We start from the raw sequence: 114555 nt of genomic DNA, 5'->3' as shown, positions 1-114555 counted from the left end.
CGCGCCGATGGGGCGGATCGCCGCAGCGGCCGCGGACCTGGTGGTCATCACCGACGACAACCCGCGGGGCGAGGACCCCGCCGCCATCCGGCGCGCGATTTTGGCCGGTGCGGCCGACGGCAGCGCGGCGGTGGTCGAGATCGGTGATCGCCGGGCGGCGATCGAGCACGCGGTGCGCTGGGCGCGGCCCGGCGATGTGGTGCTCGTCGCCGGCAAGGGCCACGAAACCGGGCAGACCGCCGGGGGACGTACCCAGCCCTTCGACGACCGAATCGAGCTGGCCCAGGCGCTGGAAGCGCGCGAGCAGCACCGATGATCGCGCTGACCGTCGCGGAGATCGCTGAGATCGTGGGTGGCCGGCTCGCCGACATCTCACCGGAGCAGGCCGCGCGCACCGTGGTCAGTGGGACCGTGGAGTTCGACTCTCGCCGCATCACCGCGGGCTCGTTGTTCCTGGCTTTGCCCGGCGCGCGTGCCAACGGCCACGACCACGCGGCGTCGGCGGTGGCCGCCGGCGCGGTGGCGGTGCTGGCCGCTCGTCCGGTCGGGGTGCCGGCGATCGTGGTAGACCCCGGCCCGAAGGCCGCCAGCAGGTCCGGTGCGCTCGAGCACGACGACGCGGCCGGATCCGGGGCGACGGTGCTGGCCGCGCTGGCCAGACTCGCCGCCGCGGTGGCCGCCAGACTGGTCGCCGAGGGCCTGCGGATCATCGGTGTCACCGGCTCGTCGGGCAAAACCTCCACCAAGGACCTGATCGCCACGGTGCTGGCGCCGCTCGGGCAGGTGGTGGCGCCGCCCGGATCGTTCAACAACGAACTGGGCCACCCGTGGACGGTGCTGCGGGCCGACCAGCACACCGACTTTCTGGTGCTGGAGCTATCCGCGCGACATCGCGGCAACATCGCCGAACTGGCCGCCATCGCCCCGCCGCAGCTGGCGGTGGTGCTCAACGTCGGCAGCGCGCACCTGGGCGAGTTCGGTTCCCGCGAGGCGATCGCGGAGACCAAAGCCGAACTCGTGCAAGCCGTTCCGGAGTCCGGCGTGGTGATCCTCAACGTCGACGATTCCGCGGTGGCCACGATGGCCGACAAGACGGCGGCGCGGGTCGTCCGGGTCAGCAGGGCGGCCCCGGCCGACGTGTGGGCCGATGCCGTGGTCCTCGACGAGTTGGCCCGCCCGCGCTTCACGCTGCACACCGGGGACACCGCTGTCGACATCGCCCTCGCGGTCCACGGCGATCATCAGGTCTCCAACGCCCTGTGCGCCGCCGCGGTGGCGCTGGAATGTGGCGCCACCGGCCAACAGGTGGCGGCCGCGCTGGCGGCGGCCGGCCCCGTCTCCCGGCACCGGATGCAGGTAACTACCCGCAGCGACGGGGTGACGGTGATCGACGACGCCTACAACGCCAACCCGGACTCCATGCGGGCGGCACTGCAGGCGCTGGCGGTTATCGCCCGCCAATCCGCCGCCCCGGGATCGCTCCCACCCGCCACCCCGAGACGCAGCTGGGCGGTGCTCGGCGAGATGGCTGAGCTGGGCGAGGACGCGATATCTGAGCATGACCGCATCGGCCGGCTCGCGGTGCGCTTAGATGTGTCTCGTCTCATTGTCGTCGGCGTAGGGAGAGCAATGGGGGCGATGCACCACGGCGCGGTCATGGAGGGATCCTGGGGCGCCGAGGCCACTGCGGTTCCAGACGTCGATGCCGCCCTGGCCCTGCTGCGCGCCGAATTGCGGCCGGGTGACGTGGTGCTGGTCAAGGCGTCCAACGCCGCCGGACTGACGGCCCTGGCCGACGCGCTGGTCGGCGACGACCCGGGAGATCGCTGATGATCATGATCCTCGTCGCGGCCGGTGTCGCGCTGTTGGTCGCGATCCTGCTGACCCCGGTGCTGATCCGGGTGTTCACCAAGCAGGGCTTCGGTCAGGAGATCCGCGAGGACGGCCCGGCCAGCCATCAGCGCAAACGGGGCACGCCGTCGATGGGTGGCGTGGCCATCGTGGCCGGGATCTGGGCGGGCTACCTGACGGCTCAACTGGCCGGCCTGGTCTTCTACGGCACCGGACCGACGGCCTCCGGGCTACTGGTATTGGGACTGGCGACCGCGCTGGGCGGCGTCGGCTTCATCGACGACCTGATCAAGATCCGCCGGTCACGCAATCTCGGCCTGAACAAGACCGCCAAGACCGTCGGGCAGGTCACCGCGGCGACCCTGTTCGGCCTGCTGGTGCTCAACTTCCGCAACAGCTCCGGGTTGACCCCGGGCTCCCAGCAGCTGTCCTACGTGCGCGAGATCGCCACCGTCACACTGCCACCGGCGGTTTTCGTGTTGTTCGTCATCCTGATCGTCAGCGCCTGGTCCAACGCGGTCAACTTCACCGACGGCCTGGACGGTCTGGCCGCCGGATCCATGGCGATGGTCAGCGCAGCCTACGTGCTGATCACCGTGATGCAGCATCGCAACGCCTGCGCCACCGCGCCCGGACTGGGCTGTTACAACGTGCGCGACCCGCTGGACCTGGCGCTGATCGCCGCCGCCACCGCAGGCGCCTGCATCGGATTCCTGTGGTGGAACGCCGCGCCGGCGAAGATCTTCATGGGCGACACCGGGTCGCTGGCGCTGGGCGGGGTGATCGCCGGCATGTCAGTCACCACCCGCACCGAGATCCTCGCGGTGGTGCTCGGCGGGCTCTTCGTCGCCGAGATCACCTCGGTCGTCGTGCAGATCCTGGCGTTCCGCACCACCGGCCGCCGAGTGTTCCGGATGGCGCCGTTCCATCACCATTTCGAGCTGGCCGGCTGGGCCGAGACCACCGTGATCATCCGGTTCTGGCTGCTGACGGCGATCGCCTGCGGGTTGGGTGTCTCGATGTTCTACGGCGAGTGGTTCACCGCCGTCGGCGGCTGACATGCGCAGCGAGTTGTCCGCCGGGGCGCGGGTGCTGGTCGCCGGCGCCGGGGTGACCGGCCGGGCGGTGCTGAAGGCACTGGCGCCGCTGGGCCTGGACCTGACACTCTGCGACGACGACCCGGCAGCGTTGCGCGCCTACACCGGAGTCACCACATGCAGCCCGGCCCAGGCCGGGTCCCAGATCGCCGACTACACCCTGGTGGTCACCAGCCCCGGGTTTGCGCCGAACACGCCGGTGCTGGCCGCGGCGGCCGCTGCGGGGGTGCCGATCTGGGGGGACGTGGAATTGGCCTGGCGCCTCGATGCGGCCGGTCGTTACGGTCCGCCGCGGCGCTGGCTGGTGGTGACCGGCACCAACGGCAAGACCACCACGACCTCGATGCTGCACGCCATGCTGACCGCCGCGGGCCGGCGCGCCGCATTGTGCGGCAACATCGGCAGCCCGGTGCTCGATGTACTCGGCGAGCCTGCCGACGGTTCAGCGAGGCTCGACGGAGGAGAGCGGAAGCTGGGACCGCCGCATGAATCCGACCTGCTGGCCGTGGAGCTGTCCAGCTTCCAGCTGCACTGGGCACCGTCGCTGCGGCCGGAGGCCGGGGCGGTGCTCAACATCGCCGAAGACCACCTGGACTGGCACGGCAGCATGGCCGCCTACACCGCCGACAAGGCGCGGGCGCTGGCCGGCCGAGTGGCGGTGGTCGGCCTCGACGACGCCCGCGCCGCGGCGCTGCTGGGCGGGTCGCCCGCGGCAGTGAAGGCCGGTTTTCGGCTCGGGGAGCCGGCGGCCGGCGAGCTCGGCGTCATCGACGGCATGCTGGTCGACCGCGCGTTCGCCGGGGCAGAGGCCGTGGCGCTGGCGCCGGTGGCCTCGATTTCGGTGCCCGGGCCGGTCGGCATGCTGGATGCGCTGGCCGCGGCGGCGCTGGCCCGCAGCGTGGCGGTGCCGCCGGAGGCGATCGCGGCCGCGTTGGCAGCGTTTCAGGTCGGCCGGCACCGCGCCGAATTGGTGGTCGTCGCCGACGGCATCAGCTACGTTGACGACTCCAAGGCCACCAACCCGCACGCCGCCGAGGCCTCGGTGTTGGCCTACCCGCGGGTGGTCTGGGTGGCCGGTGGTCTGCTCAAGGGCGCCTCGGTCGAGGCGACCGTCGCCCGCATCGCCGATCACCTGGCCGGGGCCGTGCTGATCGGCCGCGATCGTGGCGAGGTTGCCAAGGCGTTATCACGACACGCACCGGATGTCCCCGTCGTCGTCGTTGAGACGCGTCAGGATGCTGATATGCAAGTTATGGGTGAGGCTGCTGTGTCTCCCGTTACTCATGTGACGCGAGTAGCCGATGGGTCCGAGGAGTCGCTGGGCTCGCGGGTGATGACCGCTGTCGTCGCCGCCGCCCGTGACCTGGCAAGGCCCGGCGACACGGTGCTGTTGGCCCCGGCGGGGGCGTCCTTCGACCAGTTCGCCGGTTACGGCGCCCGGGGCGATGCCTTCGCGGCCGCCGCGCGCGCCGCGACAGGGGCGGTGTGATCGGGATTCTGGCCCGGCTGCGGCGCGACGCCGGGGCCGCGGCCGCCGAGGACGAGACGACGCCGCCGAAGCCCGCCAACACCGAGCCGCGCACCCGGTTCGGCGCCTGGCTGGGCCGGCCCATGACGTCGTTTCACCTCATCGTCGCCATTGCCGCGCTGCTGACCACGCTCGGTCTGATCATGGTGCTGTCCGCGTCGGGGGTGGAGTCCTACGGTGTCGACGGCTCGGCCTGGCGGATCTTCGGCAAGCAGGTGCTCTGGACGGTGATCGGGCTGATCGGTTGCTACGTGGCGTTGCGGATGCCGGTGCGGTTCATGCGCCGCATGGCGTTTCTGGGATTCGCGTTCACCATCGTGTTGCTGGTGCTGGTGCTGATCCCCGGTATCGGAACGCTGTCCAACGGCTCCCGGGGCTGGTTCGTCGTCGCCGGGTTCTCCATGCAGCCCTCCGAGCTGGCCAAGATCGCGTTCGCCATCTGGGGCGCCCACCTGCTGGCGGCCCGGCGGATGGAGCGCGCGACGCTGCGCGAGATGCTGATTCCGCTGGTGCCGGCCGCGGTGGTCGCTTTGGCGCTGATCGTCGCCCAACCGGACCTGGGGCAGACGGTCTCGCTGGGCATCATCCTGCTGGCGCTGCTGTGGTACGCCGGCCTGCCGCTGCGGGTGTTCACCAGCTCGCTGGCGGCGGTGGTCGTGTCGGCCGGCATCCTGGCCGTCTCGGAGGGTTACCGTTCCGACCGGGTGCGGTCCTGGCTGGACCCCGATGCCGACCCGATGAACGCCGGGTACCAGGCGCGGCAGGCGAAGTTCGCATTGGCCAACGGCGGCATCTTCGGCGACGGCCTGGGCCAGGGCACCGCGAAGTGGAACTACCTGCCCAACGCGCACAACGACTTCATCTTCGCCATCATCGGCGAGGAACTCGGCTTCATCGGCGGGTTCGGGTTGCTGGCGCTGTTCGGCCTGTTCGCCTACACCGGCATGCGCATCGCCAAACGCTCCGCTGACCCGTTCCTGCGGCTGCTGACGGCCACCACCACGATGTGGGTGATCGGCCAGTCCTTCATCAACGTCGGCTACGTGATCGGGCTGCTGCCCGTCACCGGGATCCAGCTACCGCTGATATCGGCCGGTGGAACTTCCACGGCGACAACGCTGTTCATGATCGGCATCATGGCCAACGCGGCCCGTCACGAACCGGAGGCGGTGGCTGCGCTGCGCGCCGGCGCCGACGACCGGATGAACCGGATGCTGCGGTTGCCGCTGCCGGAGCCGTATGCACCGACCCGGATCGAGGCACTGCGCGACCGGCTGCGGTCCCGGCCGCCATCCGCCGGGGGGCAGCGCCGCACCGGTCGGGCACCGTCCCGGTCTGCCGGGCGGCAACGCGCAGCCGGGCAGCCGACGAAGCGGGCGGCGAGCCGCGGCACGGGCCGGGCAGGGCAAAATGGAGCCGGCCGAGGTCGCCGGGCCGGTTCCGGACAAGCGGCGTCGGCCAAGCGGCGTCCGACAGTCGGGCGCGCACGCGCACTGGAAGGTCAGCATTAGGGGAGTGAACGACTCGGTCAGCAAGCCGGACCGCGCGATATCGGTTGTCCTGGCCGGCGGCGGTACCGCAGGCCACGTCGAGCCCGCAATGGCCGTCGCCGACGCACTGCGCGCGCTGGACGCGGGCGTCCGCATCACCGCCCTGGGCACGGCACGCGGCCTGGAGACCCGGCTGGTGCCCGCTCGCGGCTACGACCTGCAGTTGATCACCCCGGTGCCGTTGCCGCGCAAACTCAACGCTGATCTGGTTCGGCTGCCGCCCCGGGTGGTGCGGGCCGTTCGCGAGACCCGGGCGGTGCTGCGCGCCGTGCAGGCCGACGTGGTGATCGGGTTCGGCGGCTACGTGGCGCTGCCGGCGTATCTGGCCGCGCGCGGTATCGGCCGCCGGCGGATTCCGGTGGTGATCCACGAGGCCAACGCGCGCGCCGGACTGGCCAACCGGGTCGGCGCCCGCGGCGCCGCGCGGGTGCTCTCCGCCGTCGGCGATTGCGGCCTGTCGCGCCCGGAGGTGGTCGGGGTGCCAGTCCGCGCCGCGATCACCACGCTGGACCGGGCGGCGCTGCGGGCAACGGCCCGCGCTCACTTCGGCTTCGCCGACGACGCACGGGTGCTGCTGGTGTTCGGCGGGTCGCAAGGCGCACAGTCGATCAACCAGGCCGTCGCTGGAGCGGCCAAACACCTTGCTGCGGCCGGGGTTTCGGTACTGCACGCGCACGGCCCGAAGAACACGCTGGAACTGCCGCAGCCCGCCGAGGGCGATCCACCGTACGTCGCGGTGCCTTATCTGGACCGGATGGACCTGGCATATGCGGCCGCCGATCTGGCGATCTGCCGGTCCGGGGCGATGACGGTCGCCGAGGTGTCGGCGGTCGGATTGCCGGCGGTGTACGTGCCGTTGCCGATCGGCAACGGTGAGCAGCGGCTCAACGCGCTGCCGGTCGTCGACGCCGGCGGCGGCGAGCTGGTCGACGACGCCGCGCTGACCCCCGACTTCGTGGCCGGCACCGTCGCCGGGCTGCTCACCGACCGGGCGCGGCTGGCCGCGATGACCAGCGCCGCCCGGCTGGCGGGGCACCCGGAAGCGGCGCAGCGGGTGGCGCAGGCGGCGTTGGACATTGCAGTGGCCGGCCGGCGGTCTCGGAGCCGTAAATGAGCACTGATCAGCTGCCGCCGGAGCTGAGCCGGGTGCACATGGTCGGCATCGGGGGAGCGGGCATGTCCGGTATCGCCCGCATCCTGCTGGACCGCGGTGGCCTGGTGTCGGGATCCGACGCCAAGGAGTCGCGCGGGATCCACGCGCTGCGGGCCCGGGGCGCGCAGGTGCGGATCGGCCACGACGCCTCGGCGCTGGATCTGTTGCCGGGCGGTGTCACCACGGTGGTGACCACCCACGCGGCGATCCCCAAGACCAACCCCGAACTCGTCGAGGCCCGCCGCCGCGGCATTCCGGTGGTGTTGCGGCCGGCGGTGCTCGCCATGCTGATGGCCGGGCGCACCACCTTGATGGTCACCGGGACGCACGGCAAGACCACCACCACGTCGATGCTGGTGGTCGCGCTGCAGCACTGCGGGCTGGATCCGTCGTTCGCGGTCGGTGGCGAATTGGGTTCGGCCGGTGCCGAGGCCGGCACCAACGCCCATCACGGCAGCGGACCGTTCTTCGTCGCCGAGGCCGACGAGAGCGACGGCTCGCTGCTGGAGTACACCCCGAACGTCGCGGTGGTGACCAACGTCGAAGCCGACCACCTGGACTTCTTCGGCAGTGCCGAGGCCTACACCCGGGTCTTCGACTCGTTCATGGAGCGCATCACGCCGGGCGGCGCGGCGGTGGTGTGCGTCGATGACCCCGGTGCCGCCGAGCTGGCCGATCGCACTGCGGCACAGGGCATCCGGGTTCTGCGCTACGGCACTGACCGGCCCGGACAGCAGGAGCTGGCCGGCTCGCTGTTGAGCTGGGAACAGCAGGGTACCGGCGCGGTCGCCGAGATCGCGCTGGCCGGATCCGCGTACCGGGAGGCGATGCGCCTGGCGGTGCCGGGTCGGCACATGGCGCTCAACGCGCTGGGTGCGTTGCTGGCTGCGGTCGAGGTCGGCGCGCCGCTGCATGCCGTGCTCGACGGGCTGGCAGGCTTCGACGGGGTACGGCGCAGGTTCGAATTGGTGGGCTCGGCGGGCTCGTCGGGGTCGGTGCGGGTCTTCGACGACTACGCACACCATCCCACCGAGATTGCCGCGACGCTGACCGCGGTCCGTGCACTGCTCGCCGAGCGTGGCAGCGGCCGCAGTTTGGTGGTGTTTCAGCCGCATTTGTACTCGCGGACAAAGGCTTTCGCCGCGGAGTTCGGCCGTTCACTGAACGGCGCCGATGAGGTGTTCGTGCTTGACGTCTACGGTGCGCGTGAGCAGCCATTGCCGGGCGTGAGCGGGGCCAGTGTCGCCGAGCATGTGAGCGTTCCGGTGCACTACCTGCCGGACTTCGCCGCGGTGCCGCAGGCGGTCGCCGCGGCAGCCGGGCCCGGTGACGTGATCGTCACCATGGGCGCCGGCGATGTGACCGTGCTGGGCCCGGAGATCGTGACCGCGCTGCGGGCGCGGACCGACCGGACCCTTCCCGGCCGCCCGGGCGTGCTGTGAGTACGCCACCCGACGAACCCGACGTGACACCGGAAGACCCGGTGGGCGACGGTGCCGCCCGGGACATCGAAGAAACCGAGGACGTCGAGAACACCGGACTCGGCCAGGACACCGGACTCGGCCAGGACACCGACGCCGGCCAGGCCACCGGTGACGCCGCAGCCGGCGCGGAGTCCGAGGAGCCTGCCGAGGCCGAGGGCCCGCGGCGGCGGGCACGGCGGGAGCGCGCCGAGCGGCGTGCGGCACAGGCGCGCGCCGAGGCGATCGAACAAGCCCGCCGGGACGCCAAGCGGCGACTACGGGCCGGCTCCGCCGAGCCGCAGAAGGGTGTTCCGCGGGGTGCCATCCGGGGCTTGAAGATGGTGCTGGCCACCTTCCTTGCGGTGGTGCTGGTGGTCGGGCTCGGGCTCATCCTGTATTTCACGCCGGTGATGTCGGTGCGCGACATTGAGGTCACCGGGATCGCGGCGGTGCCTCGCGAGGAGGTCATCGACGTGGCCAAGGTGCGGCTCGGCACCCCACTGCTGCAAATCGACACCGGCAGCGTCGCCGAGCGGGTTGCCGCGATCCGCCGGGTCGCCAGTACCCGGGTGCAGCGGCAGTACCCCTCGGTGTTGTCGATCACGGTGGTGGAGCGGGTCGCGGTGGTGTTCAAGGATTTTCCGGACGGCCCGCATCTGTTCGACCGGGACGGCGTCGACTTCGCGACGGCGCCGCCGCCGGGGCCGCTGCCGGTCTTCGACGTCGAGAACCCCGGCCCGACGGACCCGGCCAGCCGGGCCGCGCTGCAGGTGATGACCGCGCTGGCCCCCGAGGTCGCCGGCCAGGTCAGCCGGGTGGCCGCCCCGTCGGTCGCTTCCATCACCCTGACGTTGGCCGACGGCCGGGTGGTGGTCTGGGGCAGCACCGATCGCACCGCGGAGAAGGCCCAGAAGTTGGCGGCGTTGCTCACCCAGCCCGGTCACACCTACGACGTGTCGAGTCCGGATCTGCCGACCGTCCGCTAGCGCAGTCGGTACTGTCCGCCGAGCCGGAATCCTGCTACCTGACACGCGACGAACCCGACGCGCTATTCGGCCTCGGCGAGGGTGGGGCGGAACGGCTGCGACGTTGCCGGGAAAATTCGCCCGGTGTGCCTCGGCGCGTCGGAGCCGAGGACGGGCGGGGCGGCCCTACTGTGGCGGTTACGCGGAACAACTTGACATAACTCTAAGCCTGTGGTTGAGGTTGAGGGTTTGCCGGAAGGTAGTACGGGGAGTTCTGCAGACAGGCCCCAGAGAGGAATCCAATCCCACCAGGGAGGAAGACGAACGATGACCCCACCGCACAACTATCTGGCCGTCATCAAAGTCGTGGGTATCGGTGGTGGCGGAGTCAACGCCGTCAATCGGATGATCGAACAGGGCCTCAAGGGCGTCGAGTTCATCGCGATCAACACCGACGCACAGGCATTGCTGATGAGCGACGCCGACGTCAAGCTCGACGTCGGCCGTGAGTCCACCCGCGGCCTCGGTGCCGGCGCCGACCCCGAGGTGGGACGTCGGGCCGCCGAAGACGCCAAGGACGAGATCGAGGAGCTGCTGCGCGGCGCCGACATGGTGTTTGTCACCGCCGGGGAGGGCGGCGGCACCGGCACTGGTGGCGCACCGGTGGTGGCCACCATCGCCCGCAAGCTCGGCGCGCTGACCGTCGGCGTGGTCACCCGGCCGTTCTCCTTCGAGGGCAAGCGGCGCGGCAACCAGGCGGAATTGGGCATCGCCACGCTGCGGGAGAGCTGCGACACCCTGATCGTGATCCCCAACGACCGGCTGCTGCAGATGGGCGACGCGCAGGTGTCGCTGATGGACGCCTTCCGCAGCGCCGACGAGGTGCTGCTCAACGGCGTCCAGGGCATCACCGACCTGATCACCACGCCGGGGCTGATCAACGTCGACTTCGCCGACGTCAAGGGCATCATGAGCGGCGCGGGCACCGCGCTGATGGGAATCGGGTCGGCTCGCGGCGACGGCCGGGCGCTCAAGGCCGCTGAGATCGCGATCAACTCGCCACTGCTGGAGGCCTCGATGGAGGGCGCCCAGGGTGTGCTGATGTCGGTCGCCGGCGGCAGCGACCTGGGGTTGTTCGAGATCAACGAGGCGGCATCGCTGGTGCAGGACGCCGCACACCCCGAGGCCAACATCATCTTCGGCACCGTGATCGACGATTCGCTCGGCGACGAGGTCCGGGTGACAGTGATCGCGGCGGGCTTCGACTCGGCCGCTGCGGGCCGCAAACCGGTGAGCGGAGCAACGGGCCAAGCACGGCACGCCGTGGCCCCCGGGCAGGCCGGCAAGGTCACGTCGTCGCTGTTCGACCCGGTCGACGCCGTCAGTGTGCCCGCCCCGGCCAACGGTGCGACGGTCAGCGTCGGCGGGCGCAACGGCGATGACGGCACTGACGACGACGACGTCGACGTCCCGCCGTTCATGCGCCACTAGCGTTCGGCTCTGAGTCGGTGACGTTCCGCGTCCGGCGGGTGACGACGACCCGGTCCGGTGGCGTCTCGGCGGCTCCGTTCGACAGCTTCAACCTCGGCGATCATGTCGGCGATGATCCAGCGGCCGTGGCGACCAACCGCGCGCGGCTGGCCAGGGCCACCGGACTCGGTCCCGACCGCCTGGTGTGGATGAACCAGGTGCACGGCGATCAGGTGGTGGTCGTCGATGAACCGCGCGACACCGCGGTCGACGCGACCGACGCACTGATCACCGCCGTGCCCCGGCTCGCCATGGTCGTGGTGACCGCCGATTGCGTACCGGTGCTGATGGCGGATGCACGCGCCGGCGTGGTGGCGGCGGTACACGCCGGCCGGGTCGGCGCGCAGCGCGGCATCGTCGCCCGTGCGCTGGAGGGAATGCTCGCGGCGGGGGCGCAGCTCGCTGACATCTCGGTGCTGCTCGGCCCGGCGATCAGCGGGTCGCACTACGAGGTGCCGGCGGCGATGGCCGACGAGGTCGAGGCGACACTGCCCGGTAGTCGCACCCGCACCTCGGCCGGCACCCCCGGCCTGGACCTGCGGGCCGGGATCGCCCGGCAACTAAGGGAATTGGGTGTCGAGGCCATCGACGCCGATCCGCGCTGCACGGCGGCCGACCCGAAGCTGTTCAGTCACCGGCGCGACGGCCGCACCGGCCGACTCGCCTCGCTGGTGTGGTTGGAATGAGCCGGCGGTTCCGGCGCGCCGGCGCAGCGACCGGGAAACCGGATGCGCCTGTCCGCGTGTCGTTCCCGCGCCACGGCGCACTCGGCCATTACCGTCACCATAATTAGTCACTTCAGTCACACCTTCATCACAGCCATCAGAGAAGGGTCCAATGATGAGCACACTCCACAAGGTCAAGGCCTACTTCGGGATGGCTCCTATGGAGGACTACGACGACGACTACTACGACGACGGCGATGAGCGCGCCTCGTCGCGCGACTACGCACCCCGGGGGGAGCGGTTCTCCGAGGACGTCTTCGACCGCGTCGCGGGTCGCTACGACGAACGATTCGACGGCCGCGAGTACGACGAGGCGCCGGCGGGCTACCGGGGCGGCTACGACGATGACCCGCGGTACCGGGGGCGCGACTTCGACCGGCCCCGCGACTTCGAGCGTTCGCGGTTCGCCTCGCTGCGCGGTTCGACCCGCGGTGCCCTGGCGATGGATCCGCGGCGTATGGCGATGATGTTCGACGAGAGCAGCCCGCTGTCGAAGATCACCACGTTGCGCCCCAAGGACTACAGCGAGGCCCGCACCATCGGTGAGCGGTTCCGCGACGGCACCCCGGTGATCATGGATCTGGTGTCGATGGACAACGCCGACGCCAAGCGGTTGGTCGACTTCGCGGCGGGTCTGGCATTCGCGCTGCGCGGCTCGTTCGACAAGGTCGCGACCAAGGTCTTCCTGCTGTCGCCGGCCGACGTCGACGTGACACCCGAGGAGCGTCGCCGCATCGCCGAAACCGGCTTCTACGCCTATCGGTAGGCTGGTGCGACAGTCGGGCCGGTCAGCGCGAAGCTGATGCGGGCACATCCTCGTCAGTAAGGTCGCACTCCGTTGGCGCTGTTCTTCACGATCCTCGGTATCGCGCTGTTCGTTTTCTGGCTGTTGCTCATCGCTCGGATCGTCATCGAGTTCGTCCGCTCGTTCAGCCGGGACTGGCACCCACGCGGCGCCACCGTGGTGATCCTGGAGCTGATCATGAGCATCACCGATCCACCGGTGAAACTGCTGCGGCGGTTGATCCCGCAGCTGACCATCGGGGCGGTCCGCATCGACCTGTCGATCATGGTGCTGTTGCTGATCGCGTTCATCGGGATGGAGCTGGCGCTCCAGCACGCCGCCTGAGCAACGGCGGCCAAGCGCCGGGGTGACCCGGATTCGGGTGCCGGGCCACCCCGGGCGTCATCAGACCCGGGTCAGCCGCAGCCGCCACGCCTCCGGGCCACGCTCCTCGTAACCGACGGCCAGCCGGCCACCGCTGCGCTCGGCGAGCTGGTGCAGCAGCGGGATCGGGTCGTGCGGCGCCACCAGCAGCATCGAGCCGCCCGCCGGAACCGCGTCGAAGGCCCCGAACACCGTCGCGTGCCGGATCGCGTGCGGGATCTCGCGCACGTCGAGCTCGGGCAGCTCCTCGTCCGCTTCGCCGCAGCCGCACCCGCCGTGGCCGTGACTGTGGCCGTGGGCGGCCGGCCCGGCGGCCTGAGCCGGGGCGCCCAGCTCGGCGGGGATGCCCGGCAGCTGGGCGGCCAGTTCGGCCAGTGAGACGCCGCTGGCCTCCGCGAGCGCGGGCAGCAGCAGGTCGGCGACCTTGCCCAGCAGTGCCTCCAGCAGCACCCGCAGCGCCTCGACGTGCGCGGCGATCTGGACGCGGTCGGTGTCGCGGGCGATGCGCGCGGCGGCCTGCTCGATCAGGTGGGTCTCGCCGAGCAGCCCCTCGACCAGCAGCCGTGACCGCTCGACACCCGCTGCGGCCGGATAGATCAGTTCCACCGCTGCCCGCAGCTGTGGCCGCACCGCTTGCTCGATGAAGGCCTGCACCGTGCGGTGGGCGTCGTCGAATGCCGGACCGGCCGTGCCCACCGCGGCGAACACCGCCGCCCCGAGCGCGGCCTGGCGGCCGAGCAGCTCGGCATAGGCGGCCCGTACGTCATCGACGGCGGCTGAGTCCGCCGCACTGGTCGCTACGACCACGTCGTTGGTTGTCATCTTTGAGAGTCCTTCCGATTGGGCGTCACCTGCGTCGGCCTTCCGGGCCACCTGCCGTCAATATTTACGGGTAGGCCTTGTAGATAATACGGCCCGGGTGGCCGGCCCGGTAGACCGCGGGCCCGGGATACGAGCCGGATCGGGACCGCTCTACCGGCCGAGATCGACAATCGCCGTCATCAGTTGTGTTTGCCGAAACGTGATTCCTGTGGCAGCAATTTGAAATTCGCTCTTAATATCATTCTCATTGCCGAGCCCAGCGCCTGATGTGACAGGATGGACGGCAGTTACTACACGGCTAGCGTATTCCCGGTCGACCTAGACTTGCCCGATCGGTGCTAACTACCTGACTCAAGGGGGCAGACCATGCCACTAACACCGGCAGACGTGCACAACGTGGCGTTCAGCAAACCGCCGATCGGGAAGCGCGGCTACAACGAGGACGAGGTCGACGCCTTTCTCGACCTCGTGGAAGGCGAGCTGACCCGCCTCATCGAGGAGAACGCAGACCTGCGCCAGCGGGTCAGCGAACTCGAACAGGAGCTCGCCGCGGCCCGCGCCGGTGGCGGCGGCCAGCAGTCCACCACCGCGATGCCGGTCTACGAGCCGTCCCCCGAGCCGTCGGCGCCGCAGCCGGTCGCCGCCGCGCCGGAGCCCCCCACCGAAGACCAGCACCTCAAAGCGGCCCGCGTGCTGAGCCTGGCTCAGGACACCGCCGACCGGCTGACCGGTACCGCCCGGGCCGAGTCCGAGAAGCTGATGGCCGACGCCCGCGCCAACGCCGACCAGATCCTCAGTGAGGCACGGCAAACCGCCGAGACGACCGTCGCCGAGGCCCGGCAGCGCGCCGACGCCATGCTGGCCGATGCGCAGACGCGGTCCGAGACCCAGCTGCGCCAGGCCCAGGAGAAGGCCGATGCGCTGCAGGCCGACGCCGAACGCAAGCATTCCGAGATCATGGGCACGATCAATCAGCAGCGCACCGTGCTGGAAGGCCGCTTGGAGCAGTTGCGCACCTTCGAGCGTGAGTACCGCACCCGGCTCAAGACCTACCTGGAATCTCAGCTCGAGGAGTTGGGCCAGCGGGGTTCGGCGGCACCGGTCGACACCAGCGCAGCCAGCGACGGCGGCGGGTTCAACCATTTCAACCGCGGGACGAACTGAGCCCCGGGACCGCGCCGCCGCGCCCGGGAATCGAGTAGTCTGCCCCTCGGGCGGGAGGTGAATCGATGTTGATCATTGCGCTGGTATTGGCGGCAATAGGGCTTGCTGCGCTGGTGTTCGCCGTGGTCACCAGTAATGCTTTGGTGGCGTGGGTATGCATTGTCGCGAGCTTGCTGGGCGTGCTGTTGCTGATTGTCGACGCGCTGCGAGAACGGCGCGGCGTTAGTCGGCCCCCGGCTCCGGAGCCGGGTGGGGAACCCGAAGCTCCGGATGCCGTCGTCGACGAGGACGACGAAGCGGCTGCCGAGACCGCCGAGACGGCCGAGACGACCGAAGCGGCGGACGAGGCGGTTGTCGCGGACTACGACGACGAGGCGGCGGAAGAGGAGACGGCCGACGAGGCCGCCGAGGAACCGGTCGCGCACCCTGCGGACTAACTCGCCGTGGTGGTCGGTGTGGCCAGCAGGTCCCGGACTTCGTCGTCGCTGACCTGACGGAAGTCGAGATAGGCCTGGCCTACCGCGTCGAACGAGTCCGGTATCGTCGCGCACACCACGTCGTCGGCCTCTTGGGCGATCTTGCGGCACGCCGAGAGCGGTCCGACCGGCACCGCGACGACGGTGCGGGCCGGTTCGGCCGACTGCACCGCCCGCACCGCCGCCAGCACGCTTGCTCCGGTCGCGATACCGTCGTCGACCAAGATCACCACCCGGCCGTGCATATCGGCAGGTGGCCGGTCGCCGCGATAGGCGTGTTCGCGGCGGCGCAGTTCGGCTGACTCGCGGTTGATCACCGACTGCACCTCATCGTCGCCGATGCCCAGGCTGCTGAGCACCTGGTCGTTCATTACCACCTGCCCGCCGGCCAACGCGCCCATCGCCAGCTCGGGTTGCTGCGGCACACCGAGCTTGCGGACCAGGAACACGTCCAGCGGGGCATTCAGTGCCGCTGCGACCTCCCAGCCGACCGGAACCCCGCCGCGGGCCAGACCCAGCACCAGCAGGCCGTCGGCGTCGCGGTAGTCGGCCAGCCGTTCGGCCAGCGCCCGGCCGGCGTCACGGCGGTCGCGGAAGGTGCGAGCCGACGTCGGGTGCGAGCGGCCTGGACGAGTCATGTCCTCACCAAGCCTACGACTCGGGGCCGGTTGTCGCCGCCGAGTCGCGGCAGGCGGTCTGCCGCTCGGTCCCAGCTGCCCGGGTGAATCGTGGCGTTCGCTTCTCGGCGAAGGCTTTCCGGCTCCTCGCGGACTGCACCGCCGTTTCCCGCCCCGGACAGTCCCGGTCAGGTTCTCACCGCACCGCCCGCGCGTCGTCCGAGCCGTCCGGTTCAGCGACCGGCGCCGGCGCCGAAATGACTGCGTTGCGGGCGCTCCTGTCCACGGTGAGGGTGAAGACGTCTGGTCGTGAATAGTGGCCGGTGACGTCGAGGTCGTACTTGCCGCGTACCTGGTCGTCGAGATCGAGGGCGGCCACCAGCAGGGTTTCCTCACCATAAATCGGCCCCGCGAGTACGTCGCCGAGCGGTGAGACGATCACGCTGCCTCCGCGAATCAGCCCGTCCGAGTTCTGTTGCGGGTCGTGGTTTTGGTAGTTCTCGGGCAGGTCGGCGGTGCGTAGGTACTGGCAGGCGCTGAGCACGAAGCACCGGCCCTCATACGCGATGTGCCGCATCGTGGACTGCCAGATCTCACGGTCATCGACTGTGGGCGCGCACCACAGCTGCACGCCCTGCTGGTAGGTGGCGAGGCGGAACTGGGGCATGTAGTTCTCCCAGCAGATTGTCGCGGCGAACCGGCCGGCGGGCGAGTCGAACACCTCGATCGTCGACCCGTCACCTTGACCCCAGATCAGCCGTTCGCTCCCCGTCGGCATGAGCTTGCGGTGCTTGCCCAGCAACTGCCCGTCGGGGCCGAAATAGACAGCCGTGCAATACAATGTCCCGCCGTCGCGCTCGACCACACCCACGACGATCGTCATCTGTGACTGGCGCGCGAACTCGCCGATCTGCCCGGTCTCCGGTCCGGGCACCGTCACCGCTGACGAGCAGTACCGCACGTACTCGTCTCGGCCGGCCGGCGTGCGGGACCCGACGACCGCGCCGAACGACAGGCCCTTGGGATACCCGCCCACGAACGCCTCCGGGAACACCAGGAACTCCACCTCCGCCGCCTTGGCCCGGTCGACGAAGTCCCGCAGCTTGGCGAGCGTTGCCGCGGTGTCGAACACCACGGAGCCGACCTGTGCAACCCCTACTTTCGGCATGCCGTTCCTCCAAACCGTTTGGTACACCGATCGTATGAGGCGCAGCGTCGGGCAAACGAAGCTCGTGCAGATCGCTGCTTAACCCTCGTCAATCCGCTGAGGTCGCCGCCGGCGCGCGCCGCTTCGGTCACAGTTGCCCACTCGGCGTCGACGTTCCAAACCAGGGGATCAACGCGGCGCCCAACGGACGTTAGCAAATACAAAAAGTCGCTCCAGGCCAGCTCAGCCCAATTGCCCTGGGTTCAGAGCTAACAAAATTGTGTCCGAGGGGGGACTTGAACCCCCACGCCCGTTAATAGGGCACTAGCACCTCAAGCTAGCGCGTCTGCCATTCCGCCACTCGGACCTACCCGGCTCGGGCCGGGCAGCTAAGGCTAACGGATGCCGATCGCCGGACCCAAACCCAGCCCGCACCGCACCATCCGTGGCCGTGACGGCGAAGTGGTAGGAAAGGTAACTGTGACGGTCTGTCCCGATCCTGCCGACGAAGTGGTCGAACTGGTCAGTGCGCTCATCCGGTTCGACACCTCCAACACCGGTGAGCCCGAGACCACCAAGGGTGAAGCCGAGTGCGCCCGGTGGGTGGCCGCCCAGCTCGAGGAAGCCGGTTATGAGACCGAGTACCTCGAGTCCGGAGCGCCGGGCCGGGGAAACGTCTTCACCCGCCTGAAGGGCAGCGATCCGTCCCGCGGGGCGCTGCTGATCCACGGCCACCTCGACGTGGTGCCCGCCGAGGCGAGCGAGTGGAGCGTTCACCCGTTCTCCGGCGCGGTGACCGACGGCTACGTGTGGGGCCGCGGCGCGGTCGACATGAAGGACATGGTCGGCATGATGATCGCGGTGGCCCGCCACCTGGCCCGCGCCGGCATCACCCCGCCGCGCGATCTGGTGTTCGCGTTCCTGGCCGACGAGGAGGCCGGCGGCAAGTACGGCGCACACTGGCTGGTGGAGAACCGGCCGGATCTGTTCGCCGGGGTCACCGAGGCGATCGGCGAGGTCGGCGGCTTCTCGCTGACGGTGCCGCGTCGTGACGGGGGAGAACGCCGGCTCTACCTGATCGAGACCGCGGAGAAGGGCTTGTGTTGGATGCGGTTGCGCGCCCACGGCCGCGCCGGGCACGGGTCGATGATCAACGACGACAACGCCGTCACCATTCTGACCGAGGCGGTGGCCCGGCTGGGCAGACACCGGTTCCCGTTGGTGCTCACCGAGGCCGTCGAGCAGTTCCTGGCCGCGGTCGCCGAGGAGACCGGGCATGCCATCGACGTCGATTCGCCGGACCTGGAGGGGATGATCGAGAAGCTGGGGCCGATCGCCCGCATCGTCAACGCCACCCTGCGTGACACCGCGACCCCGACCATGCTGCAGGCCGGCTACAAGGCCAACGTGATCCCCGCGACGGCCGAGGCGGTGCTGGACTGCCGGGTGCTGCCCGGCCGTCAGGCGGCGTTCGAGGCCGAGGTCGACGAGCTGATCGGCCCGGAGGTCACCCGCGAATGGATCACCAACCTGCCGCCGGTGCAGACGTCCTTCGACGGCGATCTGGTCGAGGCGATGAATGCCGCACTGCTGGCCTGCGACCCCGACGCCCGGACCGTGCCCTACATGCTGTCCGGGGGAACGGACGCAAAAGCGTTCGCGCAATTGGGTATTCGCTGCTTCGGGTTCACCCCGCTGCGGCTCCCGCCCGATCTTGATTTCTCCGCGTTGTTCCACGGCGTCGACGAGCGGGTTCCGGTCGACGCACTGGAGTTCGGCACCCGCGTACTGCATCACTTCCTGACACACTGTTGACCCCGACGAGAGGATGAAGCCATGACCAACGCTCCCGACCCGTACGCCGCACTGCCGCAGCTGCCCACGTTCACGCTGACCTCGACATCGCTGACCGACGGCGGGACACTGGCCAAACCGCAGGTCAGCGGGATCATGGGGGCGGGCGGCGAGGACGCCAGCCCGCAGCTGAGCTGGTCGGGCTTCCCCGAGGAGACCCGCAGCTTCGCGGTCACCGTCTACGACCCCGATGCGCCCACCGCATCCGGCTTCTGGCACTGGGCGGTGGCCAACCTGCCGGCGACCTGCACCGAGCTGCCGGAGGGCGTCGGTGACGGCAGCCTGCTGCCCGGTGATGCGCTGACCCTGGTCAACGACGCCGGGATGCGCCGCTACGTCGGCGCCGCCCCGCCGGCCGGGCACGGCCCGCACCGGTACTACGTCGCGGTGCACGCCGTCGACACCGAGAAGCTGGACCTGGCCGAAGACGCCAGCCCGGCCTACCTCGGTTTCAACCTGTTCATGCACGCGATCGCCCGCGCGGTGATCGTCGGCACCTACGAGCAGAAGTAGTGCCGAAGTAGGGCAGCCGTAGCCCCTGCCCCGCGAGGGTGCGTGTTTGTACGTCTGCGATCGGCGAGTCGCGTACAGACCCGCACGCTCGCGGGGTTGGGCGCTACCGAGTGGCCGAGCCCACCGCTTCGGTCAGCGACGCGAACCCGCCGGCCCGCAACCGCTGGGCCAGCCCGTCGTGGATGTCGCGGGCCCACAGGCCGCCGCCGTAGATGAACCCGGTGTAGCCCTGCAGCAGCGAGGCGCCTGCGGTGATGCGCTCCCAGGCGTCGTCGGCGGTCTCGATACCGCCGACGCTGATCAGCACCAGTCGGTCACCGACACGGGCGTACAGCCGCCGCAGCACCTCCAGCGCCCGGCGCGCCACCGGCGGACCGGAGATACCGCCCGGCCCCAGCTCTGCCACCCCCGGGGTGGCCAGGCCGTCGCGCGACACCGTGGTGTTGGTGGCCACGATGCCGGCCAGGCCCAGTTCCACCCCGAGGTCGGCGACGGCGTCCAGGTCGTCATCGGCCAGGTCCGGGGCGATCTTGACCAGCACCGGCCGGGTGGTCTCGGCACGCACCGCGGCCAGGATGGGCCGCAGCGCTTCGACCGCCTGCAGATCGCGCAGCCCCGGGGTGTTCGGCGAGCTGACGTTGACCACGAGATAGTCGGCCAGCGGCGCCAGCAGCCGGGCGCTGGCCCGGTAGTCGTCGACGGCGTCCTCGGCCGGGGTGGTCTTGGTCTTGCCGATGTTGACGCCGATCGGCACGTCGGCGTGATGGCGGGCCAGCCGGGCGGCCAGCGCGCCTGCGCCCTGATTGTTGAACCCCATCCGGTTGAGCAGCGCCCGGTCGTCGGGCAGCCGGAACAGCCGCGGCGCCGGATTGCCCGGCTGCGGCGCCGCCGTCACCGTGCCGACCTCGGCATATCCGAAACCCAATGCGCCCCAGGCTTTCAGTCCGACACCGTCCTTGTCGAAACCGGCCGCCAGCCCGAGTGGACCGGGGAAGTGCACGCCGAACACCGTGCTGGCCAGTATCGGGTCGTGCGGTGCCAGCCGACGCCGCAGTGCCCGGCGCGTCGGGGACAGTGCGGTGGCCCCGCGCAGCGCCGCGAACGCGAACGTGTGGCTGCGTTCGGGCGGTGCCAGAAACAGCGCGCGGCGCAGCGCGCCGTACAACTCCATACCGGCTATAACCCCGGCTGGTCGACGCAGCGGTCTCCGCTGATCGCATTCATTTGAGATTTTTTGCGGCGCAACAGTACCCGCCTGCTCCCATCGGTATACAGCCGCACCCGGGTCAGCTCCCAGCCGCGATACTCGGCTTCGATCGCCAGCCGGGTCGAGGCGCCTATCCGGGTGACCTCCGGTGGCAGCCGCAGCGGGATCCATTCGTACTCATCGGACAATTCGGATTCCCAGCTCGCGGGCAGCCGGCGTGGGCGCAGCGCGGTCATCGTTGCCTCGTGGCGTGCTCGATCACCTGGACTCCGGCCTCGGCGCCCGACACCACGTACAGGGTGTCCGACGTGTCGTCGAAGGCCAGGGTGTTCGGTTGCTGCACGGTCGGGTATCGAACCTTTTCCACAGGGATTCCGGTGGTCAGATCGTAGCCGACCACGGTGTTCGTCGCGGTCTGCGACACCCACGCGAACCCGCGCGATCCGGCCAGCCCGTAGGGGGATTCCGGCACCGGGTAGGCCTGTCGCAGCATCAGCGGGTCGCTGCCGTAGACCAGCAACTGACCACCGCGGGTGTCCGCCGCCAGCACCGGCCCGTGCGGGTCGGCGGCCAGTGTCGTCGCGCCCTGGCCGGCGCGCAGCGCGTACTGCGGCTTCCCGTCGGCGCCGACGGTGGTCACCGACGTCTGGCCACGGTCCAGCACGATCGAGGTATTGCCTTGCGTCACAATCTGATCGACGCGGGCGAAGATCGTCGTCTGTTCGGCGGTCCGGGAGCCCTCGGCGGTCAGGGTGTAGACGGCGCCGTCCGCGCTGCCCAGCACCAACGTGCCGTCGCTGCGCCGGGCGATCGCGGTGAAGTCGACGTCGGCAGCGTCATCGATGTCGACCCGGCTGGCGCGGCGGGTGTTCAGGTCCAGCGTGAAGTAGCCGCCGCGGCCGGACAGGTAGACGAACCCGCTGCCGTCGCCGGTCAGCGCGGTCGCCGGGCCGGCCATCGGCACCGCCGGGTGGCCGGGTGCGCCGATGAGGTTGACGGTCGCGGGTGCCTGCGGGTCAGGTCCGGGCGACAGCGCCACCAGCAGGCCGGTCGCGGCGTCGAACACCGCACCGGTGACCGGAGCGCGCAGCGGCCGCACCGTGCCGGCCGGGCGGTGCGACGCCGCCGGTGAGACGGCAGGCTGCGCTGCCGGGATGGTCGGCGGCCGCACGGTGACGGGATTGGCCGAGCACGCCGTGAGCAGCAGCAGCGACAACAGCAGGCCGGAAGACGGCCAGCGGGGCCGGCGGGGGGAGTGCTTGGGCACGGGCAGCTCTTCCAGCTCTGGGGCGGTCGACGGTCGACGCCGGGACGAACCACCGATTCTAAGGAAGGCGCTGACACCGAATCGGCATGTCCGGGGTAACTATAAGTTCGCTTAGGTGTAACGTTCCCGTCATGACTGTCGCCGAAGACTGGCAGCTGGAGTGTTCGGAGTTTCTCGTCGAGGAAATCTGGACCGGCGCGTTCGCGAGCGGATTCGGCCAGGTCGGGGACGGCCGTAGCTTCTCGTTCCGGATCGAGCAGCAGCTGCTGGTGGTCGATGTGTACCGGCCCCTGCTGGAGTGCCCGGTCCCGCACGAGGAGGACGTGGTGGCGCGGGCGCGTCGCAGCCTGGTGGACATCGACCTCAGCGACGAGCGGAGCCTGACCGCGGCCGTGCGTGACGCGGTGTCGGTCGCCCGTTGACCGGGAGGCGATAGCCGGCTCCGTCGGCGAACGCCGGCTCGCCCGGCGTATGCCCGGACCGGCGGTGCCGTTGCGCTGCGGAGGCCTTCCGGGTGTGGTCCTCACTGATGCCGATCCGGTCGTGCAGCCGGGCGAGTAATCCCGGCGCCCACCAGTTCGCCCGGCCCATCAGGTGCATGAAGGCCGGCACCAGCACCGTGCGCACCAGCGTGGCGTCGGTCAGCACGGCCAGGGTCAGCCCGACACCGAACATCCGCATGAACGACACGTGCGCGGCGATCAGCGCCGCGAACGATATCGACATCACCAGCGCCGCGGCGGTGATCACCCGCCCGGTGCGGGCCAGGCCGAGCGCCACGCTGGCGTCGTTGTCCGCCGGGGTGCGGCCCGAGGCCAGCCAGTACTCCCGGATCCGGGCGATCAGGAACACCTCGTAGTCCATCGACAATCCGAATGCGACGCAGAACAACAGCACCGGCATGTTGGCCACCAGCGTCCCGGTCGGTGTCGTGCCGAACCCCCCGAGATGGCCGTCCTGGAAGATCCAGACCAGCGCCCCGAACGCAGCCGTCAACGACAGCACGTTGAGCACCAGTGCTTTCACCGGCAACACCACGCTGCCGGTCAGCAGGAACAGCAGCACGAACGTGATGGCCGCGATCAGCCCCAGTACCAGCGGCAAGCGGGAGGTGATGGCGGCCACGCTGTCGCGGTTGTTCTGCGCCAGCCCGGCGAACAGCACCGTCTTCCCGGCCGGGCCGGCGATCTGGTGCAGCTGATCGAGCTGGTCGTCGGAGTCGGCCGAGAACAGCGGCGCGGTGCTGGCGATGGTCACCAGCGCGAAGCCGTCGACCAGGCCGGTCGGTGCGGCCGGCGGCCCCACCGGCTGCCCGTTGACGAACGTGGCGGTCGGCGCGGTCACCGCCGACACATGCGTCACGGTCGACAGGGCGGCCGCATAACGCTCGAGATCGCCGCGGGCCAGCCCGGTGGCGTCGGGGACGACCGCGCTGATGGTGGCCGACGAGTCGTCGGCGAACCCGGTGCGCAGCCGGTCGCCGACCTGGTGCGCCGACGCCGACCGGGGCAGCGCCCGGTCATCGGGGAAGCCCCATTTGACACCCAGAAACGGCGTCCCCAGCAGCACCAGTAGGGCGACTCCGGCCACTGCGACGGGCACCGCGTGGCGGATCACCGCGGTCGTCGACCGGTGCCAGAACTGCTGTTCGATCGGCTTGGGTTCGGGCTCACCGCGGTTGAGCAGGCGGCGGGCCAACCGGTGCATGTCCAGCGCGTCGAGGCGCGCGCCGAGCATCACGATCAGCGCCGGTGTCAGCACAATGGCCGCGCAGGCGACGAACGCCACGGTGGCCACCCCGGCGTAGGCGAACGATTTCAGGAAGTACATCGGGAACAGCACCATGACCGCCATGGACAACGCCACGGTGGTCGCCGAGAACAGCACCGTGCGGCCCGCGGTGACCATGGTTCGGGTCAGCGCGTCGGCGGGCGCGGCGCCGGTGGCGAGCTCGTCGCGGTAGCGGCTGATGATCAGCAGGGTGTAGTCGATCGCCAAAGCCAGGCCCATCGCCGTGGTCAGATTGAGGGCGAAGATCGACACGTCGGTGTAGGCGGTGGTCACCCGCAGGATGGCCATCGACCCGACGATCGCCACGGCCGCCACCGCCAGCGGCAGCGCCGCGGCGACCAGCCCGCCGAACACCCAGATCAGCACCAGAAAGCTCAACGGCACCGCGATCGATTCCATCACCAGCAGGTCGTGCTGGTTCTGCTCGTTGATCTGCGCGTAGATCACCGCTTCGCCACCGGCTGCGACGGTCACGCCATCCCGGTCGTAGACGCCCAGGGCGGACACCGATTCCAGCAGCGACTTGGCATAGTGCTGAGCGTTGTTCTCCCCGCCCCTCAACTCGGCGATCACCAGTCCTGATGTCCCGTCGGTGCTCACCAGCCCGGGCGAGTTGGTCCACGTCGAGGAGGTCCCGTAAACCCACGGCGAGGTCCGCAGCTGTTCGACGATCGCGATCCCGACCGAGGCGGCCCGATCGCTCGTCGCGCCGTCGGCGTCGGTGACGGTGATCAGCATCTGCTGGTCGCTCTGGCCGAACTTGTCGACCAGGATCCGGGCCGCCCGGGCCGACTCCGAGCCGGGATCGTTGAACCCACCCGCCGACAGCTTCCCGGCTACCGGTGCGCCGAAGATCGCCGAAGCGACCAGGACCAGGCCGGCCACGGCGAGCATGCGCCGCGGCGCGGAGAGTGCAGCCCAAGCGATCCCGCGCAGCATCGCGGATCCTTCCGAGTAGGTGTCGCCGATCTCTGAGTCACACGATCCCTGAGTTACATACGGAGTCGGCGGCGCTTCGGTTCAACCGATTCACACGCTAGATCCGCGTTGAACCCTGGAGTCGGTGACCGCGTAATCCCGGATGTGACTACATTTCCTGCCATCGCCTCGGCCACCGTCGCGTTTCCGCCGCACCGCTACCGCCAAGAAGAGATGACCGCGGCCCTGACCGGCTTCGCCGGACCCGAATTTCGGCGCTTCAGTACCGCCAGCGGGGTCAGCACCCGGCAGCTGGCGCTGCCATTGGAGTGCTACCGCGAGCTGAGCGGGTTCACCGAGGCCAACGATGTCTATCTCGACGTGGCACTGGAACTCGGTGAGCGAGCATTGGTGTCGGCGCTGGAGTCGGCTGGTCTCGAGCCGACCGAGGTCGATGTCGTCTTCTCGACGACGGTGACCGGGCTCGCCGTCCCGACACTGGAGGCGCGGCTGGCCAAGCGGGTCGGGCTGCGCCCCGATGTCAAACGGGTCCCGCTGTTCGGGCTCGGTTGTGTCGCCGGTGCCGCCGGGGTGGCTCGCATGCACGACTATCTGCGGGCCTTTCCCGGTCATGTGGCGGCGCTGCTCGCAGTTGAGCTGTGCTCGTTGACCATTCAGCGCAACGATCACTCGGTGGCCAATCTGGTCGCGTCCAGCTTGTTCGGCGACGGCGCCGCGGCGGTCATCGCGACCGGCGCCGAACGCCCGCCTGCCGGGCCGACGGTGCTGGCCACCCGCAGCCACCTGTACCCCGACACCGAGGATGTCATGGGGTGGCATATCGGCAGCGACGGATTCCGGATCATCCTGTCCGCCGACGTGGCGACCGTGGCCGAGAAGTACCTCGGCGAAGACGTGCGCGAATTCCTCTCCGACTACGGGCTGTCCGTCGGCGACGTCGCCTGCTGGATCTGCCACCCGGGCGGGCCACGGGTGATCGAAGCCGTCGAGAACGGCTTGGACCTGGATGCCGATGCGTTGCAGCTGACCCGGAAATCGTTACGGGACAACGGGAATCTGTCGTCGGTGTCGGTGCTCGACGTGTTGCGCGAGACGCTGGACGATCCGCCGCCGCCGGGGTCGGTCGGCTTGATGATGGCCATGGGTCCGGCGTTCTGCTCCGAACTCGTCCTGTTGCGCTGGTGACGCCGATGTACACCCTGTTGGTCGTCGCGGTCGGGATCGAGCGGCTGGTGGAGTTGCTGGTGTCGCGACGCAACGCCGGCTGGGCGTTTTCCCAGGGCGGTGAAGAGTTCGGGCGCGGCCACTACCCGGTGATGGTGGTGCTGCACGGCGCCCTGCTGGCCGGCTGCCTGATCGAGGTGTGGGCCGCGCATCGGGTGTTCATCCCGCGGCTCGGCTGGCCGATGCTGGCGGTGGTGGCCGCCGCCCAGGCGCTGCGCTGGTGGTGTATCGGCACGCTCGGCCCCCGGTGGAACACCCGGGTGATCGTGATCCCGGGCTCCCCGCTGGTGCGCCGCGGCCCCTACCGATGGCTGCACCACCCCAATTACGTGGCGGTGGTGGTGGAAGGACTGGCCCTGCCGTTGGTTCATTCCGCCTGGCTGACCGCCCTCGGTTTCGGTGTGGCCAACGCGCTGCTGCTGGTGGTCCGGATCCGGGTGGAGAACACCGCGCTGGGGTATGCATGACGACCTGTGACGCTGACGTGCTGATCGTCGGCGGTGGTCCGGGCGGGCTTGCCGCCGCGTTGTGCGCGCGCCGGCAAGGACTTTCGGTGATCGTGGCCGAACCACGTCGCGACCCGATCGACAAGGCGTGCGGCGAGGGTCTGATGCCCGGCGGGGTGGCCGAGCTGGCGGCTCTCGGGGTCGACCCGGCCGGAATGGCGCTCGCGGGCATCGCCTACGTGGGGCAGCGGCACCGGGCCGAGGCGCGGTTCACCGGCCCACCTGGGCAGGGAGTGCGGCGCACCACGCTTCAGGCAGCACTCACCGAACAGGCCAAAGCGCAAGGCGCCCAATGGGTTGCTCGACGGATCTCCGGTGTCGAACAGGACCGGTGCGGGGTGGCGGCGGCCGGGATCCGGGCACGGTGGTTGATCGGTGCCGACGGGCTGCACTCGGTGGTCCGCCGCGCGGTCGGAATCCCGGCGGTAGCCGGCTCGCCCCGGCGCTACGGCGTGCGCCGGCACTACACCGTCCCGGCATGGTCGGAGTTCGTCGAGGTGCACTGGTCGCGGTGGGGCGAGGCGTATGTGACACCGGTGCAACCCGATCTGGTGGGCGTGGCCATCTTGTCCTCGCGCCGACCCGAGCTGGACTGGTTCCCGTGGCTGGCGCACCATCTGCGCGATGCTGAGACCGGGCCGGCCCGCGGCTGCGGCCCGCTGCGACAGGTCGTTGCCCGCCGCGTCGCCGGCCGGGTGCTGCTGGTGGGCGATGCCGCCGGCTACGAGGACGCCCTGACCGGCGAAGGCATCAGCCTGGCCGTCAAGCAGGCCGCCGCGGCGGTGGACGCGATCACCGCCGACACCCCGGCGTCCTACGAGCGGGCCTGGCATCGGCTCACCCGCCACTACCGTCTGGTGACCCGCGCACTGGTGCTGGCCAGCGCCCCGCGCGCCACCCGGCGGGCCATCGTGCCCGCATGTGCGGCGCTGCCGGGCGTCTTCGGCGGGATCGTGCACACCCTGGCGCACTGAGGTTGCTCACAGCGTGCGCTGCAGCAGCACCTCGTCGCTGTCGGCGGAGACCACCTGGACCGAGGCGATCTGATCGACCGGCATCGCGGTGCTGCCGGTGGGTGTCGCGGTGTGCCCGGGATGGGCCACCCAGCTCGCCAGCCGGTTGCGGCTGCCGTCGCGGCCCACCACGACCAGCGCCAGCAGATCATGCGGGGCGTTGCTGTCGGCCAGGCAGACGCAGCGCAGCTCGATCAGCGTTCCCCAGTCCATGTCGGTCACCGACACCGTAGAGGCCAGCAGCGCGGTGTGCACCTGCAGCATCGGCACCGCGGTGACCTCCGGCGGCGGCGCGGACTGACCGGCGACACCCACGAACACGGCCACCGCCACCGCCGCAGCCGCCGCCGCGGTGCCCACCCAGGACAGCCGCAGCCGCCGACGGCTCCGGGCCGGTGGTGCCGGCGCCGGCAGCTGGTCATGGTCGTCGTCCGGGTCCAGAGCCGCCACCAGGTCAAGGTCCAGGTGCGACAGCAGCCCCGCCATTCCCTCGAGTTCGCCGACGGCGCTCTGGCACCACGGACACCCGATCAGATGGCCCTCGAACTCAGCCCGTTCGGCGGTCGACAACGCCCCCAACACGTAGGCGGCGTCCCACATCGCGTAGGTGTGCGCAACCTGCCGGACCGCATCGGGCCCTTGCTGTGTCACCGGGTCACTCCCATCTCCTGCAGGGCGCGTCGCAGCGCGCGTACCGCATAGTGCAGCCGCGACTTCACGGTTCCTTCGGCGATCCCGAGGTCGGCGGCGATCAGCGCGGTGGTCCAGCCGTGGTAGTACGACCGGCAGATCACCTCACGATGCTCGGGCGACAACCGGGTGATCGCGTCGGCGATCAGCATCCGGTCCAGTGCCGCGTTGATCTCGTCGGGGCCGGCTTGTTCGGGGAGGCCGTCGAGCAAGCCGACCTCGTGGCGCGCCTGGGCGCTGCGGCTCTGATCGATGATCAGGTGGCGGGCGACGGTGAACAGCCACGCGCGGGCGGAATTGCCGGTGACCTCGAGGTGCTTCCAGGCCCGCAACAGCGTCTCCTGGACGATGTCGTCGGCGCGGCCCCGGTCACCGGTCAACCGCAGTGCGTATCGCCGGAGGGCGGCCGCGTGCTCGGCATAGAGCGCCCCGACCAGCGCATCTCTCGGGCTGCGGTCAGTGACGGTTCCGGCGGCAATGGCCATGCGATAAAACCTCCCGGAGATGACACGATCGGCCACCCCGGCTGGTTCACCGTCGCGCGGTCAGTCCCTGAGCCAGTTGCCGTGGAACCCGTGCGGTACCCGTCTCGGCAACCGGACCCGGGCCACGGGGTCACCACTGAAATCGGCGGCGTCGATGATCACCAGATCGCTGGCGTCGCGGGCCGGGTCATAGACGTAGCTCAGGTACCACCCGGCCAGCTCGTTGTCGGGCCCGCCGTCGGCGGCGACGAAGATCGCCTCGTCGGCGGTGCCGCGCAGGCCGTCGCTGACGAACCGGTGTTCCTCGGCGCTGCCGTCGTCGAGGTCGTAGCGGACCAGCGTGTTGGTGCCGACGGTGACGGCGTAGCGAGCCCGCCGACCGGAGCGCCGGTCGTCGATGCGCGGGAATTCCACGCCGCGGTCGTCGAGCTGGGTCTGCTCGACGGAGCCATCCGCCAGGTCGATCGTCCAGCGCCACAGCGTGGCGGCGTCATCGAAAGCGCTGTCGTCGCGCCACAATTCGGGGTACCGGATCACTTGCAGCACAACGGAATCGCCGTCTGCTGACGTCACGTCATAGGCGTTGGCGATGTGAAAGACGTAGCAGGGGTCGACCTCGAACCAGCGCACCGCGCCGTACGGGTCGTCGCGGCGCAGCACCCCCAGGCGCGCACCGTAGGAGTCGTCCCACCGGTAGGGCAGGTCCTGGTCGGCGTCCATGGTCAGGGCCAGGCTCAAATCGAACAGCACCGGTAGGTCCAGGAACACGATGTGGCGGGCGGTCAGAGCGAAGTCGTGCATCAGGGTCAGCGCCGGAACGTCGATCGGACGGCTCAGGATCAGCTCGCCGGCGGCGTCGGCACGGTGATAGGTGACGTGCGGCTGCACCAGGCTGCCGTAGCCGAAGAAATGCAGCTCACCGGTGTCCGGGCAGATCTTGGGATGGGCGTTCATGGCGTCGACCAATTTGCCGCCGAAATCGTAGGCCCCCAACGTCTCCAGGTCGTTGCTGATCTGATACGGCAGGGACGTCTCCATCAGCGCCAGGGTCTTTCCGGCGTGTCGTATCACGTGGGTGTTGGCCACGCTGGAGCGCAGGTTGCGGCGGCCTCCGGCCCCGTACACCGGGAACGGGCGTTCAAAACTGTCGGTGTGCACCCAGCGGTTGCGGTACCAGGCGGCCCGACCGCGCTCCAACCGAATGCCGTGGACCATGCCGTCGCCGATGCACCAATGCCCCCTGGCGGTGCGCGGGTTCGGGCCGTTGCGCAGGTACCAGCCGGTCAGCTCGGGCGGGATGGCGCCCTCGACGGGGAGGTCGAACGCGATCAGCTCGTCGGGCACCGGGGCGTAGTTGCGGGTCCGGAAGAACGGCATGACCGTCTCGATCGGTGGGGCCGTTTCGCCGGTGCCCGGCGGCCCCGACCCGTTGCCGCTCAGCACCGGGACCCGGCGGGCGGGCAGTGCCCGGTCCGCCTCGAGGGCGGCCAGGTCCTCGCGTGAGAGCAACGACAGCAGCCGGGGAATCGGGGCCAGCTCGGCCACCGCACTTTGACACGATGAACACCGGTCGAGGTGCCCCTCGAATTCCCGGCGGTCGGCACTCGACAACGAACCCAGCACGTAGGCGGCGTCCCACGTGGCGTAGGGGTGATCGTCGCCGGTGGTGCCCGCGTCGAACTCGCCCGTCATCGCGTCATCCCCATCTCGTCGAGCGTGTGGCGCAGTGCGCGCAGTGCGTAATGCAGCCGGGATTTCACCGTGCCTTCGGCGATCCCGAGGTCGTCGGCGATCTGTGCGGTGGTCCAGCCTTGATAGTAGGAACGGCGAACCACGCCCCGGTGGTCCGCGGACAGCCGGGCAATCGCCTCGGCGACCAGCATCCGGTCCAGCGACAACCCGGCCTCGTCCGGGCCCGGCGGGTCGGGTGTGGCAGGACCGGAACGAGTCTCGGAGCGGAAACGCATGCTGCGGTGCTCGTCGATGACGATGTTGCGCGCGACGGTGAACAGCCAGGCCCGCGCAGAGCGGGTGACGTCGTCGACGACCTCGGGGTGCTGCCAGGCGCGCAACAGCGTCTCCTGGACCACGTCCTCGGCCCGGGAGGGGTCGCCGGTCAGCCGCAGCGCGTAGCGGCTCAAGGCGGCCGCGTGTTGGTCGTAGAGCATCCGCATGGCACCGGCTTCCGGAATGTCCATTCACAGCCTTCCGGTGGGAAATACGTCAGATCCGCCCCCCGCGTTCACCGCCGGCGCCGATGGCAGCGGTGCATTCAAGTGTGCGGCACCCGGCCGTTCGTCGCCACCCCCGCGGTACGGTCTTCGTCGTGTCGGTAGTCGAGGCCGCGATGTCGTGGCCGCAGGTCATCGTCCTGGCGATCGTGCAGGGGCTCACCGAATTCCTGCCGGTCTCGTCCTCCGGGCATCTGGCGCTGGTATCGCGGCTGTTCTTCGCCGGCGACGCCGGCGCATCCTTCACCGCGGTCACCCAGCTCGGCACCGAGGTGGCGGTCCTGGTCTATTTCGCCAAGGACATCGCGCGGATCGCCACCGCGTGGCTGTCCGGGGTGGCGTCGGCGCTGACCAAAACGCCGCTGGCCGCCGACCGCCAGGTCGACTACCGGATGGGCTGGTACGTCATCATCGGCACCATCCCGATCTGCGTGCTGGGCCTGGTGTTCACCGACCAGATCCGGTCTGGGGTGCGCAACCTGTGGGTGGTGGCGACCGCGCTGGTGGTGTTCTCGGCGGTGATCGCCGCCGCCGAATACCTCGGCCGCCAGACTCGCCACGCCAAGCAGCTGACCTGGCGCGATGCCGTACTGGTGGGGTCGGCGCAAACCCTTGCGCTGGTGCCCGGCGTGTCCCGCTCCGGCGCCACGATCAGCGCCGGGCTGTTCGCCGGCCTGGACCGCGAGCTGGCCGCCCGGTTCGGCTTCCTGCTGGCCATCCCGGCGGTGTTCGCCTCCGGGCTCTTCTCGCTGCCCGACGCGTTTCACCCGGCCGGTACCGGGATGAGTGCCAGCGGGCCGCAACTGTTGGTGGCCACCCTGATCGCCTTCGGGGTCGGCTGGGCGGCGGTGGCCTGGTTCCTGCGGTTCCTGGTGTCCCACAGCATGTACTGGTTCGTCGGGTACCGGGTGGTCGTCGGGACGACGATCCTGGTCCTGCTGGCCACCGGTGTATTGGCGGCCCAGTCATGACGGTCATCCTGCTCCGGCACGGCCGGTCCAGCGCGAACACCGCCGGGGTGCTGGCCGGGCGTTCCGAAGGTGTCGAGCTCGATGCGTTGGGCCGCGAGCAGGCCGCACAGCTCGTCGACCGGTTCGCCGGGCTGCCCATCAAGGCGCTGGTGCGCTCACCGCTGCTGCGCTGCCGCAGCACCGTCGAGCCGCTGGCCGCCGCGCTCGGGCTGGACCCGCTCATCGACGATCGGCTCGCCGAGGTCGATTACGGAACCTGGACCGGTCGCAAGATGAGCGAGCTGACCGGCGAGCCGCTGTGGCGGGTGGTGCAGGCGCAGCCGAGCGCGGCGGTGTTCCCCGGCGGCGAAGGGCTGGCGCAGGTGCAGGCCCGGGCGGTTGCCGCGGTACGCGAACATGACCGGGAGCTGGCCGAGCAGCACGGCGCCGACGTGCTGTGGGTGGCCTGCAGCCACGGCGACGTCATCAAGGCGGTCATCGCCGACGCGCTCGGTGTCCACCTGGACGGTTTTCAGCGCATCACCGCCGACCCGGCGTCGGCCAGCGTGATCCGCTACACGCCGTTGCGCCCGTTCGTCATCCACCTCAATCACACCGGGGACTCACTGGCCGCCGCGGTCACAAATTCGCCGCCCGCCGACGGCTCGTCGAGCGACGCCGTCGTCGGTGGGTCCACCACCTAGTCGACGGGGATACCGGTGTCATCGCCGACTGCCGGTATTTTGGGAGATGCCATGTCCCGAGCCATCCACGTCTTTCGCACTCCCGACCGCTTCGTGGCCGGGACCGTCGGCCAACCCGGGAATCGCACCTTCTACCTGCAGGCGGTGCACGACGAGCGGGTGGTCTCGGTGGTGCTGGAAAAGCAGCAGGTAGCGGTGCTCGCCGAGCGGATCGGTGCACTGTTGTTGGAGGTCAACCGCCGATTCGGTACCCCGGTACCACCGGAGCCCACCGAGATCGAGGACCTCAACCCGCTGGTGACGCCGGTGGACGCCGAATTCCGGGTCGGAACCATGGGATTGGGTTGGGACTCCGAGGCGCAGACCGTGGTCGTCGAGCTGCTCGCGGTCAGCGACACCGAGTTCGATGCGTCGGTGGTCCTCGACGACACCGACGAGGGCCCGGACGCGGTGCGGGTGTTCCTGACGCCGGAGTCGGCGCGGCAGTTCGCCACCAGATCGAACCGGGTCATCTCCGCGGGCCGCCCGCCGTGCCCGCTGTGCGACGAGCCGCTGGATCCGGCCGGCCACCTCTGCGTCCGCACCAACGGCTATCGGCGGGGTGCATTCGGGCCCGACGATGAGCCCGATGACCCCGACCTCTGACGATAGGGAGGCGCTGCGCTCCGGGGAGCTGGAGATCCTGGGCCGCATCCGCTCGGCGAGCAACGCCACTTTCCTGTGCGAGGCGACGATGGGGGAGCGGCGCACCCACTGTGTGTACAAGCCGATCGCCGGTGAGCAGCCGCTGTGGGACTTCCCGGACGGCACGCTGGCCGGCCGCGAGCTCGTCGCGCACCTGATCTCCGTTGAGTTGGGCTGGAACCTGGTGCCCTACACCATCATTCGCGACGGCCCCGCCGGGCCCGGCATGGTGCAGCTGTGGGTGGACCAACCTGGCGACGGCGGCGACCCGCCGGCCGGGCCTGCGCTGGTCGACCTGGCGCCGGTCGGCAAGATCCCGGCCGGCTACCTGTCGGTGCTGCGGGCCTACGACTACGCCGGTGACCCGGTGGTACTCGTGCACGCCGATGACCCCCGGTTGCGTCGCATGGCGGTGTTCGACGTGGTGATCAACAACGCCGACCGCAAGGGCGGACACATCCTGTGCGGCACCGACGGTGTGGTCTACGGCGTCGACCACGGCGTGACCCTGCACACCCAAGACAAGTTGCGCACCGTGCTGTGGGGCTGGGCCGGCATGCCGCTGGACGACCTGGCCGAGTTGCAGGCGCTGGCCCGCTTGGCCGCCGCGCTGGACGGTCCGCTGGCCGCCGACCTGGAGCCACATCTGACGTCGGCCGAGATCGCGGCCCTGCGGCGGCGCGTCGAGGATCTGCTGGAACATCCGGTGATGCCCGGCCCGAACAGTCATCGCCCGATACCCTGGCCGGCGTTCTGAGGGCCTTCACCACCGCCGCGGGTGCATTCTGGCCGCGAAAATCCGCTTCGGGAATGCCGAACCGCCCACTCGCGGCGGGGCGTGCCAGCCGGGTCGGGGATACTTCCTGACGTGACGCTGACCGACGCGGCGCTGGCCGCCGAACTGGCCGTCGAGGCCGGGAAGCTGTTGCTCAAGGTCCGCGACGAGGTGGGGTTCGGCCACCCGTGGCGCCTCGGCGATGCCGGGGATGCGCTCGCCAACCGTTTGATCCTCAGCCGGCTGCGGGAGGTACGCCCCGACGACGCGGTGCTCAGCGAGGAATCGCCCGACGACCTGGCCCGGTTGCAGGCCGACCGGGTCTGGATCATCGACCCGCTCGACGGCACCCGGGAGTTCACCACCCCCGGACGGGATGACTGGGCGGTGCATATCGCGCTGTGGCAGCGAGACGGCGCGGGGCCGGGCGCCATCACCGACGCCGCGGTGTCGCTGCCGGCCTATGACAACAGGAGCAACGTCGTGTTCGCCACCGACACGGTCACCGCGAACGCCACGCCGGCCGGGGTCCCGAACCCGATACGGGTGGCGGTCAGCGCAACCCGGATGCCGGCGGTGGTGCGCATCATCCGGGAGGTACTGCCGGTCGAACCGGTGCTGATGGGTTCGGCGGGCGCCAAGGCGATGGCGGTGGTGCGCGGCGACGTGGACGCCTACCTGCACGCCGGCGGCCAATGGGAGTGGGATTCGGCCGCCCCGGCCGGTGTGGTGCGGGCGGCCGGGCTGCACGCCTCCCGGCTCGACGGTTCGCCGCTGCTCTACAACCGCCCCGACCCCTACCTGCCCGACCTGCTGATGTGCCGGCCCGAGGTGGCGCCGACGCTACTCGACGCCGTGCGGCAAACGTTGTTCTGACCGCGGTGTTGGTGCGGCGGTTCCAGCTTCACCTCGCCTCCGGCGAGCCTCGCTAAACCGCGGTGTTGATGCGGCGGTTCCAGCTTCACCTCGCCTCCGGCGAGCCTCGCTAAACCGCCGGGCCTTACAGTCGAGGGCATGCAATCGTGGTCCGCGCCGGCCGTTCCGGCCCTGCCCGGGCACGGCCCGGCGCTGCGTCTGTACGACACCGCCGACCGGCAGGTCCGCCCGGTGTCGCCGGGCCCGACGGCCACCATGTACGTCTGCGGCATCACCCCTTATGACGCCACCCATCTGGGTCACGCCGCCACCTATCTGGTCTTCGACCTGATTCACCGGCTCTGGCTCGACGCCGGCCACCCGGTGGACTACGTGCAGAACGTCACCGACGTCGATGACCCGCTGCTCGAACGCGCCGACCGTGACGGTGTGGACTGGCAGCTGCTGGCGGCCGATCAGGTCGAGCTGTTCGCGGCGGACATGACCGCGCTGCGGGTGCTGCCGCCCCAGCACTACGTGGCTGCCAGCGAGGCGATCGACGAGGTCGTCGAGGTGGTCGAGAAAATGCTGGCCTCCGGGTCGGCCTATGTCGTCGACGGCGAACACCCGGACGTCTATTTCCGCGCCGACGCCACCGAACAGTTCGGCTACGAATCGGGTCTCGACCGCGCCACCATGCTGGAACTGTTCGGCGAGCGCGGCGGAGATCCGGACCGGGCCGGCAAGACCGATCCGCTGGATGCCCTGCTGTGGCGCGCCGCCCGGCCGGGCGAACCCAGCTGGCCCGCGCCGTTTGGCGCCGGACGGCCCGGCTGGCACGTCGAGTGCGCCGCGATCGCGTTGAGCCGGATCGGCAGCGGGATCGACATCCAGGGCGGCGGGTCCGACCTGATCTTCCCGCACCACGAGTTCTCCGCCGCGCACGCCGAATCGCTCACCGGGGAGCGGCGTTTCGCCCGCCACTACGTGCATACCGGGATGATCGGCTGGGACGGACACAAGATGTCCAAGAGCCTCGGCAACCTGGTGCTGGTGTCCAGACTGCGCGCTCAGGGTGTGGAGCCGGCGGCGATCAGGCTGGGTCTGCTGGCCGGCCACTACCGCAGCGACCGGTTCTGGGACGACGCGATCCTGCAGCAGGCCGAGGCGCGACTGGCCCGCTGGCGCGCCGCGACCACCCTGCCGGCCGGCCCGGCCGCCGACGACGTGATCGCCCGGCTGCGCCGCTACCTCGCCGACGACCTGGACACGGTGAAGGCGCTCGCGGCGCTGGACGGTTGGGCCACCGACGCACTGGAGTACGGCGGTCACGACACCGCCACCCCGCGGCTGGTGGCCACCGCGGTCGACGCCCTGCTGGGTGTGGCGCTCTGACCCAGCTGCGCCGGGAGTAGTTTGGCCGCATGGTTGCGATTCACTCCCAAGTCATCTTCATCACCGGCGGTGCGCACGGTATCGGCGCCGACACGGCCCGCCGGCTGCACGCTCAGGGCGCCAAACTGGTGCTGACCGACCTGGACCAGGCGCAGCTCACGGCGTTCGCCGATGAACTCGGCGGTGACCGGGTGCTGACCGTGGCCGCCGATGTCCGCGACCTGGACGCCATGCAGGCCGCCGCCGATGCGGCCGTCGCGCGGTTCGGACGGATCGACACCGTGGTCGCCAATGCCGGCATCGCCAGCTACGGCTCGCTGCTGGCCGTCGACCCGGAGGCGTTCCGGCGGGTGATCGACGTCAACCTGGTGGGGGTGTTCAACACGGTGCGGGCCACGCTGCCGGCCATCGTCGAGCGCCGCGGCTATGTGCTGATCGTGTCGTCGCTGGCGGCGTTCGCCGCTGCGCCGGGCATGATCCCCTACGACGCATCCAAGGCCGGTGTCGAGCATCTGGCCAACGCGTTGCGCCTGGAGGTCGCCCACCTCGGGGTGACCGTCGGCTCGGCGCACATGTCCTGGATCGACACCGCGCTGGTGCGCGACACCAAGTCCGACCTGTCGACCTTCGGTGAGTTGCTGGCCAAGCTGCCCTGGCCGCTGAACAAGACCACGTCGGTGGCCGAATGCGTCGACGCGTTCGTCGACGGCATCGAGAACCGTCGCACCCGGGTCTACTGCCCGCGCTGGGTGGGGCTGTTCCGCTGGCTCAAGCCGCTGCTGTCCAGCGGGGTCGCGGAGGGCCAGATCGGCAAGGTGGCCGCCGAAATGCTGCCGCGGATGGACGCCGAGGTCGCCGCGCTGGGCCGTTCCACCAGCGCCTACAACGAGGCCATAGAAAAGTAGGGCCGAACTGGGTCAGCGCCGGCGGCGGCGCAGGTAGCGCTCGAACTCCGCGGCCAGCGCGTCGCCGTCGATCTTGTTGAGCGCATCGGTCATGTCGACCTCGGCGTCGCCGCGCTCCTCCAGCGAGGTGACGTAGTCGGCGATCTCCTCGTCCTCGCTGGCCATCTCGGTGACCGCCAGCTCCCACTCCTCGGCTTGCGCCGGCAGATCGCCCAGCGGCACCTCGATGTCCAGGGCGTCCTCGACGCGGCGCAGCAGTGCGACCGTCGCCTTGGGATTGGGCGGCTGCGAGACATAGTGCGGCACCGCCGCCCAGAACGTCACCGCCGGAATCCCGGCCGCCACGCACGCGTCCTGAAACACCCCGGTGATCCCGGTCGGGCCCTCGTAGCGGGTCTCGGTCAGACCGAATCGGGTGGCCGACTCCGGCGAGTAGGCCGCCCCGGAGACCGGCACCGGCCGGGTGTGCGGGGTGTCGGCCAGCAGCGCGCCCAGGATCACCACGGTGTTGACGTCGAGTTGCTCGATGACCGCCAGCAGCTGGGCGCAGAACGTCCGCCAGCGCATGTTGGGCTCGACGCCGTGCATCAGCACGATGTCGCGGTCGCTGCCCGGTGGCCGGCAGTGCGAGACCCGCATCGACGGCCACACCAGTTCACGGGTGACGCCGTCGAGCTGCCGGATCACCGGCCGGTTCACCTGGTAGTCGTAGTACGCCTCGTCGTCGATGTCGACGATCAGCCGGGCGTCCCAGATGTCGTGCAGGTGCTGCACCGCGTCGCTGGCGGCGTCGCCGGCGTCATTCCAGCCCTCGAAAGCGGCCACCACGATGGTGTCGTGCAGGTCGGGAAGCGCGGTGCCGTCATCCGGTCGGGTCACACCGCCAGGGTAAGGCCTGTGCGGAGATCACGGGCCCTACCGGAGCGGCTGAGTCGGCTCGGTCGCCGGGGGATTCGTCCCTATGGCGGGTGAGCAAGTAGACTTTTCGGCGTCGAGAGGCGTTGCAACGGTTCGCCGGTTCCCGCCGGTGGCCGCCACGCTCGACGGAGTCAAGGACGCCTTCCGTCATGGAAGGGACCTGCGTGACTAACTTTGAGCCCAACATCCAGCCTGACTGCACCGAAGAGCTGACGGCTGCGCTGCGCCGGCGGATCGTGGTGATCGACGGCGCGATGGGCACGGCGATCCAGCGCGACCGGCCGGACGAGGCCGGTTACCGCGGCGAGCGGTTCAGCGAGTGGCCCACCCCGCTGCAGGGCAACAACGACCTGCTCACCTTGACGCAACCGGAGATCATCGAGGGCATTCACCGCGAGTATCTCGAGGCGGGCGCCGACATCTTGGAGACCAACACCTTCAACGCGAACGCGATCTCGCTGTCGGACTACGACATGGCGGACCTCAGCTATGAGCTGAACTATGCGGGCGCCGCCCTGGCCCGCAAGGCCGCAGCTGAATACAGCACCGGCGACAAGCCCCGCTACGTGGCCGGCACCATCGGGCCGACGACGCGCACCGCGTCGATCTCGCCGGACGTCAACGACCCCGGCGCCCGCAACGTCTCCTACGACCAATTGGTCGCCGCCTACCTCGAAGCCGCCAACGGCCTGGTCGACGGCGGCGCCGACCTCATCCTCATCGAGACGATCTTCGACTCGCTGAACGCCAAGGCCGCGGTGTTCGCCGTCGAGACGTTGTTCGAGGAACGCGGACGCCGCTGGCCGGTCATCATCTCCGGCACCATCACCGATGCGTCCGGGCGCACATTGTCGGGTCAGGTCACCGAGGCGTTCTGGAACTCGATCCGGCACGCGAGGCCGATCGCGGTGGGCCTCAACTGCGCCCTGGGCGCGCCGGAGATGCGGCCCTACATCGCCGAGATGGCGCGAATCGCCGACACCCACGTGTCCTGCTATCCCAACGCCGGCCTGCCCAACGCCTTCGGCGAGTACGACGAGGACCCGGAGCGGCAGGCCAGCTACATCGCCGAGTTCGCCGAGGCCGGCCTGGTCAACCTGGTCGGCGGTTGCTGCGGAACGGCGCCGGAGCACATCGCCGAGATCGCCAAGGTCGTCGAGGGCAAGCCGCCGCGCGAGCTGCCGAAGATCGAGGTCGCCACCCGGCTGGCGGGCCTGGAACCGCTCAACATCACCGACGACTCGCTGTTCGTCAACATCGGTGAGCGCACCAATATCACCGGTTCAGCCCGGTTCCGCAACCTGATCAAGGCCGAGGACTACGACACCGCGCTGTCGGTGGCGCTGCAACAGGTCGAGGCCGGTGCGCAGGTCATCGACATCAACATGGACGAGGGCATGATCGACGGCGTCGCCGCGATGGACCGGTTCACCAAACTGATCGCCAGCGAACCCGACATCAGCCGCGTCCCGGTGATGATCGACTCCTCCAAGTGGGAGGTCATCGAGGCGGGCCTGAAGAACGTGCAGGGCAAGCCGATCGTCAACTCGATCTCCATGAAGGAGGGCGAGGAGAAGTTCATCCGCGAGGCACGGCTGTGCCGCAAGTACGGCGCCGCCGTCGTCGTGATGGCCTTCGACGAGCAGGGGCAGGCCGACAACCTGGAGCGCCGCAAGGAGATCTGCGGGCGCGCCTACCGGGTCCTGACCGAGCAGGTCGGCTTCCCGGCCGAGGACATCATCTTCGACCCGAACTGCTTCGCACTGGCGACCGGCATCGAGGAGCACGCCACCTACGGGATCGACTTCATCGAGGCCTGCGCCTGGATCAAGGAGAGCCTGCCCGGGGTGCACATCTCCGGCGGCATCTCGAACGTGTCGTTCTCGTTCCGGGGCAACAACCCGGTCCGTGAGGCGATTCACGCGGTGTTCCTGTACCACGCGATCAAGGCCGGCCTGGACATGGGCATCGTCAACGCCGGAGCGCTGGTGCCCTACGACTCGATCGACGCCGAGCTGCGGGAACGCATCGAGGACGTGGTGCTGAACCGTCGCGCGGATGCGGCCGAGCGGCTGCTGGAGATCGCCGAACGGTTCAACTCCTCCGAGAAGGGCGAAGACCCCGCGGCGGCCGAGTGGCGCAACCTCCCGGCCCGCGAGCGGATCACGCACGCCCTGGTCAAGGGCATCGACGCGCACGTCGACGAGGACACCGAGGAGCTGCGGGCCGAGATCGCCGCCGCCGGCGGCCGGCCGATCGAGGTGATCGAGGGCCCGCTGATGGACGGCATGAACGTCGTCGGCGACCTCTTCGGCGCCGGCAAGATGTTCCTGCCGCAGGTGGTGAAGTCGGCCCGGGTGATGAAGAAGGCGGTGGCCTACCTGCTGCCGTTCATCGAGGCCGAGAAGCAGCCGGGCGACGCCGACCACACCAACGGCACCATCGTGATGGCGACGGTCAAGGGCGACGTCCACGACATCGGCAAGAACATCGTCGGGGTGGTGTTGCAGTGCAACAACTACACCGTCGTCGACCTCGGGGTGATGGTGCCCGCCGAGAAGATCCTGACCGCGGCCAGGGAGTACGACGCCGACATGATCGGCCTCTCCGGCCTGATCACCCCGTCGCTGGAGGAGATGGCCGGTTTCGCCGCCGAGATGGAACGCGAAGGCCTCCAGATCCCGCTTTTGATCGGCGGCGCGACCACCTCGAGCGCCCACACGGCCGTGAAGATCGCGCCGCGTCGTAGCGCTCCGGTGATCTGGGTCAAGGACGCGTCGCGCTCGGTTCCGGTGGTTGCCGCGCTGCTCGACGACAAGCAGCGCCCGGCGCTGCTGGAATCGACCGCGGCCGACTACGCGTCGCTGCGGGAACGGCATGCCCAGAAGAACGAGCGGCCGATGGTGCCGCTGGAGAAGGCCCGCGCCAACCGGACTCCCATCGAGTGGGACGGCTACACGCCGCCGGCGCCCGTTATTGGTACGGGAGTTTGGGAATTTCTTGACTACGATCTGGCCGAGTTGCGCGAGTACATCGACTGGCAGCCGTTCTTCAACGCCTGGGAGATGAAGGGCCGCTTTCCCGACATCCTCAACAACCCGGCTTCCGGCGAGGCCGCGCGCAAGCTGTACAACGAGGCCCAGCAGATGCTCGACACCGCGATCGCAGAGAAGTGGCTGACGGCCAACGCGGTCATCGGGTTCTTCCCGGCCAACGCGGTCGGCGATGACGTCGAGGTCTACACCGATGACACCCGGACCGAGGTGTTGACCGTGTTCCACAACCTGCGCCAGCAGGGCGCGCACCGGCCGGGTATCCCGAACCGGTCGCTGGGCGACTACATCGCCCCCAAAGACACAGGTCTGGCCGACTACATCGGCGCCTTCGCCGTCACCGCGGGGCTGGGCAGCGGCGAGAAGATCGCGGAGTTCAAGGAAGCACTCGATGACTACAGTGCGATCCTGCTGGAGTCGGTCGCCGACCGGCTGGCGGAGGCGTTCGCCGAACGGATGCACCAGCGGGTTCGCAAGGAGTTCTGGGGATTCCAGCCCGACGAGGCCTTGGACAACGACGCCCTGATCGCCGAGAAGTACCAGGGGATCCGCCCGGCGCCGGGCTACCCGGCCTGCCCGGAGCACACCGAGAAGGCGACGATCTGGAAGTTGATGGACGTCACCGAACGGACCCGCATCGAGCTGACCGACTCGATGGCGATGTGGCCCGGTGCCGCGGTCAGCGGCCTGTATTTCTCGCACCCGCAGTCGCAGTATTTCGTGATCGGCCGGTTGGCCCAGGACCAGGTCGCCGACTACGCGAAGCGCAAGGGCTGGACGCTGGCCGAAGCCGAGCGCTGGCTCGCCGCCAACCTCGGCTACAACCCGGAGGACTGAGTCCTGAGGTGCTGCCCCGATGGGTGAGTTGCGCGCGGTGCTGTGCGACATGGACGGCACCCTGGTCGATTCCGAGAAGCTCTGGGATGTCGCGATGGATGCGCTCTACGACCGCCTCGGCGGGGTGCTGACACCCCAGGTGCGGGCGGCCACGGTCGGTGGCAGCGCGGCCGACAACATCCGCATCGTCTACGACGACCTGGGCCTGACACCCGACCCGGCGGCGATGGCCGCCTCGGCGGCCTGGATGCACGACTACACCGCCGAGTTGTTCGATGCGGCCCTGCCCTGGTGCGACGGCGCCCAGGAGTTGCTGGAGGGACTCGCGGCGGCGGCCGTGCCCATGGCGCTGGTCACCAACACCCCGCGGCTGCTGGCCGAGCGGGCGCTGAACACCATCGGCCGGCACTATTTCGATGCGGTGGTCTGCGGTGACGAGGTGGGCCGGGGTAAGCCGGCGCCGGATCCCTACCTGCGGGCGGTCGAGCTGCTGGAGCTGGATCCGCGCGAGTGTCTGGCCGTGGAGGACTCGCCGACCGGCGCCGCCTCGGCCGAACTGGCCGGTTGTGCGGTGCTGGTGGTACCCAACGCGATACCGGTGCCGCCCGGTGCGATGCGTCACCAGGTGGGGTCGTTGGCCGGGCTCGGGCCGGCGGACCTGCACGAGATCTACACCCGACTCTCTGCCCCCCGCGAGCGTGCGCGTCTGCCCGCCGACACGCCGTAAAAACTGTGCAGCTGTGCACGCTCGCTCGGGCACCGCAACCACCACGGGCGAAACTGCCGTGACTGCCCGTGACCGGGCATGAAACAATCCCTGCTCGTGAAGACCTTCGAGGAGCTGTTCGCCGAGCTCGGTGAGCGCGCCGCCACCCGACCGGCCGGCAGCGCCACCGTCGCCGCGCTGGACGCCGGGGTGCACACCATCGGCAAGAAGATTCTGGAGGAGGCCGGCGAGGTGTGGCTGGCCGCCGAGCACGAGTCCGATGACGCGCTGGCCGGCGAGATCAGTCAGCTGCTGTATTGGACCCAGGTGCTGATGATCTCGCGCGGGCTGACGTTGTCCGACGTGTACCGGAAGTTGTGACCATGTTGCGTGTCGCGGTTCCCAACAAGGGAGCGCTCAGTGAGTCCGCCGCGGCGATGCTGGCGGAGGCCGGCTACCGCAGCCGCGCCGACGCCAAGGACCTGACGGTCCTGGATCCGTCGAACAAGGTGGAGTTCTTCTTCCTGCGGCCCAAGGACATCGCCATCTACGTCGGGTCGGGGGAGCTGGATCTGGGGGTCACCGGTCGGGACCTTGCCCTGGAATCCACTGCGCCGGTGCGCGAACGGCTGGCGTTGGGATTCGGCTCGTCGCGGTTCCGCTACGCCGCCCCGGCCGGACGGGACTGGACCGTGGCGGATCTGGCCGGCAAGCGGATCGCCACCGCTTATCCCAATCTCGTTCGGAAAGACCTGGCGGCCAAGGGAATCGAGGCGACCGTCATCCGTCTGGACGGCGCGGTGGAGATCTCGATACAGCTCGGGGTGGCCGACGCGATCGCCGACGTGGTCGGGTCGGGCCGCACGTTGCGCCAGCACGACCTGGTGGCTTTCGGTGAGACACTGTGCGATTCGGAGGCGGTGCTCATCGAGGCCGCCAAACCGAACGGCCGCAGCCAACAGACGGCCGCAGCCCGCGATCAGCTGGCGGGCCGGATGCGCGGCGTGGTCTTCGGCCAGCAGTACCTGATGCTGGACTACAACTGTCCGCGGGCGGCTCTTGAGCAGGCCGCCGCGATCACCCCCGGCCTGGAGTCACCGACCATCGCTCCGCTGGCCGAGCCGGACTGGATCGCGGTTCGCGCGCTGGTGCCGCGCCGCCAGGTCAACGCGATCATGGACGAACTGGCCGCCATCGGGGCCAAGGCCATCCTCGCCTCGGACATCAGATTCTGCCGATTTTGATCAGTGCAGGTCGGGGAGTTGTCGACGTGTTAGCGTCCGGGAGAATCTAGGAGGCTCTCGTGACGCATTTCCTCGTGCTGCTCCTCGCGCTGTTGATCGGTGTCGTCGCCGGACTGCGTGCGCTGACCGCACCGGCCGTCATGGCCTGGGCGGCCGCACTGCACTGGATCAACCTGGACGGCACCTGGGCTCAGTGGTTGAGCCACCCGGCGACCGTCACCATCCTGACGGTGCTGGCGGTTGGTGAACTGGTCACCGATCAATTGCCCAAGACCCCCAACCGCACCATGCCGCTGCCGTTCACCGCTCGGATCGTGTTGGGCGGGTTCGCCGGTGCGGTGCTCGGCACGGCCTGGAACTACACCTGGACGGCACTGGGCGCGGGCATGATCGGCGCGGTGATCGGCACGTTGGTCGGTTTTGCCCTGCGGCAGCGCTTGGTCGCCGTCAGTGGCGGGCGCGACCTGCCGATCGCGCTGCTGGAAGACAGTGTCGCGGTACTGGGCGGCATCGCGATCGCCGCTTACACCGCGGTGCTGTGAGCTGAGACGTTCAGCGCCGGTGCAGCACCGATCGGCCGTTCACGCCGCGCCGTCCATCGGCCAGCCGGGATAGGCCGGCGGGGTCCCGCCGAACGCCGGACACAACGCGCGGTGCGCGCACCAATCGCACAACCGCGACGGGTTCGGCCGGAAATCACCTGTGGCACCGGCAGTTTGGATGGCACGCCAGATCGCGATCAGAATCTTCTCGAAGCGCAGCAGCTCCGCGTGGTCCGGTGAGTAGTCCAGCAACTGGCCGTCGGCCAGGTAGATCAGCCGCAGCTGGGCCGGAAGCACCCCGCGTGATCGCAGCAGTGCCACCGCATAGAACTTCATCTGGAACAGCGCCCTCGACTGGGCCGACGCGCTGCCCGGCGACGGCGCCCGGCCGGTCTTGTAGTCGACCACGCGCAGGCCGCCGGTCGGGGCGACGTCGATGCGGTCGACGAAACCTCGCAGCAGCGTCCCGTCGGCGAGTTCGACCTCGACGCGTTGTTCACAGCTCTGGGGATCGAACCGGCGGGGATCCTCCAGCCGGTAGTAGCCGCTGAGCAGCTTGCGCGCTTCGGCCAGCAACTGCTCGACATCCAGCCCGGCCGCCAGATCCGGTTCGGCGCTGATCAGCTCCTCCAAGGCCGGGGCGGCCAGCTCACGGGCCGTCTCCGGACCGCGCTGGGCGGCCGGCAGCGCGTAGAGGCGCTCCAGTGCGCCGTGCACCACCGTGCCGCGCAGCTGCGCCGTCGACGGCGGCTCGGACAGCCGGTCGATTGCGCGGAACCGATACAGCAGCGGGCACTGTTTGAAGTCGGCCGCCCGCGACGGGGACAACGCCGGCCTACTCATACGCGGAACCCTACGGGCATGCTCCGACAACCCACGCCTGCCACGCTGCGTAGGGTGAACGGCTGTGTCCGAATCCGGGATCTTCCAAGCAGGCGACCGGGCCCAGTTCACCGACGCCAAAGGCCGCCGCTACACCACGGTGCTGGTCCCCGGCGGTGACTTCCACACCCATCGGGGCGCCATCCCGCACGACGAGGTGATCGGGCTGCCGGACGGCAGCGTGGTCAAGTCCGCCAACGGTGACCCGTTCCTGGTGCTGCGGCCGCTGCTGGTCGACTATGTGATGTCGATGCCGCGCGGGGCGCAGGTGATCTATCCCAAGGATTCCGCACAGATCATTCACGAAGGCGACATCTTCCCCGGCGCCCGGGTGCTGGAGGCCGGTGCCGGATCGGGCGCGCTGACGCTGTCGTTGCTGCGAGCGGTCGGGCCGGAGGGCCAGGTGGTCTCCTACGAACTGCGCGATGACCACGCCGAGCATGCCCGCCGCAATGTCGAGACCTTCGTCGGGCAGCTGCCCGACAACTGGCGGCTGGTGATGGGCGATGTCGCCGACTGCGACCTGCCCGACGGGTCGATCGACCGGGTGGTGCTGGACATGCTGGCGCCGTGGGACGTGCTTGACGTCGTGTCGCGGGTGCTGATTCCCGGTGGGGTGCTGGTGATCTATGTGGCCACCGTCACCCAGCTCTCGCAGGTGAACGAGGCGCTGCGCGAGCAGCAGTGCTGGACCGAGCCGCGATCATGGGAGACCATGCAGCGCGGCTGGAACGTCGTCGGGCTGGCGGTGCGCCCACAACATGCGATGCGCGGCCACACCGCCTTCCTGGTCTGCGCCCGCAGGCTGGCGCCCGGCACGGTCACCCCGACCCGGCTGGGACGCAAACGTCCGATGTGAGCAGACGCGCCCGGTTGGGTTTACGGCCCCCAGAGGCGCGGATTCATCGCATGTGCCGACGGTGCCTGCAGTTCCACGGCGCCATCCGCGCCGGTCGTGTAGGGGAAGATCAGCCCTACCGCTGCGCCCTCACGGTGTTCGACACTGACCTCGATCCCGTCGCGGTGCGGATCGGTCAACGTGACGTTCAAGGCGACGACGGCGGCCCGCAGGCTGTCCTTGAGCGCGGTCACGGCCCGCCAGTGCGCCGCCAACTGTTCGACGACCGCCGCTGATGTCGGGTAGTCCGGAGCGATCACCTGGCGTTCGCCGTCGACGGAAACCGCCAGCGCGAAAGGCAGGAACTCGCCGCGGGCCGCGATGGTTTCCAGGGCGAGGTTGACCGCGGCGTCGGTGAGCCCGTCAAGGTCCGCCTGCGCCTGTTCGGACACGGTGTCGCGCCAGCTCGTCATCCGCTGATCGCCTCCTCGTCAGATCGGTCTCAACGGTAGCCGGTCACCCTCATATGAAGACCGAATCGGCCTGCGGCACAATCTCAGTCGTCGCTGCAACTCAACCGCCGCCGCACCGACAGCAGCTCGATCTCCGGGCGCGCGGCCACCAGTCGCTCGACCGCATCGAGGACCTCGACCACATGTCGGCGCTCCCCGGAAACCGCGGCCAGGCCGATGCCGCTGCGCCGGTGCAGCTCTACCGAATCCGTCTCGGCCGCTGACACATTGAACTTACGGCGCAACTCCGCGACGATCGGGCGCACCACCGAGCGCTTCTGCTTGAGCGAGTGCACGTCACCGAGCAGCAGGTCGAACTCCAGCCACCCGATCCACATGGCTACGGCGTCGGCGTGGGAGGCGTTGTGGAGCCGGCATGTGCCTTGCCGAACGCCAGCAACGTTTTGGCGGTCTCGTGCGATAGTTGCCAGCCGCCGTCGCGCGGCGTGAACTCCATCGGGAACGTGAACCCACCGGCATCTGGGCTGGCGGTGTTGACCGTGACGTCGGCGGTCACGTTGCCCGGGTGGCGGTCCGACCAGGTGATGTCGGCGGTTTCGAGGTTCAGCGGCAGGTACCCGCCGTCTTTGAGTGCGGTGGCGAACTTGTCGATGGTCGCGGCGTCGGTGGGCTTGGCGCTCTCGATCAGGCTGACCTTCTCGGCACCGGAAATCTCTGGATCGGACAACCGGTAGAGCACATCCGTGAGTGCCTCGGGCGCCGGAAGCGGCGATGACTGCGGCTCTGCCGCCAGCGTTGTTGTCGCCGTCACCGGGACCTCGGCCGGCGGCTCAGCCGGTTGTGGGTGGCTGGCGCAGCCCGACAGCGCCAGCACCGCCGCCAGGGCGGTGCTCAAGGCGATGCGCTGCCGGGACATCCGCGATCAGTTCGACGTCAGTTGGACGAGGTCATCTGCGACAGCGTCATCAGCGATGTCTTGGACAACTTCCAGCCGCCCTGGTCGACGAACATCAGGTTGACCGAACGCGGCTCCAGCTGCGGTCCGGAGGCGGTGACATCCGCGGTGGCCGCGCCGGGGCCGGCCGGCGCGATATTGGCCACGCTGATCGATAGCGGGAACTTACCGTTGGCGACGCCCTTGGCCATCTTGCGGTCCATCACGCTGCTCTCGACCGGGCCGAGGCCGCCCTCGATGAGGTGGGACTTGCCGGCGGCGGGGATGCCGGGATCGGCCAGGGTGTTGAGCACGTCGGTCAGCTGCTCGGGCGCCGGGATGGCGGCCGGCGGCTCGAGCGGCAGCGGCGCACCCCAAACCGTCAACTGCAGCTGCGGAGTGACGGTTGCAACCGAGGTCACACCTGCTGCGGCTGCCGCCACGAGCGCGGCGGCTGCGATGCCTGTGGCTAGGTATTTCACGGTCACAAAGGTCCTTTCGACGGCTTAAATCGTCACCCAGGCTAACAGCGTTTGTCGGTGTGTCGGATTGCCACAGCGCACGCGAATGCACAATGGCCGGTAGCGTTGAGGTATCCGTCGCTTCAACTTCCAGTTCGGGAAAGGAGCGCAACATGGACAACATGGGAGACTCGGCGCGTTCTGGGGCCTTCGACGCTTCCAGTGGCCCCGGCACGCCCGGCGACGACCTGGCCGAGCTGGAGGAGCTGCGCCGAGAGGCCGCTGTGCTGCGCGAACAACTCGACAACGCACCGCAGGACAGCGCCCGCGTTGGGCGTGACGTCCGACAGCTCGAAGCGCACATCGACTCGCTGACCGCGCGCAACTCCAAGCTGATGGAAACCCTTAAGGACGCACGTCAGCAGTTGCTGGCGCTGCGTGAGGAAGTCGACCGGCTTGGCCAGCCCCCCAGCGGTTATGGTGTGCTGCTGGCTACCCACGAGGACGAGACCGTCGACGTGTTCACCTCGGGGCGCCGGATGCGGCTGAACATCTCGCCGAACATCGATGTCTCGACGCTCAAGAAGGGCCAGACGGTGCGGCTCAACGAGGCGCTGACGGTAGTCGAGGCCAGCTCTTTCGAAGCGGTCGGGGAGATCTCCACGCTGCGGGAGCTGCTGTCCGACGGCCACCGGGCGCTGGTGGTGGGCCACGCCGACGAGGAGCGCATTGTGTGGCTGGCCGAGCCGCTGGTCGCCGAGGATCTGCCCGAACGCAACCCAGACGCCGACTCGGACGACCGGCGTCCCCGCAGGCTGCGCCCCGGCGACTCCCTGCTGGTGGACACCAAGGCCGGCTACGCCTTCGAGCGCATCCCCAAGGCCGAGGTGGAGGATCTGGTGCTCGAAGAGGTGCCGGATGTCAGCTACGGCGACATCGGTGGCCTGGGCCGGCAGATCGAGCAGATCCGCGACGCGGTCGAGCTGCCGTTCCTGCACAAGGACCTCTACCGCGAGTACGCACTGCGCCCGCCCAAAGGTGTGCTGCTCTACGGCCCGCCCGGCTGCGGTAAGACGTTGATCGCCAAGGCCGTGGCCAACTCGCTGGCCAAGAAGATGGCCGAGGTGCGCGGCGACGACGCCCACGAGGCCAAGTCGTACTTCCTCAACATCAAGGGCCCGGAGCTGCTCAACAAGTTCGTCGGTGAGACCGAACGCCACATCCGGCTGATCTTCCAGCGCGCCCGGGAGAAGGCGTCCGAGGGCACACCGGTGATCGTGTTCTTCGATGAGATGGACTCGATCTTCCGCACCCGTGGCACCGGTGTCTCCTCGGACGTGGAGACCACGGTGGTTCCCCAGTTGCTCAGTGAGATCGACGGCGTGGAGGGGCTGGAGAACGTCATCGTGATCGGGGCCTCCAACCGCGAGGACATGATTGACCCGGCGATCCTGCGGCCCGGCCGCCTCGACGTCAAGATCAAGATCGAGCGCCCCGACGCCGAAGCCGCCCAGGACATCTTCTCCAAGTACCTCACCGTGGGGTTGCCGGTGCACGCCGACGACCTGGCCGAGTTCGGCGGGGACCGCGCGGCCTGCATCAAGGCGATGATCGAGAAGGTCGTCGACCGGATGTACGCCGAGATCGACGACAACCGGTTCCTGGAGGTCACCTACGCCAACGGTGACAAGGAAGTCATGTACTTCAAGGACTTCAACTCCGGGGCGATGATCCAGAACGTCGTCGACCGGGCGAAGAAGAACGCCATCAAGTCGGTGCTGGAGACCGGTCAGCCCGGTCTGCGCATCCAGCACCTGCTGGATTCGATCGTCGACGAGTTCGCCGAGAACGAGGACCTGCCCAACACCACCAACCCCGATGACTGGGCGCGGATCTCGGGCAAGAAGGGCGAGCGGATCGTCTACATCCGCACCCTGGTCACCGGCAAGTCGTCGAGCGCCAGCCGGGCGATCGACACCGAGTCCAACCTCGGTCAGTACCTGTAGGGCCCCTGATTCGGCGAGCGTGCATGTCTGTGCGCCGACACGCCGCGAACCCTGAACATCTGTGCACGTTCGCGGCACCCGGTTTGGCCGATGCGGCGCTCGCCTAGGCTCTAGGCATGCAACGGATCATCGGTACCGAAGTCGAATACGGCATCGCTTCGCCGTCGGATCCGACCGCGAACCCGATCCTGACCTCGACTCAGGCGGTGCTGGCCTACGCCGCTGCCGCCGGAATCCCGCGCGCCAAGCGCACCCGCTGGGACTACGAGGTGGAGTCACCGCTGCGCGACGCCCGCGGCTTCGACCTAAGCCGATCGAGCGGCCCGCCGCCGATCATCGACGCTGACGAGGTCGGCGCGGCCAACATGATTCTGACCAACGGGGCGCGGCTCTACGTCGATCACGCCCACCCCGAGTACTCCGCACCCGAGGTGACCGACCCGCTGGACGCGGTGATCTGGGACAAGGCCGGCGAGCGGGTGATGGAGGCCGCCGCTCGCCACGTGGCCAGCGTGCCGGGCGCCGCCAAGCTGCAGCTCTACAAGAACAACATCGACAACAAGGGCGCCTCCTACGGCAGCCACGAGAACTACCTGATGAGCCGGCAGACGCCGTTCTCGGCGATCATCGCGGGTCTGACCCCGTTTTTCGTGTCGCGGCAGGTGGTCACCGGCTCCGGCCGCGTCGGTCTGGGCCCGGCCGGCGACGAACCGGGCTTCCAGCTCTCGCAGCGCGCCGACTACATCGAGGTCGAGGTGGGGCTGGAGACGACGCTGAAACGCGGCATCATCAACACCCGCGACGAACCGCACGCCGACGCCGACAAATATCGCCGGCTGCACGTGATCATCGGCGACGCCAACCTCGCCGAGACGTCGACGTATCTGAAGCTGGGGACGACCGCGCTGGTGCTCGATCTCATCGAGGAGGGGCCCGAGCACGGGATCGACCTGAGCGACCTCGCCCTGGCCCGCCCCGTGCGCGCCGTCCATGTGATCAGCCGCGACCCGACGCTGCGGGCGACCGTCGCGCTGGCCGACGGGCGGGAGATGACCGGTCTTGCGCTGCAACGCATCTACCTCGACCGGGCGGCGAAGCTGGTCGATGCGCGCGATCCGGACGCGCGCGCCACCGACATCATCGAGACCTGGGCTCGGGTCCTCGACCAGCTGGAACGCGACCCGATGGAGTGCGCGGACCTGCTGGACTGGCCGGCCAAGCTGCGGCTGCTGGAGGGTTTCCGGCAGCGCGAGAATCTGAGCTGGTCGGCGCCGCGGCTGCACCTGATCGATCTGCAGTACTCCGACGTCCGCCTCGACAAGGGCCTCTACAACCGGCTGGTCGCCCGCGGGTCGATGAAGCGGCTGATCACCGAGCAGCAGGTGCTCGACGCGGTCGACAACCCGCCGACCGACACCCGCGCCTACTTCCGCGGTGAGTGCCTGCGCCGGTTCGGCGCCGACATCGCCGCGGCCAGCTGGGACTCGGTGATCTTCGACCTGGGTGGGGAGTCGCTGGTGCGCATACCCACCGTGGAGCCGCTACGGGGCAGCAAAGCCCACGTCGGGGCGCTGCTGGACTCGGTGGACAGCGCAGCTGAACTGGTGGAACAACTCACCACGTAGGCACAACGCGTCTTAGCCCGCGTCCGGATCGGTGCCGACGGTAGGGTGGAGAAACCGGCGTGCGCGTCATGCGTGGGCCGATGGAGATGCAGGAGGCAGCGATGGCTCAAGAGCAGACGAAGCGTGGCGGTGGCGGTGGCGACGAGGACGACCCCACCGGTCCCGCGGCGGCCGGCCAGGAGCGTCGCGAGAAGCTGACCGGTGAGACCGACGACCTGCTCGACGAGATCGACGACGTGCTGGAAGAGAACGCAGAAGACTTCGTACGCGCATACGTCCAAAAGGGCGGCCAGTGAGCTGGCCGTTCCATGACCGTCTTCCTGTCAGTTCCGCACTTCCCGGGTTGCCGTCCAGTTCGGTAGACCTGTCGTCGTTCTCGGATTTCCTGCGCCGTCAGGCACCGGATCTGTTGCCGACGGGTAGTGCGGGTCTGAATTCGAGTGCCGCGGCCGAGTTGCCGCACGGCACCACCATCGTCGCGCTCAAATACCCCGGCGGTGTGGTGATGGCCGGCGACCGGCGCTCCACGCAGGGCAACATGATCGCCGGGCGCGACGTCCAGAAGGTCTACATCACCGACGAGTACACCGCCACCGGCATCGCCGGCACCGCGGCGGTGGCCGTCGAGTTCGCCCGGCTCTACGCCGTCGAGCTGGAGCACTACGAGAAGCTCGAAGGGGTGCCGCTGACGTTCGCCGGCAAGGTGAACCGACTGGCGATCATGGTGCGCGGCAACCTCGGTGCGGCGATGCAGGGGTTGCTGGCGTTGCCGTTGCTGGTGGCCTACGACATCGACGAGCCTGACGCCCAGCACGCCGGGCGCATCGTGTCGTTCGACGCGGCGGGCGGCTGGAACGTCGAGGAGGAGGGCTATCAGGCGGTGGGCTCCGGGTCGCTGTTCGCCAAGTCGTCGATGAAGAAGCTGTACGCGCAGGTGTCCGACGCCGATTCCGCGTTGCGGGTGGCGGTGGAGGCACTGTACGACGCCGCCGACGACGATTCCGCCACCGGCGGACCGGATTTGGTGCGCGGTATCTACCCGACCGCGGTCAGCATCGACGCCGACGGAGCCGTGGATATCGCTGAGGAGCGCATCGCGGAACTGGCCCGCGAGATCATCGAGAGTCGCACGCGCGGACGGGGGACCACGCCGAAGGCCGGCGCAGGCAAGAAGGGCGGGGGTAAGAAATGAGCTTCCCGTACTTCATCTCGCCTGAGCAGGCGATGCGTGAGCGCGGTGAGTTGGCGCGCAAGGGCATCGCGCGCGGCCGCAGTGTGGTGGCGCTGGCCTACGCCGACGGTGTGCTGTTCGTCGCCGAGAATCCTTCGCGCTCACTGCAGAAGATCAGCGAACTCTACGACCGGGTGGGGTTCGCCGCCGCCGGCCGGATCAATGAGTTCGAGAATCTGCGACGCGGCGGCATCCAGTTCGCCGACACCCGCGGCTACGCCTACGACCGCCGCGACGTCACCGCACGCCAGCTGGCCAACGTCTACGCGCAGACCCTGGGGACGATCTTCACCGAGCAGGCCAAGCCCTACGAAGTCGAGCTGTGCGTGGCCGGGGTCGCATACCAGGGCCAGACCAAAGCCCCTGAGCTGTACCGGATCACCTACGACGGGTCGATCACCGACGAGCCGCACTTCGTGGTGATGGGCGGCACCACCGAGCCGGTGATCGCCGCGCTCAAAGAGTCCTACACCGAGAACGCCGAACTCGCCGATGCCCTGCACATCGCGGTCAATGCGCTCAAGCAGACCGACACCGGCAACGGTGCTGAGCAGCGCGAGCTGGGACCGGGCACCCTCGAGGTGGCGATCCTGGACGCCAACCGGCCGAAGCGGGCATTTCGCCGTATCGCGCGGTCGACACTGGAAGAGTTGCTGCCGCAGGAAGATTCGTCGGGGGAGAACTCCAGCAACTCTTCCGGCTAGGGCGCCGACTACCGATCGATCCGGAAGCGCTTGATTCGCGCGCCGGCGCCGGAAGCGAGTTCGACGCGACTGCGCGGTACGCCGAAATGCTCGGCAAGGACCCTGATGACCGCCGCGTTGGCTTTGCCGTCGACGGCCGGCTCGCGCACGTAGACCGTCAGCTGGCCGTCGTCGTCGGTCTCCACCAGCGGGCCTTTGCGGCTGCCGGGTTTGACCTTGACGACGACGGTTTCGGTCACCGCACAGGCAACTTACCGCGCGACGATCACCGACGAGCCGTGCCCGAACAGGCCCTGGTTGGCCGTGACACCCACGGTGGCGCCCTCGACCTGCCGGCCGGTGGCGGTGCCGCGCAGCTGCCAGGTCAGCTCGCACACCTGGGCGATGGCCTGCGCCGGGATCGCCTCCCCGAAACAGGCCAGCCCGCCGGACGGGTTCACCGGAACGCGACCGCCGATGGTGGTGGCGCCACTGCGCAACAGTTGCTCGCCTTCACCCTTGGCGCACAGACCCAGGTGCTCATACCAGTCCAGCTCCAGCGCGGTGGACAGGTCGTAGACCTCGGCCAGGCTGACGTCTTCCGGGCCGATCCCGGCCTCGGCGTAGGCCGCGTCCAGGATCTGGTCCTTGAACACCCGCTCCGGAGCGGCCACCACCGCGGTGGAATCCGTTGCGATGTCCGGCAATTCGGGCATGTGCTGCGGGTACTGCGGGGTCACGGTGGACACCGCGCGCACCGACGGCACCCCGTCGAGCGAGCCCAGGTGCTTGCGTGCGAATTCCGCGCTGGCCACGATCAGTGCCGCGGCACCGTCGGAGGTGGCGCAGATGTCGAGCTGGCGCAACGGGTCGGACACCACCGGGCTGGCCAGCACGTCTTCGACCGCGGATTCCTTGCGGTAGCGGGCATTCGGGTTGCTCAAGCCGTGCCGGGAGTTCTTCACTTTCACCTGCGCGAAGTCCTCGGAGGTGGCGCCGTAGAGGTCCATCCGGCGGCGCGCCAGCAGCGCGAAGTACACCGGGTTCATCGCCCCGATCAGGTGGAACCGCTGCCAGTCCGGGTCATTTTTGCGCTCACCGCCGACCGGGGCGAACGCGCCCTTGGGGGTGGTGTCGGCGCCGATCACCAGTGCCACGTCGCAGAACCCGGCCAGGATGTGGGCCCGGGCGCTCTGCAGTGCCTGCGAGCCCGAGGCGCACGCGGCATAGCTCGACGACACCGGCACCCCGTTCCAGCCCAGCTTCTGGGCGAACGTTGACCCGGCGATGAAACCGGGGTAGCCGTTGCGGATGGTGTCCGCGCCGGCCACCAGCTGGATCTGGCGCCAGTCCAGGCCGGCCTCGGCCAGCGCGGCGCGGGCGGCGACCACGCCGTACTCGGTGAAGTCGCGGCCCCACTTGCCCCACGGGTGCATGCCCGCACCCAGGATGTACAGCGGTTCGGGTGCGCTCATGCGTCCACCTTCTTCCACGCGTAGACGGTGCGCGTCACGCCGTCGTCATCGGTGTAGAGCGGCATGGTGGTCAGCTCCATCTCCATGCCGACCTTCAGGTCCGCGGCCAGCGTGCCCTCGACCACCTTGCCCAGCACGATCAGGCCCTCGGCGGCCAGCTCCACCGCGGCGATCGCGAACGGCTCGAACGGGTCGCTGGGCGGGTAGGGTGCCGGCGGCAGGTACCGGTTCTCGGTGTAGCTCCAGATCTTGCCGCGCCGCGACAGCGCGACGGGCTCCAGCACGTCGCCGTCACAGGCCGGGTTGGGGCAGTTGTTCTCCCGCGGCGGGAACACATAGGTGCCGCACTGCGGGCACTTGGCGCCGATCAGGTGGGGGAGGCCGGCGTCGTCGGTGGTGTACCACCCGTCGATGGCTGGCTGCGAGGCTACATCTGGCACCAGCTCAGCGTACCCAACCCCGGCGGCAAAACTGAAACGTGTTGCAGTTCGTCCCGGCCGCCGTGCGGGTGGCTGTCTAGGCTGGGACGGGAAATGCTTACCCAAGACGGCCGCGGGCGCCGCATGATCATCGTCGCCGGTCACCTCGTGGTTGACCCACAGCAGCGCGGGAGCTACCTGGCGGGCTGTGCGGACGTGGTGGACCAGGCTCGACAGGCACCGGGTTGCCTGGACTTTGCGATCACCGCCGATCTTGTCGACCCGGGCCGCGTCAACATCTATGAGCGCTGGGAGTCGCGGCAAGCGGTGGAGATGTTTCGCGGCAGCGGCCCCAGTGATGAGCAGGTCGGCGCGATCATCACCGCGTCCGTGCACGAGTATGAGGCCACCCAAGAGCGACCGCTGAGCTGACGCCCGGACCGGCACCTAGAGTTGTCTCCGTGAGCCCAGCCAAGACCGCCCCGACCGACGCTGCGCAAGACATCCAGACCCCACCGACGCTGTTGCTGCTGGACGGAAACTCGCTGGCCTACCGCGCCTTCTATGCCCTGCCCGCGGAGAACTTCAAGACCCGTAGCGGCCTGACCACCAACGCGGTCTACGGATTCACCGCCATGCTGATCAACCTGCTGCGCGATGAAACGCCCACCCACGTCGCCGCCGCGTTCGACGTGTCCCGGCAGACTTTCCGCTCCGAGCGCTACCCGGAATACAAGGCCACCCGCTCGTCGACGCCGGACGAGTTCCGCGGTCAGATCGACATCACCAAGGAGGTCCTCAACGCGCTGGGGATCACCACCTTGTCCGAGCCCGGCTACGAGGCCGACGACCTGATCGCCACGCTGGCCACCCAGGCCGACGGCGAGGGCTACCGGGTGCTGGTGGTCACCGGCGACCGCGACGCACTGCAACTGGTCAACGACAACGTGACCGTGCTCTACCCCCGCAAGGGGGTCAGCGAGCTGACCCGGTTCACCCCCGAGGCCGTGCTGGAGAAGTACGGCCTGACCCCGGCGCAGTACCCGGATTTCGCGGCGCTGCGCGGCGACCCCAGCGACAACCTGCCCGGTATCCCCGGGGTGGGGGAGAAGACCGCCACCAAATGGATCGCCGAGTACGGCTCCCTGGAAGGACTGGTCGACAACGTCGACACCGTCAAGGGCAAGGTTGGAGATGCGTTGCGCGCCAACCTTTCCAGCGTGATTCTCAACCGGGAGCTCACCGACCTGGTGCGCAACGTGCCGCTGGCCCAGACACCGGACACGCTGCGGCTGCTGCCGTGGGACCGTGAGCAGATCCACCAGCTCTTCGACGACCTGGAGTTCCGGGTGCTGCGCGACCGGCTGTTCGAGACGCTCGCCACCGCCGAGCCGGAGGTGGAGGAAGGCTTCGAAGTGCGCGGCGGTGCGCTGGAGCCGGGCACGGTCGCCGCCTGGTTGGCCGAACACGCAGCCGACGGCCGCCGCGCCGGACTGGCGGTGATCGGCACCCACCGCAGCTACGACAGTGACGCCACCGCACTGGCGATCGCCACCGCCGACGGGGAGGGCGGCTATGTCGACACCGCCACCCTGACCGGCGACGACGAGGCGGCGCTGGGCGCCTGGCTGGCCGACCCGGCCCAGCCCAAGGCGCTGCACGAGGCGAAGCTGGCCATGCACGACCTGGCCGGGCGCGGCTGGACGCTCGACGGTGTCACCAGCGACACCGCGCTGGCCGCCTACCTGGTCCGGCCCGGCCAGCGCAGCTTCAGCCTCGATGACCTGTCGGTGCGTTATCTGCGCCGCGAGCTGCGCGCCGAATCCGATGAGCAGCAACAACTCTCGCTGCTCGATGACACCGACGGCGTAATTGACCAGGCGGTGCAGACCGCCATCCTGCGGGCCCGGGCCGTCACCGATCTGGCCGACGCGCTGGACACCGAGCTGGCCCGCATCGACTCGGGCAGCCTGCTCGACGACATCGAATTGCCGCTGCAGCGGGTACTGGCCGAGATGGAATCCGTGGGGATCGCCGTCGACCTCAACCACCTCGGACAGCTGCAGAGCCACTTCGGCGACCAGATCCGTGACGCGGCCGAGGCCGCCTACGCGGTGATCGGCAAGCAGATCAACCTCGGTTCGCCCAAACAGCTGCAGGTGGTGCTCTTCGACGAGCTCGGCATGCCCAAGACCAAGAAGACCAAGACCGGCTACACCACCGACGCCGACGCGCTGCAGTCACTGTTCGACAAGACCGGTCACCCGTTCCTGGAGCACCTGTTAACGCACCGGGATGTCACCCGGCTCAAGGTCACCGTCGACGGGCTGCTGAAATCGGTTGCCTCTGATGGGCGTATTCACACCACGCTGAATCAGACCATCGCGGCGACGGGCCGGCTGTCCTCCACCGAACCCAACCTGCAGAACATCCCGATCCGCACCGACGCGGGCCGGCAGATCCGGGATGCCTTCGTGGTGGGCGCCGGCTACACCGAGCTGATGACCGCCGACTACAGCCAGATCGAGATGCGCATCATGGCGCATCTGTCGGCCGATGCGGGCCTGATCGAGGCGTTCAACACCGGCGAGGACCTGCATTCGTTCGTCGGATCGCGGGCGTTCGGCGTGCCGATCGACGAAGTGACCGCGGATATGCGCCGCCGGGTCAAGGCGATGTCCTACGGCCTGGCTTACGGCCTGAGCGCCTACGGGCTGTCGCAGCAGCTCAAGATCTCCACCGAAGAGGCCAAAGAGCAGATGGACGCCTACTTCGACCGGTTCGGCGGGGTGCGCGATTACCTGCACGACGTCGTCGAGCAGGCCCGCAAGGACGGCTACACCTCCACGGTGCTGGGCCGGCGGCGCTACCTGCCGGAGCTGGACAGCAGCAACCGCCAGGTCCGCGAGTCCGCCGAGCGGGCCGCGCTCAACGCCCCCATCCAGGGCAGCGCGGCCGACATCATCAAGGTGGCGATGATCAATGTCGACAACGCGTTGAAGGCTTCCGGCCTGCGCTCGAGGATGCTGCTGCAGGTGCACGACGAGCTGTTGTTCGAGGTCGCCGATGGCGAACGTGAGGAGCTGGAGGCGCTGGTTCGCGCGCAAATGGGCGGCGCCTACCAGCTCAGTGTCCCGCTGGAGGTGGCGGTCGGCTACGGGCGCAGCTGGGATGCCGCCGCGCATTGACCGATGTGGCGAACCGGAAAACTCCTTCTCGAATCGGGTGTGACGGCCTGACATACTGATGACCTGACGGCGGGAGGTACCAGTGTGTGGCGGCGCGCTCGAATAATCCTGTTGGTGCTGGTCTTCGGCTTTCTGGCGGCTGGGCCGGTGCAGGCGGCCGCTGAGCGGCCGCTGCGCCCGGAGCGCTACGACGCGTGCACCGCGCCGACCGTCGCTCCGTTGGAGCCGGTCGCCGACGGCAGCGGGTCGGCCACCCGCGGCCCGGGCCAGGAAGGCTGTGCGCCGGCGGCGTCGCCTTCCTCCGAACCCGAGTTCCGGCCCGTCGAGCACCCGTGTGGCACCTACAGCAACGCCAACGGGGTGTTCGACCTGGTGGTGGTCCGTGGTGACGCACGCTGCGACGAAGCCCGCAGCGTGTTCGAGCGGTTTGATGCCGCCCAGCCCACCGACCCCTTTTTCTGCGCGGACGAGGGCGCCGATATCCGCGAGGCCAGGGGAGTGGTTCGGTTCTGCTGCAGTGAAGATGCGCGGTACGAGCTGCGAGTCATCCCCTGAGTGGCCCGAGCCGGGATTTCTGCGCGGAAGCTACCGTCGCGCCGGCAGCGGTGAGCGGTAACCGGCCATCACCTGCAGCACCGGGGCCGCCGCCCGGGCCGCCAGCACCCCGTGGGCGTCCTCGTGCTGCAGTGCGAACACCTCGGGATCACCGAAGCCGCGGTCGATGCGGTCCCGCACGAACGCGAGCTTGACCACCTGGGCGGCGAACTTCTTGACGCTACGTGCGGCGGGCTTGCCGCCGATACGCCGCGCCTCGCGGAGCGCGTGCTTGCGTGCTCGGATCGAACCCAGCCAGGTCTCCTCGTTCGGGCTGATCAGCCCGGCCACCACCATGGCGGGCAGCTTGGTGGCGACCAGGTGTTGCTCGTGCCGGCGACTTACCGCGCCCAGCACCACCATCAGCAAAAACACCGGGACCATCCAGAACAGGTAGGTGGTCAGGAAGTACCGGGCGCCGCCCATCGCCAGCGACGCGTTCCACAGGGCGTGCATGCCCACCGCCCCCAGGTACCCGAGCAGGATCACGAACGCCTTCGACCAGAACCCGCGGCGACGCAGCGCGAAGAACACCCCGATACCGGTCATCGTGGTGAACAGCGGGTGGGCGAACGGCCCGACGACCAGTCGCGCGATGGCCACCGCGGCAATCTTGGCCGGCGAGTCGGCGGGCGCGATGTAGACGATGTCCTCCATCCAGGCGAATCCCACCGCCGCTACGCCCGCGTAGACCATGCAGTCGGTCAGCGAGTTGAGCTGATGGCGCCGGCGGCCGGTCAGCATGACCAGCAGGAACAGCCCCTTGGCGGCCTCCTCGATGAACGGCGCCTGGATCGCGGCCATGTCGAAGGTCTTCGACACCAACGGCCGCACCGTGGCCACCGAGGATCCGAACGTCTCCAGCCCCACCGCCAGCACCACGGCGACCGACGCTCCCCACAGAAAGGCCAGCTGCAGCAACCGGCGTGGTTCGGGCTCCCAGCGGTCCAGCCACCGGTAGCACAGCAGCACCACCAGCATTGACATGCTGGCCAGCACCAGCGCGGTGAGGGTGCCGGCCGGGTTGGCCGCGGTGAAGAACAGCAGCAGCAACGCGGTGAGGACGCTGAGCAGGACGATGACGTACAGCGGCGCTCCGACCTTGCGGCGGTTCCGCGTCTGGGGCATAGCGACGCAGCGTAGACCACCGGTTTGTCCAGCGTGCAACGCGTCGAGTAGCCTCGACAGGTAGTCCTCGGCCAGTTCTAGCAGGGTCGTCGGCCACCGCATGTCTCGCATGCGTGATATCACCTGTCCCTACGACCACAACTTGTCCGGAGCAACCCAACACATGCCAAGTCCCACCGTCACCTCGCCGCAAGTAGCCGTCAACGACATCGGCTCGGCCGAGGATTTTCTCGCCGCCATCGACAAAACGATCAAGTACTTCAACGATGGCGACATCGTGGAAGGGACGATCGTCAAGGTTGACCGGGACGAGGTCCTGCTCGACATCGGCTACAAGACCGAAGGCGTCATTCCCAGCCGCGAGCTGTCCATCAAGCACGACGTCGACCCCCACGAGGTGGTGTCCGTCGGTGACGAGGTCGAGGCCCTGGTCCTGACCAAGGAGGACAAAGAAGGCCGGCTGATCCTGTCCAAGAAGCGCGCCCAGTACGAGCGCGCCTGGGGCACCATCGAAGAGCTCAAGGAGAAGGACGAGGCCGTCAAGGGCACCGTCATCGAGGTCGTCAAGGGCGGCCTGATCCTCGACATCGGGCTGCGCGGCTTCCTGCCCGCCTCGCTGGTGGAGATGCGCCGGGTCCGTGACCTGCAGCCCTACATCGGTCGCGAGATCGAGGCCAAGATCATCGAACTGGACAAGAACCGCAACAACGTGGTGTTGAGCCGCCGCGCCTGGCTGGAGCAGACCCAGTCCGAGGTGCGCAGCGAGTTCCTCAACCAGCTGCAGAAGGGCGCCGTTCGCAAGGGCGTGGTGTCCTCGATCGTCAACTTCGGCGCGTTCGTCGACCTGGGCGGCGTGGACGGCCTGGTGCACGTCTCCGAGCTGTCCTGGAAGCACATCGACCACCCGTCCGAGGTGGTTCAGGTGGGCGACGAGGTCACCGTCGAGGTGCTCGACGTGGACATGGACCGCGAGCGGGTTTCGTTGAGCCTCAAGGCCACCCAGGAAGACCCGTGGCGGCACTTCGCCCGCACCCACGCGATCGGCCAGATCGTGCCGGGTAAGGTCACCAAGCTGGTGCCATTCGGCGCGTTCGTCCGCGTCGAGGAGGGCATCGAGGGCCTGGTGCACATCTCCGAGCTGGCTGAGCAGCACGTCGAGGTGCCCGACCAGGTGGTCGCGGTCGGCGACGACGCGATGGTCAAGGTCATCGACATCGACCTGGACCGGCGCCGGATCTCGCTGAGCCTCAAGCAGGCCAACGAGGACTACAGCGAGGAGTTCGACCCCTCGAAGTACGGCATGGCCGACAGCTACGACGAGCAGGGCAACTACATCTTCCCGGAGGGCTTCGACGCCGAGACCAACGAGTGGATCGAGGGTTTCGACAAGCAGCGCACCGAGTGGGAGGCCCGCTACGCCGAGGCCGAGCGTCGTCACAAGATGCACACCGCGCAGATGGAGAAGTTCGCCGCCGCCGAGCACGCCGAGCCGCGCTCGGGTGCCAACGGTTCGCACCGCGACGAGGCTCCGGCCGGCGGTTCGCTGGCCAGCGACGAGCAGCTCGCCGCGCTGCGGGAGAAGCTCGCCGGTAACAGCGCCTAGGCACGCTGTAGCGCAGATGCTGCGGATCGGGCTGACCGGCGGTATCGGCGCCGGCAAGTCGACGGTGTCGGCCACCTTCAGCCGGTTCGGCGCCGTCGTCGTCGACGGCGACGTCATCGCCCGTGAAGTTGTCGAACCCGGCACCGAAGGCCTGGCCGCACTGGTCGAGGCCTTCGGGCCGGGAATCCTGCTGCCCGACGGGGCGCTGGACCGTCCCGCGCTGGCCGCGATCGCCTTCAGCGACGACGACAAGCGGGCCACGCTCAACGGCATCGTGCACCCGTTGGTGGCGCGGCGCCGCAGTGAGCTGATCGCGGCGGCCGGCTCCGACGCGATCATCGTCGAGGACATCCCGCTGCTGGTCGAATCGCAGATGGCGCCGATGTTCCCGCTGGTGATCGTCGTGCACGCGGACATAGAAACCCGCGTAGCCCGGCTGCGGCAATACCGCGGCATGTCCGAGGCGGATGCGCGGGCCCGCATCGCCGCACAGGCCACCGAGCCGCAGCGTCGTGCGGTCGCCGACGTCTGGCTGGACAACTCCGGGGATCCCGACGATTTGACGGCCCAGGCGCGGCAGTTGTGGCAGCAGCGCATCGAGCCGTTCGCCCACAACCTGGCGGCCCGCCGCACCGTGTCGTCGCCGGCCCAGCCGGTGCCGGCCGACCCGACCTGGCCGGATCAGGCGCAGCGCATCATCGCCCGGCTGCAGACCGCCTGCGGGCACCGGGCGCGGCGCATCGACCACGTCGGCGAGACCGCGGTGGCCGGGCGCGACGCCCCGGACGTCATCGACATGCAGGTCACGGTGGAATCCCTGGCGGTAGCCGACGAGCTCGCCGAGCCGCTGCTGGCGGCCGGTTATCCCCGGGTCGAGGGCGTCAGCGCCGACAGCGCCCTCACCGACGACGATCCGGCGTTGTGGGAGAAACGGGTTCACGCTTCCGCTGACCCGGGACGGCCCACCCGCATCCAGCTGCGGGTCGACGGTTGGCCCAACCAGCGGTTTGCCCTGCTGGTTCCGGCTTGGCTGGCGGCCAACCCGGAAGAGCGCCTCGCTGACGCCGACGAGCCCGACGAAGCCGCCTACCGGCGGGCGTGGGGGTGGGCCGACGACACCGGCTGGCGTCCGTCTTAGCGCCGATCGCGGTGACCCGCGGCGATTCCCGCTAGGTCAGGCCATGCTGCTGATCAGCGCGCCGCAGAGCATCGCGCCGTTGCGCGGGTCGCTGCTGTCTTTCCAGGTGGTGACGAAGCGGTCGCTCTTCACGGCGACGATGTCATCCACGTGGATCTCGCAGTGCACGTTCGCCGACGACGGCCAGCGCAGCCGGATCACCATGCCCGCCTTGCTCGGGTCGGACAGCACCGCGTTGGCCTGGAACGGCGCCCCGAAGGCGTCGATGTCGCCGCTGGCGGTCTGGGTGTCGTTGAGCATGAAGGTGACGACACTGCCTTGGGTCCAGGCGTCGACCCGCGCGATGTAGGTGACGTTGTGCAGCTCGTCAGCTGCGGCCGTCGCCGGGATCAGCTGACCGCACCCCAACAGGGCCGCGGTCGTCGCGGTGGCGACACCGATTCGCAGGTTGGCGTTCATCTTCTCGAGATTACCTAACCAACGGCCGGTGCTGGCGCGGTTGACTAGTGCGCTTCCGGCATCGATCCGGTGAGACCGTCGCTGACCGGCCAGGACACCGGCATGCCCAGGCCGGTCAGCCAGCCCTGCAGGTCGTAGCCGTTGCCGGCAAGGCCGTCGATGGCGGCGACCGCCCGCATCACCGCCCGCTCGGCGTCGTCCTGGGTGAGCAGGCCCTCCCGCACCGCGACCATCAACTCGTCGACGTCGGTGAGCGCGATGTCGCGGCCGGTACGCACCACCAGGTCCAGATAGTGGTCGCGGGAGCGCCACTGCGCGGGTCCCGGGATGTAGTCGCCGACGTCGAGGTAGAAATCTTGGTCTCGTTCGTGGCCCGGGTTGAAGTGGAAGATCGTGGCACGCAGCCCCAACTCGGGGAGCAGCCACGACTCCAGGTAGCGGAACTGGGCGCGTCCCGGGGTGGGTCGCGCCAGGTAGAGACCCCACGGCTGCACGGTGTAGACGTCGACGGCGCGCACCACCCCTTTCGGGTCGGTGTTGGTGTTCGCGACCAGGTCAAAGGTCTCGTGCTTGGGCGGATGCACCGTGCTGGCTCCTCCCGGGCCCCCGCTGGGCGGCCGCGTCGTCGCCGGACGTCTGTCAGACACCCGGCCTACTCTGGGTTCGTGGCTTTCGCAACCGAACACCCCGTCGTCGCGCATTCGGAGTACCGGCCTCCCGCCGACGCCGTCGAAGGCATCGTGCGGGCCGGTGGCCGTTTCGAAGTGGTCAGCGACTACCAGCCCGCCGGTGACCAACCTACCGCCATCGCCGAACTGGACCGGCGCATCACCGCGGGGGAGAAGGACGTGGTGCTGCTCGGCGCCACCGGCACCGGCAAGTCGGCCACCGCAGCCTGGCTGATCGAGCGGCAGCAGCGGCCCACCCTGGTGATGGCGCCGAACAAGACGCTGGCCGCACAGCTCGCCAATGAACTACGAGAGATGTTGCCGCACAACGCCGTCGAGTACTTCGTCTCGTACTACGACTACTACCAGCCGGAAGCCTACATCGCTCAAACCGACACCTACATCGAGAAGGACAGCTCCATCAACGACGACGTGGAGCGGCTGCGCCACTCGGCGACCTCGAGCCTGCTGTCCCGGCGCGACGTGGTGGTGGTGGCGTCGGTGTCCTGTATCTACGGCCTGGGCACCCCGCAGTCCTACCTGGACCGCTCCGTCGAGCTGCAGGTCGGCTCGGAGGTGCCGCGCGACGGGCTGCTGCGGCTGCTGGTCGACGTGCAGTACACCCGCAACGACATGTCGTTCACCCGCGGCTCCTTCCGGGTCCGGGGCGACACCGTCGAGATCATCCCCTCCTATGAGGAGCTGGCCGTGCGCATCGAGTACTTCGGCGACGAGATCGAGGCACTGTATTACCTGCATCCGCTCACCGGGGACGTGGTCCGCAAGGTCGACTCGCTGCGGATTTTCCCGGCCACCCACTACGTGGCCGGTCCGGAACGGATGACGCAGGCCATCTCCACCATCGAGGAGGAGCTGGCCGTCCGGCTCGACGAGCTGGAGCGCCACGGCAAGCTGCTGGAGGCGCAGCGGCTGCGGATGCGCACCAACTACGACATCGAGATGATGCGCCAGGTCGGGTTCTGCTCGGGCATCGAGAACTATTCGCGTCACATCGACGGTCGCGGCGCCGGCTCGCCCCCGGCCACCCTGCTGGACTACTTCCCGGAGGACTTCCTGCTCATCATCGACGAATCCCACGTCACGGTGCCGCAGATCGGCGGCATGTACGAGGGCGACATGTCGCGGAAGCGCAACCTGGTGGAATTCGGCTTCCGGCTGCCGTCGGCGTGCGACAACCGGCCGCTGACCTGGGAGGAGTTCGCCGACCGGATCGGGCAGACCGTCTACATGTCGGCCACCCCCGGCCCCTACGAGCTGGCCCAGGCGCAAGGCGAGTTCGTCGAGCAGGTGATCCGCCCGACCGGCCTGGTCGACCCGAAGGTGGTGGTGAAGCCGACCAAGGGCCAGATCGACGACCTGATCGGCGAGATCCGGCAGCGCGCCGAGGCCGACGAGCGGGTGCTGGTGACCACGCTGACCAAGAAGATGGCCGAAGACCTCACCGACTACCTGCTGGAGATGGGGATCCGGGTGCGCTACCTGCACTCCGAGGTCGACACGCTGCGCCGGGTGGAACTGCTGCGGCAGCTGCGGCTCGGCGACTACGACGTCCTCATCGGGATCAACCTGCTGCGGGAGGGCCTGGACCTGCCGGAGGTGTCGCTGGTGTCGATCCTCGACGCCGACAAGGAGGGCTTCCTGCGCTCCACCCGCAGCCTGATCCAGACCATCGGCCGCGCCGCCCGCAATGTCTCCGGCGAAGTGCACATGTACGCCGACAAGATCACCGACTCGATGCGCGAGGCCATCGATGAGACCGAACGGCGCCGCGCCAAGCAGATCGCCTACAACGAGGCGAACGGTATCGACCCGAAGCCGCTCCGCAAGAAGATCGCCGACATCCTCGACCAGGTGTATCGGGAGGCGGCCGACAGCGAAACCGTCGAGGTCGCCGGCTCGGGGCGCAACGCCTCGCGTGGGCGGCGCGCGCAGGGCGAGCCCGGCCGCGCGGTCAGCGCCGGGGTGTTCGAGGGCCGCGACACGGCCGGCATGCCGCGCGCCGAACTGGCCGACCTGATTAAGGACCTCACCGAGCAGATGATGAACGCCGCGCGTGACCTGCAATTTGAGCTCGCCGCCCGAATCCGCGATGAGATCGCCGACCTCAAGAAAGAATTGCGGGGTATGGACGCGGCCGGAATCAGGTGACGCGCCAGCATGGGGACCGTTTTCGCGTGTCATGGCGATCCGTGATTGACTGCAAGCGGTGGTGGATCTGACTGAAGCGGTGACGACCGAATCCGCTATAAACACCGGCAGCTGGCGCGAGCTGCTCGGAAGGCGCTACTTAGGCACTTCAGCCGTGCTGGCCGGGGGCGTTGCCCTCTACGCCACCAACGAGTTCCTGACGATCAGCCTGCTGCCGAGCACGATCAAAGAGATCGGCGGCGAACGGTATTACGCCTGGGCCACCACGCTGTATCTGGTCGGGTCGGTGCTCGCCGCCGCCGCAGCCAACGCGGTGCTGGTTCGGATCGGTTCCCGGTTCGCCTACCTGCTGGGCCTGCTGGCATTCGGCGTCGGCGGTGTGGTGTGCGCCATGGCGCCCCAGATGGAGATCCTGCTGGTAGGCCGCACCTTGCAGGGTATGGGCGGCGGCCTGTTGGCCGGGCTGGGTTATGCGCTGATCAATGCGGTCCTGCCCAGCTGGCTGTGGACCCGCGCATCCGGGCTGGTCTCGGCGATGTGGGGTGTCGGGACCCTGGTGGGGCCGGCGGCCGGTGGCCTGTTCGCCCAGTTCGGCATCTGGCGGTGGGCGTTCGCCATCATGGCGGTGCTGTCCGGAGTGATGGCCGTGGCCGTGAGTGTGGTGCTGCGTGCCAGCCGCGGCGGCCAGCAAGACGACGCGATGAAGGTCCCGGTGCGTTCACTGCTGTTGCTGGGGGGCGCCGCGCTGGTGGTCAGCACCGCCCAACTGCCGCACAGTCTCGTCGGGGCCGCCAGTCTGCTGATCGCGGGCGCGGTGCTGTTGGGCGTGTTCCTGGTGGTGGACCGGCGCTCGTCGGCGGCGGTGCTGCCCCCCAGTGCGTTCCACCCCGGCCGGGAGAAGTGGATCTACCTGACGCTGGGCCTGTTGATGGCCACCACCAAGGCCAACCTGTACATCCCCCTGCTCGGGCAGCGACTGGCTCACCTGCCGCCGGTGATGGCGGGATTCCTGGGTGCCGCCTTGTCGACCGGCTGGACGATCAGCGAGATCGCCAGCGCCTCGGTCAGCAAGGTGCGGGTGGTCATCGGGCTGGTGATAAGCGGGCCGCTGGTGATGGCGGGCGGCCTGGCGGTGGTCGCGTTCGCTCGGATGAGCAGTTACAACCCGACCGCGGTGGGCGCGATCTGGGCGCTGGCGCTGCTGGTCGTCGGTGTCGGTGTCGGTGTCGGCTGGCCGCATCTGTCGGCCTGGGCCATGAGCTGCGTCGACGACCCCGCCGAGGGCGGCACGGCCGCCGCGGCGATCAACACCGTCGCGCTGATCGGCGGGGCATTCGGCGCCGGCATTGCCGGCCTGGTGGTCAACACCGCGATGAGCTCCGGCCTGCCGGCGGCCCGCTGGCTGTTCGCGATCTTCGCGGTCATGGCCGCCGTGAGTTGTGTGGTGGCCTATCGGGCCGCCCGCGGCGCCGAACCGCTGGCCGGCGCCCACGCCTGAGCGGCTTAGGGTTCATGCGGCGGTTTCGGCTTCGCCTCTCCTTCGTCGAACCTCGCTGAACCGCTGTGGTCATGCGGCGGTTCCAGCTTCGCCTCTCCTTCGTCGAACATCGCTGAACCGCCGGTCGACTTGATGACCTGGGCGTAGGTGAACTGCCAACGTTCGACGGCGTGGAAGGCCAGCTGGCGTAGCACCTGGCCGTCGGGGGTGCGGGCGAACCGGGCGCCCAGCGGCAGCTTGACGGCGACCTGGTGGGCGGGCAGGGATCGGTCGTGATCGGTGATCGTCCAGATCGTCGGGCAGTCGGCGAGCTGATCGCTGAGCGCCCACACCGCCAGATGCCCGTCCCAGAGCCGGCCCAACTGCTGCCGGTGCGGGCCCCGGCCCGGGTCTCGCAGCTTGGCGAACGTCTCGGGCCGGCCGGCCGGCAGTGCCCGGATCGGGCCGGGCAACCACCTGGTGGTGTTGTCGATCAGGAGGCAATCCCCGGGCCGGGCGTGCGCATCGATGACATCGGCCACCGCACTGTAGTCCCAGCCCTCTTTGGAGTAGCGATCACGTTGATTGGCAACATAATTCGGTGCGGCGACGATGACCAGTACCGTTAGGGCGCCGATGATGGCGCGGCGAGGCCGGGCGAGTGTGGTCACGGCGATGTTCAACGAGAGGGCCAACGCGATCGCCATGGCGGGCGCCGTGCTGATCAGGTAGCGCGGATAGTAGACGGGTTTCACCATCCCCGAATAGGCCACGGTCACCACGGTGGGGATGACCAGCCAGGCGACGCAGAGCAACGCCAGCTGCCGTAGCTCGCCGGCGGGTGCCGGGCGGACCCCGGCACGCACGGCCACCACAGCGGCGGCGATCAGCAACCACGCCGAGATCGCGAAGGGCACGCTGTTGTCGAAGAACTGCTGCTGCGCGATCTCGATCACGGTGTGCGCATCCGCCGGCCGAATCCAGGCGACCTGCCAGATCTGCTGCTGGCTGAACCACAGAAACGGGGCCAGCACGGCCAGCGCGATTCCGGCGGCGCCCGCAAAGCGCCGCTTCACCGTGTGGTCGCACCCGCACGCCCGCAGCCCCACCGCATGCACCGCCACCATGAGCACGGTGAAGGTGTTCAGCAGTGTCGAGGCCACCACCGCCGCGCCGTAACCCAGCCACAGCGGCCGAGTGTTGCGGCGCGCCGCGCTCACCCACAGCACCGTCAGCCAGACCGCGGACGCCGCCGCGAACGCATACGGGCGCGCTTCCACCCCGGCCCACGTCATCCGCGGCAGCACCGCATACAGCACGCCGGCGCAGATCGACACCGGCCGGTCGGCGAACCGGCGACACAACACCACCACCCCGGCGGCACCGGCGCCGACCGCCAGGCAACTCGGCGCCCGCGCCCAGAATTCCGTCGCCGGGAACAGGGCGAACCAGCCGTGCATGAACAGGTAGTACAGGCCGTGCACCGCGTCGATGTGGCTCAGCAACTGCCACAATTCCGGCAGCGATCGATGCGTCGACGCCGAGATCGTGGCCGACTCGTCGAACCACAGTGACGGCCTGCTCGCGCCGATGCCGCTGATCAGCGTCGCCACCACCGCGATCAGGATCGCGTCCGGGGGCCGGCGCCGCCGGCGGGGCGGACCCGCCGCGGTGCTCACCGGTGCCCGGTTCAGTACCAGGCTCAACGGCGTCTGCTATCGCGAGCATTGACGGTTATGGCAGTCCACGCTACCGCCCGGTGCGCCGTGTCAGCCACGTCACGACGGCGGTGAGATGCGGTTTTCGTGCCCCTCAATGGCGATGTGTGTGCAGCGACGCAGACGACATGTGACGCCAATCGCCCCCATCGGGGCCTTCGACGCGTTAATGTCGCCATGGCTTACTAGCGAGCATTGCAACTTTTCACCGGGAGGGTTACGGATGAGCGGCTACAAGACGGTGGTGGTCGGCACGGACGGCTCGGATTCTTCGTTGCGTGCCGTCGACCGTGCCGGTCACCTGGCGTCGGGTGAGGGTGCGAAGGTCGTCATCGCCACCGCTTACCTGCCGCACGCCGACGACCCGCGGGCCGTCGACGCGCTGAAAGACGAGAGCTACAAGGCCTCCGGCAGCGCCCCGATCTACGCCATCCTCAAGGAAGCCAAGGAGCGGGCCATCGCCGCCGGCGCCTACGAGGTGGAGGAGCGCGCCATCGTCGGCGCCCCGGTGGACGCGCTGGTGGAGTTGGCCGAGTCGGTCAAGGCCGACCTGTTGGTGGTCGGCAACGTGGGGCTGAGCACGATCGCCGGGCGGCTGCTGGGGTCGGTGCCGGCCAACGTGTCGCGGCGCGCCAAGGTCGACGTGCTGATCGTGCACACCACCGGCTGACCGGGCCGGCCAGGTTCTTCTCGGCGGGCGCGGCGGGTCCGCAACGCCGTCACCAACCTCGTTCGCGCCACTCCGCCAAGTGCGGCCGCTCGGTTCCGAGGGTGGTGTCGTCGCCGTGGCCGGGGTAGACGACGGTGTCGTCGCCGAACCGGTCAAACACCTTGGCGCTCACGTCACCCAGCAGCCGCTCGAAATCGCCGGGCTGCCAAGTCTTTCCGACGCCGCCCGGGAATAGACAGTCGCCGGTGAACAGCTGCGTGACCCCTCCGGTGGCCGCGCCGTCCAGCGCCAGTGCCACCGAGCCCTCGGTGTGGCCCTGCAGGTGGATCACGTCGAAGGTCAGCTCACCCACCGACACGGTGTCGCCGTCGGCCAGTAGCCGGTCGGGGGTCACCGGAAGCGGTTCGGCGTCCAGCGCGTGCGCCGCGGTGGGCGCCCCGGTGGCCTCGGCGAGTGCCTCCAGCGCCTGCCAGTGGTCGAAGTGCTGGTGGCTGGTCACGATCAGCGCCACCTCGGGCGCGTAGTCGCGCACCAGCGCCAGCAGCGTGTCGGCGTCGTTGGCCGCGTCGATCAGCAGCGTCTTGCCGGTGTTGGTGCAGGTCACCAGGTAGGCGTTGTTGTCCATCGGACCCACCGACGTCTTGATGATCGTCGCCCCGGGCAGGGTGCGGCGGGCTGCGGTGCCGGGATCGACGTGGCCGGTGTAGGTGTCGTCAACCGAGATTTTCGGGGTCATATCCGCCACCGTACTGGCCGTGAGCTGCGTGTCGGTACGGCCACCTAGCATGGACGGGTGGCTGACCGGCTGATCGTCAAGGGTGCGCGTGAACACAACCTGCGCAGTGTCGACCTGGACCTGCCGCGGGACGCGTTGATCGTCTTCACCGGGCTGTCCGGTTCCGGCAAGTCCTCGCTGGCCTTCGACACGATCTTCGCCGAGGGGCAGCGCCGCTACGTCGAATCGCTGTCGGCGTATGCCCGCCAGTTCCTCGGCCAGATGGACAAACCGGATGTCGACTTCATCGAGGGCCTGTCACCGGCGGTGTCCATCGACCAGAAATCCACCAACCGCAACCCGCGGTCGACGGTGGGCACCATCACCGAGGTGTATGACTACCTGCGGCTGCTGTACGCCCGCGCCGGTACCCCGCACTGCCCGGTCTGCGGTGAGCGTATCGCCCGCCAGACCCCGCAGCAGATCGTCGACCAGGTGCTGGCCATGGATGAGGGGCTGCGCTTTCAGGTGCTGGCGCCGGTGGTGCGCACCCGCAAGGGGGAGTTCGCCGACCTGTTCGAGAAGCTCAACACGCAGGGCTACAGCCGGGTCCGGGTCGACGGGGTGGTGCATTCGCTCACCGACCCGCCCAAGCTCAAGAAGCAGGAGAAACACGACGTCGACGTCGTGGTGGACCGGTTGACCGTCAAGGAGTCGGCCAAGCAGCGGCTCACCGATTCGATCGAGACGGCGCTGGGACTGGCCGACGGCATCGTGGTGCTGGAGTTCGTCGACCGCGACGACGACCATCCCCACCGTGAGCAGCGGTTCTCCGAGAAGCTGGCCTGCCCCAACGGGCACCCGCTGGCGGTCGACGACCTGGAGCCGCGGTCGTTCTCGTTCAACTCGCCCTACGGGGCGTGCCCCGAATGCGCCGGGCTGGGCATCCGCAAGGAGGTCGACGCCGACCTGGTGGTGCCCGACCCGGACCGCACCCTGGCCGAGGGGGCGGTGGCGCCGTGGTCGATGGGCCCCACCAGCGAGTACTTCACCCGGATGATGGCCAGCCTGGGCGCCTCGATGGGCTTCGACGTCGACACCCCGTGGCGCAAGCTGCCGGTCAAGGCGCGCCGGGCCATCCTTGAGGGCTCCGACGAGCAGGTCCACGTGCGGTACCGCAACCGTTACGGCCGGACCCGCTCCTACTACACCGATTTCGAAGGTGTGATGGCGTTCCTGCAACGCAAGATGGAGCAGACCGAGTCTGAGCAGATGAAGGAACGCTACGCCGGCTTCATGCGTGACGTGCCCTGCCCGGAATGTGCCGGCACCCGGCTCAAGCCGGAGATCCTGGCGGTGACCATGACCGCCGGCGACTACGGCAGCAAATCCATTGCGCAGGTGAGTGACCTGTCGATCGCGGAGTGCTCGGATTTCCTCAACGCGCTGACGCTGGGCCCTCGGGAGCAGGCCATCGCCGGCCAGGTGCTCAAGGAGATCCAGTCGCGGCTGAGCTTCCTGCTCGACGTCGGCCTGGAGTATCTGACGTTGTCGCGGGCAGCCGGGACGCTGTCCGGCGGTGAGGCGCAACGTATCCGGCTGGCCACCCAGATCGGTTCGGGTCTGGTCGGGGTGCTCTACGTGCTCGACGAGCCGTCGATCGGGCTGCATCAGCGTGACAACCGCCGGCTTATCGAAACCCTGGTGCGGCTGCGCGACCTGGGCAACACCTTGATCGTCGTCGAGCACGATCTGGACACCATCGCGCACGCCGACTGGATCGTCGACATCGGTCCGGCGGCCGGGGAGCACGGCGGGCGGATCGTGCACAGCGGGCCCTACGCCGAGTTGGTGGCCAACCGCGACTCGATCACGGGCGCCTACCTGTCCGGCGCGAAAAGCATTGCGGTGCCGCAGCTTCGGCGGCCGGTGGATGCCAAGCGCCAACTCGGCGTGGTCGGCGCACGCGAACACAACCTGCGTGGTGTCGACGTGGAGTTCCCGCTCGGGGTGCTGACCGCCGTCACCGGGGTGTCCGGTTCGGGAAAGTCGACGCTGGTCAACGACATCCTGGCGTCGGTGCTGGCCAACAAGCTCAACGGCGCCCGGTTGGTGCCCGGCCGGCACACCCGCATCACCGGCCTGGATCACCTGGACAAGCTGGTGCGGGTCGACCAGTCACCGATCGGGCGCACCCCGCGGTCCAACCCGGCCACCTACACCGGGGTGTTCGACAAGATCCGCACCCTGTTCGCGGCCACCACCGAGGCCAAGGTGCGCGGCTATCAGCCGGGCCGGTTCTCGTTCAACGTCAAGGGCGGTCGGTGTGAGGCGTGCACCGGCGACGGCACCATCAAGATCGAGATGAACTTTCTGCCGGATGTCTATGTGCCGTGCGAGGTCTGCCACGGCGCGCGCTACAACCGGGAGACCCTGGAGGTGCACTACAAGGGCAAGACCATCGCCCAGGTGCTCGATATGTCGATCGAGGAGGCGGCGGAGTTCTTCGAGCCGATCACCGGCATCCACCGTTATCTGCGCACCCTGGTCGACGTCGGCCTGGGCTACGTGCGGTTGGGCCAGCCCGCACCGACGCTGTCCGGCGGGGAGGCGCAGCGGGTGAAGCTGGCCTCGGAGTTGCAGAAGCGCTCCACCGGCCGGACGGTCTACATCCTCGACGAGCCCACCACCGGCCTGCACTTCGAGGACATCGCCAAACTGCTGGGCGTCATCAACGGGCTGGTCGACAAGGGCAACACGGTGATCGTCATCGAGCACAACCTGGATGTGATCAAGACCGCCGACTGGATCATCGACATGGGCCCCGAAGGCGGGGCCGGCGGGGGAACGGTGGTAGCCACCGGCACACCCGAGGATGTGGTGGCCGTGCCGGAGAGCTACACCGGCAAGTTCCTCGCCGAAATCCTGGACGTACCGGTCAAACCCGCCAAGCCGGCGAAGCGGCGGCGCAAGGCGAGTGCTTAGGAGCGAGATGTCATCAGAGGCTGCGGTGGCGTGGCGCTCACCGTAGCGCCTTGACCAGCGGCGACGGGAACCGCGGCGACACCCGCACCCCGTCCAGCCAGGCGGTGAGCTCGCTCGCCCGCTGCTCCAACACCTGACGCGCCGGCTGGCCGGGGTCCTCCAGCAGCTGCAGCTGCACCTCGGCGGCGGCGTTCTGGCACCAGCCGCCCACGATCCGGCCGTTCCACCACACCGTGGGTCCGGCGTTGCCGTAGTTGTCGAAGAGCTGGCCGCGATGCTCGCCGAGATACCAGTCGCGGTGATACCAGCCCATCGTGGTGACGTCGAGTCCGGGCAGCAGCGCACCCCACGGTTCGGGTTCGGGCTCGGGTTCCAGGTCATCGGGCAGCGCGTACCCGGGGGTGCCGTGCAGGTCGACGTCGACGGCGCCGATGCTGCTCAACGCTTTTCGGACCGCCGTCTTGGTGGTGCCGAACCACCATTTGATGTCGTCGGCGGTGGCCGGGCCGAAGGCCCGCAGCCAGGTCGCGACCAGGCGTGCCTGTGCCTTCTCGGCGGGGATCGGCTCGCCCGGTTCGCCGAGCCAGTCGGCGGCGGCCGCCCACCGGGGCCGCGACGAGGTCCAGCTTGCGTCGTTGGGTCCACGCACGATGTCGCCCTGGGCGCCGAGCACGGTCAACGCGCGCGGGGCCAGCTGCGTCTGGCCGCCGTAGGCCTTGCCGGGTGCGGGGTCGTAGGTTCCGGCCAGTTCGGGTAGTGCCGCACGTAGTTCGGCGCTGCTGGCCGGGCCGTGCTCTTCGAGGTGTCGCAGCACCGCCGTGCCGGCCCGGGCCAACCAGCGTCCTCCGTCGTCGGCGACACCGGCTTTGGCCACGTCGGCGATGAGTCGGCGGCGTTCGGTGTCGGCCACCCGGTCGCTGGCGGCGGCCTGCACGGTAGGCAGCTCGGCGGTGTCGACCACCCACAGCGTGCGGCGCATCGCCAGCTGCTTGATCAGCGACCGTTTCTCATACAGCGCACTGTCCAGGTCGGCGACCGTGAATGGTGACGATCGCGCCCACAGCGACAGATACGGGGTGGCCGGATCGGTGGCGTGCAGGCCGATGAGCGTGGCGGCTATCTGCGTGATCGGCTCGGTCGCGGTTTCAGGGGCCAGAAAGTGCCGGCGTGCCAAGCGGGTTCGCCGTTCGGCGATGGTGAAGGCCCGCACCCGTCAGTGCTCGTCGTCGCGCATCGAGGCGCGGATCTGCTTCAACCGGTCGGCGGCGGCGCGCTGCCTGTCCTGGTACTGCTTCTCGACGGTGCGGCCCTCCGGGGTCGCTGCGTCCAGTTCCTGCGCGCCGATCGAGGTCTGAAACCGGTTCTCGATCTTCTCGCGCACCGAATCGAAGGTCGGCACGCCGGTGTCGTCGTAGCCGGTGTCGGGTTGCGGGTCGTCCGGATCGTCACCCATGTTCGCCACGGTACCGCCGGCGATCGAAATAGCGGACCATCAACGCCCAGTAGCCCATGGTCAGCGTCATCGCCACGGCGGTGGCCGCCACCGTCGGCAGCAGCAGCCGGCGGCGGGCGCTGGCCAGCGCCCATGCGGTCGCGGCGCTACCGGCGACGTTCACCAGCAGGGCGGCGTCGCGCGGCCGGTCGGTGACCCACTGCTCCTCACCGAGCATCGCGCGCGTCGACCAGGCCGCCTGAGTGGCCGGCGCACCGAAGATCACCGGGTTCAGCGCGAACCACACCGATATCCACGCCGCATCCCGCCAGGACCGCCGCCACACCGGCACCAGGATCAGCGGTGTGGTCGCCCAGCGACTCCAGGCGCTCCACGGATTGGCGTGCCTGGCGAACACGGCGTGGCGCAGCCGCGCCACCGCCGGCGTCGGGCGGGTCATCGGCGTGGCCCGCGGACGTCGTGGGCCGGCCTCGGCCCGGCCGCTGCTGCCGTTTCCGGTGACTCGACCGGGAACGGCACCGGTTGCACTCCCGGGGTGCTCAGCCGCCCCGCCAGCCAGGGCAGCGCCTCGGCGAACATTCTGCCGGCGAACGGCCAGTCATGCTGGCCCGGCGCGGTGACCACGGCGCAGTCGATGCCATTGGCCCGGCCCAGCGTGCACAGCGACTTCGCGGCGGCCAGCTGACCGCCGGTGTCGGCAACGGTCGCGCTGCCGTCGACCCCGAACCACCCCGAAACCCCGTAATAGCGGCCGTGTTTGGCGATCACCGTCGACGGGTCGAACGCCGCCCAGGCCTGTGGGCTCCCCCCGAAGAGCCGATTGACGGTCTGGGAGCGGGTTCCGGCGTTGGGGCCGAGGTCACCGGCGATGTCGACGAAGGTACTGAATCGTTCGGGGTGCATCGCGGTCAGGTCGACCGCGCAGGTGCCGCCCATCGACCAGCCGGCGACCCCCCAGTGCGACGGATCGGGGCTGGCGCCGAACTGCGAGATCACGTACGGCACCACGTCTTCGGTCAGGTGGTCGGCGGCGTTGCCGCGGGGGCCGTTGACGCATTCGGTGTCGTTGTTGAACGAACCGCCCGAGTCGACGAACACCAGGATCGGCGCATTGCCGTCGTGCGCCGCCGCGAACTCGTCGACGGTGTTGATTGCGCCCCCCGAGCGCAGCCAGTCGGAGGGAGTGTTGAACTCCCCGCCGATCATCATCACGACGGGCAGGGCCGGCGGCGGGTTCTGGGCGAACCACGCCGGCGGCAGGTACACCAGCTCGCCGCGATGTTTGAAATGCGAAGCGTCGGAGGGAATCGTCACCTTCAGCACCTGCCCCCGCTCGGGCGTGGTGCCCGACCCGGCCAACGCGTTCACCGCGGCCAGGTCGCTCTGGTCGGGCAGCGGCCCCGACGTCAGATTCCCCCAGGCGCTCTGCACCGTCGGGAAGTAGCCCACCCAGCTGTTGAGCGTCAGGGCCGCGCTGATCGCACACAGCGGCACGGCCAGCACCGATATGCCGCGACGCCACCAGGCCGCACCCCGCCAGCCCAGCAGCAGCAGGCCGGCCGCGGCGCCGGTGAGCGCGATCCACACCCACAGTGCCGGCGGCGACGGCTGGGCGATCAGCCCATCGTCGGCGGCGAACCGGTAGGCGCCGACCGCCACCGCCAGCCCCACCGCGCCTATCACCGGCAGCCACCGGCGCGACCGCCGGCCCACGCCCAGCACCAGCGCCAGCACCGCCGCCGCCTGCACCGTGACCGGAATCCAGCCGTGCATCAGCGAGGTGTGTTCGCCGCTCGCCAGAATCACCCCTCCATGATGGACCGCCATCGCGATCAGCGGGGTTTGGCCAGCGGGAACGGCAGGGTGTCGCGGATGCTGTGGCCGGTGATGAGCATGACCACCCGGTCCACGCCCATGCCCAGCCCGCCGGTCGGGGGCATCGCGTACTCCATGGCCTGCAGGAAATCCTCGTCGAGTTCCATCGCCTCGGGGTCGCCGCCGGCGGCCAGCAGCGACTGCTGCTGCAGCCGGCGGCGCTGCTCCACCGGATCGGTGAGCTCGCTGTAGGCGGTGCCCAACTCCACGCCCCACGCCACCAGGTCCCACCGCTCGGCCACCCCGGGCTTGCTGCGGTGCGGCCGGGTCAGCGGCGACACCGAGGTGGGGAAGTCGGTGTAGAAGGTGGGCCGCTCGGTGCGGGCCTCGACCAGGTGCTCGTAGAGCTCGAGCACCACCGCACCGGCATCCCACTGCCGCAAAAAGTGCACGCCCACCCCGTCGCACAATCGGCGCAGCGTGCCCAGATCAGTGTCGGCGTCGATCTTTTCGCCGAGGGCCTCCGAGACCGCGTCGTGCACGGTGCGCACCGGCCACTGCCCGGAGATGTCGACCGGCTCCAGGCCCGCACCGCCGGCGACGGGCCGCATCACCACCGGCGCGCCGTTGGCCGCCACCGCGGCGTTCTGGATCAGCTCGCGCGCCCCGTCGATCCAGGCCAGGTAGTCGCCGTGGGCCTGGTAGGCCTCCAGCAGGGTGAACTCCGGGTTGTGGCTGTAGTCGACCCCCTCGTTGCGAAACGCCCGGCCCAGCTCGAACACCCGCTCCACCCCGCCCACGCACAACCGCTTGAGGTACAGCTCCGGGGCGATCCGCAGGTACAGGTCGAGGTCATAGGCGTTGATGTGGGTGACGAACGGGCGGGCGTTGGCGCCGCCGTGCAGCTGCTGCAGAATCGGGGTCTCGACCTCCAGGAATCCCTTGGCGAACAAGGTGTCCCGGAGGGAGCGCAGCACGTTGCTGCGCGCGGTGATCAGCTCGCGGGCTTGCGGGTTGATCGCCAGGTCCACATAGCGGGTCCGCAACCGGACCTCGGGGTCGGTCAGGCCCTTCCACTTGTCCGGGAGCGGACGCAGGCACTTGCCGACCAGCCGCCACCGTGTCACCAGCAGTGACGGAGTTCCGTTGCGGCTCTGCCCCGTCGCGCCGGTGGCCTCGATCAGGTCGCCGAGGTCGACGCCCGAGCTGAAGTCCGCGGCACGCACGTCGCCGCCGGTGGCCAGCACCGAATCGTCGAGCAGCAGTTGCACCTCACCGGACCAGTCCCGCAACTGGGCGAACAGCACGCCGCCGTAGTCGCGTATCCGCAGCACCCGCCCGGTCACCGACACGCTCTGCCCGGCGCCGGCGTGCAGCGCCTGGGCGACGGTGTGACTGGGCGGCGCACCCACCGGGTAGGCGTCAACACCACTGTCCTGCAACGACTTCAACTTGGCCATCCGGCCCCGCACCTGCTCGGGGAGCCGGGGGAGCGGGCCGGCTGCCTCGGGTGCCTCGGCGGCCTCGGTGTCGGGGGCGGTGCCGTCGTCGTGCAGCCACTCGGTGGCGGCCACCGTCGCCGGCACCGACGAGCGTTGGCCGGTGTGCTGTTCCTTGCGCTGAGAGAACGGCAGCATCAGGAAGCCTTCGGCGATCACCGAGGCCACCCCGACCCGGGGGATGAGCCGAGCGTCTTCGTAGCAGGCGTAACGCGGCACCCACTCCGGCTGGTACTTCATGTTGGAGCGGTAGAGCGTCTCCAACTGCCACCAGCGGGAGAGGAACATCAGCAGCCGGCGCCAGACCCGCAGCACCGGGCCGGCGCCCAGCTGGGCGCCCTGCTCGAAGGCGGCCCGGAACATCGCGAAGTTCAGTGAGATGCGGTTGACGCCGACGGTGGCGGCCTGCAGCGCCAGGTCGCTGACCATCAACTCGATGGTGCCGTTGGGGGATTGCGGTGAGCGGCGCATCAGATCCAGCGATACCCCGCTGCGGCCCCATGGCACCAGCGACAGCATCGCCACCACTTCGCCGGTTTGTGAGCCGGACCGCGGCTCACCGAGCACCGCTTCGACCAGCAGGCAGTTGACGTCGGCCGGATCGCCCAGCCGGCCCAGCGCCATGGAGAAGCCGCGCTCGGAATCGGTGTCGCGCCAGGCGTCGGCGCGTTCGATCACCTGGGCCATCTCCTCGGCGCCGATCTCGCCGTGTCGCCGCATCCGCACCGTCAGGCCGGAGCGGCGGGCCCGCGCGACTGCCTGGCGCACCCCGCGCATGTCCGGACCGGACAGCTTGAACTCCGCTGGCCGAAGGATCGCCTCGTCCCCGATCTCCAACGCGCTCAGGCCGGCGTCCCGGTAGGCCTGCGCGCCGGCGAAACCGGCGCCCATGACACCGGGCGCCCAGCCGTAGGTCTGGCATACCCGCAGCCAGGCGCTGATGGCCTGCGGCCAGGCCCGCGGATCGCCCACCGGGTCGCCGCTGGCCAGGCAGACCCCGACCTCGACCCGGTAGGTGATGGCGGCGCGCCCGTTGGGGGCGAACACCACCGACTTGTCGCGGCGCGTGGCGAAGTAGCCCAGCGAGTCGTTCTGGCCGTAGGCCTCGAGCAGCCCGCGGATCGCCGACTCATCCTGGCCGGTCAGGGCGTTGTCGGCCCGCTGGGACAAAAACAGCACGATCGCGGCGATCATCAGGGTCAGCGCCCCGAGCAGCCCGCACAGCGCCTTGAGCCCGAACTCCGGCTCGCCGGGGAAGAAGTCCGGTTCCAGCAGCCCGAACCCGACCACCCGGTTCACCACGTAGGGCAGCCGCAGCGGGGGCTGCACCGTCCCGGGGAACACCTCGATGAGTCCCCAGCACAGCAGGATCGCCACCGTCCAGCCGGCGGCCAGCGTGGCGGCCGATCGCAGCAGGGCACCGCGGCGCACCTTGGCCCAGAACTCGCCGCGGGCGGCCACCAGCACGACGATCGCGGCCACATGCAGCGCCAGGCCCGCGACACCGCTGATGACCTGGAAGCGGTCGGAGGCGTCCGACACCAGCCGGCTGAGGTTCCAGCCGCCGGCGACCACCAGGCTGGCGATCAGCAGCCACCAGGCGATGCGCTTGTGGGCGCTGAGCGCCGCAGCCAGCAGCGCCAGCACGAATGCCCAGGCCAGGCTGGTGTCGGGGAAGTTGAACAGGTACTTGTCGATGAACTCACGCGGCACTCGGATCGCCCACCGGATCACCGGCGACATGCTCGACAGCAGCGACAGCGTGGCGGCGATGCCGACGGCCCAGGCCGCAGCCGCGGGAACCCAGCGCAACCGGGAGGTCGAATGGCTGCGCGAACGCGGGCCGGTGAGCGTCATAGCCCGGGAGAATAGGCAATCAAGCCGGGAAAAAAGTGTGAGGGACGCCGCCGGGGTGGAACGTCCGGGCTAAAGGATGCCGAACTGCTGCTAGACTGTCGGACGCGACCGTCCCGGCGTACGCCAGGACTGCAAGTGGAGTTCCCTCCCACCTCTAGCCGCGGAGCGATCCGTAGGCTTAGTGGTCCGGTCGCAGGCGGTGCCAACCGCCTGCTCTGCGCAGCGCGCGCAGGCGTCCCGATGGTATCGGGCCGCGACCGGTCGGTATCGGGCCCTGCTTCGTGCAGGGCTTTTTTGCTGGTGGGTGGTTTCAGCGCCGCTGCGTCCGGACGAGCACTGCGGCGGCCGCGACCGGAAGACTACCCAGGGAGGTCCCATCAGCACTGAGATCCGCGTCAACGAGCGCATTCGCGTACCTGAGGTCCGTTTGATCGGCCCGGGAGGGGAGCAGGTAGGCATCGTGCGCATCGAGGATGCGCTTCGCGTCGCCGCGGATGCCGATCTCGACCTTGTCGAAGTAGCCCCGACCGCGAAACCGCCGGTCTGCAAGATCATGGACTACGGCAAGTACAAGTACGAGGCGGCCCAGAAGGAGCGCGAGTCTCGCAAGAACCAGCAGCAGACCGTCGTCAAGGAACAGAAGCTGCGCCCCAAGATCGACCCCCACGACTACGAGACGAAGAAGGGCCACGTGGTCCGCTTCCTCGAAGCCGGGGCGAAGGTCAAGGTGACGATCATGTTCCGCGGACGCGAGCAGTCCCGGCCCGAGCTGGGCTACCGCCTGCTGCAGCGACTGGGCGCCGATGTCGCCGAGTACGGCTTCGTCGAGACCTCCGCCAAGCAGGACGGGCGCAACATGACGATGGTGCTGGCACCGCACCGCGGCGCGAAAACCCGGGCCAAGGCCGCAGAAGATGCCGGCGCGGGCGCAAAGCCCCCCGCATCGGCCCCGGACAACGCGGCCGACGCGGCCGAGCCCCAACCCGAAAACTGACACCGATACCAGAACTGAGGAAACATGCCCAAGGCGAAAACCCACAGTGGCGCTTCGAAGCGGTTCCGTCGCACCGGCACCGGCAAGATCGTGCGGCAAAAGGCCAACCGTCGCCACCTGCTCGAGCACAAGCCGAGTACCCGCACTCGCCGGCTGGCCGGGCGCACCGAGGTGGCTGCTGCCGACGCCAAGCGCGTCAACAAGATGCTGAACGGCTGACAGCCGCTCCGCGCAACGCAAATCCCTTACGTCCCAACGAGAGTAGGAACACCCCATGGCACGCGTGAAGCGGGCAGTCAACGCCCAGAAGAAGCGTCGCACCATCCTGAAGGCCTCGAAAGGCTACCGTGGCCAGCGGTCGCGGCTGTACCGCAAGGCCAAAGAGCAGCAGCTGCACTCGCTGACCTACGCCTACCGTGACCGTCGCGCCCGTAAGGGCGACTTCCGCAAGCTGTGGATCACCCGGATCAACGCGGCGGCCCGCGCCAACGGCGTCACCTACAACCGCCTGATCCAGGGTCTCAAGGCCGCCGGTGTCGAGGTGGACCGCAAGAACCTCGCCGAGATCGCCGTCAGCGACGCGGCAGCGTTCACCGCGCTGGTCGAGGTCGCCAAGGCCGCGCTGCCCGAGGATGTCAACGCGCCCTCCGGCGAGGCCGCCTGACCCTGCTGGGTCTTTCCGGGATGCTGACCGAACGCTCGGCCCGCGTGGTCGCGGCGGTCAAGCTGCACCGGCACGCGGTCAGGAAGCGTGAACAGCGCTTCCTGGCCGAGGGCCCCAATCTGATCGAGGCCGCGATCCGTCGTGGCCTGGTCATCGAGGTCTTCGCCACCGAATCGGCGGCGCAACGCCACGACGAGCTGCTGGCGTCCGTACGGGCGCCGGTGCACCCGGTCACCGACCGGGCGGCAAAGGCCTTGTCGGACACCGTCACCCCGGCCGGCTTGGTCGCCGTATGCACGATTCCGGAACCCGACCTGGGCGGGTTGCTGGCCGACGCGCCGCACCTGGTGGCGGTCGCGGTGGGCATCGGCGAGCCGGGTAACGCCGGCACCCTGATCCGTATCGCCGACGCCACCGGGGCTTCCCTGCTGGTGCTGACCGGCAACAGCGTCGATCCCTACAACGGCAAATGCCTGCGCGCCTCGGCGGGCAGCGTCTTCAACGTCCCGGTCGTGGTGGCCGCCGACACCGACGCGGTCCTTGCGGCGCTGCGCGAATCGGGGCTACAGCTGCTGGCCACGGCGTTGGACGGCGACCTGAGTCTCGACGACGCCGATCCGGTGCTGACCGCACCCACCGCGTGGCTGTTCGGCCCGGAAGCCCACGGCTTGCCGGCTGCCGTCGCCGCCGCCGCCGACCATCGGGTGCACATCCCGATGTCCGGCGGCGCGGAGAGTCTGAATGTGGCTGCCGCAGCAGCGATCTGCCTGTATCAGAGCGCGCGGGCGCAGCGCGGCGCCCGGTCTTAGGCGGCCTTACGGCGCGGCGGACGCGGCGCCGTAAGGCCGCCGCCGGCCGCCAGTGAGAAGGTGCTGTGCACGAACGCACCGGCCCGCTCGACCAGCTTCATGCCCCGGCTGACTCGCGGCACATAGTGCATGCCGCTGGCACGCCGTTCCTTGGGCGGTCCGCTGAACCAGGGGGCTTCGATGAGCGGTGCATCCGCGGCGATCTTGCCCTGTTCGCGCTTGTAGCCGGCCAGCGCACGCGGATGCAGCCGGATCTCCTCGGGGACCACGCTGAACGCCAGGTGGGCGGCCTTGCCCAACAACCGGAACAACACCTCGTCGCCTTCTGACCAGCGCAGCCCGGCCTTCTCCCGCACCACCGGCTCGAACAACCCGGCGGCCACCCAGCGCTGGGCGGCCAGCGCCGGCTTGAACAGCTGATCCCACACGCCGGTGGGCATCATCACGAACCACGGCTTGGGGATGCGCATGTCCAGGATGCCCTGCGCGGCCGGCGTCATCTCCAGCTCTTCCTCGCAGACCCGGTCCCAGTACTCACAGAACTCGTCCCAGGACTTCGGCACCGGGCGCATGCTCATGCCGTACATCCGGTACCACTGCACATGCTCGTCGAAGAGCTGGTGCTTCTCGGCCTCGGTCAGCCCGCCGCAGAAGTACTCGGCCAGCTTGATGATCAACATGAAGAACGTCGCATGCGCCCAGTAGAAAGTCTCAGGATCCAGTGCGTGGTAGCGCCGGCCCTGCGCATCGGTGCCCTTGATGTCGCGGTGGTAGTCGCGGATCGCCGCGCCGGTGGACTGGGCGCGCATGCCGTCGTAAACCACGCCCATGATCGGGTACACCGACCGCGTCACCCGCTGCAGCGGTTCACGCCACAGGCTGGAGTGGTCCTCCACGCCGGCGCCCAGGCCGGGGTACATGTTCTCGATCGTGCCGATCCACATGCCCATCACGCCGGTGCGGATATCCCCGAAGTACTTCCAGGTCAGCGATTCGGAATTCAACGGTTCCACGGCCGGCGCGGGTTTGGGAGCGGCCGGCGCGGGGGCACTCTGCTCCGCGGGCTCAGCTGCCCGCTCGGCGGACGTGGTCGGCGTAATGGTCATCACGTCTCCTGTCTGGCGAACCTGACACAACCATAATTATGACAACACATGTTGTCTAGATTATCGAGGGCGCGTCGCGACGGGATTGTCGATCGTGGCGTGTGCCACGTGTCTCGGCCGTTGCCGGTGGCCACAACCGCCACCTACGCTGGGGCGCATGGACCTTGAGCCGGTCGGTCGGCAGGCTGACGAGCTCGAGGAGGTGGTGGGGATGCCGGAGCATGCCGCGTCGAGCCGCCGCCGTTCGTTCTCCCTCGACGACGCCGCGGCCTGGTTGAACCGCACGACCAACGACGTGCGGGTGGTCGACTTGGTCCGCCGGGTGCGCCGGGCGCTGCCCGGCGACCCCGAGTTCGGCGATCCGCTCTCGACCGCCGGCGACGGGGGACCGCAGGCCGCCGCCCGAGCGGCCGGCCGGCTGATGGGTGACCGCTCCGCGGCGTCGCGCGAGGTCAGCCTGGGGGCCTTGCAGATCTGGCAGGCGTTGACCGAGCGGATTTCTCGCGCCCCCACCAATGCCGAGGCCACGCTGGTCTTCACCGACCTGGTCGGATTCTCCACGTGGTCGCTGCGGTCCGGCGACGACGCCACCCTCACCCTGCTGCGGCGGGTGTCGCAGGTGGTCGAACCGCCGCTGCTGGACGTCGGCGGCCGCATCGTCAAACGGATGGGCGACGGGATCATGGCGGTGTTCCGTGAGCCGTTGATCGCGGTCGGCGCGGTGCTGGAAGCCCAGGATGCGATCGCAACGGTCGAGGTCAACGGCTTCACGCCGCGGATGCGGGCTGGTATTCACACCGGGCGGCCGCAGCGGCTGGCCGATGACTGGCTGGGCGTGGACGTCAACATCGCCGCGCGGGTGATGGAGCGGGCCGTCAAGGGCGGCATCGTGGTGTCGGGGGCGACGCTGGAGCGCATCGAGCCCGGCGCGCTCGAGGAGTTGGGTGTGACGGCCAAGCGGGCCCGCCGACAGGTGCTGTCGGCCAAGACCAGTGGTGTACCGGCCGATCTGATGATGTATCGGCTCAAGGCGGTTCGCCGCGAGCCCCCCGCCGACGACTGAGCGTGGCGTTAACTTACTTGTAGCCCGGGCGAATTCACGCAGACGAGTGGAGGAACCCGGTTTCTTGGAATAGTCTGCGTGAACCAGCCATCTAATTGTGCAGTTCTACACAGGTCGCCTTCAGCGCAGAAGCGGGGAAACATGTCAGGTCGGGAACAGCGTCGGAGGAACGACCGGCGGGTTCGTCATCGGGTGGTCGGCGCCGGCGGCACGGTGGCCGCGTTCCTGGCGTTCGGCATGGCTCCGCTGGCCGCGGCGCCCACGGCGCACGCCGACCTCGACTTCGACTGGCTGACCGACCTGTTCAACCCGGTCTCAGATTCCGCTGTGGGCTGGGACAGCAGCGCCTGGGACTCCAGCGCCTGGGACATCAGCTCCTGGTTCGGCTCGACCGACCCGGGGATGGCCGACACGACGGCCGCGTTCGACCTCTCGTCGCTGTTCAACACGTTCTTCTACCAGCCGCTGTACTCAAGCATCGACGCCTGGATCGACAACCCGATTAATAAATCGATCGTCGACATGGTCAACGGCTGGGCTCCCGACGGCCAGTTCTACCTCGGGGACGGCGCTGCCGGCACCGCGGAGACCCCCGACGGCGGTGATGGCGGACTGTGGTTCGGCTCCGGCGGTGCCGGCTACGCCGGTGGGGAAGACAACGATCCTGGTGACGGCGGTGCCGCCGGGCTGTTCGGCAATGGCGGGGCCGGCGGCGCCGGTTGGGACGGCCAGGTCGGCGGTAGCGGTGGTGCCGGCGGCACGATCATGGGCATCGGCGGTGCCGGTGGCGCCGGCGGCATGGGAGCCAACGGCGGCAGCGGCGGCGACGCGATGGGCTGGCTGTTCGGGATCGGCGGTGTCGGGGGCGTCGGTGGTGCGGGCACGGCCGGTGCGGATGGCGCTGCCGGTGTGTGGGCTGACGGTGGTGCCGGCGGTGTCGGTGGTGCCGGCCATGCGGGCGGCACCGGTGGCGCCGGCGGTAATGCGACCAAATCAATGTTCGGCACGGGTGGCGCGGGCGGCGCCGGTGGCGCCGGTGGGGCCGGCGGCCAGGGCGGTACCGGCGCCGATGGCGACGCCGAGAACCTCAACGGTGGCGCCGGCGGCGACGGCGGTGAAGGCGGCGCGGGCGGTGCCGGCGGCGCGGGCGGCAACGGCGGCATGTTTGGCAGCAAGGGTGCGGCCGGCGAGGACAGTACGGTCAACGGTGATGGCGGCCAGGGCGGTACCGGCGGTGCCGGCGTGGACGCCACCGCTGACCACGCGGCCGGCAACGGCGGTGTCGGTGGCAACGGCGGCAGCGGCGGCGACGCCGGCAACGGTGGCCAGGGCGGCACCGGCGGTGCGGGCGGTGCCGGTGAAGAGGTCGGTCCGAACGCCACTACCTGGCATGACGCCGGCAAGGGCGGTGACGGCGGCGCCGGCGGTGACGGCGGCAAGATCGGCAACGGTGGTACGGGCGGTACCGGCGGTGCCGGTGGTGTCAGCGCTACCGCCGTCGACGCACAGGGAAACCCGCTCGTTGACGAGGACGACAATCAGCTCACGGTCGGGGGCACCGGTGGTACCGGTGGTGCCGGCGGTGACGGTGGTACCGAGGCGGGTAACGGCGGCAAGGGTGGTGTCGGCGGCGTCGGCGGCGCCGGGCACGACGGGCTCAAGGGCGAAGCCGGCACCCACGCCGCCGCTGACGGTGCCGACGGCGGCAATGGTCACCAAGGCGGCAACGGCTTCGACGGCGGTCAGGGCGGCCAGGGCGGCGTAGGCGGCAAGGCCCAGACCGACACCGGTACCGACGGGGCCAATGGCGCTGGCGGCGCCGGCGGCGCCGGCGGTGCCGTGGGCGCCGGCGGTGACGGCGGCAACGGGGCGAACGGCACCTGGGATGTCAACGACGGTAAGGGCGGCGACGGCGGCAAGGCCGGTGACAACGGCGAGCTTGCCGGCAAGGGCGGAGCTGGCGGCGCAGGTGGCGGTGAGGGGGACAACGCCGGGGCCGGGGGCGGCAAGGGCGCCGACGGCGCCAAGGACCCCACCGAGGCCAGCAAGGGCGGCAACGGCGGTAACGGCGCCGCCGGAACCGCGGACCACCACAGCGGCGGCAACGGCGGTAACGGCGGCGACGGTGCCTACGGCGGCGACGGCGGCCGCGGCGGTAACGGCGGTGACGCGTTCGAAGGCAGCAACGGCCACGGCGGCGACGGCGGCACCGGCGGCGACGGCGCGGATGGCAACGGCTCAAAGACCAGCGACGGCGGTAATGGCGGCGACGGCGGTGCCGGCGGCGCAGGAGCCGGCACCGGGAACGGCGGCACCGGCGGTAACGGCGGCAAGGGCGGCAACGGCGGCCACGGCGTGACGGGCGAGCAAGGCAGCTTCGACGACGGCGGCACCGGTAATGGTGGCAACGGCGGCGACGGCTACAACGGTGGCAATGGCGGCGCCGGTGGCGCCGGCGGTGCCTCCGAGTCCGGCACCAACGGCGACGGCGGCACCGGCGGTAACGGTGGTGCCGCCGGTAAGGCCGGCAGTGGCGGCGATGGCGCCAAGGGTGACTGGAACCACAAGGGCCAGTACGGCTACGGCTCCGGCGGCACGGGCGGCAATGCCGGCGATGTCGGCTCGGCGGGTAACGGCGGTGCCGGTGGCGCCGCCGGTGACGGCGCCGGGACCGCCGGCACCGCGGGAGGCGACGGCCAAGGTGGCGCCGAGGAGGCCTTCGGCGGGCAGGGCGGCCACGGCGGGGACGGCGCGGCCGGTGACAAGACGCACTGGAGCGGCGGTGCCGGCGGTGACGGCGGCACCGGCGGCGTCTACGGCAACGGCGGCAACGGCGGCAACGGCGGTAACGCCTGGTACGACGAGGACACCGACACCACCAGGGCGACCACCGGCGGTAGCGGTGGGGCCGGCGGTAACGGCGGCGCCGGCGGCACCGAGCACGGCAACGGCGGCACCGGCGGCAACGGCGGTGACGCGGCGGTGGGCAGCCAATACGGCGGCAACGGCGGAGCCGGCGGCAAGGGCGGCGCCGCTACCGCTGAGGGCGGCAACGGCGGCGACGGTGGCAACGGCGGTAACGGCGCCGGCGCGAGCGGCTGGAAGTCCGACGGCACCTGGGGTATCGACGGGTTCAGCAAAAAGTTCGGCTCCGGCACCATCCTGGGCGTCTCCGGCAAGGGCGGCGACGGCGGCGCCGGTGGCACCGCTATCACCGGCGCCGGTGGCGACGGTGGCAACGGTGGCAACGGTGGTGCCGCGGCCAGCGACGCCGGAACTCGGGTCATCTGGGGTGGCGCCGGTGGCAAGGGCGGCGCGGGTGGCGCGGCCACCGTCCCGGCCGATGACGGCGACGGCAGCGGTGACGGCGGCGAAGGCGATGGCGGCACCGGCGGTGGCAACGACGGCGGTGACACCGAGGCTCCGGCCGTCGTCTCCGGTAACGGCGGTAACGGCGGTAACGGCGGCGAAGGCGGTGTCGGGACCATCACCGCTGGCAGTGGCGGTTCCGGTGGTGCCGGCGGCGCCAGCGATGACGGCAGGGGCGGCAACGGCGGCAACGGTGGTGGCGGCAAACAGGCCACCGGCTGGAGCGACGTCAATGGCGACCTGGCCGGCAAGGGCCAGATCCTCGCCTTCAGCGGCGGCGGCGGCAACGGCGGTGCCGGCGGCAACGGTGGGGCCGGCGACGACGGCATCGGCGGTGGCGACGGCGGTAATGGCGGCCAGGGTGCGGCGGGCCTGACCGGCGGTAACGTGTTCAGCTCCGGCGGGACCGGCGGTGCGGGCGGGGCCGGCGGCACCGGCACCACCGGTGACGGCGGCAAGGGCGGTGCCGGCGGGAACAGCGGCGATGCCACCTGGCGGGCCCACAACGGCGGCGCCGGCGGCGCCGGCGGCAACAGCACCGAGGGCAATGGCGGTCAGGGCGGCGACGGCGGTAACGGCGGGTCCCTGACCGGCGCCGGGACCGCTCCGACCAATGGTCAGCCGGTCACCGTCGGCGCCGGCGGTAACGGCGGCAATGGCGGCAGCAGCACCGCCACCGACACCGAGGGCCACGGTGGCGACGGCGGTAAGGGCGGTGACGGCGGCAACGGCGTCGACAAGATCAAGGGCGGCACCGGTGGCACCGGCGGTACCGGCGGCAGCTCCGGCTCGGAGAAGGCCGACCCCGTCGACAAGCCGACCGCGCCGACCACAACCGCCGGTGGCGAAGGCACCGCGGGGTCGGAGGGCGCCGCGCCCAAGGCCGCCGACGACGACAGCTGATTTATAGGCGCTTCTCGTCACGAGGCAGGTGAAAGCCGCCCTGGTTCACCGCCAGGGCGGCTTTCTCTTGATCGGGGCCAGTGGGCGCCGGCCTTCCATCAGTCGGCTCACTGCGGCAGCGAGCGTCGCGGCCGATATGATCTGGACCGGCCGTCATACCGGCCGAGGACCCCTGGACCGACCTCGAACCGGGCCCGAGCCAACCCAGCCAGCAAGGAGAGTCTCGTCCGTGGGCAATCAGCCTGCCGAACAGTTTGACCCGTCCGTCGTCGCCGACGCGACCCTGAACGGCGCCGTGCAAGCCGCCCAGCGCGCCTTCGCCGCCGCCGCCGATCTGGACGCGCTGGCCCACGCCAAGACCGAGCACCTCGGCGACAAGGCGCCGCTGGCGCTGGCCCGCCAGGCGCTGGCCAAACTGGACAAGGCCGACCGGGCCGACGCCGGCAAGCGCGTCAACGCCGCCCGCACCCAGGCCCAACAGGCCTACGAGGAGCGGCTGGCGGCACTGCGGGCCGAACGCGACGCCGCCGTGCTGGCCGCCGAGAGCATCGACGTCACGCTGCCGTCGGCGCGGCGGCCAGTCGGAGCCCGCCACCCCATCACCCAGCTGGCCGAACACGTCGCCGACACCTTCGTCGCGATGGGCTGGGAGGTGGTCGAAGGACCCGAGGTCGAAGCCGAGCACTTCAACTTCGACGCGCTGAATTTCCCCGTCGATCACCCGGCGCGCAGCGACCAGGACACTTTCCACATCGCCCCGGCCGGCTCACGCCAGCTGTTGCGCACCCACACCTCCCCGGTGCAGATCCGCGCCTTGCTGGCCCGCGAGCTGCCCGTCTACGTCGTCTCGATCGGCCGCACCTTCCGCACCGACGAACTCGACGCCACCCACACCCCGGTGTTCCACCAGGTCGAGGGGCTGGCGGTGGACCGCGGACTGACCATGGCGCACCTGCGCGGCACCCTGGACGCGTTCGCGCAATCGGAGTTCGGGCCCGCCGCCAAGACCCGTATCCGCCCGCACTTCTTCCCGTTCACCGAACCGTCCGCCGAGGTCGATATCTGGTTCGAGGGCAAAAAGGGCGGGCCCGGCTGGGTCGAATGGGGCGGCTGCGGCATGGTGCACCCCAACGTGCTGCGCGCCGTGGGCGTCGACCCCGACGAGTACTCCGGCTTCGCGTTCGGCATGGGCCTGGAACGAACCCTGCAGTTCCGCAACGGAATCCCCGACATGCGCGACATGGTCGAAGGCGATGTCCGGTTCTCGCTGCCGTTCGGGGTGGGTGCCTGATGCGCATTCCCCACAGCTGGCTGCGGGACGCCCTGGCCGCGGGCGCGCCCGGCTTCGACATCTCCGCCGACGCCCTGGAGCAGGCCCTGCTGCGAATCGGCCACGAGGTCGAGGCGGTGCACACCCTGGGGCCGGTCAGCGGCCCGCTGAAGGTCGGCCGGGTCGTCGAGATCGAGGAACTCACCGAGTTCAAGAAGCCGATCCGGGCCTGCCGCGTCGACGTCGGCGAGGCAGAGCCACGTGAGATCGTCTGCGGCGCCACCAATTTCGCGGTCGATGACCTGGTGGTGGTGGCATTGCCGGGTGCGGTGCTGCCCGGTGACTTCACCATTGCCACCCGCAAGACCTACGGCCGCACCAGCGACGGGATGATCTGCTCGGCATCCGAAATCCGGCTGAGCACCGACCATTCCGGCATCCTCGTACTACCGTCGGGCACCGCTGACCCCGGTGCCGACGCCGCCGAGGTCCTCGGCCTCGACGACGTGGTCTACGAGCTGGCCATCACCCCCGACCGCGGCTACTGCATGTCGGTGCGGGGCCTGGCACGCGATCTGGCGGGCGCGCTGGACCTCGACTTCGCCGATCCGGCCGCCGTCCCGCCGCTGCCCGCCGACGGCGAGGCGTGGCCGCTGACCGTGCAACCCGACACCGGCGTGCGCCGCTTCGCGCTACGCGGTGTCACCGGCATCGACGCGGCGGCGGTGTCGCCGTGGTGGCTGCAGCGCCGACTGCTGCTCTGCGGTATCCGGGCGATCTCGCCGGCCGTCGACGCCACCAACTACGTGATGGTCGAACTCGGCCACCCGATGCACGCCCACGACCGGTCCCGCATCACCGGCGGGTTGGGGGTGCGCTTCGCGGCGCCCGGCGAGACCGTCACCACCCTCGATGACATCGAACGCAAGCTGGACCCGGCCGACGTGCTGATCGTCGACGACGTCGCGACCGCCGCGATCGGCGGCGTGATGGGCTCGGGCAGCACCGAGATGCGCGACGACTCGACCGACGTGCTGTTGGAGGCCGCGATCTGGGATCCCGCGGCGGTGTCGCGCACCGCGCGGCGGCTGCACCTGCCCAGCGAGGCCGCCCGCCGCTACGAACGCGCCGTGGACCCGGCCATCTCGGTTGCCGTGCTGGACCGCTGCGCGATGCTGCTCGCCGAGATCGCCGGGGGCACAGTCGAACCCACGCTGACCGACTGGCGCGGCGACCCGCCTGTGCAGAACTGGAACCCGGCGCCCATCGAGATCGCCGCCGACCTGGCGGACCGCACCGCCGGGGTGAGCTACCCCGCGGGCACCACCGCCCGGCGGCTGAACCAGATCGGCTGCACCGTGGCGGCCCACGGCGCGACCCTGACCGTCACCCCGCCGAGCTGGCGGCCGGACCTGCGCCAGCCCGCCGACCTGGTCGAGGAGGTGCTGCGGCTCGAAGGCCTGGAGTCCATCCCAGCGGTGCTGCCCGCGGCGCCGGCCGGACGCGGCCTGACCGACACCCAGCGGCGCCGGCGCGCGATCGGCAAGGCGCTGGCGCTGACCGGCCACGTCGAGGTGCTCACCAGCCCGTTTTTGCCCGCCGGGGTGTTCGACGCCTGGGGCCTGGCCGGCGACGACCCGCGTCGCGCCACGGTCGCTGTGCTCAACCCGCTGGAGGCCGACCGGCCGCAGCTGGCCAGCACCCTGCTGCCCGGGCTATTGGAAGCGCTGGCGCGCAACGTGTCCCGGGGCATCAACGACGTCGCGCTGTTCACCATCGCCCAGGTGGTGCAAGCCGACGGCTCCGCACCCGGGGCCGCCGAACTGGTCGCGGTGGATCGCCGTCCCACCGACGCCGAGATCACCGCACTCGATGACGCGCTGCCCCGCCAGCCGCAGCACGTCGCCGTCGCCCTGACCGGGCTGGCCGAGCCCCGCGGCCCGTGGGGACCGGGCCGGCCGGTGGAGGCCGCCGATGCCATCGAGGCGGCCCGGGTGATTGCCCGCGCCGGCGGCGTCGAGGTGACGCTGCGCTCGGCGGCGCAGCTGCCGTGGCATCCGGGCCGCTGCGCCGAGGTGCTCGTCGGGGAGACCGTGATCGGTTATGCCGGGCAGCTGCACCCGGCCGTCGTCGAACGCTGCGGGCTGCCCAAGGGCACCTGCGCGGTCGAGTTGAACCTGGACGCCATGCCCATCGCGGCGTCGCTGCCCGCGCCGCGGGTATCGCCGTTCCCCGCGGTGTTCCAGGACGTCGCGCTGGTCGTCGACGAGAAGGTGACCGCCCAATCGGTGGCCGACGCGGTGCGCGCCGGCGCGGGCGAGCTGCTGGAAGACATCGCCTTGTTCGACGTCTACACCGGCCCGCAGGTCGCCGACGGCCGCAAGTCACTGGCGTTCGCGCTGCGCTTCCGCGCCGCCGATCGCACCCTGACCGAGGACGAGGCCAGCGCCGCCCGCGAGGCCGCGGTGGCCTGCGCCGCCGAGCGCGTCGGCGCCACCCTGCGGGGGTAACTCCCCCCTTCCCCCCTTCCCCCTTCCCCCCTTACCCCCGCGAGCGTGCGTGTTTGCACACGGCGCGCCGCGATCAGGCGCACAAGTATGCACGCTCGCGGCCTATCGCGAACCCCGGTGCTCCGGCATGCTGAGAAGCGCCTGGCGTCACCAAGCGGAACCTCGATGGGAGTTCGACGCTATGAACGAACCCGAAATCTTTGACGTGGTCGTACTCGGGGCGGGACCGGTCGGGGAGAACGTCGCCGACCGCGCCCGGGCCGCCGGGCTGACGGTGGCGATCGTGGAGCGCGAACTGGCCGGTGGCGAATGTTCCTATTGGGCCTGCGTACCCAGCAAGGCGCTGCTGCGGCCGGTGCTCGCGCTGGCCGACGCCCGCCGCGTGGCTGGCGCTCGCGAAGCCGTCACCTCCCCGATCGACGCGGCCGGAGTGTTCGGCCGCCGCAACAACTTCGTGGGCGATTGGGACGACTCCGGGCAGGCCGACTGGATCAACGGCATCGGCGCATCGCTGGTGCGCGGGCACGGACGTCTCGACGGGCCACGACGGGTGGTGGTCACCACGTCCGGCGGTGACACCGTGAGGCTGGCCGCCCGCCATGCGGTGGTGATCTGCACCGGCACCCGCGCGGCACTCCCGGACCTGCCGGGGATGGCCGAAGCCCGGCCGTGGACCAATCGCGAAGCCACCGAAGCGATGTCGGTTCCCGGCCGGATCGCGGTCGTCGGCGCCGGCGGTGTGGGTGTCGAAATGGCCACCGCCTGGCAGGGTTTGGGCTCGGCCGTGACGATGCTGGTGCGCGGATCGGAGTTGTTGGCGCGGATGGAGCCGTTCGTCGGCGAGTACGTCGCGCGCGGGTTGGCCGAGGCGGGAGTCGAGGTGCGAACAGGTGTTTCGGTGGCCCGCCTCGGGCGCGACGGTGACGGCCCGGTCCGATTGGAATTGACCGACGGCAGCGAACTCGAAGTCGACGAGGTGCTGTTCGCGACGGGCCGCAGCCCGGCCACCGGTGACATCGGCCTGGATACCGTCGGCCTGAATCCCGGTGACTGGCTGCAGGTCGATGACACCTGCCGGGTGCAGGCCGTCGACGACGGGTGGCTGTACGCGTGCGGCGACGTCAATCACCGGGCGCTGCTGACCCACGAGGGCAAATACCAGGCACGCATCACCGGCGACGCCATCGCCGCGCGAGCCACCGGCGCCCCGCTGGACACCGCGGACTGGGGCGCCCATGCCGCCACCGCCGACCACCACGCGGTGCCGCAGGTGTTTTTCACCGACCCGGAGGCCGCCGCCGTGGGGCTCACCGCCGAGCAGGCGCACCAGGCCGGGCATCGGGTGCAGGTGGTGGATGTGGAGATCGGCGAGGCGGTGACCGGGGCCAAACTGCACGCCGACGGTTACCGTGGGCGCGCCCGCATGGTGGTCGATGCCGAGCATGACTACCTGCTCGGCGCCACGTTCGTCGGCCCCGGTGTCGCCGACCTGCTGCACTCGGCCACCATCGCCGTCGCCGGGCGGGTGCCGGTGAGTCGGCTCTGGCACGCCGTGCCGTGCTTTCCGACGATCAGCGAGGTCTGGTTGCGGCTGCTGGAGGCCTACCGCGATTCCGCATCGGTGCAAGCGTCGGGCTGAGTGTCGGTCTGAGCCACCGATACCGTCGGCGGGCGTGCGCAAAAACGGTTCTGGCGACGGCGTGTCGGCCGGGGACCCGCACGCTGGCCGGAAAGAGACGTAATGGATTTGCGTATCGTTGCATAACAATGCAAGACTGGTCGCATGGTTTCTGTGGCGGTAGCCGGTGCCAGTGGGTACGCCGGCGGTGAGATTCTGCGGCTGTTACTGGGGCACCCAGCTTACGCGGACGGCCGATTGACGATCGGGGCGCTGACCGCCGCCGGCAACGCCGGCAGCACCATGGGCGAACAGCACCCGCATCTCATGCCGCTGGCCGACCGAATCCTCCAGCCCACCGAGGTCGACATCCTCGCCGGCCACGACGTGGTGTTTCTGGGCCTACCGCACGGACATTCAGCAGTACTGGCCGAACAGCTCGGCGACGACACCCTGGTGGTGGACTGCGGCGCGGACTTCCGGCTGGACGACCCGACCGACTGGGAACGCTTCTACGGCACGTCGCACGCGGGCACCTGGCCCTACGGCCTGCCGGAACTGCCCGGGGCGCGCGAACAGCTCAAAGACGCCCGCCGGATCGCGGTGCCGGGCTGCTACCCGACGGCGGCGCTGCTGGCGCTGTTCCCGGCCGTCGCCGCCGGCCTGATCGAGCCGGACGTCTCCGTGGTCGCGGTCAGCGGCACCTCCGGCGCCGGCAAGGCCGCCAAGGTCGACCTGCTCGGCTCGGAGGTTATCGGCTCGGCGCGGGCCTACAACATCGCCGGCGCCCACCGGCACACCCCGGAGATCGGCCAGGGCCTGCGGGCGGTCACCCACCGTGACGTCACCGTCTCCTTCATCCCGGTGCTGATCCCGGCGTCGCGGGGCATCCTGGCCACCTGCACCGCCAAAACCACCACGCCGCTGCCCAAGCTGCGCGCCGCCTACGAAAAGGCCTACCAGGCAGAGCCGTTCGTTCGGCTGCTGCCGGAGGGCCAACTGCCCAAGACCGGATCGGTGATCGGCAGTAACGCCGCGCACCTGGCGGTGGCCGTCGATGAGGACGCCTCGACGTTCATCGCGATCGCCGCGATCGACAACCTGGTCAAAGGCACCGGCGGCGCTGCGGTGCAGGCGATGAACCTGGCACTGGGCTGGCCGGAATCCGAGGGGCTCTCGACAGTGGGTGTCGCCCCGTGACGCGGATCCTGCGCGAACAGGGCGTGACGGCGCCGGCGGGCTTCCGGGCGGCCGGAATCGCCGCCGGTATCAAGGCTTCCGGGGCGCCGGACCTGGCGCTGGTCTTCAACGAGGGCCCCGACTACGCGGCCGCCGGAGTGTTCACCAGCAACCAGGTCAAGGCGGCCCCGGTGCTGTGGAGCCAACAGGTGCTCCAAAGCCGCCGGCTGCGGGCGGTGATCCTCAACTCCGGCGGCGCCAACGCCTGCACCGGCCCGGGCGGATTCCAAGACGCGCACGCCACCGCCGAGGCCGTCGCCGCCGCGTTGTCGGAGTGGGGCACCGAGACCGGAGCCGTCGAGGTGGCGGTCTGCTCCACCGGGCTGATCGGTGACCGGCTGCCGATGGACAAGCTGCTGGCCGGAGTCACCGACGTGGTACAGGAGATGGCCGGGGGACTGGTCGGCGGCGACGAGGCCGCCCGGGCGATCATGACGACCGACACCGTGCCCAAACAGGTTGCGCTGCACCATGACGACAACTGGACGCTGGGCGGGATGGCCAAAGGTGCCGGCATGCTGGCCCCGTCGCTGGCCACCATGCTGGTGGTGCTCACCACCGACGCCAAAGCCGACGCGGCCGCCCTCGACACCGCGCTGCGCCGCGCCGCCGCCCTGACCTTCGACCGCCTCGACATCGACGGCAGCTGCTCCACCAACGACACGGTGCTGTTGCTGTCCTCGGGCGCTAGCGAGGTCACCCCCAGCCAGCACGATCTCGACGCCGCAGTGCTGGCCGCCTGCGAGGACCTGTGCGCCCAGCTGCAGGCCGACGCCGAAGGCGTCACCAAACGGATCGCGATCACCGTCACCGGCGCCGGCAACGACGACGACGCGCTGCTGGCGGCCCGGCTCGTCGCCCGCGACAGCCTGGTCAAGACCGCGCTGTTCGGCTCCGACCCCAACTGGGGCCGGGTGCTGGCCGCCGTCGGTATGGTGCCGTTCACCATCGACCCCGATCGGATCACGGTGTCCTTCAACGGGTCTCCGGTATTCAGCGACGGCCTGCCGATGCCGGGCGCCCGCGAAGTCGACCTGTCCGGCCCCGACATCGACGTCACCGTCGAACTGAACCAGGGCGGCGGGCAGGCCACGGTGCGCACCACCGACCTGTCCCACGCCTACGTCGAAGAGAACTCTGCGTACAGCTCATGACCAGCACCGCGACCAAAGCCCAAGTTCTGGCCGAAGCACTGCCCTGGCTCAAGCAGCTGCACGGCAAGATCGTCGTCGTCAAATACGGCGGCAACGCCATGACCGACGACACCCTCAAGCACGCGTTCGCCGCCGACATGGCGTTCCTACGCAACTGCGGTATCCAGCCGGTGGTGGTCCACGGCGGCGGGCCGCAGATCAGCACCATGCTCTCCCGGCTCGGCATCGAAGGCGACTTCAAGGGCGGATTCCGGGTCACCACACCGGAAGTGCTCGACGTGGCGCGCATGGTGCTGTTCGGCCAGGTCGGCCGCGAACTCGTCGGGCTGATCAACGCCCACGGGCCCTATGCCGTCGGTATCACCGGTGAGGACGCCGCGCTGTTCACCGCGGTGCGACGCAGCGTCACCGTCGACGGCGTCGCCACCGACATCGGACTGGTCGGCGACGTCGACCAGGTCAACACCGCCGCGGTGCGGGATCTCATTGCCGCGGGCCGGATCCCGGTGGTGTCCACCCTTGCCCCCGATGCCGATGGCGTGGTGCACAACATCAACGCCGACACCGCCGCAGCAGCGCTGGCCGAAGCCCTGCAAGCCGAGAAACTGCTGATGCTCACCGACGTCGACGGCCTCTACACCGCCTGGCCCGACACCGATTCGCTGGTGAGCGAGATAGACACCGCGACATTGGCGCAGCTGTTGCCGACGCTGGAATCGGGCATGATCCCCAAAGTCGAAGCCTGCCTGCGCGCCGTGCGCGGCGGGGTGCCCAGCGCCCACATCATCGACGGCCGGGTCAAGCACTGCGTGCTCGTCGAGTTGTTCACCGACGCCGGCACCGGAACCAAGGTGGTGAATCCATGACCGCGCCGACGACGATGCAGAGCGGAGCCTGCGGAGCGATGAGGAGGAGTGGCGCCCGATGACATTGCAGGACCGCTGGTCTGCGGTGATGATGAACAACTACGGCACCCCGCCGCTGGCGCTGGTCCGCGGCCAGGGCGCGGTGGTGACCGACGAAGCGGGTAAGGACTACCTCGACCTGCTCGGCGGCATCGCCGTCAACCTGCTCGGCCACCGCCACCCCGCGGTGATCGAAGCCGTCGCCACCCAGTTGAACACCCTGGGCCACACCTCGAACCTGTACGCGACCGAGCCGGGCATCGCGCTGGCCGAAGGCCTCGTCGACCAACTGGGCGCGCCGGCACGAGTGTTCTTCTGCAACTCCGGGGCCGAGGCCAATGAGGCGGCGTTCAAACTGACCCGGCTCACCGGCAAGACGAAGATCGTCGCGGCCGACGGCGCCTTCCACGGCCGGACGATGGGGTCGCTGGCATTGACCGGTCAACCCGATAAGCGGGCGCCGTTCGAACCGCTGCCCGGCGACATCACCCACGTGCCCTACGGGGACACCAAAGCGCTTGCCGAGGCTGTCGACTCGGCCACCGCGGCGGTGTTCCTGGAGCCGATCATGGGCGAGGGCGGCGTCGTCGTCCCGCCCGCGGGCTACCTGGCCGAGGCCCGCGGCATCACCGCGGCCCACGGTGCACTGCTGGTGTTCGACGAGGTGCAGACCGGCGTCGGCCGCACCGGAGCGTTCTACGCCCACCAGCACGACGGCATCACCCCCGACATCGTCACGCTGGCCAAAGGACTCGGTGGCGGGCTGCCGATCGGGGCGTGCCTGGCCGTCGGCGCGGCCGCTGACCTGTTGACCCCCGGCAGCCACGGCAGCACCTTCGGCGGCAACCCGGTCTGCACCGCGGCCGCGCTGGCGGTGCTGCGGACGCTGGTCGACGGCGACCTGATCGCCCGGGCCGGGGTGCTCGGCAAGACGCTCAGCCACGGCATCGAGGAACTGCATCACCCGCTGGTCGACCACGTCCGCGGCAAGGGACTGCTGCTGGGCGTGGTGCTGACCGCGCCGAAGGCCAAAGATGTGGAGCTGGCCGCCCGCGACGCCGGGTTCCTGGTCAACGCCGCCGCGCCGGGGGTGGTCCGGCTGGCGCCACCACTGATCATCAGCGACGAACAGCTCGACGGTTTCCTGACCGGGCTGCCCGGCGTGCTCGACGCCGCGCAGGAGGCCGCACATGCCTAGGAACTTTCTGCGCGACGACGACGTCACCCCCGCCGAGCAGGCCGAAATCCTGGCGCTGGCAGCTGAACTCAAGGCCGCACCGCACAGCCGCCGGCCACTGGAGGGCCCGCGCGGGGTCGCGGTGATCTTCGACAAGAACTCCACCCGCACCCGGTTCTCCTTCGAGGTCGGTATCGCCCAACTCGGTGGGCACGCCGTCGTCGTCGACGGCCGCTCCACCCAGCTGGGCCGCGACGAGACCCTGGAGGACACCGGGCGGGTGCTGTCGCGCTACGTCGATGCCATCGTGTGGCGCACCTTCGCCCAGGACCGGTTGACCGCCATGGCGGCCACCGCCACGGTGCCGATCGTCAACGCGCTCTCCGACGAGTTCCACCCGTGCCAGGTGCTGGCCGACCTGCAGACCATCGCCGAGCGCAAAGGCATGTTGCAGGGGTTGCGCATGACCTACCTCGGGGACGGCGCCAACAACATGGCGCACTCGCTGATGCTCGGCGGCGTCACCGCCGGCATCCACGTCACCGTCGCCGCCCCGGACGGTTTCACCCCCGATCCGGCCGTCGTCGCCGCGGCGCAGCAGCGCGCCGCCGACACCGGCGCCTCGGTCACCCTCACCGCCGACCCGGCCAAGGCGGTCGCCGGCGCCGACGTGCTGGTCACCGACACCTGGACCTCGATGGGCCAGGAAGACGACGGCCTGGACCGGGTCGCGCCGTTTCGGCCCTATCAGATCAACGACGAGTTGGTCGCACTGGCCGATTCGGACGTCGCTGTGCTGCACTGCCTTCCGGCACACCGTGGCGACGAGATCACCGACGCGGTGATCGACGGGCCGCGCAGCGCGGTCTGGGACGAGGCCGAGAACCGGCTGCACGCGCAGAAGGCGCTGTTGGTGTGGTTGCTGGAACGGTCCCGATGAGCCGAGCCGACAGCCCCGTCACCCGGGTGGGCCGCCAAGCCCGCATCGTCGAGGTGCTGTCGGCGGAACCGGTACGCAGCCAGACCGAACTGGCCGCGCTGCTGGCCGCCGACGGCATCGAGGTCACCCAGGCCACCCTGTCGCGTGATCTGGAGGAACTGGGCGCGGTGAAGCTGCGCGGCGTGGACGGGGGCGCCGGGGTCTATGTGGTGCCCGAGGACGGCAGCCCGGTGCGCGGGGTCTCCGGCGGCACCGACCGGCTGTGCCGGTTGCTGGGGGAGCTGCTGGTGTCCACCGACGCCACCGGAAACCTCGCGGTGCTGCGCACCCCGCCCGGCGCGGCGGACTACCTGGCCAGTGCCATCGACCGGGCCGCGCTACCGTACGTCGTCGGCACCATCGCCGGGGATGACACCATCTTTGTGGCAGCGCGCGAGCCGATGACCGGCGCCGAGCTCGCCGCCGCCCTCAACGACCTGCAGTAAGACCAGTAGCACGTAGTGAGACACAGCAAGGAGAAGTCGATGTCCGAACGCGTCATCCTGGCGTATTCCGGTGGCCTGGACACCTCGGTGGCGATCAGCTGGATCGGCAAGGAGACCGGGCGCGAAGTCGTGGCCGTCGCCATCGACCTCGGCCAGGGCGGCGAGGACATGGACGTGGTGCGCCAGCGGGCCCTGGACTGCGGGGCCGTCGAATCGGTCGTGGTCGACGCCCGCGACGAGTTCGCCGAGGGCTACTGCCTGCCCACCATCCAGTCCAACGCGCTCTACATGGACCGCTACCCGCTGGTCTCGGCGATCAGCCGGCCGCTGATCGTCAAACACCTGGTGGCCGCGGCCCGCGAGTACGGCGGCGGCACCGTCGCGCACGGCTGCACCGGAAAGGGCAACGACCAGGTTCGGTTCGAGGTCGGATTCGCCTCGCTGGCACCGGATCTCAAGGTGCTGGCCCCGGTCCGCGACTACGCCTGGACCCGGGAGAAGGCGATCGCGTTCGCCGAACAGAACGACATCCCGATCAACGTCACCAAGCGCTCACCGTTCTCCATCGACCAGAACGTGTGGGGCCGAGCGGTGGAGACCGGGTTCCTGGAGCACCTGTGGAACGCGCCGACCAAGGACGTCTACGACTACACCGAGGACCCGACCGTCAACTGGAACACCCCCGATGAGGTGATCATCGGCTTCGAGCGCGGCGTTCCGGTGTCGATCGACGGAAAGCCGGTGTCGGTGCTGGAGGCCATCGTCGAGCTCAACCGGCGGGCCGGCGCCCAGGGCGTGGGACGCCTCGATGTGGTCGAGGACCGGCTGGTGGGCATCAAGAGCCGCGAGATCTACGAGGCGCCCGGCGCGATGGTGCTGATCAGCGCCCACACCGAACTCGAACACGTCACCCTGGAGCGCGAGCTGGGCCGGTTCAAGCGGCACACCGACCAGAAGTGGGCCGAGCTGGTCTACGACGGGTTGTGGTATTCGCCGCTGAAGGCTGCGCTGGAGGCCTTCGTCGCCCACACCCAGCAGCACGTGAGCGGTGAGGTCCGGCTGGTGCTGCACGGCGGCCACATCGCGGTCAACGGCCGCCGCAGCAGTGAGTCGCTGTACGACTTCAACCTGGCCACCTACGACGAGGGCGACACCTTCGACCAGTCCGCCGCGCGTGGCTTCGTCGAGATCCACGGGTTGAGCTCGAAGATCTCCGCCCGCCGGGACCTGGGCTCGTGACACCCCTCCACCGCGAGTGGCACTCTCACGACGCAACACGCCGGTGTGACGTCGTGGGATTGCCACTCGGCGGGGGTTTGACGTGAGCACCAATGAGGGGTCGCTGTGGGGCGGACGGTTCGCCGAGGGCCCGTCCGACGCGCTGGCCGCGCTGAGCAAATCCACCCACTTCGACTGGGTGCTGGCCCCCTACGACATCGCCGCGTCCAAGGCACATGCGAAGGTGCTGCACGGCGCCGGGCTGCTCACCGACGAGCAGCGTGACGGGCTGCTGGCCGGCCTGGACAGCCTCGGTGACGACGTCGCCGATGGCAGCTTTGGCCCGCTGGTCACCGACGAGGACGTCCACGGCGCGCTGGAACGCGGCCTGATCGACCGGGTCGGTGCCGATCTGGGTGGCCGGCTGCGGGCCGGACGATCACGAAACGACCAGGTGGCCACGCTGTTTCGGATGTGGCTGCGCGACGCCGTGCGCCGCGTCGCCGCCGGGGTGCTCGACGTGGTCGACGCGCTGGCCCACCAGGCCGCCGCCCACCTGGAAGTCATCATGCCCGGCAAGACGCACCTGCAGTCCGCGCAACCGGTGCTGCTGGCACATCACCTGCTCGCCCACGCCCACCCGTTGCTGCGCGACGTGGAGCGCATCGTCGACTTCGACGCCCGCGCCGCGGTGTCCCCGTACGGGTCGGGGGCGCTGGCCGGCTCGTCGCTGGGCCTCAACCCGGACGCCATCGCCGCCGAGCTCGGCTTCACCGCCGCCGCGGACAACTCGATCGATGCCACCGCGGCACGCGATTTCGCCGCCGAGGCCGCGTTCGTGTTCGCGATGATCGCCGTCGATCTGTCGAGGCTGGCCGAAGACATCATCTTGTGGAGCTCAACGGAATTCGGCTACGCGGTGCTGCACGACTCCTGGTCGACCGGCAGCTCGATCATGCCGCAGAAGAAGAACCCCGACATCGCCGAACTGGCCCGCGGCAAGTCCGGCCGGCTGATCGGCAACCTGACCGGTCTGCTGGCCACCCTGAAGGCCCAGCCGCTGGCCTACAACCGGGACCTGCAAGAGGACAAGGAGCCGGTGTTCGATTCGGCGGCGCAGCTGGAACTGCTGCTGCCGGCGATGGCCGGACTGGTCGGCACCCTGGCCTTCGACACCGAACGCATGGCCGCGTTGGCGCCGGCGGGTTACACCTTGGCCACCGACATCGCCGAATGGCTGGTGCGCCAAGGCGTTCCGTTCCGGATCGCCCATGAAGCAGCAGGTGCGGCGGTACGGGCAGCCGAGCAGCGCGGCGTCGGCCTCGACGAACTCACCGACGCTGAACTGGCTGCCATCAGTCCCGGCCTGAGCTCGCAGGTGCGCGAGGTGCTCACCGTCGAAGGCTCGGTGGCCTCCCGCGATGCCCGCGGTGGCACCGCGCCGGCACGGGTTGCTGAGCAGCTGGCCGGCCTGCGTGACCGGGCCGCGCGTCAGCGCCGGTGGGTCAGCGGCTGAGGGGGACTACGGACCCCACACCATCAGGTCCTCCATGCCGTTGTTCATCGTCACCGTGGTGGGCGGCGGGCCGGTGACGTCGAAGTAGATCTTGCCGGTGGACTGTGCGCCCTGCGGGATCGTCGCCCCGCTGATCGCCTTCGGAGCGGCCACCTGCCACAGCACCCGGTAAGCCGCCCGATCCGGGGCGACGGCGTTGAATTGGGAGATCGCCGGGGTCACGCTGCCCCGGATCGCGTTCACCGTCGCGGTGGACTCCCACACCTTGCCTGCGACCGGGTAGCCCGGCATGGTGTCGGAGCTCGGCTGCAGGCCGCTCACCCGCCAGGAGTACACGACCTGACCAACGGTGTCGGTGGCTTGCAGGGTGCTGCCCAGTTTGCCGACGATCGGATAGGCCGCTGTCGCGGTCGGCGCGACCGTCATCGGGATCGCCGCCATGGCCATTGCCGCCAGGGCCGTCTTCGTCATCCCACGAACCTTCATGATGTCCTCCTCTCTTTCGGGGGATGAGATCACGGGTAGCCGGGTTCGCCACGCCTTAACCATGCTTCGGCGGAACGGATCTCATGCTGCGCTAGCGTGGGCGGATCAACGGCAGCCGAAACTCATCGACCGCGTGGCGCCTGCTGACGGCGATCGCGGTCTGTGGGCTGTTGCCGCAATGCACCGGCGCCCCCGAGCCAACACCACCGTCGTCATCGGCCGTCACCCAACCCGAGCCGGCCGCCGTCGCCCCCGTCACGGCCGCCGAACTCGGCGCCACCTGGCGTCCCGGCTGCCCGGTCGCCCCGGCGCAACTGCGGCGCGTCACGCTGACCCACCTGGGTTTCGACGCCCGGCCGCACCGCGGCGAGCTGATCGTGCACCAAGAACTGGTTCCGCAGGTCATCGCGATCTTCGCGCGGCTCTACCGGCTGGACTTCCCGATCGAGAAGATGCGCCCGGCGGCCCACTACCGCGGCGGGGACGACGAACTGTCGATGGCGGACAACAACACCTCGGCGTTCAACTGCCGCCGCATCCCGGGGTCGGGCAACTGGGCACAGCACGCCTATGGCCGCGCCATCGACATCAACCCGCTGCTGAACCCGTCGGTCACCCGCCACGGATTCGAACCCAAGAACGCCGGGGTCTACCTGGACCGCCACCGCATCGAGCCGGGGTTACTGCATCCTGGCGACCCGGCGGTGCGCGCTTTCACCGACGCCGGCTGGCGCTGGGGTGGCGATTGGAAATCGCCGCGGGATTACCAGCACTTCGAGCGCCGCTGAAGCCCTTACCGGCTCCGAGCGCCGCCACTCGGGGCTATTCCACGACCTCCGACAGCTCCAGCCAGCGGCCCTCCTGCTCGGCCACCTCGTCCTCCAGCGCGCGCAGCTCGCCGGTGAGTGACGCCAGGCCCACGTGATCGGCCTGGTCGTGAGCGGCCAGCTCATGGTGCTTGGCCTCGATCTGTTCGGCAAGCCGCGTCAGCCGACGCTCGACGGCGGCCAGATCCTTCTGTGCCGCACGCAGTTCCGCGCCCGAGAGCGTCCCGGAATCGGCAACAGCGGCCGCCGGGCGCGAGGCCGGCGCGCGGCGTGCTTCGGCGGCCAGCCGCAGATACTCCTCGACGCCGCCCGGCAGATGCCGCAGCCGGCCGTCCAGGATCGCGTACTGCTGATCGGTGACCCGCTCCAGCAGGTACCGGTCGTGGGAGACGACGATCAACGTGCCCGGCCAGGAGTCCAGCAGGTCCTCGGTGGCGGTGAGCATGTCGGTGTCCACGTCGTTGGTCGGCTCGTCGAGCACCAGCACGTTCGGTTCGGCCAGCAGGGTGAGCATCAACTGCAGCCGGCGGTGCTGCCCGCCGGAGAGTTCACCCACCCGGGCCGACAGTTGCGCCCGACCGAAGCCGAGCCGCTCCAGCAGTTGCGCGGGCGTCATCTCCTTGCCGTCGACTTGGTAGTCGTTGCGCAACCGGCCCAGCACGTCGGCAACCCGGTCCTCGGCGAGCGAGGCCAGCTCCCCGGACTGCTGATCGAGCATGCCCAGCCGAACCGTCTTGCCGCGTTTGACCCGCCCGGCATCGGGCGTCACCGTCCCGGCGATCAGGCCCAGCAGCGTGGACTTGCCGGCGCCGTTGGCGCCGAGGATCCCGGTGCGCTCCCCGGGACCGATCCGCCACTCGATGTCGCGCAGCACCGGCTTGCCGTCAAAGGAGACCGACACGTCGAGCAGGTCGATGACGTCCTTGCCCAGCCGTGCCGTGGCCAGCTTCACCAGCTCGACCTCGTTGCGCAACGGCGGGACGTCGGCGATCAACGCGTTGGCCGCCTCGATGCGGAACTTCGGTTTGGAGGTGCGGGCCGGGGCGCCACGGCGCAGCCAGGCCAGCTCCTTGCGTAACACGTTCTGCCGCTTGGCTTCACTGGCCGCGGCCATCCGGTCGCGCTCCACCCGCTGCAGCACGTAGGCCGCGTAGCCGCCCTGGAAGGGCTCCACGATGCGGTCGTGCACCTCCCAGGTGGTGGTGGCCACCTCGTCGAGAAACCAGCGGTCGTGGGTGACCACCAGCAGGCCGCCGGTGTTGCGGGCCCAGCGCTGCTGCAAGTGGCCGGCCAGCCAGGTGATCCCTTCCACATCGAGGTGGTTGGTGGGCTCGTCGAGGCCGATTACGTCCCAGTCGCCGATCAGCAGCGCGGCCAGCTGTGCTCGGCGGCGCTGCCCGCCGGACAACTCCGAGATGGTCGCGTCCCAGGCGATATCGGCGACCAGGCCGTCGACGACGTCACGAATCCGCGGATTGGACGCCCACTCATGGTCGGCCTGTTCACCGACCAGCGTCGCCCCCAGGGTGCGGCCGGGGTCGAGGGTGTCGGCCTGGTCGAGCAGACCGACCCGCAGGCCGCTGCGGCGGGTGACCCGGCCGGAGTCGGGGGTGGCGGCGCCGGTGAGCAGCCGCAGCAGCGAGGATTTGCCGTCGCCGTTGCGGCCCACGATGCCGATGCGCGCGCCGTCGTTCACCCCGAGGGTGACCGAGTCGAGCACCACACCGGTGGGGTAACGCAGGTGAAGGGCTTCGGCGCCGAGCAGGTGTGCCACTGCCAGAACGCTACTGCCTGCCGATCGCCGACCACTGAACGAGCCGGACCAAGCCTGCCGATGTGCCAGAATGTGCACGTCATCGACGATCGAACGCGACGTAGGGGAGCAGCGTGGATCTGAACCTGTCGGCCATCACCCGGCCGGTCGAGTGGCTGATGGCCACCGCGCAGAACGGCCTGGAGGTGCTGCGCTGGGGTGGTCTGGAGACCGGGACCGTGCCGTCGCCCTACCAGATCGTCGAGAGCACCCCGATGTACAAGCTGCGGCGCTACTTCCCGCCCGACAACCGGCCCGGCCAGCCGCAGCCCGGGCCGCCGGTGCTGCTGGTGCACCCGATGATGATGTCGGCGAACATGTGGGACGTCACCCGCGAGGACGGGGCGGTCGGCATTCTGCACGGGGCGGGAGTCGACCCCTGGGTGATCGACTTCGGCTCGCCCGACGAGGTCGAGGGCGGGATGCGACGCAACCTGGCCGACCACATCGTCGGGCTCAGCCAGGCGATCGACACCGTCGCCGAGACGACCGGACGCGACGTGCACCTGGCCGGCTACTCGCAGGGCGGCATGTTCGCCTATCAGGCCGGGGCATACCGGCATTCGAAGAGCATCGCGTCCATCATCGCGTTCGGCTCCCCGGTGGACACCCTGGCCGCGCTGCCGATGGGCGTGCCGCCCAACATCGCCTCCAGCGTCGCGGGGTTCATGGCCGACCACGTCTTCAACCGGCTCGACATCTCCGGGTGGCAGGCGCGCGTGGGCTTCCAGATGATGGATCCGCTCAAGACGGCCAAGGCCCGGATGGACTTCCTGCGCCAACTGCACGACCGGGAAGCCCTGCTGCCGCGGGAGGCGCAGCGGCGGTTCCTGGAGTCGGAGGGCTGGATCGCCTGGTCGGGTCCGGCGATCTCGGAGCTGCTCAAGCAGTTCATCGCGCACAACCGGATGATGACCGGTGGTTTCGCGATCAACGGCCAACTGGTGACACTGACCGACATCACCTGCCCGGTGCTGGCCTTCGTCGGCGAGGTCGACGACATCGGCCAGCCGGCCGCGGTGCGCGGTATCCGCCGAGCGGCGCCTGACGCCAAGGTCTTCGAGTACCTGCTGCGCGCCGGGCACTTCGGGCTGGTGGTCGGTTCCAAGGCGGCCGAACTTACCTGGCCGACCGTCGCCGCCTGGGTGCTGTGGCAGGAAGGCCAGGGCCCGCAGCCCGCCGGGGTGGCGCTGATGGCCGAGCAGGCCCCCGAGGACAGCAAGGGCGGGGTGGCGATGACCTCCCGAATCGCGCACGGGCTGGGGGAGGCCTCCGGTGTCGCGCTGACGCTGGCCCGCGGTGCCGCCGACGCCATGGTCGCCGCGCAGAAATCGATGCGCACCATGGCGATCGAGACCGCACGCACCCTGCCCCGGCTGGCCCGGCTCGGGCAGATCAACGACCACACCAGGATCTCGCTGGGCCGCATCATCGGTGAGCAGGCCGCCGAGTCGCCGCACGGCGAATTCCTGCTGTTCGACGGCCGGGTGCACACCTATGAGGCGGTCAACAAGCGCATCGACAACGTGGTGCGCGGCCTGATCGATGTCGGTGTGCGGCAAGGTGTTCACGTGGGTGTGCTGATGGCCACCCGCCCCAGCGCCATGGTCGCGATCGCCGCCCTGTCACGCCTGGGTGCCGTCGCGGTGCTGATGCCGCCGGACGGCGATCTGGGCGCGGCGGCGCGACTGGGCGGCATCTCCGAGATCATCACCGACCCGGGCAACCTCGACCTGGCGCTGGCGGCCGTGCGCGACCTGGGCTGCCAGGTGCTGGTGCTCGGTGGCGGTGAGAGCCGCGATCTGGACTTGCCGGCCGACGCCGAAGCCGTCATCGACATGGAGCAGATCGACCCCGACGCCGTCGACATGCCGGGCTGGTACCGGCCCAACCCGGGATTCGCCCGCGATCTGGCGTTCGTCGCCTTCAGCACGGTGGCCGGCAAACTGGTGGCCAAGCAGATCACCAACTACCGGTGGGCGCTCTCGGCGTTCGGCACCGCGTCGACCGCCGCCTTGGGGCCCACCGACACGCTGTACTGCCTGACGCCGCTGCACCACGAGTCCGGGCTGTTGGTCAGCCTCGGCGGCGCCGTGGTCGGGGGTGCCCGCATCGCGCTGTCGCGCGGGCTGAACCCGGATCGCTTCGTCGCCGAGGTGCGTCAGTACGGGGTGAGCGTGGTGTCCTACACCTGGGCGATGCTGGGCGAGGTCATCGACGCCCCGAATTTCGTGCTGCAGGGCAATCATCCGGTACGGCTGTTCATCGGCTCCGGCATGCCCGTGGGGCTCTGGCGCCGGGTCACCGACGCCTTCGCGCCGGCCCAGGTCGTCGAGTTCTTCGCCACCACCGACGGACAGGCGGTGCTGGCCAACGTCTCCGGCGCCAAGGTCGGCAGCAAGGGCCGCCCGCTGCCCGGAGCGGTGGAGGTGGAGCTGGCCGCCTACGACCCCGACCAGGACTTGATCCTCGAGGACGAGCGGGGCTTCGTGCGCAAAGCCGAGACCGACGAAGTCGGGGTGCTGCTGGCCAAGCCACGCGGGCCGATCGACCCGTCGGCGTCGGTCAAGCGCGGCGTGTTCGCCCCCGCCGACACCTGGATCTCCACCGAGTACCTGTTCCGGCGCGACGCCGACGGCGACTACTGGCTGGCCGGCGGACGCGGTTCGACCATCCAGACCGGTCGCGGCATGGCGTATCCGGTGTTGATCACCGACGCGCTGGGCGCCGTCACCGGCGTCGACCTGGCGGTGACGTATCGGGTGACCGCCGGCTCCGGGGACGACCTGGTGGTGTCCGCGGTGACAGTGCTGCCGGGAGCGACCGTCACCGCCGCGGACCTCAGCGAGGCGGTGGCGGAGCTTCCCGTCGGCGCCGGGCCCGATGTCGTGCACATCGTGCCGAATCTGCCGCTGAGCGCTGTCTACCGCCCGACGCTGGGTAAGCTGCGCGAAGCCGGGCTGCCCAAGGCCGGACGCAACGCCTGGTACTTCGATGCCGCGAGTGGGCAGTTCAAGCGATTGACCGCCGCGGTACGCGCCGAATTGGCCGGGGGCCGCTAGTGATCGACGACGAGCTGTTGGCGATCTTGGTCTGCCCGGCCGACCGCGGACCGTTGCTGCGGGTGACACGTTCGGCGGATGAGGTGCTCTACAACCCCCGGCTGCGCCGCGCCTACCGCATCGAGGACGGTATCCCGGTGCTGCTGATCGATGAGGCCACCGACGTCGGCGACGACGAGCATGCCCGCTTCATCGGCCAAGCCGGTCCGGCAGATCCCCGGTGAGATAACGCTGCAGCGTCGGGGCGACCATCGCCACGACCTGGTCGCCGGGCAGTGACGCCAGCGGTTCCAGGCCGACGATGTAGCGGGCGACCACGATGCCCATCAGTTGGCTCGCGGTGAACTCGGCGCGTAGCACACCGGTTCCGGCCGGGACGTCGATGCGACTGGCGAGTTCGGCGACCACGATGTCGCGGAAAAACGAACGCGCCAACGGCACTTCGGTCCCGGTGAGCATGGAGCGCATCGCTGCGATCAGCCCGGTCCCGGCCTGCGAATCCCACAGCGGCAACAGCAGTTCGGGCAGGATACGGCCCAGCTGTTCGACGGGCGCCTCCCGCAATGGTCCCAACACGACCATCGGGTCCACCGGCAACTCGGTTGCCGCGGCGAACAGTTGTTGTTTGGTGCCGTAGTAGTGGTGCACCAGCGCCGCGTCGACGCCGGCATCGGCTGCCACCGCGCGGATCGAGGTGTTCTGGAACCCGTTGTGGGCAAAGAGCTCCCGGGCAGCAGCCAGGATTCGCTCCCTGGTGTCCGAGGAGCCCGAGGGTCGGCCCGGCCGCCGGTTGCTGGCCTCGGTGGACATCAGGGCGTCCGTCGCCGCAATGTCACCGCGGCCAGGGCCAGCGCGGCAGCCGCGAACACCAGCACGATCACCATGTCGCGCACGGCGATACCGGTCAGTTGCGGATGGGCGCCCACTTGCTGAAGTGCCTCCAGGGCGTAGCTGGCCGGCAACGCGTTGCTGATCCACTGCAGCCACTCGGGCATCGTGGCGCGGGGCACGATGATCCCGGCCAGCAGCAGTTGCGGCACCATCACCAGCGGGATGAACTGCACCGCTTGGAATTCGGTGCGGGCGAAGGCGCTGCACAGCAGCCCCAGGCCGACGCCGAGCACCGCGTTGACGATCGCGATCACGAACACCCAGGCCGGGCTGCCGGCGGTCTCGAAACCCAGCAGCCAGAACGCGACCACACAGGCCAGGCTGGCCTGGGCGGCCGCCGCGACCGAGAACGCCGTCCCGTAGGCGGCGAGCAGATCCAGCCGGCGCAGCGGGCTGGTCAAGATGCGCTCCAGCGTCCCGGATGCGCGTTCGCGCTGCATGGTGATCGCGGTGATGACGAACATCAGAAACAGCGGGAACAGGCCGAGCAGAATCAGGCACGCGGCATTGAACGGGGACGGCGTACCCGGCGGATGCGGGACGTTGGCGAACATGAAGTACATCAACGTGATGACCAGGCTGGGCACCAGCAGGACCATCGCGACGCTGCGATGGTCACCGGCCAGTTGCCGCAGGATCCGCTGCATGGTGGCCAGGAACGGCCGCAGCTGCAGGGTGCGGGTCAACCGGCTCGGGGCGCGGTGCTGCGCCGGATGACGGACAGGAACGCTTCCTCCATCGACGTACATCCGGTCTCCTCTCGCAGTCGTCTCGGTGAGGTGCGCGCCAGCAGCCTGCCCTGGCGCATCAGCAACAGGTCGCCGCAGTGGTCGGCCTCGTCCATGACATGGCTGGACACCAGCAGCGTGGTGCCGCGCCGGGCCAGCGCCTGGAACTGGTGCCAGAGCTCGGCCCGCAACACCGGGTCCAGGCCGATCGTCGGTTCGTCGAGCACCAGCAGGTCCGGCCGGCCGACCAGCGCACAGGCCAGCGACACCCGGGCGCGTTGCCCGCCGGACAGGTTCGCGCAGTAGTCGCCGCGGTGACGCTGCAGATCCACCGAGTCGATCGCGTCATCGGCGGCCGGGGCGTCGACGCCGGCAAGCGACGCGAAGTAGCGGACGTTGTCGATGACCCGCAGGTCGTCGTAGATCGTGGGCTGCTGGGGCATGTAGCCGACGCGGTGGCGCAGCGCCGCGGAGCCGGCCGCGTCGCCCAGCACGGTGACCTGTCCGCCGGTGATGACCTGGGTGCCCACAATGCAGCGCATCAGCGTGGTCTTGCCGCAGCCTGACGGGCCGAGCAGGCCGGTGATGGTGCCCGGGGCGATCCGCACCGACAGATCGTGCAGGACCGGGCGCTTACCGCGGACCACCCGCAGGTGCTCGATGTCGACGGCCGGGGTGGGGCGCGGCGCCGATAATTCATCACGCGATGAAATCATCATGTGATGAATATTCGACCGGTTGCGACGGGTTGTCAAGACCCAACCGCGGCTCGGGCAGAATCTGGGCGGTGAGTGCAGCCCAGCTGGCGGTCGATCCGCTCGCGGCCGCCCGCCTGCTACTCGGCGCGACCCTTACCGCCCGCGGGGTGCGCGCGACGATCGTCGAGGTAGAGGCCTATGGCGGCGTGCCCGACGGGCCGTGGCCGGACCCGGCGGCGCATTCTTATCGCGGACCCACCGGGCGCAACACCGTGATGTTCGGCCCGGCCGGCCGGTTGTACACCTACCGCAGCTACGGCATGCACGTCTGCGCCAACGTGGCCTGCGGGCCGGACGGCACGGCGGCCGCGGTGCTGCTGCGGGCGGCGGCGATCGACGAGGGAGCAGCGGTGGCGCGGTCGCGACGCGGCGAAGCGGTGCCGAGCACCGGTTTGGCGCGCGGCCCGGGCAACCTCTGTTCTGCTCTGGGAATCGCCATGGCGGACAACGGAATCGACCTGTTCGATGCACGCAGTCCGGTGCAACTGCGGCTCGGTGCGCCGCTGGCGGCGCAGGCCGGGCCGCGGGTGGGCGTCAGCCAGGCCGCCGACCGGCCGTGGCGATTGTGGGTGCCCGGGAAGCCCGAGGTTTCGGCCTACCGACGAAGCCCGCGGGCACCGGCGCCCGGCGCCAGCGACTGATCCGGGAAAATCGACTCATGCCGACGACGATTCTCGACGAGCTGGCCTGGCGCGGCCTGATCGCCCAATCCACCGACCTGGATGCGCTGAGTGCCGAAATGGCCGGCGGGCCGATCACCGTCTATGCCGGATTCGATCCCACCGCGCCCAGCCTGCACGCCGGAAACCTGGTGCCGCTCCTGGCGTTGCGCCGATTCCAGCGGGCCGGCCACCGGCCCATCGTGCTGGCCGGCGGGGCCACCGGCCTGATCGGTGATCCCCGCGAAACCGGCGAACGCACCCTGAACACCGCCGACACGGTGGCCGAGTGGTCCGAGCGGATCCGGGGCCAACTGGAGCGCTTCGTCGACTTCGACACCGGGCCCACCGGCGCGGTGGTGGTCAACAACCTGGACTGGACCGCGCCGCTGTCGGCAGTGGAATTCCTGCGTGACGTGGGCAAACACTTCTCTGTCAATGTGATGCTCGACCGCGACACCATCCGGCGCCGGCTGGATTCCGAGGGCATCTCCTACACCGAGTTCAGCTACATGCTGCTGCAGGCCAACGACTACGTGGAGCTGTACCGGCAGTACGGCTGCGCACTGCAGATCGGCGGCTCCGACCAGTGGGGCAACATCATCGCCGGTGTCCGGCTGGTGCGGCAGAAGCTGGGTGCGACCGTGCACGCGCTGACCGTGCCGCTGGTGACCGCGGCCGACGGCACCAAGTTCGGCAAGTCCACCGGCGGCGGCAGCCTCTGGCTGGATCCGGAGATGACCAGCCCGTACGCCTGGTACCAGTACTTCTTCAATACCGCTGACGCCGACGTGGTCCGCTACCTGCGCTGGTTCACCTTCCTGTCCGCCGACGAGCTCGAAGAGCTGGAGAAGGCCACCGCCGAACGACCGCAGGAGCGGTCCGCGCAGCGCCGGCTGGCCCGCGAATTCACCACCCTGGTCCATGGCGAGGCGGCCACCGAAGCCGTCGAGCTGGCCAGCCACGCCCTGTTCGGCCGGGGGGAGCTGGCCCGGCTGGACGAGGCAACGCTGACCGCGGCGCTGCAGGAGACGCCGGTGGCCCAGTTGGCGCCGGGCAGCCCGGACGGCATCGTAGATCTGCTGGTCGCCACCGGGCTGTCGGCCAGTCGCGGGGCAGCCCGCCGCACCATTGGCGAGGGGGGCGTCTCGGTGAACAACGTCCGCATCGACAGCGAGGAATGGTCGCCGCAGTCGGAGGACTTCCTGCACGGCCGGTGGCTGGTGGTGCGCCGCGGCAAGCGCAACGTGGCCGGCGTCCAACGCGTCCAGGGTCGTTAGCGAGGACTCGACCCAGACAGCCCGGGGGAGCGGGCGCCGCCCGAAGTTGATCTTGAAGGCGTCGAAATAGCCCTGCTAGCAGCGGATTTGACTCCCAGTTTCACCTCGCGTAACTTAGTGCACGTCGCCGCGACCAGGCCAGACCCGGTCAGCGCGACAAGCCCACGGAATCGATGAGATTCACAGAGCGATTCCGGGGCACTCATCTGTCCGCACTGCCGATGCGCGGCTTTTAGCCGCGGGTTGACTGCGCGTCCGGGTGGGGCGTGTTGTTTGAGAACTCAATAGTGTGTTTGGTGGTTTTTGTTTGTTGTTGTTTTTGCCGCATCCTTGGCGCCCCGTGTTGGGGGTGTGGTGTTGTTTTGTCGGTTTTTCGGAACTGATGTTTTCAGGATTGTTCTGAA

Annotated in this window: 106 protein-coding genes and 1 tRNA gene (1 of these 107 only partly in view); 69 read left to right on the top strand and 38 right to left on the bottom strand. The window is 69.6% G+C overall.

Annotation, left to right across the window (positions count from 1 at the left end; all coding sequences use genetic code 11):
- The 12 genes from ACAG20_RS00535 to ACAG20_RS00480 form a co-directional block, all read left to right on the top strand.
- Positions 1 to 316, top strand: partial view of a UDP-N-acetylmuramoyl-L-alanyl-D-glutamate--2,6-diaminopimelate ligase gene (locus ACAG20_RS00535; RefSeq protein ID WP_370491400.1) — the 3' end only. The gene continues 1250 nt to the left of window position 1, outside the view; 316 of the gene's 1566 nt are visible here — the last part of the coding sequence; the start codon falls outside the window, past its left edge; it ends in the stop codon at positions 314 to 316.
- Positions 313 to 1830, top strand: coding sequence for a UDP-N-acetylmuramoyl-tripeptide--D-alanyl-D-alanine ligase (gene murF / locus ACAG20_RS00530; RefSeq protein ID WP_370491125.1), 1518 nt, complete (start codon positions 313 to 315; stop codon positions 1828 to 1830). The genes ACAG20_RS00535 and murF overlap by 4 nt, the downstream gene beginning before the upstream one ends.
- Entirely contained in the window at positions 1830 to 2909 is a 1080-nt protein-coding gene (mraY, locus tag ACAG20_RS00525) for a phospho-N-acetylmuramoyl-pentapeptide-transferase (protein WP_112689391.1), read from the top strand. Before murF ends, mraY begins: the two co-directional genes overlap by 1 nt.
- A gap of 1 nt (position 2910) precedes the next feature.
- Positions 2911 to 4437 (top strand): UDP-N-acetylmuramoyl-L-alanine--D-glutamate ligase, encoded by a 1527-nt coding sequence (murD, locus tag ACAG20_RS00520; protein ID WP_370491124.1) that lies wholly within the window; start codon positions 2911 to 2913, stop codon positions 4435 to 4437.
- Complete coding sequence (gene ftsW, locus ACAG20_RS00515; RefSeq protein ID WP_370491123.1) at positions 4434 to 5987, top strand: putative lipid II flippase FtsW; 1554 nt, start codon at positions 4434 to 4436, stop codon at positions 5985 to 5987. The genes murD and ftsW overlap by 4 nt, the downstream gene beginning before the upstream one ends.
- Entirely contained in the window at positions 5887 to 7140 is a 1254-nt protein-coding gene (gene murG / locus ACAG20_RS00510; RefSeq protein ID WP_370491122.1) for an undecaprenyldiphospho-muramoylpentapeptide beta-N-acetylglucosaminyltransferase, read from the top strand. The genes ftsW and murG overlap by 101 nt, the downstream gene beginning before the upstream one ends.
- Positions 7137 to 8621 carry a UDP-N-acetylmuramate--L-alanine ligase gene (gene murC / locus ACAG20_RS00505; RefSeq protein WP_112689594.1) on the top strand — a complete coding sequence of 495 codons (1485 nt, stop codon included), beginning with the start codon at positions 7137 to 7139 and terminating at the stop codon, positions 8619 to 8621. Before murG ends, murC begins: the two co-directional genes overlap by 4 nt.
- Positions 8618 to 9628, top strand: coding sequence for a cell division protein FtsQ/DivIB (locus ACAG20_RS00500; protein WP_370491121.1), 1011 nt, complete (start codon positions 8618 to 8620; stop codon positions 9626 to 9628). The genes murC and ACAG20_RS00500 overlap by 4 nt, the downstream gene beginning before the upstream one ends.
- Before the next feature lie 306 nt (positions 9629 to 9934).
- Positions 9935 to 11098 carry a cell division protein FtsZ gene (gene ftsZ / locus ACAG20_RS00495; protein ID WP_112689321.1) on the top strand — a complete coding sequence of 388 codons (1164 nt, stop codon included), beginning with the start codon at positions 9935 to 9937 and terminating at the stop codon, positions 11096 to 11098.
- A gap of 17 nt (positions 11099 to 11115) precedes the next feature.
- Positions 11116 to 11823, top strand: coding sequence for a peptidoglycan editing factor PgeF (gene pgeF, locus ACAG20_RS00490; RefSeq protein WP_112689319.1), 708 nt, complete (start codon positions 11116 to 11118; stop codon positions 11821 to 11823).
- Positions 11824 to 11977: 154 nt separating this feature from the next.
- On the top strand, positions 11978 to 12628 hold the full coding sequence (locus ACAG20_RS00485) for a cell division protein SepF (RefSeq protein ID WP_112689323.1): 651 nt from the start codon (positions 11978 to 11980) through the stop codon (positions 12626 to 12628).
- 72 nt (positions 12629 to 12700) lie between these two features.
- Positions 12701 to 12991 (top strand): YggT family protein, encoded by a 291-nt coding sequence (locus ACAG20_RS00480; RefSeq protein WP_013828685.1) that lies wholly within the window; start codon positions 12701 to 12703, stop codon positions 12989 to 12991.
- A 60-nt stretch (positions 12992 to 13051) separates the two neighbouring features.
- On the opposite strand, the gene ACAG20_RS00475 is transcribed toward ACAG20_RS00480, so the two are convergent.
- Positions 13052 to 13852: a DUF2249 domain-containing protein gene (locus ACAG20_RS00475; protein WP_370491120.1), complete on the bottom strand. Its 801-nt coding sequence runs from the start codon at positions 13850 to 13852 to the stop codon at positions 13052 to 13054.
- Between the two features lie 366 nt (positions 13853 to 14218).
- Between ACAG20_RS00475 and ACAG20_RS00470 the strand changes: the two genes are divergently transcribed.
- A complete protein-coding gene (locus ACAG20_RS00470; RefSeq protein ID WP_112688529.1) occupies positions 14219 to 15016 on the top strand; it encodes a DivIVA domain-containing protein in 798 nt (265 codons plus the stop codon).
- Positions 15017 to 15081: 65 nt separating this feature from the next.
- Positions 15082 to 15453, top strand: a complete 372-nt coding sequence (locus ACAG20_RS00465) for a hypothetical protein (RefSeq protein ID WP_370491119.1) — start codon at positions 15082 to 15084, stop codon at positions 15451 to 15453.
- Here the strand turns inward: ACAG20_RS00465 and ACAG20_RS00460 are convergent.
- The 3 genes from ACAG20_RS00460 to ACAG20_RS00450 form a co-directional block, all read right to left on the bottom strand.
- The gene (locus ACAG20_RS00460; protein ID WP_112688524.1) at positions 15450 to 16130 is read right to left on the bottom strand and encodes a phosphoribosyltransferase; all 681 of its coding nucleotides are present in this window, start codon (positions 16128 to 16130) and stop codon (positions 15450 to 15452) included. The two genes, ACAG20_RS00465 and ACAG20_RS00460, sit on opposite strands and share 4 nt — an antisense overlap.
- A 175-nt stretch (positions 16131 to 16305) precedes the next feature.
- Positions 16306 to 17277: a carbon-nitrogen hydrolase family protein gene (locus ACAG20_RS00455; protein ID WP_370491118.1), complete on the bottom strand. Its 972-nt coding sequence runs from the start codon at positions 17275 to 17277 to the stop codon at positions 16306 to 16308.
- Positions 17278 to 17537: 260 nt separating this feature from the next.
- A tRNA-Leu gene (locus tag ACAG20_RS00450) sits at positions 17538 to 17623 on the bottom strand.
- Positions 17624 to 17736: 113 nt separating this feature from the next.
- Between ACAG20_RS00450 and ACAG20_RS00445 the strand changes: the two genes are divergently transcribed.
- Both ACAG20_RS00445 and ACAG20_RS00440 read left to right on the top strand, forming a co-directional pair.
- The gene (locus ACAG20_RS00445) at positions 17737 to 19071 is read left to right on the top strand and encodes a M20/M25/M40 family metallo-hydrolase (protein ID WP_370491399.1); all 1335 of its coding nucleotides are present in this window, start codon (positions 17737 to 17739) and stop codon (positions 19069 to 19071) included.
- Between the two features lie 21 nt (positions 19072 to 19092).
- The gene (locus tag ACAG20_RS00440; protein ID WP_112688517.1) at positions 19093 to 19623 is read left to right on the top strand and encodes a YbhB/YbcL family Raf kinase inhibitor-like protein; all 531 of its coding nucleotides are present in this window, start codon (positions 19093 to 19095) and stop codon (positions 19621 to 19623) included.
- A gap of 103 nt (positions 19624 to 19726) precedes the next feature.
- Here the strand turns inward: ACAG20_RS00440 and ACAG20_RS00435 are convergent, their stop codons facing one another.
- Genes ACAG20_RS00435 through ACAG20_RS00425 form a run of 3 tightly spaced genes read right to left on the bottom strand, consistent with a single transcriptional unit; the run spans position 19727 to position 22097 of the window.
- Positions 19727 to 20788 carry a quinone-dependent dihydroorotate dehydrogenase gene (locus tag ACAG20_RS00435; protein WP_370491398.1) on the bottom strand — a complete coding sequence of 354 codons (1062 nt, stop codon included), beginning with the start codon at positions 20786 to 20788 and terminating at the stop codon, positions 19727 to 19729.
- 11 nt (positions 20789 to 20799) lie between these two features.
- Positions 20800 to 21066 carry a DUF5703 family protein gene (locus ACAG20_RS00430; protein WP_370491117.1) on the bottom strand — a complete coding sequence of 89 codons (267 nt, stop codon included), beginning with the start codon at positions 21064 to 21066 and terminating at the stop codon, positions 20800 to 20802.
- Positions 21063 to 22097: a hypothetical protein gene (locus tag ACAG20_RS00425; RefSeq protein WP_370491116.1), complete on the bottom strand. Its 1035-nt coding sequence runs from the start codon at positions 22095 to 22097 to the stop codon at positions 21063 to 21065. The genes ACAG20_RS00430 and ACAG20_RS00425 overlap by 4 nt, the downstream gene beginning before the upstream one ends.
- 131 nt (positions 22098 to 22228) lie before the next feature.
- Between ACAG20_RS00425 and ACAG20_RS00420 the strand changes: the two genes are divergently transcribed.
- Complete coding sequence (locus ACAG20_RS00420; RefSeq protein WP_041317739.1) at positions 22229 to 22519, top strand: hypothetical protein; 291 nt, start codon at positions 22229 to 22231, stop codon at positions 22517 to 22519.
- Here ACAG20_RS00420 and ACAG20_RS00415 read toward each other — a convergent pair.
- Positions 22461 to 24827, bottom strand: coding sequence for an MMPL family transporter (locus tag ACAG20_RS00415; protein ID WP_370491115.1), 2367 nt, complete (start codon positions 24825 to 24827; stop codon positions 22461 to 22463). The two genes, ACAG20_RS00420 and ACAG20_RS00415, sit on opposite strands and share 59 nt — an antisense overlap.
- A 213-nt stretch (positions 24828 to 25040) precedes the next feature.
- Here ACAG20_RS00415 and ACAG20_RS00410 point away from each other — a divergent pair, with 213 nt between their 5' ends.
- From ACAG20_RS00410 to ACAG20_RS00400, 3 genes are read left to right on the top strand one after another with little or no spacing between them, the layout of a single operon-like run.
- Entirely contained in the window at positions 25041 to 26012 is a 972-nt protein-coding gene (locus ACAG20_RS00410; protein WP_234825527.1) for a type III polyketide synthase, read from the top strand.
- A gap of 5 nt (positions 26013 to 26017) precedes the next feature.
- The gene (locus ACAG20_RS00405; RefSeq protein ID WP_112684098.1) at positions 26018 to 26518 is read left to right on the top strand and encodes an isoprenylcysteine carboxyl methyltransferase family protein; all 501 of its coding nucleotides are present in this window, start codon (positions 26018 to 26020) and stop codon (positions 26516 to 26518) included.
- Positions 26515 to 27531, top strand: coding sequence for an NAD(P)/FAD-dependent oxidoreductase (locus tag ACAG20_RS00400; RefSeq protein ID WP_112684085.1), 1017 nt, complete (start codon positions 26515 to 26517; stop codon positions 27529 to 27531). The genes ACAG20_RS00405 and ACAG20_RS00400 overlap by 4 nt, the downstream gene beginning before the upstream one ends.
- Positions 27532 to 27537: 6 nt before the next feature.
- Here ACAG20_RS00400 and ACAG20_RS00395 read toward each other — a convergent pair whose 3' ends face one another.
- From ACAG20_RS00395 to ACAG20_RS00380, 4 genes are read right to left on the bottom strand one after another with little or no spacing between them, the layout of a single operon-like run.
- Positions 27538 to 28170 (bottom strand): anti-sigma factor, encoded by a 633-nt coding sequence (locus tag ACAG20_RS00395; RefSeq protein ID WP_112684097.1) that lies wholly within the window; start codon positions 28168 to 28170, stop codon positions 27538 to 27540.
- 47 nt (positions 28171 to 28217) lie between these two features.
- Positions 28218 to 28745: a sigma-70 family RNA polymerase sigma factor gene (locus ACAG20_RS00390; protein ID WP_112684084.1), complete on the bottom strand. Its 528-nt coding sequence runs from the start codon at positions 28743 to 28745 to the stop codon at positions 28218 to 28220.
- Positions 28746 to 28805: 60 nt separating this feature from the next.
- The gene (locus ACAG20_RS00385; RefSeq protein ID WP_370491114.1) at positions 28806 to 30437 is read right to left on the bottom strand and encodes a carotenoid oxygenase family protein; all 1632 of its coding nucleotides are present in this window, start codon (positions 30435 to 30437) and stop codon (positions 28806 to 28808) included.
- Complete coding sequence (locus ACAG20_RS00380; RefSeq protein WP_370491113.1) at positions 30434 to 30943, bottom strand: sigma-70 family RNA polymerase sigma factor; 510 nt, start codon at positions 30941 to 30943, stop codon at positions 30434 to 30436. The genes ACAG20_RS00385 and ACAG20_RS00380 overlap by 4 nt, the downstream gene beginning before the upstream one ends.
- Before the next feature lie 149 nt (positions 30944 to 31092).
- Between ACAG20_RS00380 and ACAG20_RS00375 the strand changes: the two genes are divergently transcribed.
- From ACAG20_RS00375 to ACAG20_RS00345, 7 genes are all read left to right on the top strand, one after another.
- Positions 31093 to 31947, top strand: a complete 855-nt coding sequence (locus ACAG20_RS00375) for an undecaprenyl-diphosphate phosphatase (protein ID WP_112684096.1) — start codon at positions 31093 to 31095, stop codon at positions 31945 to 31947.
- Positions 31944 to 32630 (top strand): histidine phosphatase family protein, encoded by a 687-nt coding sequence (locus ACAG20_RS00370; RefSeq protein WP_370491112.1) that lies wholly within the window; start codon positions 31944 to 31946, stop codon positions 32628 to 32630. Before ACAG20_RS00375 ends, ACAG20_RS00370 begins: the two co-directional genes overlap by 4 nt.
- A gap of 51 nt (positions 32631 to 32681) precedes the next feature.
- A complete protein-coding gene (locus ACAG20_RS00365) occupies positions 32682 to 33275 on the top strand; it encodes a DUF3090 domain-containing protein (RefSeq protein ID WP_112684080.1) in 594 nt (197 codons plus the stop codon).
- Complete coding sequence (locus ACAG20_RS00360) at positions 33259 to 34071, top strand: SCO1664 family protein (RefSeq protein ID WP_370491111.1); 813 nt, start codon at positions 33259 to 33261, stop codon at positions 34069 to 34071. Before ACAG20_RS00365 ends, ACAG20_RS00360 begins: the two co-directional genes overlap by 17 nt.
- Before the next feature lie 111 nt (positions 34072 to 34182).
- Positions 34183 to 34965, top strand: a complete 783-nt coding sequence (locus ACAG20_RS00355) for a 3'(2'),5'-bisphosphate nucleotidase CysQ (protein ID WP_370491110.1) — start codon at positions 34183 to 34185, stop codon at positions 34963 to 34965.
- Between the two features lie 138 nt (positions 34966 to 35103).
- Entirely contained in the window at positions 35104 to 36339 is a 1236-nt protein-coding gene (gene mshC, locus ACAG20_RS00350) for a cysteine--1-D-myo-inosityl 2-amino-2-deoxy-alpha-D-glucopyranoside ligase (protein WP_370491109.1), read from the top strand.
- A gap of 29 nt (positions 36340 to 36368) precedes the next feature.
- Positions 36369 to 37244 (top strand): SDR family oxidoreductase, encoded by an 876-nt coding sequence (locus ACAG20_RS00345; RefSeq protein WP_370491108.1) that lies wholly within the window; start codon positions 36369 to 36371, stop codon positions 37242 to 37244.
- A gap of 12 nt (positions 37245 to 37256) precedes the next feature.
- On the opposite strand, the gene ACAG20_RS00340 is transcribed toward ACAG20_RS00345, so the two are convergent.
- Positions 37257 to 38123 carry a PAC2 family protein gene (locus ACAG20_RS00340; protein WP_112684075.1) on the bottom strand — a complete coding sequence of 289 codons (867 nt, stop codon included), beginning with the start codon at positions 38121 to 38123 and terminating at the stop codon, positions 37257 to 37259.
- A gap of 203 nt (positions 38124 to 38326) precedes the next feature.
- On the opposite strand from ACAG20_RS00340, the gene metH reads away from it, so the two are divergent.
- The 5 genes from metH (at position 38327) to ACAG20_RS00315 (ending at position 44544) form a co-directional block, all read left to right on the top strand.
- Positions 38327 to 42052, top strand: a complete 3726-nt coding sequence (gene metH / locus ACAG20_RS00335) for a methionine synthase (RefSeq protein WP_370491107.1) — start codon at positions 38327 to 38329, stop codon at positions 42050 to 42052.
- A gap of 19 nt (positions 42053 to 42071) precedes the next feature.
- The gene (locus tag ACAG20_RS00330) at positions 42072 to 42779 is read left to right on the top strand and encodes an HAD family hydrolase (RefSeq protein WP_370491106.1); all 708 of its coding nucleotides are present in this window, start codon (positions 42072 to 42074) and stop codon (positions 42777 to 42779) included.
- Between the two features lie 78 nt (positions 42780 to 42857).
- The gene (locus ACAG20_RS00325) at positions 42858 to 43139 is read left to right on the top strand and encodes a phosphoribosyl-ATP diphosphatase (protein WP_112684073.1); all 282 of its coding nucleotides are present in this window, start codon (positions 42858 to 42860) and stop codon (positions 43137 to 43139) included.
- A gap of 2 nt (positions 43140 to 43141) precedes the next feature.
- On the top strand, positions 43142 to 44002 hold the full coding sequence (gene hisG, locus ACAG20_RS00320) for an ATP phosphoribosyltransferase (RefSeq protein WP_370491105.1): 861 nt from the start codon (positions 43142 to 43144) through the stop codon (positions 44000 to 44002).
- Between the two features lie 59 nt (positions 44003 to 44061).
- Positions 44062 to 44544 carry a DUF4126 family protein gene (locus tag ACAG20_RS00315; RefSeq protein ID WP_112684071.1) on the top strand — a complete coding sequence of 161 codons (483 nt, stop codon included), beginning with the start codon at positions 44062 to 44064 and terminating at the stop codon, positions 44542 to 44544.
- A gap of 39 nt (positions 44545 to 44583) precedes the next feature.
- Here ACAG20_RS00315 and ACAG20_RS00310 read toward each other — a convergent pair whose 3' ends face one another.
- On the bottom strand, positions 44584 to 45387 hold the full coding sequence (locus ACAG20_RS00310) for a RecB family exonuclease (RefSeq protein ID WP_370491104.1): 804 nt from the start codon (positions 45385 to 45387) through the stop codon (positions 44584 to 44586).
- 64 nt (positions 45388 to 45451) lie between these two features.
- Between ACAG20_RS00310 and ACAG20_RS00305 the strand changes: the two genes are divergently transcribed.
- Positions 45452 to 46285: a tRNA (adenine-N1)-methyltransferase gene (locus ACAG20_RS00305; RefSeq protein ID WP_112684069.1), complete on the top strand. Its 834-nt coding sequence runs from the start codon at positions 45452 to 45454 to the stop codon at positions 46283 to 46285.
- Between the two features lie 20 nt (positions 46286 to 46305).
- On the opposite strand, the gene ACAG20_RS00300 is transcribed toward ACAG20_RS00305, so the two are convergent.
- The 4 genes from ACAG20_RS00300 to ACAG20_RS00285 all read right to left on the bottom strand — a co-directional run bounded on the left by ACAG20_RS00300 (position 46306) and on the right by ACAG20_RS00285 (position 48159).
- On the bottom strand, positions 46306 to 46737 hold the full coding sequence (locus tag ACAG20_RS00300) for a hypothetical protein (protein WP_112684068.1): 432 nt from the start codon (positions 46735 to 46737) through the stop codon (positions 46306 to 46308).
- 83 nt (positions 46738 to 46820) lie between these two features.
- A complete protein-coding gene (locus tag ACAG20_RS00295) occupies positions 46821 to 47114 on the bottom strand; it encodes a DUF503 domain-containing protein (RefSeq protein ID WP_370491103.1) in 294 nt (97 codons plus the stop codon).
- A gap of 2 nt (positions 47115 to 47116) precedes the next feature.
- Positions 47117 to 47653, bottom strand: a complete 537-nt coding sequence (locus ACAG20_RS00290; RefSeq protein WP_370491102.1) for a hypothetical protein — start codon at positions 47651 to 47653, stop codon at positions 47117 to 47119.
- A 17-nt stretch (positions 47654 to 47670) separates the two neighbouring features.
- Complete coding sequence (locus ACAG20_RS00285; protein ID WP_370491101.1) at positions 47671 to 48159, bottom strand: hypothetical protein; 489 nt, start codon at positions 48157 to 48159, stop codon at positions 47671 to 47673.
- A gap of 155 nt (positions 48160 to 48314) precedes the next feature.
- On the opposite strand from ACAG20_RS00285, the gene arc reads away from it, so the two are divergent.
- From arc to prcA, 5 genes are all read left to right on the top strand, one after another.
- The gene (gene arc, locus ACAG20_RS00280; protein WP_112684094.1) at positions 48315 to 50138 is read left to right on the top strand and encodes a proteasome ATPase; all 1824 of its coding nucleotides are present in this window, start codon (positions 48315 to 48317) and stop codon (positions 50136 to 50138) included.
- Positions 50139 to 50254: 116 nt separating this feature from the next.
- On the top strand, positions 50255 to 51763 hold the full coding sequence (dop, locus tag ACAG20_RS00275; RefSeq protein ID WP_112684064.1) for a depupylase/deamidase Dop: 1509 nt from the start codon (positions 50255 to 50257) through the stop codon (positions 51761 to 51763).
- Positions 51764 to 51864: 101 nt separating this feature from the next.
- Positions 51865 to 52059, top strand: coding sequence for a ubiquitin-like protein Pup (locus ACAG20_RS00270; protein WP_013828730.1), 195 nt, complete (start codon positions 51865 to 51867; stop codon positions 52057 to 52059).
- Positions 52056 to 52955, top strand: a complete 900-nt coding sequence (prcB, locus tag ACAG20_RS00265; RefSeq protein ID WP_370491100.1) for a proteasome subunit beta — start codon at positions 52056 to 52058, stop codon at positions 52953 to 52955. The genes ACAG20_RS00270 and prcB overlap by 4 nt, the downstream gene beginning before the upstream one ends.
- A complete protein-coding gene (gene prcA / locus ACAG20_RS00260) occupies positions 52952 to 53698 on the top strand; it encodes a proteasome subunit alpha (RefSeq protein ID WP_112684062.1) in 747 nt (248 codons plus the stop codon). Before prcB ends, prcA begins: the two co-directional genes overlap by 4 nt.
- An 8-nt stretch (positions 53699 to 53706) precedes the next feature.
- Here prcA and ACAG20_RS00255 read toward each other — a convergent pair whose 3' ends face one another.
- Genes ACAG20_RS00255 through ACAG20_RS00245 form a run of 3 tightly spaced genes read right to left on the bottom strand, consistent with a single transcriptional unit; the run spans position 53707 to position 55592 of the window.
- Entirely contained in the window at positions 53707 to 53937 is a 231-nt protein-coding gene (locus tag ACAG20_RS00255; protein ID WP_112684061.1) for a DUF167 domain-containing protein, read from the bottom strand.
- Between the two features lie 12 nt (positions 53938 to 53949).
- Positions 53950 to 55152, bottom strand: a complete 1203-nt coding sequence (locus tag ACAG20_RS00250; RefSeq protein ID WP_370491099.1) for a lipid-transfer protein — start codon at positions 55150 to 55152, stop codon at positions 53950 to 53952.
- Positions 55149 to 55592 (bottom strand): Zn-ribbon domain-containing OB-fold protein, encoded by a 444-nt coding sequence (locus ACAG20_RS00245; RefSeq protein ID WP_370491098.1) that lies wholly within the window; start codon positions 55590 to 55592, stop codon positions 55149 to 55151. Before ACAG20_RS00245 ends, ACAG20_RS00250 begins: the two co-directional genes overlap by 4 nt.
- 123 nt (positions 55593 to 55715) lie before the next feature.
- On the opposite strand from ACAG20_RS00245, the gene ACAG20_RS00240 reads away from it, so the two are divergent.
- From ACAG20_RS00240 to ACAG20_RS00230, 3 genes are all read left to right on the top strand, one after another.
- Positions 55716 to 56003: a putative quinol monooxygenase gene (locus ACAG20_RS00240; protein ID WP_370491397.1), complete on the top strand. Its 288-nt coding sequence runs from the start codon at positions 55716 to 55718 to the stop codon at positions 56001 to 56003.
- 29 nt (positions 56004 to 56032) lie between these two features.
- Complete coding sequence (gene polA / locus ACAG20_RS00235; RefSeq protein ID WP_370491097.1) at positions 56033 to 58759, top strand: DNA polymerase I; 2727 nt, start codon at positions 56033 to 56035, stop codon at positions 58757 to 58759.
- A gap of 114 nt (positions 58760 to 58873) precedes the next feature.
- Entirely contained in the window at positions 58874 to 59314 is a 441-nt protein-coding gene (locus tag ACAG20_RS00230; protein ID WP_370491096.1) for a hypothetical protein, read from the top strand.
- A gap of 30 nt (positions 59315 to 59344) precedes the next feature.
- Here ACAG20_RS00230 and ACAG20_RS00225 read toward each other — a convergent pair whose 3' ends face one another.
- A complete protein-coding gene (locus ACAG20_RS00225; RefSeq protein ID WP_370491095.1) occupies positions 59345 to 60481 on the bottom strand; it encodes a PrsW family intramembrane metalloprotease in 1137 nt (378 codons plus the stop codon).
- Positions 60482 to 60644: 163 nt separating this feature from the next.
- On the opposite strand from ACAG20_RS00225, the gene rpsA reads away from it, so the two are divergent.
- Both rpsA and coaE read left to right on the top strand, forming a co-directional pair.
- The gene (rpsA, locus tag ACAG20_RS00220) at positions 60645 to 62084 is read left to right on the top strand and encodes a 30S ribosomal protein S1 (protein ID WP_112684093.1); all 1440 of its coding nucleotides are present in this window, start codon (positions 60645 to 60647) and stop codon (positions 62082 to 62084) included.
- A 16-nt stretch (positions 62085 to 62100) separates the two neighbouring features.
- Positions 62101 to 63222 (top strand): dephospho-CoA kinase, encoded by a 1122-nt coding sequence (coaE, locus tag ACAG20_RS00215; RefSeq protein WP_370491094.1) that lies wholly within the window; start codon positions 62101 to 62103, stop codon positions 63220 to 63222.
- 36 nt (positions 63223 to 63258) lie between these two features.
- On the opposite strand, the gene ACAG20_RS00210 is transcribed toward coaE, so the two are convergent.
- Positions 63259 to 63681 carry a hypothetical protein gene (locus tag ACAG20_RS00210; protein WP_112684054.1) on the bottom strand — a complete coding sequence of 141 codons (423 nt, stop codon included), beginning with the start codon at positions 63679 to 63681 and terminating at the stop codon, positions 63259 to 63261.
- Positions 63682 to 63725: 44 nt separating this feature from the next.
- The gene (locus ACAG20_RS00205; protein WP_112684053.1) at positions 63726 to 64265 is read right to left on the bottom strand and encodes a DUF402 domain-containing protein; all 540 of its coding nucleotides are present in this window, start codon (positions 64263 to 64265) and stop codon (positions 63726 to 63728) included.
- Positions 64266 to 64346: 81 nt separating this feature from the next.
- Between ACAG20_RS00205 and uvrB the strand changes: the two genes are divergently transcribed.
- Positions 64347 to 66518: an excinuclease ABC subunit UvrB gene (uvrB, locus tag ACAG20_RS00200; protein ID WP_370491093.1), complete on the top strand. Its 2172-nt coding sequence runs from the start codon at positions 64347 to 64349 to the stop codon at positions 66516 to 66518.
- 58 nt (positions 66519 to 66576) lie between these two features.
- Entirely contained in the window at positions 66577 to 68016 is a 1440-nt protein-coding gene (locus ACAG20_RS00195; RefSeq protein ID WP_370491092.1) for an MFS transporter, read from the top strand.
- A gap of 5 nt (positions 68017 to 68021) precedes the next feature.
- On the opposite strand, the gene ACAG20_RS00190 is transcribed toward ACAG20_RS00195, so the two are convergent.
- Positions 68022 to 69701: a glycosyltransferase family 39 protein gene (locus ACAG20_RS00190; RefSeq protein ID WP_370491091.1), complete on the bottom strand. Its 1680-nt coding sequence runs from the start codon at positions 69699 to 69701 to the stop codon at positions 68022 to 68024.
- Between the two features lie 235 nt (positions 69702 to 69936).
- Between ACAG20_RS00190 and ACAG20_RS00185 the strand changes: the two genes are divergently transcribed.
- Positions 69937 to 70383: a universal stress protein gene (locus ACAG20_RS00185; RefSeq protein WP_112684051.1), complete on the top strand. Its 447-nt coding sequence runs from the start codon at positions 69937 to 69939 to the stop codon at positions 70381 to 70383.
- Between the two features lie 49 nt (positions 70384 to 70432).
- Here ACAG20_RS00185 and ACAG20_RS00180 read toward each other — a convergent pair whose 3' ends face one another.
- On the bottom strand, positions 70433 to 71119 hold the full coding sequence (locus ACAG20_RS00180) for an MBL fold metallo-hydrolase (protein ID WP_370491090.1): 687 nt from the start codon (positions 71117 to 71119) through the stop codon (positions 70433 to 70435).
- A gap of 57 nt (positions 71120 to 71176) precedes the next feature.
- Here ACAG20_RS00180 and uvrA point away from each other — a divergent pair, with 57 nt between their 5' ends.
- Positions 71177 to 74083 carry an excinuclease ABC subunit UvrA gene (uvrA, locus tag ACAG20_RS00175; RefSeq protein ID WP_370491089.1) on the top strand — a complete coding sequence of 969 codons (2907 nt, stop codon included), beginning with the start codon at positions 71177 to 71179 and terminating at the stop codon, positions 74081 to 74083.
- A 37-nt stretch (positions 74084 to 74120) separates the two neighbouring features.
- Here uvrA and ACAG20_RS00170 read toward each other — a convergent pair whose 3' ends face one another.
- The 5 genes from ACAG20_RS00170 to lysX are packed head-to-tail and all read right to left on the bottom strand — an operon-like array spanning position 74121 to position 80707.
- Positions 74121 to 75293 (bottom strand): winged helix DNA-binding domain-containing protein, encoded by a 1173-nt coding sequence (locus ACAG20_RS00170; RefSeq protein WP_370491088.1) that lies wholly within the window; start codon positions 75291 to 75293, stop codon positions 74121 to 74123.
- Positions 75294 to 75296: 3 nt separating this feature from the next.
- Positions 75297 to 75536, bottom strand: a complete 240-nt coding sequence (locus ACAG20_RS00165) for a hypothetical protein (protein WP_370491087.1) — start codon at positions 75534 to 75536, stop codon at positions 75297 to 75299.
- The gene (locus ACAG20_RS00160; protein ID WP_370491086.1) at positions 75529 to 75975 is read right to left on the bottom strand and encodes a DUF6653 family protein; all 447 of its coding nucleotides are present in this window, start codon (positions 75973 to 75975) and stop codon (positions 75529 to 75531) included. Before ACAG20_RS00160 ends, ACAG20_RS00165 begins: the two co-directional genes overlap by 8 nt.
- Positions 75972 to 77363 carry an alpha/beta hydrolase gene (locus ACAG20_RS00155; protein ID WP_370491085.1) on the bottom strand — a complete coding sequence of 464 codons (1392 nt, stop codon included), beginning with the start codon at positions 77361 to 77363 and terminating at the stop codon, positions 75972 to 75974. The genes ACAG20_RS00160 and ACAG20_RS00155 overlap by 4 nt, the downstream gene beginning before the upstream one ends.
- Positions 77364 to 77368: 5 nt before the next feature.
- Positions 77369 to 80707, bottom strand: coding sequence for a bifunctional lysylphosphatidylglycerol synthetase/lysine--tRNA ligase LysX (lysX, locus tag ACAG20_RS00150; protein ID WP_370491084.1), 3339 nt, complete (start codon positions 80705 to 80707; stop codon positions 77369 to 77371).
- 376 nt (positions 80708 to 81083) lie between these two features.
- Here lysX and infC point away from each other — a divergent pair, with 376 nt between their 5' ends.
- From infC to ACAG20_RS00130, 4 genes are read left to right on the top strand one after another with little or no spacing between them, the layout of a single operon-like run.
- Complete coding sequence (infC, locus tag ACAG20_RS00145; protein WP_370491396.1) at positions 81084 to 81701, top strand: translation initiation factor IF-3; 618 nt, start codon at positions 81084 to 81086, stop codon at positions 81699 to 81701.
- Between the two features lie 24 nt (positions 81702 to 81725).
- Entirely contained in the window at positions 81726 to 81920 is a 195-nt protein-coding gene (rpmI, locus tag ACAG20_RS00140; protein WP_013828757.1) for a 50S ribosomal protein L35, read from the top strand.
- Between the two features lie 55 nt (positions 81921 to 81975).
- Complete coding sequence (rplT, locus tag ACAG20_RS00135) at positions 81976 to 82365, top strand: 50S ribosomal protein L20 (RefSeq protein ID WP_013828758.1); 390 nt, start codon at positions 81976 to 81978, stop codon at positions 82363 to 82365.
- Positions 82366 to 82385: 20 nt separating this feature from the next.
- Entirely contained in the window at positions 82386 to 83174 is a 789-nt protein-coding gene (locus ACAG20_RS00130; RefSeq protein ID WP_370491083.1) for a TrmH family RNA methyltransferase, read from the top strand.
- On the opposite strand, the gene ACAG20_RS00125 is transcribed toward ACAG20_RS00130, so the two are convergent.
- Positions 83171 to 84280 carry an oxygenase MpaB family protein gene (locus ACAG20_RS00125; protein WP_370491082.1) on the bottom strand — a complete coding sequence of 370 codons (1110 nt, stop codon included), beginning with the start codon at positions 84278 to 84280 and terminating at the stop codon, positions 83171 to 83173. The genes ACAG20_RS00130 and ACAG20_RS00125 overlap by 4 nt on opposite strands.
- Before the next feature lie 211 nt (positions 84281 to 84491).
- Between ACAG20_RS00125 and ACAG20_RS00120 the strand changes: the two genes are divergently transcribed.
- From ACAG20_RS00120 to argH, 13 genes are all read left to right on the top strand, one after another.
- Positions 84492 to 85343, top strand: coding sequence for an adenylate/guanylate cyclase domain-containing protein (locus ACAG20_RS00120; protein WP_165824914.1), 852 nt, complete (start codon positions 84492 to 84494; stop codon positions 85341 to 85343).
- A 141-nt stretch (positions 85344 to 85484) separates the two neighbouring features.
- The gene (locus ACAG20_RS00115; protein ID WP_370491081.1) at positions 85485 to 89615 is read left to right on the top strand and encodes a PE family protein; all 4131 of its coding nucleotides are present in this window, start codon (positions 85485 to 85487) and stop codon (positions 89613 to 89615) included.
- A 229-nt stretch (positions 89616 to 89844) separates the two neighbouring features.
- Entirely contained in the window at positions 89845 to 90906 is a 1062-nt protein-coding gene (pheS, locus tag ACAG20_RS00110) for a phenylalanine--tRNA ligase subunit alpha (RefSeq protein WP_370491080.1), read from the top strand.
- Complete coding sequence (gene pheT / locus ACAG20_RS00105; protein WP_370491079.1) at positions 90906 to 93395, top strand: phenylalanine--tRNA ligase subunit beta; 2490 nt, start codon at positions 90906 to 90908, stop codon at positions 93393 to 93395. The genes pheS and pheT overlap by 1 nt, the downstream gene beginning before the upstream one ends.
- Before the next feature lie 181 nt (positions 93396 to 93576).
- Positions 93577 to 95034 carry an NAD(P)/FAD-dependent oxidoreductase gene (locus tag ACAG20_RS00100; RefSeq protein ID WP_370491078.1) on the top strand — a complete coding sequence of 486 codons (1458 nt, stop codon included), beginning with the start codon at positions 93577 to 93579 and terminating at the stop codon, positions 95032 to 95034.
- 144 nt (positions 95035 to 95178) lie between these two features.
- A complete protein-coding gene (gene argC, locus ACAG20_RS00095) occupies positions 95179 to 96213 on the top strand; it encodes an N-acetyl-gamma-glutamyl-phosphate reductase (RefSeq protein ID WP_112686861.1) in 1035 nt (344 codons plus the stop codon).
- Positions 96210 to 97406, top strand: a complete 1197-nt coding sequence (argJ, locus tag ACAG20_RS00090) for a bifunctional glutamate N-acetyltransferase/amino-acid acetyltransferase ArgJ (RefSeq protein ID WP_370491077.1) — start codon at positions 96210 to 96212, stop codon at positions 97404 to 97406. Before argC ends, argJ begins: the two co-directional genes overlap by 4 nt.
- Entirely contained in the window at positions 97403 to 98272 is an 870-nt protein-coding gene (gene argB / locus ACAG20_RS00085; RefSeq protein WP_370491076.1) for an acetylglutamate kinase, read from the top strand. The genes argJ and argB overlap by 4 nt, the downstream gene beginning before the upstream one ends.
- Positions 98273 to 98330: 58 nt before the next feature.
- Positions 98331 to 99509 (top strand): acetylornithine transaminase, encoded by a 1179-nt coding sequence (locus ACAG20_RS00080; RefSeq protein ID WP_370491075.1) that lies wholly within the window; start codon positions 98331 to 98333, stop codon positions 99507 to 99509.
- The gene (argF, locus tag ACAG20_RS00075; protein ID WP_370491074.1) at positions 99502 to 100428 is read left to right on the top strand and encodes an ornithine carbamoyltransferase; all 927 of its coding nucleotides are present in this window, start codon (positions 99502 to 99504) and stop codon (positions 100426 to 100428) included. Before ACAG20_RS00080 ends, argF begins: the two co-directional genes overlap by 8 nt.
- Entirely contained in the window at positions 100425 to 100913 is a 489-nt protein-coding gene (locus tag ACAG20_RS00070; RefSeq protein WP_370491073.1) for an arginine repressor, read from the top strand. Before argF ends, ACAG20_RS00070 begins: the two co-directional genes overlap by 4 nt.
- A 39-nt stretch (positions 100914 to 100952) precedes the next feature.
- Positions 100953 to 102152 carry an argininosuccinate synthase gene (locus ACAG20_RS00065; RefSeq protein WP_370491072.1) on the top strand — a complete coding sequence of 400 codons (1200 nt, stop codon included), beginning with the start codon at positions 100953 to 100955 and terminating at the stop codon, positions 102150 to 102152.
- Between the two features lie 82 nt (positions 102153 to 102234).
- Entirely contained in the window at positions 102235 to 103647 is a 1413-nt protein-coding gene (argH, locus tag ACAG20_RS00060; RefSeq protein WP_370491071.1) for an argininosuccinate lyase, read from the top strand.
- A gap of 6 nt (positions 103648 to 103653) precedes the next feature.
- Here the strand turns inward: argH and ACAG20_RS00055 are convergent, their stop codons facing one another.
- Positions 103654 to 104133, bottom strand: coding sequence for an MPT63 family protein (locus tag ACAG20_RS00055; RefSeq protein ID WP_370491070.1), 480 nt, complete (start codon positions 104131 to 104133; stop codon positions 103654 to 103656).
- A gap of 140 nt (positions 104134 to 104273) precedes the next feature.
- Between ACAG20_RS00055 and ACAG20_RS00050 the strand changes: the two genes are divergently transcribed.
- Positions 104274 to 104921 (top strand): M15 family metallopeptidase, encoded by a 648-nt coding sequence (locus ACAG20_RS00050; RefSeq protein ID WP_370491395.1) that lies wholly within the window; start codon positions 104274 to 104276, stop codon positions 104919 to 104921.
- A gap of 34 nt (positions 104922 to 104955) precedes the next feature.
- Here ACAG20_RS00050 and ACAG20_RS00045 read toward each other — a convergent pair whose 3' ends face one another.
- Positions 104956 to 106734 carry an ABC-F family ATP-binding cassette domain-containing protein gene (locus tag ACAG20_RS00045; RefSeq protein WP_370491069.1) on the bottom strand — a complete coding sequence of 593 codons (1779 nt, stop codon included), beginning with the start codon at positions 106732 to 106734 and terminating at the stop codon, positions 104956 to 104958.
- Positions 106735 to 106847: 113 nt separating this feature from the next.
- Between ACAG20_RS00045 and ACAG20_RS00040 the strand changes: the two genes are divergently transcribed.
- Positions 106848 to 109835 carry an acyl-CoA synthetase gene (locus ACAG20_RS00040; protein ID WP_370491068.1) on the top strand — a complete coding sequence of 996 codons (2988 nt, stop codon included), beginning with the start codon at positions 106848 to 106850 and terminating at the stop codon, positions 109833 to 109835.
- Positions 109835 to 110059, top strand: a complete 225-nt coding sequence (locus tag ACAG20_RS00035; RefSeq protein ID WP_112686834.1) for a Trm112 family protein — start codon at positions 109835 to 109837, stop codon at positions 110057 to 110059. Before ACAG20_RS00040 ends, ACAG20_RS00035 begins: the two co-directional genes overlap by 1 nt.
- Here the strand turns inward: ACAG20_RS00035 and ACAG20_RS00030 are convergent.
- From ACAG20_RS00030 to ACAG20_RS00020, 3 genes are read right to left on the bottom strand one after another with little or no spacing between them, the layout of a single operon-like run.
- Entirely contained in the window at positions 110025 to 110645 is a 621-nt protein-coding gene (locus ACAG20_RS00030) for a TetR family transcriptional regulator (protein WP_112686832.1), read from the bottom strand. The two genes, ACAG20_RS00035 and ACAG20_RS00030, sit on opposite strands and share 35 nt — an antisense overlap.
- Positions 110645 to 111475 carry an ABC transporter permease gene (locus ACAG20_RS00025; RefSeq protein ID WP_370491067.1) on the bottom strand — a complete coding sequence of 277 codons (831 nt, stop codon included), beginning with the start codon at positions 111473 to 111475 and terminating at the stop codon, positions 110645 to 110647. The genes ACAG20_RS00030 and ACAG20_RS00025 overlap by 1 nt, the downstream gene beginning before the upstream one ends.
- Positions 111409 to 112173 carry an ABC transporter ATP-binding protein gene (locus tag ACAG20_RS00020; protein WP_370491066.1) on the bottom strand — a complete coding sequence of 255 codons (765 nt, stop codon included), beginning with the start codon at positions 112171 to 112173 and terminating at the stop codon, positions 111409 to 111411. Before ACAG20_RS00020 ends, ACAG20_RS00025 begins: the two co-directional genes overlap by 67 nt.
- A 68-nt stretch (positions 112174 to 112241) precedes the next feature.
- Between ACAG20_RS00020 and ACAG20_RS00015 the strand changes: the two genes are divergently transcribed.
- Together ACAG20_RS00015 and tyrS are read left to right on the top strand one after the other, a co-directional pair.
- Positions 112242 to 112853, top strand: a complete 612-nt coding sequence (locus ACAG20_RS00015; RefSeq protein ID WP_370491065.1) for a DNA-3-methyladenine glycosylase — start codon at positions 112242 to 112244, stop codon at positions 112851 to 112853.
- 17 nt (positions 112854 to 112870) lie between these two features.
- Entirely contained in the window at positions 112871 to 114151 is a 1281-nt protein-coding gene (tyrS, locus tag ACAG20_RS00010; protein ID WP_370491064.1) for a tyrosine--tRNA ligase, read from the top strand.
- Positions 114152 to 114331: 180 nt separating this feature from the next.
- Here the strand turns inward: tyrS and ACAG20_RS00005 are convergent.
- Positions 114332 to 114555, bottom strand: a 224-nt coding sequence (locus ACAG20_RS00005; RefSeq protein ID WP_370491063.1) for a hypothetical protein, incomplete at its 5' end; no start/stop codon positions are given.

This window comes from Mycobacterium sp. pW045 (assembly GCF_041287085.1).
In the GTDB taxonomy this organism is placed as follows: domain Bacteria; phylum Actinomycetota; class Actinomycetes; order Mycobacteriales; family Mycobacteriaceae; genus Mycobacterium; species Mycobacterium algericum_A.
The sequence above is the reverse complement of the archived record's forward strand: the minus strand, read 5'-3'. Positions and strand labels throughout refer to the sequence as shown.

Excerpts from the sequence above, each read along its gene's own strand:
- murF (WP_370491125.1), top strand. The coding sequence starts at position 313 with ATGATCGCGCTGACCGTCGCGGAGATCGCTGAGATCGTGGGTGGCCGG.
- mraY (WP_112689391.1), top strand. The coding sequence starts at position 1,830 with ATGATCATGATCCTCGTCGCGGCCGGTGTCGCGCTGTTGGTCGCGATC.
- murD (WP_370491124.1), top strand. The coding sequence starts at position 2,911 with ATGCGCAGCGAGTTGTCCGCCGGGGCGCGGGTGCTGGTCGCCGGCGCC.
- murG (WP_370491122.1), top strand. The coding sequence starts at position 5,887 with ATGGAGCCGGCCGAGGTCGCCGGGCCGGTTCCGGACAAGCGGCGTCGG.
- murC (WP_112689594.1), top strand. The coding sequence starts at position 7,137 with ATGAGCACTGATCAGCTGCCGCCGGAGCTGAGCCGGGTGCACATGGTC.
- ftsZ (WP_112689321.1), top strand. The coding sequence starts at position 9,935 with ATGACCCCACCGCACAACTATCTGGCCGTCATCAAAGTCGTGGGTATC.
- ACAG20_RS00485 (WP_112689323.1), top strand. The coding sequence starts at position 11,978 with ATGAGCACACTCCACAAGGTCAAGGCCTACTTCGGGATGGCTCCTATG.
- ACAG20_RS00475 (WP_370491120.1), bottom strand. The coding sequence starts at position 13,852 with ATGACAACCAACGACGTGGTCGTAGCGACCAGTGCGGCGGACTCAGCC.
- ACAG20_RS00470 (WP_112688529.1), top strand. The coding sequence starts at position 14,219 with ATGCCACTAACACCGGCAGACGTGCACAACGTGGCGTTCAGCAAACCG.
- ACAG20_RS00465 (WP_370491119.1), top strand. The coding sequence starts at position 15,082 with ATGTTGATCATTGCGCTGGTATTGGCGGCAATAGGGCTTGCTGCGCTG.
- ACAG20_RS00460 (WP_112688524.1), bottom strand. The coding sequence starts at position 16,130 with ATGACTCGTCCAGGCCGCTCGCACCCGACGTCGGCTCGCACCTTCCGC.
- ACAG20_RS00455 (WP_370491118.1), bottom strand. The coding sequence starts at position 17,277 with ATGCCGAAAGTAGGGGTTGCACAGGTCGGCTCCGTGGTGTTCGACACC.
- ACAG20_RS00440 (WP_112688517.1), top strand. The coding sequence starts at position 19,093 with ATGACCAACGCTCCCGACCCGTACGCCGCACTGCCGCAGCTGCCCACG.
- ACAG20_RS00430 (WP_370491117.1), bottom strand. The coding sequence starts at position 21,066 with ATGACCGCGCTGCGCCCACGCCGGCTGCCCGCGAGCTGGGAATCCGAA.
- ACAG20_RS00420 (WP_041317739.1), top strand. The coding sequence starts at position 22,229 with ATGACTGTCGCCGAAGACTGGCAGCTGGAGTGTTCGGAGTTTCTCGTC.
- ACAG20_RS00415 (WP_370491115.1), bottom strand. The coding sequence starts at position 24,827 with ATGCTGCGCGGGATCGCTTGGGCTGCACTCTCCGCGCCGCGGCGCATG.
- ACAG20_RS00410 (WP_234825527.1), top strand. The coding sequence starts at position 25,041 with ATGACCGCGGCCCTGACCGGCTTCGCCGGACCCGAATTTCGGCGCTTC.
- ACAG20_RS00405 (WP_112684098.1), top strand. The coding sequence starts at position 26,018 with ATGTACACCCTGTTGGTCGTCGCGGTCGGGATCGAGCGGCTGGTGGAG.
- ACAG20_RS00400 (WP_112684085.1), top strand. The coding sequence starts at position 26,515 with ATGACGACCTGTGACGCTGACGTGCTGATCGTCGGCGGTGGTCCGGGC.
- ACAG20_RS00395 (WP_112684097.1), bottom strand. The coding sequence starts at position 28,170 with ATGTGGGACGCCGCCTACGTGTTGGGGGCGTTGTCGACCGCCGAACGG.
- ACAG20_RS00390 (WP_112684084.1), bottom strand. The coding sequence starts at position 28,745 with ATGGCCATTGCCGCCGGAACCGTCACTGACCGCAGCCCGAGAGATGCG.
- ACAG20_RS00385 (WP_370491114.1), bottom strand. The coding sequence starts at position 30,437 with ATGACGGGCGAGTTCGACGCGGGCACCACCGGCGACGATCACCCCTAC.
- ACAG20_RS00380 (WP_370491113.1), bottom strand. The coding sequence starts at position 30,943 with ATGGACATTCCGGAAGCCGGTGCCATGCGGATGCTCTACGACCAACAC.
- ACAG20_RS00375 (WP_112684096.1), top strand. The coding sequence starts at position 31,093 with ATGTCGTGGCCGCAGGTCATCGTCCTGGCGATCGTGCAGGGGCTCACC.
- ACAG20_RS00370 (WP_370491112.1), top strand. The coding sequence starts at position 31,944 with ATGACGGTCATCCTGCTCCGGCACGGCCGGTCCAGCGCGAACACCGCC.
- ACAG20_RS00365 (WP_112684080.1), top strand. The coding sequence starts at position 32,682 with ATGTCCCGAGCCATCCACGTCTTTCGCACTCCCGACCGCTTCGTGGCC.
- ACAG20_RS00360 (WP_370491111.1), top strand. The coding sequence starts at position 33,259 with ATGACCCCGACCTCTGACGATAGGGAGGCGCTGCGCTCCGGGGAGCTG.
- mshC (WP_370491109.1), top strand. The coding sequence starts at position 35,104 with ATGCAATCGTGGTCCGCGCCGGCCGTTCCGGCCCTGCCCGGGCACGGC.
- ACAG20_RS00345 (WP_370491108.1), top strand. The coding sequence starts at position 36,369 with ATGGTTGCGATTCACTCCCAAGTCATCTTCATCACCGGCGGTGCGCAC.
- ACAG20_RS00330 (WP_370491106.1), top strand. The coding sequence starts at position 42,072 with ATGGGTGAGTTGCGCGCGGTGCTGTGCGACATGGACGGCACCCTGGTC.
- ACAG20_RS00325 (WP_112684073.1), top strand. The coding sequence starts at position 42,858 with ATGAAACAATCCCTGCTCGTGAAGACCTTCGAGGAGCTGTTCGCCGAG.
- hisG (WP_370491105.1), top strand. The coding sequence starts at position 43,142 with ATGTTGCGTGTCGCGGTTCCCAACAAGGGAGCGCTCAGTGAGTCCGCC.
- ACAG20_RS00310 (WP_370491104.1), bottom strand. The coding sequence starts at position 45,387 with ATGAGTAGGCCGGCGTTGTCCCCGTCGCGGGCGGCCGACTTCAAACAG.
- ACAG20_RS00300 (WP_112684068.1), bottom strand. The coding sequence starts at position 46,737 with ATGACGAGCTGGCGCGACACCGTGTCCGAACAGGCGCAGGCGGACCTT.
- ACAG20_RS00295 (WP_370491103.1), bottom strand. The coding sequence starts at position 47,114 with ATGTGGATCGGGTGGCTGGAGTTCGACCTGCTGCTCGGTGACGTGCAC.
- ACAG20_RS00290 (WP_370491102.1), bottom strand. The coding sequence starts at position 47,653 with ATGTCCCGGCAGCGCATCGCCTTGAGCACCGCCCTGGCGGCGGTGCTG.
- arc (WP_112684094.1), top strand. The coding sequence starts at position 48,315 with ATGGGAGACTCGGCGCGTTCTGGGGCCTTCGACGCTTCCAGTGGCCCC.
- dop (WP_112684064.1), top strand. The coding sequence starts at position 50,255 with ATGCAACGGATCATCGGTACCGAAGTCGAATACGGCATCGCTTCGCCG.
- ACAG20_RS00270 (WP_013828730.1), top strand. The coding sequence starts at position 51,865 with ATGGCTCAAGAGCAGACGAAGCGTGGCGGTGGCGGTGGCGACGAGGAC.
- prcA (WP_112684062.1), top strand. The coding sequence starts at position 52,952 with ATGAGCTTCCCGTACTTCATCTCGCCTGAGCAGGCGATGCGTGAGCGC.
- ACAG20_RS00250 (WP_370491099.1), bottom strand. The coding sequence starts at position 55,152 with ATGAGCGCACCCGAACCGCTGTACATCCTGGGTGCGGGCATGCACCCG.
- ACAG20_RS00240 (WP_370491397.1), top strand. The coding sequence starts at position 55,716 with ATGATCATCGTCGCCGGTCACCTCGTGGTTGACCCACAGCAGCGCGGG.
- ACAG20_RS00225 (WP_370491095.1), bottom strand. The coding sequence starts at position 60,481 with ATGCCCCAGACGCGGAACCGCCGCAAGGTCGGAGCGCCGCTGTACGTC.
- rpsA (WP_112684093.1), top strand. The coding sequence starts at position 60,645 with ATGCCAAGTCCCACCGTCACCTCGCCGCAAGTAGCCGTCAACGACATC.
- coaE (WP_370491094.1), top strand. The coding sequence starts at position 62,101 with ATGCTGCGGATCGGGCTGACCGGCGGTATCGGCGCCGGCAAGTCGACG.
- ACAG20_RS00210 (WP_112684054.1), bottom strand. The coding sequence starts at position 63,681 with ATGAACGCCAACCTGCGAATCGGTGTCGCCACCGCGACGACCGCGGCC.
- ACAG20_RS00185 (WP_112684051.1), top strand. The coding sequence starts at position 69,937 with ATGAGCGGCTACAAGACGGTGGTGGTCGGCACGGACGGCTCGGATTCT.
- ACAG20_RS00180 (WP_370491090.1), bottom strand. The coding sequence starts at position 71,119 with ATGACCCCGAAAATCTCGGTTGACGACACCTACACCGGCCACGTCGAT.
- ACAG20_RS00165 (WP_370491087.1), bottom strand. The coding sequence starts at position 75,536 with ATGGGTGACGATCCGGACGACCCGCAACCCGACACCGGCTACGACGAC.
- ACAG20_RS00160 (WP_370491086.1), bottom strand. The coding sequence starts at position 75,975 with ATGACCCGCCCGACGCCGGCGGTGGCGCGGCTGCGCCACGCCGTGTTC.
- ACAG20_RS00155 (WP_370491085.1), bottom strand. The coding sequence starts at position 77,363 with ATGGCGGTCCATCATGGAGGGGTGATTCTGGCGAGCGGCGAACACACC.
- lysX (WP_370491084.1), bottom strand. The coding sequence starts at position 80,707 with ATGACGCTCACCGGCCCGCGTTCGCGCAGCCATTCGACCTCCCGGTTG.
- rpmI (WP_013828757.1), top strand. The coding sequence starts at position 81,726 with ATGCCCAAGGCGAAAACCCACAGTGGCGCTTCGAAGCGGTTCCGTCGC.
- rplT (WP_013828758.1), top strand. The coding sequence starts at position 81,976 with ATGGCACGCGTGAAGCGGGCAGTCAACGCCCAGAAGAAGCGTCGCACC.
- ACAG20_RS00130 (WP_370491083.1), top strand. The coding sequence starts at position 82,386 with ATGCTGACCGAACGCTCGGCCCGCGTGGTCGCGGCGGTCAAGCTGCAC.
- ACAG20_RS00125 (WP_370491082.1), bottom strand. The coding sequence starts at position 84,280 with ATGACCATTACGCCGACCACGTCCGCCGAGCGGGCAGCTGAGCCCGCG.
- ACAG20_RS00120 (WP_165824914.1), top strand. The coding sequence starts at position 84,492 with ATGCCGGAGCATGCCGCGTCGAGCCGCCGCCGTTCGTTCTCCCTCGAC.
- ACAG20_RS00115 (WP_370491081.1), top strand. The coding sequence starts at position 85,485 with ATGTCAGGTCGGGAACAGCGTCGGAGGAACGACCGGCGGGTTCGTCAT.
- pheT (WP_370491079.1), top strand. The coding sequence starts at position 90,906 with ATGCGCATTCCCCACAGCTGGCTGCGGGACGCCCTGGCCGCGGGCGCG.
- ACAG20_RS00100 (WP_370491078.1), top strand. The coding sequence starts at position 93,577 with ATGAACGAACCCGAAATCTTTGACGTGGTCGTACTCGGGGCGGGACCG.
- argC (WP_112686861.1), top strand. The coding sequence starts at position 95,179 with ATGGTTTCTGTGGCGGTAGCCGGTGCCAGTGGGTACGCCGGCGGTGAG.
- argB (WP_370491076.1), top strand. The coding sequence starts at position 97,403 with ATGACCAGCACCGCGACCAAAGCCCAAGTTCTGGCCGAAGCACTGCCC.
- ACAG20_RS00080 (WP_370491075.1), top strand. The coding sequence starts at position 98,331 with ATGACATTGCAGGACCGCTGGTCTGCGGTGATGATGAACAACTACGGC.
- argF (WP_370491074.1), top strand. The coding sequence starts at position 99,502 with ATGCCTAGGAACTTTCTGCGCGACGACGACGTCACCCCCGCCGAGCAG.
- ACAG20_RS00070 (WP_370491073.1), top strand. The coding sequence starts at position 100,425 with ATGAGCCGAGCCGACAGCCCCGTCACCCGGGTGGGCCGCCAAGCCCGC.
- ACAG20_RS00065 (WP_370491072.1), top strand. The coding sequence starts at position 100,953 with ATGTCCGAACGCGTCATCCTGGCGTATTCCGGTGGCCTGGACACCTCG.
- ACAG20_RS00055 (WP_370491070.1), bottom strand. The coding sequence starts at position 104,133 with ATGAAGGTTCGTGGGATGACGAAGACGGCCCTGGCGGCAATGGCCATG.
- ACAG20_RS00030 (WP_112686832.1), bottom strand. The coding sequence starts at position 110,645 with ATGTCCACCGAGGCCAGCAACCGGCGGCCGGGCCGACCCTCGGGCTCC.
- ACAG20_RS00025 (WP_370491067.1), bottom strand. The coding sequence starts at position 111,475 with ATGTACGTCGATGGAGGAAGCGTTCCTGTCCGTCATCCGGCGCAGCAC.
- ACAG20_RS00020 (WP_370491066.1), bottom strand. The coding sequence starts at position 112,173 with ATGATGATTTCATCGCGTGATGAATTATCGGCGCCGCGCCCCACCCCG.
- tyrS (WP_370491064.1), top strand. The coding sequence starts at position 112,871 with ATGCCGACGACGATTCTCGACGAGCTGGCCTGGCGCGGCCTGATCGCC.